The organism is Leifsonia sp. 1010, from assembly GCF_031455295.1.
Lineage (GTDB): Bacteria > Actinomycetota > Actinomycetes > Actinomycetales > Microbacteriaceae > Leifsonia.
In genome coordinates, this window is the sequence record NZ_JAVDSL010000001.1 from 1,176,677 (window position 1) to 1,288,106 (window position 111,430).

Annotated in this window: 108 protein-coding genes and 1 tRNA gene (2 of these 109 cut by a window edge); 64 read left to right on the forward strand and 45 right to left on the reverse strand. The window is 69.6% G+C overall.

What is annotated here, in order from left to right; genetic code table 11:
* Positions 1 to 81: the final stretch of a hypothetical protein gene (locus J2Y42_RS05755; protein WP_309855790.1), read on the forward strand. 276 nt of this gene lie to the left of the window's left edge; the window shows 81 of its 357 coding nt (coding positions 277-357); the start codon falls outside the window, past its left edge; the stop codon is at positions 79 to 81.
* Here the strand turns inward: J2Y42_RS05755 and J2Y42_RS05760 are convergent.
* On the reverse strand, positions 41 to 325 hold the full coding sequence (locus tag J2Y42_RS05760; RefSeq protein ID WP_018189237.1) for a GNAT family N-acetyltransferase: 285 nt from the start codon (positions 323 to 325) through the stop codon (positions 41 to 43). The two genes, J2Y42_RS05755 and J2Y42_RS05760, sit on opposite strands and share 41 nt — an antisense overlap.
* A 90-nt stretch (positions 326 to 415) precedes the next feature.
* Here J2Y42_RS05760 and J2Y42_RS05765 point away from each other — a divergent pair, with 90 nt between their 5' ends.
* A complete protein-coding gene (locus tag J2Y42_RS05765; protein WP_309855793.1) occupies positions 416 to 1,471 on the forward strand; it encodes a UDP-N-acetylglucosamine 2-epimerase in 1,056 nt (351 codons plus the stop codon).
* A 102-nt stretch (positions 1,472 to 1,573) separates the two neighbouring features.
* The gene (locus J2Y42_RS05770) at positions 1,574 to 2,134 is read left to right on the forward strand and encodes a sigma-70 family RNA polymerase sigma factor (RefSeq protein ID WP_309855795.1); all 561 of its coding nucleotides are present in this window, start codon (positions 1,574 to 1,576) and stop codon (positions 2,132 to 2,134) included.
* Positions 2,135 to 2,208: 74 nt separating this feature from the next.
* Here J2Y42_RS05770 and J2Y42_RS05775 read toward each other — a convergent pair whose 3' ends face one another.
* The 4 genes from J2Y42_RS05775 to J2Y42_RS05790 form a co-directional block, all read right to left on the reverse strand.
* Positions 2,209 to 4,488 (reverse strand): LuxR C-terminal-related transcriptional regulator, encoded by a 2,280-nt coding sequence (locus J2Y42_RS05775; RefSeq protein WP_309855797.1) that lies wholly within the window; start codon positions 4,486 to 4,488, stop codon positions 2,209 to 2,211.
* Positions 4,489 to 4,612: 124 nt separating this feature from the next.
* Positions 4,613 to 4,837, reverse strand: a complete 225-nt coding sequence (locus tag J2Y42_RS05780) for a hypothetical protein (RefSeq protein WP_309855799.1) — start codon at positions 4,835 to 4,837, stop codon at positions 4,613 to 4,615.
* Positions 4,838 to 4,940: 103 nt separating this feature from the next.
* A complete protein-coding gene (locus J2Y42_RS05785) occupies positions 4,941 to 5,123 on the reverse strand; it encodes a hypothetical protein (RefSeq protein ID WP_309855800.1) in 183 nt (60 codons plus the stop codon).
* Between the two features lie 87 nt (positions 5,124 to 5,210).
* Complete coding sequence (locus J2Y42_RS05790; protein WP_309855802.1) at positions 5,211 to 5,429, reverse strand: hypothetical protein; 219 nt, start codon at positions 5,427 to 5,429, stop codon at positions 5,211 to 5,213.
* A 113-nt stretch (positions 5,430 to 5,542) separates the two neighbouring features.
* Here J2Y42_RS05790 and J2Y42_RS05795 point away from each other — a divergent pair, with 113 nt between their 5' ends.
* Positions 5,543 to 6,661 (forward strand): trypsin-like peptidase domain-containing protein, encoded by a 1,119-nt coding sequence (locus J2Y42_RS05795; protein ID WP_309855804.1) that lies wholly within the window; start codon positions 5,543 to 5,545, stop codon positions 6,659 to 6,661.
* A 45-nt stretch (positions 6,662 to 6,706) separates the two neighbouring features.
* Here J2Y42_RS05795 and J2Y42_RS05800 read toward each other — a convergent pair whose 3' ends face one another.
* The 4 genes from J2Y42_RS05800 to J2Y42_RS05815 all read right to left on the reverse strand — a co-directional run bounded on the left by J2Y42_RS05800 (position 6,707) and on the right by J2Y42_RS05815 (position 10,691).
* Positions 6,707 to 6,988 carry a hypothetical protein gene (locus tag J2Y42_RS05800; protein WP_309855805.1) on the reverse strand — a complete coding sequence of 94 codons (282 nt, stop codon included), beginning with the start codon at positions 6,986 to 6,988 and terminating at the stop codon, positions 6,707 to 6,709.
* Between the two features lie 190 nt (positions 6,989 to 7,178).
* A complete protein-coding gene (locus J2Y42_RS05805; protein ID WP_309855806.1) occupies positions 7,179 to 9,110 on the reverse strand; it encodes a sigma-70 family RNA polymerase sigma factor in 1,932 nt (643 codons plus the stop codon).
* Between the two features lie 195 nt (positions 9,111 to 9,305).
* Entirely contained in the window at positions 9,306 to 9,971 is a 666-nt protein-coding gene (locus J2Y42_RS05810) for a phosphatase PAP2 family protein (RefSeq protein ID WP_309855807.1), read from the reverse strand.
* 66 nt (positions 9,972 to 10,037) lie between these two features.
* Positions 10,038 to 10,691 (reverse strand): helix-turn-helix domain-containing protein, encoded by a 654-nt coding sequence (locus J2Y42_RS05815; protein ID WP_309855808.1) that lies wholly within the window; start codon positions 10,689 to 10,691, stop codon positions 10,038 to 10,040.
* Positions 10,692 to 10,826: 135 nt separating this feature from the next.
* Between J2Y42_RS05815 and J2Y42_RS05820 the strand changes: the two genes are divergently transcribed.
* From J2Y42_RS05820 to J2Y42_RS05830, 3 genes are read left to right on the forward strand one after another with little or no spacing between them, the layout of a single operon-like run.
* Complete coding sequence (locus J2Y42_RS05820) at positions 10,827 to 12,506, forward strand: MDR family MFS transporter (RefSeq protein ID WP_309858045.1); 1,680 nt, start codon at positions 10,827 to 10,829, stop codon at positions 12,504 to 12,506.
* A 23-nt stretch (positions 12,507 to 12,529) separates the two neighbouring features.
* A complete protein-coding gene (locus J2Y42_RS05825; RefSeq protein WP_309855809.1) occupies positions 12,530 to 13,024 on the forward strand; it encodes a MarR family transcriptional regulator in 495 nt (164 codons plus the stop codon).
* Positions 13,025 to 13,070: 46 nt separating this feature from the next.
* Complete coding sequence (locus J2Y42_RS05830; RefSeq protein WP_309855811.1) at positions 13,071 to 13,862, forward strand: hypothetical protein; 792 nt, start codon at positions 13,071 to 13,073, stop codon at positions 13,860 to 13,862.
* 91 nt (positions 13,863 to 13,953) lie between these two features.
* On the opposite strand, the gene J2Y42_RS05835 is transcribed toward J2Y42_RS05830, so the two are convergent.
* Positions 13,954 to 14,964: a PHP domain-containing protein gene (locus tag J2Y42_RS05835; protein ID WP_309855813.1), complete on the reverse strand. Its 1,011-nt coding sequence runs from the start codon at positions 14,962 to 14,964 to the stop codon at positions 13,954 to 13,956.
* Positions 14,965 to 15,012: 48 nt separating this feature from the next.
* On the opposite strand from J2Y42_RS05835, the gene J2Y42_RS05840 reads away from it, so the two are divergent.
* From J2Y42_RS05840 to acs, 3 genes are all read left to right on the forward strand, one after another.
* On the forward strand, positions 15,013 to 15,582 hold the full coding sequence (locus J2Y42_RS05840) for a dihydrofolate reductase family protein (RefSeq protein ID WP_309855815.1): 570 nt from the start codon (positions 15,013 to 15,015) through the stop codon (positions 15,580 to 15,582).
* Between the two features lie 35 nt (positions 15,583 to 15,617).
* On the forward strand, positions 15,618 to 17,960 hold the full coding sequence (locus J2Y42_RS05845; protein ID WP_309855816.1) for an excinuclease ABC subunit UvrA: 2,343 nt from the start codon (positions 15,618 to 15,620) through the stop codon (positions 17,958 to 17,960).
* Between the two features lie 152 nt (positions 17,961 to 18,112).
* Positions 18,113 to 20,092, forward strand: a complete 1,980-nt coding sequence (gene acs / locus J2Y42_RS05850; protein ID WP_309855818.1) for an acetate--CoA ligase — start codon at positions 18,113 to 18,115, stop codon at positions 20,090 to 20,092.
* 124 nt (positions 20,093 to 20,216) lie between these two features.
* Here acs and J2Y42_RS05855 read toward each other — a convergent pair whose 3' ends face one another.
* The 5 genes from J2Y42_RS05855 to treY all read right to left on the reverse strand — a co-directional run bounded on the left by J2Y42_RS05855 (position 20,217) and on the right by treY (position 29,031).
* Positions 20,217 to 22,016, reverse strand: coding sequence for a glycoside hydrolase family 15 protein (locus tag J2Y42_RS05855; RefSeq protein WP_396427137.1), 1,800 nt, complete (start codon positions 22,014 to 22,016; stop codon positions 20,217 to 20,219).
* Positions 22,013 to 22,870 (reverse strand): serine/threonine-protein kinase, encoded by an 858-nt coding sequence (locus tag J2Y42_RS05860; protein WP_309855820.1) that lies wholly within the window; start codon positions 22,868 to 22,870, stop codon positions 22,013 to 22,015. Before J2Y42_RS05860 ends, J2Y42_RS05855 begins: the two co-directional genes overlap by 4 nt.
* Positions 22,870 to 24,906 (reverse strand): glycogen debranching protein GlgX, encoded by a 2,037-nt coding sequence (gene glgX, locus J2Y42_RS05865; protein ID WP_309855822.1) that lies wholly within the window; start codon positions 24,904 to 24,906, stop codon positions 22,870 to 22,872. The genes J2Y42_RS05860 and glgX overlap by 1 nt, the downstream gene beginning before the upstream one ends.
* Positions 24,907 to 25,069: 163 nt before the next feature.
* Entirely contained in the window at positions 25,070 to 26,770 is a 1,701-nt protein-coding gene (treZ, locus tag J2Y42_RS05870) for a malto-oligosyltrehalose trehalohydrolase (RefSeq protein ID WP_309855823.1), read from the reverse strand.
* Positions 26,767 to 29,031, reverse strand: a complete 2,265-nt coding sequence (treY, locus tag J2Y42_RS05875) for a malto-oligosyltrehalose synthase (RefSeq protein ID WP_309855825.1) — start codon at positions 29,029 to 29,031, stop codon at positions 26,767 to 26,769. The genes treZ and treY overlap by 4 nt, the downstream gene beginning before the upstream one ends.
* A 130-nt stretch (positions 29,032 to 29,161) precedes the next feature.
* Between treY and J2Y42_RS05880 the strand changes: the two genes are divergently transcribed.
* The 5 genes from J2Y42_RS05880 to J2Y42_RS05900 all read left to right on the forward strand — a co-directional run bounded on the left by J2Y42_RS05880 (position 29,162) and on the right by J2Y42_RS05900 (position 31,295).
* Entirely contained in the window at positions 29,162 to 29,476 is a 315-nt protein-coding gene (locus J2Y42_RS05880) for a hypothetical protein (RefSeq protein ID WP_309855827.1), read from the forward strand.
* A gap of 35 nt (positions 29,477 to 29,511) precedes the next feature.
* Positions 29,512 to 30,066 carry a MarR family transcriptional regulator gene (locus J2Y42_RS05885; RefSeq protein WP_309855828.1) on the forward strand — a complete coding sequence of 185 codons (555 nt, stop codon included), beginning with the start codon at positions 29,512 to 29,514 and terminating at the stop codon, positions 30,064 to 30,066.
* Positions 30,067 to 30,207: 141 nt separating this feature from the next.
* A complete protein-coding gene (locus J2Y42_RS05890; protein WP_309855830.1) occupies positions 30,208 to 30,576 on the forward strand; it encodes a MarR family transcriptional regulator in 369 nt (122 codons plus the stop codon).
* Between the two features lie 90 nt (positions 30,577 to 30,666).
* The gene (locus J2Y42_RS05895; protein ID WP_115695598.1) at positions 30,667 to 30,840 is read left to right on the forward strand and encodes a CsbD family protein; all 174 of its coding nucleotides are present in this window, start codon (positions 30,667 to 30,669) and stop codon (positions 30,838 to 30,840) included.
* Between the two features lie 119 nt (positions 30,841 to 30,959).
* Complete coding sequence (locus tag J2Y42_RS05900; RefSeq protein WP_309855832.1) at positions 30,960 to 31,295, forward strand: hypothetical protein; 336 nt, start codon at positions 30,960 to 30,962, stop codon at positions 31,293 to 31,295.
* On the opposite strand, the gene J2Y42_RS05905 is transcribed toward J2Y42_RS05900, so the two are convergent.
* Complete coding sequence (locus J2Y42_RS05905) at positions 31,268 to 32,218, reverse strand: helix-turn-helix domain-containing protein (RefSeq protein WP_309855834.1); 951 nt, start codon at positions 32,216 to 32,218, stop codon at positions 31,268 to 31,270. The two genes, J2Y42_RS05900 and J2Y42_RS05905, sit on opposite strands and share 28 nt — an antisense overlap.
* Before the next feature lie 85 nt (positions 32,219 to 32,303).
* Here J2Y42_RS05905 and J2Y42_RS05910 point away from each other — a divergent pair, with 85 nt between their 5' ends.
* Positions 32,304 to 32,519, forward strand: coding sequence for a hypothetical protein (locus J2Y42_RS05910; protein ID WP_309855835.1), 216 nt, complete (start codon positions 32,304 to 32,306; stop codon positions 32,517 to 32,519).
* Between the two features lie 51 nt (positions 32,520 to 32,570).
* Here the strand turns inward: J2Y42_RS05910 and J2Y42_RS05915 are convergent, their stop codons facing one another.
* Positions 32,571 to 33,692, reverse strand: a complete 1,122-nt coding sequence (locus J2Y42_RS05915) for a LacI family DNA-binding transcriptional regulator (RefSeq protein WP_309855837.1) — start codon at positions 33,690 to 33,692, stop codon at positions 32,571 to 32,573.
* Between the two features lie 189 nt (positions 33,693 to 33,881).
* Here J2Y42_RS05915 and J2Y42_RS05920 point away from each other — a divergent pair, with 189 nt between their 5' ends.
* From J2Y42_RS05920 to J2Y42_RS05950, 7 genes are all read left to right on the forward strand, one after another.
* On the forward strand, positions 33,882 to 34,748 hold the full coding sequence (locus tag J2Y42_RS05920; protein WP_309855839.1) for an ABC transporter substrate-binding protein: 867 nt from the start codon (positions 33,882 to 33,884) through the stop codon (positions 34,746 to 34,748).
* Positions 34,749 to 34,766: 18 nt separating this feature from the next.
* Positions 34,767 to 35,555, forward strand: coding sequence for an amino acid ABC transporter permease (locus J2Y42_RS05925; protein WP_309855840.1), 789 nt, complete (start codon positions 34,767 to 34,769; stop codon positions 35,553 to 35,555).
* A complete protein-coding gene (locus J2Y42_RS05930; protein WP_309855842.1) occupies positions 35,552 to 36,322 on the forward strand; it encodes an amino acid ABC transporter ATP-binding protein in 771 nt (256 codons plus the stop codon). Before J2Y42_RS05925 ends, J2Y42_RS05930 begins: the two co-directional genes overlap by 4 nt.
* Positions 36,319 to 37,323, forward strand: a complete 1,005-nt coding sequence (locus tag J2Y42_RS05935; RefSeq protein ID WP_309855844.1) for a Gfo/Idh/MocA family oxidoreductase — start codon at positions 36,319 to 36,321, stop codon at positions 37,321 to 37,323. Before J2Y42_RS05930 ends, J2Y42_RS05935 begins: the two co-directional genes overlap by 4 nt.
* Before the next feature lie 5 nt (positions 37,324 to 37,328).
* Positions 37,329 to 38,459 carry an FAD-binding oxidoreductase gene (locus tag J2Y42_RS05940; protein ID WP_309855846.1) on the forward strand — a complete coding sequence of 377 codons (1,131 nt, stop codon included), beginning with the start codon at positions 37,329 to 37,331 and terminating at the stop codon, positions 38,457 to 38,459.
* A gap of 132 nt (positions 38,460 to 38,591) precedes the next feature.
* Positions 38,592 to 39,221, forward strand: coding sequence for an HAD-IA family hydrolase (locus J2Y42_RS05945; protein ID WP_309855848.1), 630 nt, complete (start codon positions 38,592 to 38,594; stop codon positions 39,219 to 39,221).
* 47 nt (positions 39,222 to 39,268) lie between these two features.
* Entirely contained in the window at positions 39,269 to 40,147 is an 879-nt protein-coding gene (locus J2Y42_RS05950; RefSeq protein ID WP_309855850.1) for an alpha/beta hydrolase, read from the forward strand.
* A 20-nt stretch (positions 40,148 to 40,167) separates the two neighbouring features.
* Here J2Y42_RS05950 and J2Y42_RS05955 read toward each other — a convergent pair whose 3' ends face one another.
* Both J2Y42_RS05955 and J2Y42_RS05960 read right to left on the reverse strand, forming a co-directional pair.
* A complete protein-coding gene (locus tag J2Y42_RS05955; protein WP_309855852.1) occupies positions 40,168 to 40,614 on the reverse strand; it encodes a hypothetical protein in 447 nt (148 codons plus the stop codon).
* Between the two features lie 2 nt (positions 40,615 to 40,616).
* Positions 40,617 to 41,642 carry a glycoside hydrolase family 6 protein gene (locus J2Y42_RS05960; protein ID WP_309855854.1) on the reverse strand — a complete coding sequence of 342 codons (1,026 nt, stop codon included), beginning with the start codon at positions 41,640 to 41,642 and terminating at the stop codon, positions 40,617 to 40,619.
* A 225-nt stretch (positions 41,643 to 41,867) separates the two neighbouring features.
* On the opposite strand from J2Y42_RS05960, the gene J2Y42_RS05965 reads away from it, so the two are divergent.
* Complete coding sequence (locus J2Y42_RS05965) at positions 41,868 to 42,341, forward strand: hypothetical protein (RefSeq protein WP_309855857.1); 474 nt, start codon at positions 41,868 to 41,870, stop codon at positions 42,339 to 42,341.
* Between the two features lie 22 nt (positions 42,342 to 42,363).
* On the opposite strand, the gene J2Y42_RS05970 is transcribed toward J2Y42_RS05965, so the two are convergent.
* Entirely contained in the window at positions 42,364 to 42,924 is a 561-nt protein-coding gene (locus tag J2Y42_RS05970; RefSeq protein ID WP_309855858.1) for an ATP-dependent Clp protease proteolytic subunit, read from the reverse strand.
* A 108-nt stretch (positions 42,925 to 43,032) separates the two neighbouring features.
* Between J2Y42_RS05970 and J2Y42_RS05975 the strand changes: the two genes are divergently transcribed.
* On the forward strand, positions 43,033 to 44,226 hold the full coding sequence (locus tag J2Y42_RS05975) for an alpha/beta fold hydrolase (RefSeq protein ID WP_309855860.1): 1,194 nt from the start codon (positions 43,033 to 43,035) through the stop codon (positions 44,224 to 44,226).
* Positions 44,227 to 44,245: 19 nt separating this feature from the next.
* On the forward strand, positions 44,246 to 44,980 hold the full coding sequence (locus J2Y42_RS05980; RefSeq protein WP_309855862.1) for a helix-turn-helix domain-containing protein: 735 nt from the start codon (positions 44,246 to 44,248) through the stop codon (positions 44,978 to 44,980).
* 104 nt (positions 44,981 to 45,084) lie between these two features.
* Here J2Y42_RS05980 and J2Y42_RS05985 read toward each other — a convergent pair whose 3' ends face one another.
* A complete protein-coding gene (locus tag J2Y42_RS05985; protein WP_309855864.1) occupies positions 45,085 to 45,987 on the reverse strand; it encodes an MBL fold metallo-hydrolase in 903 nt (300 codons plus the stop codon).
* Positions 45,988 to 46,072: 85 nt separating this feature from the next.
* Between J2Y42_RS05985 and J2Y42_RS05990 the strand changes: the two genes are divergently transcribed.
* Complete coding sequence (locus tag J2Y42_RS05990) at positions 46,073 to 47,272, forward strand: glutathionylspermidine synthase family protein (RefSeq protein WP_309855866.1); 1,200 nt, start codon at positions 46,073 to 46,075, stop codon at positions 47,270 to 47,272.
* The gene (locus tag J2Y42_RS05995) at positions 47,265 to 47,837 is read left to right on the forward strand and encodes a hypothetical protein (RefSeq protein ID WP_309855868.1); all 573 of its coding nucleotides are present in this window, start codon (positions 47,265 to 47,267) and stop codon (positions 47,835 to 47,837) included. Before J2Y42_RS05990 ends, J2Y42_RS05995 begins: the two co-directional genes overlap by 8 nt.
* Here J2Y42_RS05995 and J2Y42_RS06000 read toward each other — a convergent pair.
* Positions 47,834 to 49,726, reverse strand: a complete 1,893-nt coding sequence (locus tag J2Y42_RS06000; protein WP_309858050.1) for an FAD-binding monooxygenase — start codon at positions 49,724 to 49,726, stop codon at positions 47,834 to 47,836. The two genes, J2Y42_RS05995 and J2Y42_RS06000, sit on opposite strands and share 4 nt — an antisense overlap.
* Before the next feature lie 149 nt (positions 49,727 to 49,875).
* On the opposite strand from J2Y42_RS06000, the gene J2Y42_RS06005 reads away from it, so the two are divergent.
* A complete protein-coding gene (locus J2Y42_RS06005; RefSeq protein ID WP_309855870.1) occupies positions 49,876 to 51,279 on the forward strand; it encodes an O-acetylhomoserine aminocarboxypropyltransferase/cysteine synthase family protein in 1,404 nt (467 codons plus the stop codon).
* A 6-nt stretch (positions 51,280 to 51,285) separates the two neighbouring features.
* On the forward strand, positions 51,286 to 52,605 hold the full coding sequence (locus J2Y42_RS06010) for an NtaA/DmoA family FMN-dependent monooxygenase (RefSeq protein WP_309855872.1): 1,320 nt from the start codon (positions 51,286 to 51,288) through the stop codon (positions 52,603 to 52,605).
* 764 nt (positions 52,606 to 53,369) lie between these two features.
* Here J2Y42_RS06010 and J2Y42_RS06015 read toward each other — a convergent pair.
* The gene (locus J2Y42_RS06015; RefSeq protein ID WP_309855874.1) at positions 53,370 to 53,924 is read right to left on the reverse strand and encodes a CGNR zinc finger domain-containing protein; all 555 of its coding nucleotides are present in this window, start codon (positions 53,922 to 53,924) and stop codon (positions 53,370 to 53,372) included.
* Between the two features lie 69 nt (positions 53,925 to 53,993).
* Here J2Y42_RS06015 and J2Y42_RS06020 point away from each other — a divergent pair, with 69 nt between their 5' ends.
* The 3 genes from J2Y42_RS06020 to J2Y42_RS06030 are packed head-to-tail and all read left to right on the forward strand — an operon-like array spanning position 53,994 to position 55,869.
* Entirely contained in the window at positions 53,994 to 54,992 is a 999-nt protein-coding gene (locus J2Y42_RS06020) for an EamA family transporter (RefSeq protein ID WP_309855876.1), read from the forward strand.
* Positions 54,993 to 55,031: 39 nt separating this feature from the next.
* The gene (locus J2Y42_RS06025; RefSeq protein ID WP_309855878.1) at positions 55,032 to 55,307 is read left to right on the forward strand and encodes a hypothetical protein; all 276 of its coding nucleotides are present in this window, start codon (positions 55,032 to 55,034) and stop codon (positions 55,305 to 55,307) included.
* A 31-nt stretch (positions 55,308 to 55,338) separates the two neighbouring features.
* Positions 55,339 to 55,869: a hypothetical protein gene (locus J2Y42_RS06030; RefSeq protein ID WP_309855880.1), complete on the forward strand. Its 531-nt coding sequence runs from the start codon at positions 55,339 to 55,341 to the stop codon at positions 55,867 to 55,869.
* A gap of 15 nt (positions 55,870 to 55,884) precedes the next feature.
* Here J2Y42_RS06030 and J2Y42_RS06035 read toward each other — a convergent pair whose 3' ends face one another.
* The gene (locus J2Y42_RS06035; RefSeq protein ID WP_309855881.1) at positions 55,885 to 57,432 is read right to left on the reverse strand and encodes a hypothetical protein; all 1,548 of its coding nucleotides are present in this window, start codon (positions 57,430 to 57,432) and stop codon (positions 55,885 to 55,887) included.
* 170 nt (positions 57,433 to 57,602) lie between these two features.
* On the opposite strand from J2Y42_RS06035, the gene J2Y42_RS06040 reads away from it, so the two are divergent.
* Positions 57,603 to 57,857, forward strand: coding sequence for a DUF3072 domain-containing protein (locus J2Y42_RS06040; protein ID WP_089879895.1), 255 nt, complete (start codon positions 57,603 to 57,605; stop codon positions 57,855 to 57,857).
* A 67-nt stretch (positions 57,858 to 57,924) separates the two neighbouring features.
* On the opposite strand, the gene J2Y42_RS06045 is transcribed toward J2Y42_RS06040, so the two are convergent.
* From J2Y42_RS06045 to J2Y42_RS06060, 4 genes are read right to left on the reverse strand one after another with little or no spacing between them, the layout of a single operon-like run.
* Positions 57,925 to 59,307, reverse strand: coding sequence for a GH1 family beta-glucosidase (locus J2Y42_RS06045; RefSeq protein ID WP_309855883.1), 1,383 nt, complete (start codon positions 59,305 to 59,307; stop codon positions 57,925 to 57,927).
* A 2-nt stretch (positions 59,308 to 59,309) separates the two neighbouring features.
* Positions 59,310 to 59,672, reverse strand: coding sequence for a tautomerase family protein (locus J2Y42_RS06050; protein WP_018189295.1), 363 nt, complete (start codon positions 59,670 to 59,672; stop codon positions 59,310 to 59,312).
* A gap of 39 nt (positions 59,673 to 59,711) precedes the next feature.
* Positions 59,712 to 60,662 (reverse strand): aldo/keto reductase, encoded by a 951-nt coding sequence (locus J2Y42_RS06055; protein WP_309855885.1) that lies wholly within the window; start codon positions 60,660 to 60,662, stop codon positions 59,712 to 59,714.
* Positions 60,659 to 61,426: a VOC family protein gene (locus tag J2Y42_RS06060; RefSeq protein WP_309855888.1), complete on the reverse strand. Its 768-nt coding sequence runs from the start codon at positions 61,424 to 61,426 to the stop codon at positions 60,659 to 60,661. The genes J2Y42_RS06055 and J2Y42_RS06060 overlap by 4 nt, the downstream gene beginning before the upstream one ends.
* Positions 61,427 to 61,643: 217 nt before the next feature.
* Here J2Y42_RS06060 and J2Y42_RS06065 point away from each other — a divergent pair, with 217 nt between their 5' ends.
* The 7 genes from J2Y42_RS06065 (at position 61,644) to J2Y42_RS06095 (ending at position 68,182) form a co-directional block, all read left to right on the forward strand.
* A complete protein-coding gene (locus J2Y42_RS06065) occupies positions 61,644 to 63,020 on the forward strand; it encodes an ABC transporter substrate-binding protein (RefSeq protein ID WP_309855890.1) in 1,377 nt (458 codons plus the stop codon).
* 32 nt (positions 63,021 to 63,052) lie between these two features.
* Positions 63,053 to 64,033 (forward strand): sugar ABC transporter permease, encoded by a 981-nt coding sequence (locus J2Y42_RS06070; protein ID WP_309855892.1) that lies wholly within the window; start codon positions 63,053 to 63,055, stop codon positions 64,031 to 64,033.
* Positions 64,026 to 64,814, forward strand: a complete 789-nt coding sequence (locus J2Y42_RS06075) for a carbohydrate ABC transporter permease (protein WP_309855894.1) — start codon at positions 64,026 to 64,028, stop codon at positions 64,812 to 64,814. The genes J2Y42_RS06070 and J2Y42_RS06075 overlap by 8 nt, the downstream gene beginning before the upstream one ends.
* 84 nt (positions 64,815 to 64,898) lie before the next feature.
* Positions 64,899 to 65,705: a substrate-binding domain-containing protein gene (locus tag J2Y42_RS06080; protein WP_309855896.1), complete on the forward strand. Its 807-nt coding sequence runs from the start codon at positions 64,899 to 64,901 to the stop codon at positions 65,703 to 65,705.
* Complete coding sequence (locus tag J2Y42_RS06085) at positions 65,702 to 66,919, forward strand: ROK family transcriptional regulator (protein ID WP_309855898.1); 1,218 nt, start codon at positions 65,702 to 65,704, stop codon at positions 66,917 to 66,919. Before J2Y42_RS06080 ends, J2Y42_RS06085 begins: the two co-directional genes overlap by 4 nt.
* A 46-nt stretch (positions 66,920 to 66,965) precedes the next feature.
* A complete protein-coding gene (locus tag J2Y42_RS06090) occupies positions 66,966 to 67,478 on the forward strand; it encodes an AAA family ATPase (RefSeq protein ID WP_309855899.1) in 513 nt (170 codons plus the stop codon).
* Between the two features lie 74 nt (positions 67,479 to 67,552).
* Positions 67,553 to 68,182: a putative glycolipid-binding domain-containing protein gene (locus J2Y42_RS06095; protein ID WP_309855900.1), complete on the forward strand. Its 630-nt coding sequence runs from the start codon at positions 67,553 to 67,555 to the stop codon at positions 68,180 to 68,182.
* Between the two features lie 77 nt (positions 68,183 to 68,259).
* Here the strand turns inward: J2Y42_RS06095 and J2Y42_RS06100 are convergent, their stop codons facing one another.
* Together J2Y42_RS06100 and J2Y42_RS06105 are read right to left on the reverse strand one after the other, a co-directional pair.
* The gene (locus tag J2Y42_RS06100; protein ID WP_309855901.1) at positions 68,260 to 70,851 is read right to left on the reverse strand and encodes a right-handed parallel beta-helix repeat-containing protein; all 2,592 of its coding nucleotides are present in this window, start codon (positions 70,849 to 70,851) and stop codon (positions 68,260 to 68,262) included.
* Positions 70,852 to 71,015: 164 nt separating this feature from the next.
* Positions 71,016 to 72,002, reverse strand: a complete 987-nt coding sequence (locus J2Y42_RS06105; protein WP_309855902.1) for an aldo/keto reductase — start codon at positions 72,000 to 72,002, stop codon at positions 71,016 to 71,018.
* A gap of 133 nt (positions 72,003 to 72,135) precedes the next feature.
* Between J2Y42_RS06105 and J2Y42_RS06110 the strand changes: the two genes are divergently transcribed.
* The 10 genes from J2Y42_RS06110 to J2Y42_RS06155 all read left to right on the forward strand — a co-directional run bounded on the left by J2Y42_RS06110 (position 72,136) and on the right by J2Y42_RS06155 (position 81,141).
* Complete coding sequence (locus J2Y42_RS06110; RefSeq protein ID WP_309855904.1) at positions 72,136 to 73,152, forward strand: alcohol dehydrogenase catalytic domain-containing protein; 1,017 nt, start codon at positions 72,136 to 72,138, stop codon at positions 73,150 to 73,152.
* Positions 73,149 to 73,910: an SDR family oxidoreductase gene (locus J2Y42_RS06115; RefSeq protein WP_309855906.1), complete on the forward strand. Its 762-nt coding sequence runs from the start codon at positions 73,149 to 73,151 to the stop codon at positions 73,908 to 73,910. Before J2Y42_RS06110 ends, J2Y42_RS06115 begins: the two co-directional genes overlap by 4 nt.
* Complete coding sequence (gene eda / locus J2Y42_RS06120) at positions 73,907 to 74,512, forward strand: bifunctional 4-hydroxy-2-oxoglutarate aldolase/2-dehydro-3-deoxy-phosphogluconate aldolase (protein ID WP_309855908.1); 606 nt, start codon at positions 73,907 to 73,909, stop codon at positions 74,510 to 74,512. The genes J2Y42_RS06115 and eda overlap by 4 nt, the downstream gene beginning before the upstream one ends.
* A complete protein-coding gene (locus tag J2Y42_RS06125) occupies positions 74,509 to 75,459 on the forward strand; it encodes a sugar kinase (RefSeq protein ID WP_309855910.1) in 951 nt (316 codons plus the stop codon). Before eda ends, J2Y42_RS06125 begins: the two co-directional genes overlap by 4 nt.
* 88 nt (positions 75,460 to 75,547) lie before the next feature.
* Positions 75,548 to 76,921, forward strand: coding sequence for an extracellular solute-binding protein (locus J2Y42_RS06130; RefSeq protein WP_309855912.1), 1,374 nt, complete (start codon positions 75,548 to 75,550; stop codon positions 76,919 to 76,921).
* Between the two features lies 1 nt (position 76,922).
* On the forward strand, positions 76,923 to 77,864 hold the full coding sequence (locus tag J2Y42_RS06135) for a sugar ABC transporter permease (RefSeq protein WP_309855914.1): 942 nt from the start codon (positions 76,923 to 76,925) through the stop codon (positions 77,862 to 77,864).
* Between the two features lie 2 nt (positions 77,865 to 77,866).
* Positions 77,867 to 78,769, forward strand: a complete 903-nt coding sequence (locus tag J2Y42_RS06140; protein WP_309855916.1) for a carbohydrate ABC transporter permease — start codon at positions 77,867 to 77,869, stop codon at positions 78,767 to 78,769.
* 28 nt (positions 78,770 to 78,797) lie between these two features.
* Entirely contained in the window at positions 78,798 to 79,976 is a 1,179-nt protein-coding gene (locus J2Y42_RS06145; RefSeq protein WP_309855918.1) for a mandelate racemase/muconate lactonizing enzyme family protein, read from the forward strand.
* The gene (locus tag J2Y42_RS06150; RefSeq protein ID WP_309855920.1) at positions 79,973 to 80,311 is read left to right on the forward strand and encodes an L-rhamnose mutarotase; all 339 of its coding nucleotides are present in this window, start codon (positions 79,973 to 79,975) and stop codon (positions 80,309 to 80,311) included. Before J2Y42_RS06145 ends, J2Y42_RS06150 begins: the two co-directional genes overlap by 4 nt.
* Positions 80,308 to 81,141, forward strand: a complete 834-nt coding sequence (locus tag J2Y42_RS06155; protein ID WP_309855922.1) for an amidohydrolase family protein — start codon at positions 80,308 to 80,310, stop codon at positions 81,139 to 81,141. The genes J2Y42_RS06150 and J2Y42_RS06155 overlap by 4 nt, the downstream gene beginning before the upstream one ends.
* On the opposite strand, the gene J2Y42_RS06160 is transcribed toward J2Y42_RS06155, so the two are convergent.
* From J2Y42_RS06160 to J2Y42_RS06180, 5 genes are all read right to left on the reverse strand, one after another.
* A complete protein-coding gene (locus J2Y42_RS06160; protein ID WP_309855924.1) occupies positions 81,126 to 81,917 on the reverse strand; it encodes an FCD domain-containing protein in 792 nt (263 codons plus the stop codon). The genes J2Y42_RS06155 and J2Y42_RS06160 overlap by 16 nt on opposite strands.
* 17 nt (positions 81,918 to 81,934) lie before the next feature.
* On the reverse strand, positions 81,935 to 83,698 hold the full coding sequence (locus J2Y42_RS06165; protein ID WP_309855926.1) for a beta-galactosidase: 1,764 nt from the start codon (positions 83,696 to 83,698) through the stop codon (positions 81,935 to 81,937).
* A 69-nt stretch (positions 83,699 to 83,767) separates the two neighbouring features.
* Positions 83,768 to 85,114, reverse strand: a complete 1,347-nt coding sequence (locus J2Y42_RS06170; RefSeq protein ID WP_309855927.1) for a sugar ABC transporter substrate-binding protein — start codon at positions 85,112 to 85,114, stop codon at positions 83,768 to 83,770.
* Positions 85,115 to 85,164: 50 nt separating this feature from the next.
* A complete protein-coding gene (locus tag J2Y42_RS06175; protein WP_309855928.1) occupies positions 85,165 to 86,100 on the reverse strand; it encodes a carbohydrate ABC transporter permease in 936 nt (311 codons plus the stop codon).
* Positions 86,100 to 87,023: a carbohydrate ABC transporter permease gene (locus J2Y42_RS06180; protein ID WP_089915357.1), complete on the reverse strand. Its 924-nt coding sequence runs from the start codon at positions 87,021 to 87,023 to the stop codon at positions 86,100 to 86,102. The genes J2Y42_RS06175 and J2Y42_RS06180 overlap by 1 nt, the downstream gene beginning before the upstream one ends.
* 130 nt (positions 87,024 to 87,153) lie before the next feature.
* Between J2Y42_RS06180 and J2Y42_RS06185 the strand changes: the two genes are divergently transcribed.
* Positions 87,154 to 88,209, forward strand: coding sequence for a LacI family DNA-binding transcriptional regulator (locus J2Y42_RS06185; RefSeq protein WP_309855930.1), 1,056 nt, complete (start codon positions 87,154 to 87,156; stop codon positions 88,207 to 88,209).
* Positions 88,210 to 88,340: 131 nt separating this feature from the next.
* Here J2Y42_RS06185 and J2Y42_RS06190 read toward each other — a convergent pair whose 3' ends face one another.
* The 4 genes from J2Y42_RS06190 to J2Y42_RS06205 form a co-directional block, all read right to left on the reverse strand.
* Positions 88,341 to 88,478, reverse strand: coding sequence for a hypothetical protein (locus J2Y42_RS06190; protein ID WP_018189338.1), 138 nt, complete (start codon positions 88,476 to 88,478; stop codon positions 88,341 to 88,343).
* A 125-nt stretch (positions 88,479 to 88,603) separates the two neighbouring features.
* Positions 88,604 to 88,676, reverse strand: a tRNA-Arg gene (locus tag J2Y42_RS06195).
* A gap of 28 nt (positions 88,677 to 88,704) precedes the next feature.
* Entirely contained in the window at positions 88,705 to 89,091 is a 387-nt protein-coding gene (locus J2Y42_RS06200; RefSeq protein ID WP_309855931.1) for an MmcQ/YjbR family DNA-binding protein, read from the reverse strand.
* Between the two features lie 13 nt (positions 89,092 to 89,104).
* Positions 89,105 to 89,884, reverse strand: a complete 780-nt coding sequence (locus tag J2Y42_RS06205; RefSeq protein WP_309855933.1) for a dienelactone hydrolase family protein — start codon at positions 89,882 to 89,884, stop codon at positions 89,105 to 89,107.
* Between the two features lie 171 nt (positions 89,885 to 90,055).
* Here J2Y42_RS06205 and J2Y42_RS06210 point away from each other — a divergent pair, with 171 nt between their 5' ends.
* Together J2Y42_RS06210 and J2Y42_RS06215 are read left to right on the forward strand one after the other, a co-directional pair.
* The gene (locus tag J2Y42_RS06210) at positions 90,056 to 90,349 is read left to right on the forward strand and encodes a GNAT family N-acetyltransferase (protein WP_396427138.1); all 294 of its coding nucleotides are present in this window, start codon (positions 90,056 to 90,058) and stop codon (positions 90,347 to 90,349) included.
* Between the two features lie 79 nt (positions 90,350 to 90,428).
* On the forward strand, positions 90,429 to 91,358 hold the full coding sequence (locus J2Y42_RS06215; RefSeq protein WP_309855937.1) for a zinc-binding dehydrogenase: 930 nt from the start codon (positions 90,429 to 90,431) through the stop codon (positions 91,356 to 91,358).
* A 6-nt stretch (positions 91,359 to 91,364) separates the two neighbouring features.
* On the opposite strand, the gene J2Y42_RS06220 is transcribed toward J2Y42_RS06215, so the two are convergent.
* Positions 91,365 to 91,730 (reverse strand): hypothetical protein, encoded by a 366-nt coding sequence (locus J2Y42_RS06220; protein ID WP_018189344.1) that lies wholly within the window; start codon positions 91,728 to 91,730, stop codon positions 91,365 to 91,367.
* A gap of 64 nt (positions 91,731 to 91,794) precedes the next feature.
* Positions 91,795 to 92,019: a hypothetical protein gene (locus tag J2Y42_RS06225; protein ID WP_309855939.1), complete on the reverse strand. Its 225-nt coding sequence runs from the start codon at positions 92,017 to 92,019 to the stop codon at positions 91,795 to 91,797.
* A 160-nt stretch (positions 92,020 to 92,179) separates the two neighbouring features.
* On the opposite strand from J2Y42_RS06225, the gene J2Y42_RS06230 reads away from it, so the two are divergent.
* Positions 92,180 to 93,190 (forward strand): SDR family oxidoreductase, encoded by a 1,011-nt coding sequence (locus J2Y42_RS06230; RefSeq protein WP_309855941.1) that lies wholly within the window; start codon positions 92,180 to 92,182, stop codon positions 93,188 to 93,190.
* 19 nt (positions 93,191 to 93,209) lie between these two features.
* Here the strand turns inward: J2Y42_RS06230 and J2Y42_RS06235 are convergent, their stop codons facing one another.
* A complete protein-coding gene (locus tag J2Y42_RS06235; RefSeq protein ID WP_309855942.1) occupies positions 93,210 to 94,184 on the reverse strand; it encodes an SDR family NAD(P)-dependent oxidoreductase in 975 nt (324 codons plus the stop codon).
* Positions 94,185 to 94,320: 136 nt separating this feature from the next.
* Here J2Y42_RS06235 and J2Y42_RS06240 point away from each other — a divergent pair, with 136 nt between their 5' ends.
* Together J2Y42_RS06240 and J2Y42_RS06245 are read left to right on the forward strand one after the other, a co-directional pair.
* Entirely contained in the window at positions 94,321 to 94,836 is a 516-nt protein-coding gene (locus J2Y42_RS06240) for a DUF2231 domain-containing protein (protein ID WP_309855944.1), read from the forward strand.
* Positions 94,837 to 94,859: 23 nt separating this feature from the next.
* Entirely contained in the window at positions 94,860 to 96,491 is a 1,632-nt protein-coding gene (locus tag J2Y42_RS06245; RefSeq protein WP_309855945.1) for an ATP-dependent DNA helicase RecQ, read from the forward strand.
* Between the two features lie 9 nt (positions 96,492 to 96,500).
* On the opposite strand, the gene J2Y42_RS06250 is transcribed toward J2Y42_RS06245, so the two are convergent.
* Positions 96,501 to 97,280, reverse strand: a complete 780-nt coding sequence (locus J2Y42_RS06250; RefSeq protein WP_309855946.1) for an MBL fold metallo-hydrolase — start codon at positions 97,278 to 97,280, stop codon at positions 96,501 to 96,503.
* A 378-nt stretch (positions 97,281 to 97,658) separates the two neighbouring features.
* Between J2Y42_RS06250 and J2Y42_RS06255 the strand changes: the two genes are divergently transcribed.
* The 4 genes from J2Y42_RS06255 (at position 97,659) to J2Y42_RS06270 (ending at position 106,743) form a co-directional block, all read left to right on the forward strand.
* Complete coding sequence (locus tag J2Y42_RS06255; RefSeq protein WP_309855947.1) at positions 97,659 to 98,153, forward strand: hypothetical protein; 495 nt, start codon at positions 97,659 to 97,661, stop codon at positions 98,151 to 98,153.
* A complete protein-coding gene (locus J2Y42_RS06260) occupies positions 98,153 to 104,449 on the forward strand; it encodes an RHS repeat-associated core domain-containing protein (RefSeq protein WP_309855949.1) in 6,297 nt (2,098 codons plus the stop codon). Before J2Y42_RS06255 ends, J2Y42_RS06260 begins: the two co-directional genes overlap by 1 nt.
* Before the next feature lie 669 nt (positions 104,450 to 105,118).
* Entirely contained in the window at positions 105,119 to 105,742 is a 624-nt protein-coding gene (locus J2Y42_RS06265) for a hypothetical protein (protein ID WP_309855952.1), read from the forward strand.
* A 59-nt stretch (positions 105,743 to 105,801) separates the two neighbouring features.
* A complete protein-coding gene (locus J2Y42_RS06270; protein ID WP_309855954.1) occupies positions 105,802 to 106,743 on the forward strand; it encodes a hypothetical protein in 942 nt (313 codons plus the stop codon).
* 61 nt (positions 106,744 to 106,804) lie between these two features.
* Here the strand turns inward: J2Y42_RS06270 and ykgO are convergent, their stop codons facing one another.
* Together ykgO and J2Y42_RS06280 are read right to left on the reverse strand one after the other, a co-directional pair.
* Positions 106,805 to 106,927: a type B 50S ribosomal protein L36 gene (ykgO, locus tag J2Y42_RS06275; RefSeq protein ID WP_309855956.1), complete on the reverse strand. Its 123-nt coding sequence runs from the start codon at positions 106,925 to 106,927 to the stop codon at positions 106,805 to 106,807.
* Positions 106,928 to 106,998: 71 nt separating this feature from the next.
* Complete coding sequence (locus tag J2Y42_RS06280; protein ID WP_020075943.1) at positions 106,999 to 107,850, reverse strand: trypsin-like serine protease; 852 nt, start codon at positions 107,848 to 107,850, stop codon at positions 106,999 to 107,001.
* A gap of 317 nt (positions 107,851 to 108,167) precedes the next feature.
* Here J2Y42_RS06280 and J2Y42_RS06285 point away from each other — a divergent pair, with 317 nt between their 5' ends.
* The 3 genes from J2Y42_RS06285 to J2Y42_RS06295 form a co-directional block, all read left to right on the forward strand.
* Positions 108,168 to 108,725, forward strand: a complete 558-nt coding sequence (locus J2Y42_RS06285) for a dihydrofolate reductase family protein (protein WP_309855957.1) — start codon at positions 108,168 to 108,170, stop codon at positions 108,723 to 108,725.
* 144 nt (positions 108,726 to 108,869) lie between these two features.
* The gene (locus tag J2Y42_RS06290) at positions 108,870 to 110,603 is read left to right on the forward strand and encodes an ABC transporter ATP-binding protein (protein WP_309855959.1); all 1,734 of its coding nucleotides are present in this window, start codon (positions 108,870 to 108,872) and stop codon (positions 110,601 to 110,603) included.
* A 1-nt stretch (position 110,604) separates the two neighbouring features.
* Positions 110,605 to 111,430 carry the 5' end (the start) of an ABC transporter ATP-binding protein gene (locus J2Y42_RS06295; protein ID WP_309855960.1) on the forward strand. It continues 1,154 nt past the right edge of the window, so 826 of the gene's 1,980 nt are visible here — the first part of the coding sequence; the start codon lies at positions 110,605 to 110,607; the stop codon falls past the right edge of the window.

Sequence of the window (111,430 nt, forward strand, 5' to 3'; positions counted from 1 at the left end):
CAGCGCGCGGAGGGCCGCGCCCCCAGCGAGGACGGCCGGGCTACCGCTTCTGCAGCTCCGCGTAGTCGGGGTGCTCGCTGAGCCAGCTCCGCACGTAGGGGCACGAGGCGATCACGCGGAGGTCGGTGTTGTCGCGCACGTCGTCGAGCGCCGTCTGCACGAGCGTCGACGCCATCCCCTTCTCGCGCTTCTCCTCGTCGACCTCCGTGTGCGTGAAGACGATCGCGTCATGCCGCAGCTCGTACTCCGCGACGCCGATCACCTCGCCGTCCTGAAGCAGGGCGTAACGGGACTGCTCCGGCTGTTTCTCGACGCTCAGGCTCATGAACCTCACGCTACCCCGTCAGGGCAGGGGCCTCTTCCGCGTCTCTCTAGGTGAGGGCGGATTCGTCGCGCTCCTCGAGAGGAGGCCGCCGTGCCGATCGTCCTTCCCGTCGCTGTCTCCCTCTGCGGCAAACGGGACTCCGAGATCCGGATGCGTCCGGTCGTCGATGCGCTCGGCCGGGCCGGATTCCTGGCGCCCGCCGCCGATCCCTTCTCCGCTGTCGTGGATCCGGCTGCGGATCCGGCCGCCGCGATCGAGCAGCACCGGCCCGACGCGGTGCTCGTCCACGGCGGTTCGGCGACGGCGCTGGCGGCGGCGATGACCGCTTCGGAGCGCGGCATTCCCGTTGCGCACCTGGACGCCGGGCGCTGCGACGGCGATGTCACCGCATCCCTTTCGGGCGAGCCCGTTCGGCGGACGCTCAGCCGGATCGCCGCCCTCCAGCTGGCGCCGACGGAGCACGCTCGGCGCATCCTGCTGGCCTCCGCCGTTCCCGAGGAACGGATCGTTGTCACCGGCGATCCTCTCGTCGACGCGGCGCTGTCCGGCGACACGAGTGCCGTGGCGGCGGAAGACCGCACGATGGTGCTCGTGGCCGCACACCGGCCCGAGAACCGCGGCGCCCCCATGCAGCGGATCGGATCCGCAGTCCGGGTGCTCGCGGCACGATTCCCCGGCCTGGCGTTCGTGCTGTGCTCCGGCCCGGAGCTCGCGGTGCATGCCGGGCTGACCACCGCGGCCGGACGGCCATCCAACATCCTGTCGACGCCGGTGCCGCCGTTCCCCGAGCTCGTCCGCCTGCTCGCAGAGGCAACGCTCGTGCTCACCGACTGCGCAGAGCTGGAGGAGGTGGCGCCGAGCCTCGACGTGCCGGTCCTCGTTCTCTCGTCGACGACGGATCGACCGGAGGGAGTACTCGCCGGGACGTCCCGCACGGTCGGGACGCGCGTCGAGACGATCGTGGAAGAAGTCTCGGCGCTCCTCGTCGATCCGAACCGCCATGCCGCCATGGCGCACCGGCCCAGCCCCTTCGGGGACGGGCACGCGGCCGAGCGGATCGTCGCAGCCCTGTCCGCTCTGATCGGCTGCGGCGAGCGGCGGCCGGACTTCGCGCCGCGCGTCGACATCGGGGTCGCATCTCGGTAGTTCCTCGGTAGTTCTGCGGTGCCGCACGCGTCAGTCCGCGGCGGACCCTGGGGTCACTCGACCGGCGCGCCGCCGGCCCACCACCCCGACTGAGGAGACAGGATGCCGCCGACCGCCGTCCGCCCCACTGACCTGGAGCTTCTCCATCGGGTCCGTCGGGGCGAGCACGCGGTCTTCGCGGAGCTGTGGACGCGCTACGAATCGTGGGCGCACCACGTCGCCCGGCGCACGACCTCCCGTTACGACGCGGAGGACATCGTGCAGGAGGCCTTCACCAAGGTGCTCGCCGCCCTGCGCAACGGGAACGGGCCGACCGAGGGTTTCGCCCACTACCTGCGCACGGCGATCCGCAACGTCGCGGCCACCTGGGGCGCCCGCGACGCCCGGATGCCCCTCGTTCCCCTCGGCGAGGAGGCCCACCTCCCCGTCTACGAGTTCGAGGTCGTCGACTTAGGCGAGCTGGAGCAGCCGTTCCGCAGCCTCCCCGAACGCTGGCGGCGAATCCTGCTCCTGACCTGCGTGCACGAGCTGCCGCTTTCCGTCGCGGCCGAGGTCCTCGGAATGACGCCCGGCGCCGCCGCCGCACTCGCTGCCCGAGCGCGTACCGGTCTGCGCATGGCCGTCACCGGTGTCGACGGCGAGGATCTGACGCTCGCCGCCTGAATGTCCGCCCCGGAGGGCGCGCGCTGCCGCCGTGTCCTCCGGGTGAGCGGTCGCCCCGCAGCTCATCGAGGCGCTCATCCCCGAGACAGTTGCTCCCGATGCCAGAGCGCCAGCTCTGTTCGCGAGCGCAACCCCAGCTTCACCAGAGCGTTCTGAACGTGCGTCTCCACTGTGCGGATCGACACGAACAACTGCCGCGCGATCTCCTTGTTGGACGCCCCGTCTGCCACCAGGGCCGCCACCTGGCCCTCGCGCGGCGTCAGCTCCGGCGTCCGCGACGAGTCCGGGATGCCCGTGCGCGTCCTGGCCTCGACCATCCCGTGCAATGCGAAGTCGATGCTCTCGTCCTCGCTCAGCGCCGCCCCGTAGGCGAACGCCCGGTCGAAGGCGTCGGCGCCGAGGCGGTGGCGCAGCGCGCGCTCGGTCGACGCTCGGTCGTAGAAGTAGGGCGGGTAGTTGGCGCGGATCGCGCCGGCGTCGCGCCACCGGGCCGCCGCAGCCCCCAGGAGGGTCGCGCCGCGGGCGGGATCCGCGTGCTCGCGCGCGACGTCGGCGAGCAGTTCGAGCGACTGGGCGACACCCAGCCCGTTGCCCAGTCCGCGCTTCACCACCAGCGCCTCTCGGGCATCCGCTTCGGTCGTCGCGTACTCGCGGGCGGCAGCGCACGCGGACGCCCGCGTCGTGAGCACGAAGGACCGCTCGAAACGGTCGCCGACCACGAGGGCGCGTTCGGTGATGTCGTCGCCGACGCGCGACCCCTCCGCGCGCTCGCCGAGGGCGTGCAGCCGCGCCGCGAGACGTTGCGGGGTGTTCGTGCGGCCGAAACGATAGGCGTCCTCGCCGAGCTCGTCCATCAGGGCACGGAGCAGCTCCAGCGCGCGCCTGTCGTCGGCGTCGATGACTTCGGCGGCGCTGCGGACGCTCACCGCGCAGTCGTGCGTCGCCTCGGCGTCGTCGCCGTTCGCCACCTCCTCGAGAGCAGCGCGGGCGGTGGCCAGCTCGCTGCGGGCAAGTCCCGGCTTCCCCGTCTGGCCGAAGACGGCCGCTCGGAGCGCGTGCCCCTGCGCCGCCCAGAACGGCGACGGACGTCCGGAGGCGAAGGCGGTCCCGAGCCAGGTCGCGACCTCGTCGCCGCTGCCGTGAAGCATCCACGCCTGCCGCCAGGCCGTCACCGCGACCTCGACGGCTCGATCGGTGTCGCCGAGCGCAGCGGCCGTGGACACCGCTCGGCGAATGTTGGCGATGTCACCGCGCAGACGCTGCAGGATCTCGCGTTGACGGCCGCCGAACCAGTCGTCTTCCGCGTCGTGCAACCGCAGCAGCATGCACGAGACGAAGTGGCCCTGGGCGTCCTCGGGATGCGTCGCCCGCTCGGCCCCGAACTCCCGCAGCGCCGGCAGCAGCTCGTAGCGCACATCCCCCTCGACGCGTCGGCGATGGACCACCGAACGCCGGATGAGCTGCTTGAGCGCCGTGCGCGCTTCTCGCGGACCATCGGCGCTCAGGGCGGCCATGGACTCTCCGAGGTCGAGATCCCAGCCCGGGGCCAGCACCGCGAGATCCGTCCACACGTGCCGCTCCGTCTCCGTGCAGCGATCCCAGCTGTCCTCCACGGCTGCCCTGAGCGACCGGGACTCCGCCGCCGCCGGTTCCAGAGTGTCCAGCTGGTGGGAGATGCGACCAGCGAGCGTTCGCACATCCATGAACTGCAGTTGCGCGGCGGCCAGTTCGATCGCCAGAGGCACCCCGTAGGTGGCCTCGCAGATCGTGACGACCTCCGGCAGCGTGCTCTCGTCTACGGAGAAGAGGGCGTCGCCCGATGCGGCACGATCAGCGAACAGCCGGACGGCGTCGCTGCCCGCTGTGAGGTCGCGGTGGGCGAAGGGGCCGATCGCCACGAGCGCCTGCGCGGCTGAGGAGGGCGGTTCGCGGGAGGTGACGATGGCGCGCACACCCGGGCAGGCCAGGAGGAGGGCGTCGACCACCGCCGACGTCTCGGCCACGGCCTCGTCGGCGTCGTCGATCAGCAGGAGCGCGTCCTCGTCGCCGATTGCGGCGACCACGGCGCCGAGGGTGTCGTCGCCCGGATCGACCTTCAGCTCCTGAGCGACCGCCAGTGCGACATCCTGCCCGCGACCACGAACATCCACGTACCAGACGCCGGAGACCGAGCGCCGCAGCGACTCCGCGGCCGCGATCGCGACGCGGCTCTTCCCCACGCCCGCCGTTCCCGTGACGGTCACCAGACGGCTCGAGGTCTGCAGGAGGCGTCGGATCAGTGAGACCTCCTCACGGCGCCCGACCATCGGGTCCAAGCGCACGGGCAGGCCGTGCGTGGAGTTCGATGTCTGCATACCGGCCCCCGTCAGCCGGGGCGGGGCGCCGGCCCTGACCGTCGTCTGATCCATGAGCCGACGCCCCTGTTGGGTGTTACGTCTCGCATGGTGTCAGGAGCGCGAACGGCCCGAAAGACAGCTGTCACAGGTGCGGCTGGTACGGCGCCCACGTCTCCAGGTCGTATTCGAGCTCGACTCCGGTGTAGAGCCGGAGAACCCAGCGCTGGGAATCCCCTCCGGCGAACTGGCCGGTCACGGTCTCCGTCACCCAGCCGCCGTCGGAGTCGTGGGTCCAGCGGATCAGACCGACGTGCTCACGGAGCCGTGGAGGGTGCGGTGGGTGGATGTAGTCGAATTCGTCAGCCATCGTCTGTGCCTCCTCCCGCCCGGCGGGTGTCCGACCCGTCGATGGCGGCGAGGCCATGATGCACCTTCGGCGGCGCGTTGGGGACTAGTTGTTTTCCATAAAGTCAGGCACGTGAACGGTCCTCGACCGCACCGTCGTCGCGCCGCCACTCGAGCTCGATGCCGGAGACCAGCCGGACCCGCACCGTGCGGCCCACGACCTCCATCCTGGCGACATCGGGGTGGCCCTGCACGCGCATCCACCCCGGTGATCCCGGCTCCGGAAAGGCGCCCGCGTCCTCGTTCACCGCACCCACCCCTCCCCGTCGTCGATCGACCGACGTCGAGAAGTAGCTTGACGCGAACTCACACGATTCCGCTAGTCCATCGAGTGTTCAGGAGGCAGACGATTCGCGGCCGATGTAGCGGTAGATCGCCTCACGGGGCCAGTCATCCGCGGTCACCAGCTCGTAGATCTCCATCGCCTCGTCCGCGGGGATGCGGACGCGGACAGGAGGGTGCGATTCGAGCACCGGAAGGTCGATCGACCGGTCCAGCGCAGGCTGGTCGGGGTGCACGAGGAATGCGGTGAACGCGTCGTCGCCGAAATCCATGCGTTCACATTAGTCCTCGCGTCCCCCGTGGCGTAGCTCTCTGCCCAACTGTCTATCCAGGTCTCGATCGACCGAGACACGATGACCGAACGGGGAACGAGGGGGAGCGAGAGATGACGTCGACCGACCAGAAGAGGACGGACCGATCCGGGCGATTCCCGGTGTGGGCCACCGTGCTGCTCGCCGTGCTGGGCGCGGTGATCCTGCTGGGGTCCGGGGTGCTCGGCGGCCTCACCCTCCGCTCGGGCGCATCGACGCTCGGGATGACACCCGCCCGGCCCGCTGCGCTTTCGTCCGCATCGGTGTGCGACGCCGAGCGTGTTGCGAGCGACGTGCTCCCCTCCATTGTGACCATCGGGGTGGTCGCCGGCGACGGGTCCGGCGGCACCGGCAGCGGGGAGATCATCTCGGCCGACGGCTACATCCTCACCAACAACCATGTCATCGCCCCCGCTGCCGAGGGTGCGAAGATCACCGTCCTCTACAACGACGGGACGACGCACCCGGCGAAACTCGTCGGCCGCTCGCCGCGCGCCGACATCGCCGTCGTGAAAGTCGAGGCGAGCGGGCTGCCCGTCATCGAGCAAGGGGACTCGACCACGCTCAAGGTCGGCCAGCCCGTGGTGGCGCTCGGCGCCCCGCTCGGCCTCTCCAGCACCGTGACGACCGGCGTTGTGAGCGCCCTCGGCCGCACGGTTCCGGTGCAGAGCGACAGCGACCGCAACGCTGTGCTGGCGGACGCGATCCAGACCGACGCCTCGATCAATCCCGGCAACTCGGGAGGTGCGCTCGTCGACTGCGACGGCCGGCTCGTCGGGGTGAACTCGGCGATCGCGACCGTGCCCGGTGCGTCCGGCGAAGCGGGCGGAGGGAGCGTCGGCATCGGCTTCGCGGTTCCCCAGGCGGTGGCGATGCCGATCGCCCAGCAGATCATCTCGACGGGCAAGGTGACCTATCCGATCTTCGGGATCTCGGTCACGCCGATCCAGCCCGGCCAAGGCGACAACGACCAGCCGGGGCTGTACGTGCAGTCGGTGACGCCGGGCGGGCCGTCGCAGCAGGCCGGCCTGAGGGCCGGGGATGTGATCACCCGGGTCGACGGCAAGCCTGTCGGCAGCGTCGACGACCTCACGGCGATCCAGCTCACAAGCAAACCCGGGGACGGTGTCGACGTCGTCTACGTGCGGGACGGCCGGCGACAGACCACGACGGTCACCCTCGGCAACGGCTGAGCGGCTGAGCGGCTGAGCGGCCGAGCGGCTCAGCGATTCGGCGGCTCAGGCGGGGCGCTCGACGCCGATCGCGATCTTGAACCGGTCGATGATCCGGTAGCTGTCGCCCGGACCGTTCTCCTCGACGCGCACCGTGTCGTAGACCCGGAAGTCGAGGATGCGCAGCTCGCCCAGACGCTCGGCCCGCTCGTTGAGCAGGGCCGAACGGAGCGGCGAGGTGGGGTCGCGGGGGATGAGCGGTGTGACGATCTCGCCGCGCCATCCGTCGGTCGTCACACTGACGAGCCCGGCAGCACGCTCCCGCGGATTCCAGTGCATCAGCCTCATCTCGTCCTCTCGTCGGCACGTTGCGGTGTGTTGTGACGGAGCGGCCCGGCCGGTTCGATACCCGACGAGCGGGCCGGGCCACTCCGAAAGGGAGGCCCATAGGGGGCGCTCCGGTGGAGACGCGCGAAGCCCGATGACGCGCTCTCCGCTTATGTAGACGTTGTCGGCGAGTGATCGTGACGCGAAGAACTCAACTGCACAGGTTCCACTGGGCGCGCACCTGGTCGGCAGACAGCGGGACGCCGTAGACGGCCGCGAAAGCGAGGCTCCCCGTGATCTGCCGCGCGGACGGAGTATCCGGCCCCCAGTTATCGAGGTTGTCCGCTCCGATGCGCCAGTGCCCGGGGAAGGCGTGCGCCTGCGTGACGGACGCGTCACGGGCGACCTCTTCGCCGTCGACGTAGAGCGCCATCCCGTCGTCCGACAACGTGGCGGTGGCCTGGTGCCAGCGGCCATCGGTGTAGCTGGATGGGGAAGCCACGGTTCGGACGGCTTCCGGGAAGACGCCGAACACCAGGCGACCGTCGTCCGTCAGGAACAGGTGGCGGTCGTAGTACGCCGAGACGCCGTCACTCGATCCGCTGAACCCCAGCAGCCGTCCGCCGCCCTGGGTCGCCTGGAACCAGATCTGGATGGTGAATCGGTCGGTGGGTTGGCGGAGCGTCTCGTCTGTCAGGTTCCACTCGCCCGCGCCGGGGTGTCCCGAATAGCGTGCGGTGTTCCCGTGGACGAGATCCGTCGTGGTGCGGGATCCGGCCTCGTCGTCCAGTCGGTACGCCAACAGCGTGTCGGCCGCCGGGATCGCCTGGATCGCGGCGACGCAGCCCTGCGGAGCGGGCGCAGGAGCGGCTACCGGCGGGACCGCGGGCGCCTCCGCGCCGGGCCCGCTCGGGGTCGCCGGAGCGACAGGCTCCGTGACGGGGGAGTCGATCGTGGGCGGGGTGCTCTCGTCACCACCGGGTTTTGCCCCGGAAGTGGCGTCCGTCGTGGGGGCGTCCGGCTTCAACTGGCCTTTCTGCTCGGGCGTCGGGCGGGAGGTCTCGGTTACGTTTTCGGGCTCGTCGTGGCCCGCGTTCTGCGAGTCGGAGGAGGAGCCCCGCCCGGTCTCGGCCGCGGCGAGTTCGGACCCGGGCGCGGCGACGACGGCGCCGCAGGTGAGGGCCGCGGCCGCCACGACACTGGCCGCGACGGCGGCCATCCCGGCCTTCGAACCGCCGGTCGCGGCGCTCGACAGGTGCCGGAGCCGCCCAGCGCCGCGGACGGCGGTCGTCGGATCGGCCTGGGGTGTACCGGCCGGCGTCGTATCGGGGAGCGTCGCGGCGACGGCGGTTCCCGATCCGCCGATGGTCGAAAGGTAGGCGGTCGCGCCGGCGAGCCCCAGGAACAAGGGCAGGATTCCGAGAGCGATCCGAGAGCCGACGCGGTCGGCCTCGGAGGCGGCGTCCGCGCAGCGCTCGCAGGCGTCGAGGTGCTGCGTCACCTTGCGGCGGTCGGCCTTGGCGAGTCGCCCTCGAACGAACGGGCCGAGCTTCTTCAGCGTCCATGCGTGGATCGGGTCCTCGGTCGGCGCGCTCGCCAGGTGCGCGTTGATCCAGGACTGTCGGAGCCCTTCGCGTGCGCGGAGCGCGAGCGCGGAGACCGCGTTCGCATTGAGGCCCATGAGCGGCGCCACTTCACGAGGCGCCATGTCTTCGATCTCGGTGTACCAGAGCACCTCCTGCCACTTGTCGGGCAGCGCGTAGAAGGCTTTCGCCATCGTCTGCCTATCCATGCGGTCGAGGGCGGTGACCTCGCTGAACGTCCAGTCCTCGATCACGTCGGCGTCTTCGATGTTCGGGGTCGTCTTGCGGCGCGACCAGTCGATGGCCACGTTCCGGACCGTCGTCGCGAGGTACGAGCGGAAACCCGACGTCGGGCCCTTGCCGCGGCCGAGCGACGTCAGGATGCGCGCGAACGCCTCCGACGCGAGATCGTCGGGGTCGAACCGGCCGGTGATGGAGGCCGCCATGGCGCGGCCGGCCTGCCAATGCCGCTTCCAGAGCACGCCGTAGGCGAGCGTGTCTCCGTCTCGTGCGAGGACGATCAGGTCGGCGTCGGAGAGGTCGTCGAGTTCACCGGTCATAAGGGTCGGGTCCTTGAATAGCGGTACGGGCGTTCACTGACTTGGACGCAGTGAATTGCAGATCATGACGCGATCGAAGTAAGAAAGTTCTTCGTCGTCGATCGGGGATGGTGTGGCACCACCATCCCGCCCGTAACCGCGGTCAGGGGACCGTCGGACTGCGGAGAGACTGCGTAGGTCGGACGACCCGCCCGGTCAGCGCGTGCGGCGGCGGCCGCGCGTCACCAGGTTCCAGAGACCGGCGAAGAGCACGGCGCCGGCGACTCCGTTGAGCACACCGCCCACGACGTCGGTGCCGTAATGGACGCCGACGTAGAGCCGCGACCAGGCGACGGCGAGCACGAACAGGGCGCCCACGACGACCACGATGGCGCGAGGGAGACCTGCGCGGCACACCATGGCGAGAGCCGTCACGAGCGCCGCGGCGAACACCACGTGCCCGCTCGGGTAGCTGAGCGTCGCCGGCGAGATGTGCAGCACGTGGGTCAGGTCGGCGGTGGACGGCCGTGGCTGCGCGACGACCGTCTTGACGACCAGCGTGGTCAGCCAGCCGGAGCCGGTGACGACGCACGCGCCCAGCGCTCGGCGCCATCCCACCGTGAACAGCAGGATGACGAACACGACGATGAGGATCGCGGCCACCACGACGGGATGGTCGAGGCGGTCGAGGAGCAGGGCCGCGTCGTCGAGCAGGGGGGAGTTGACGCGGTTCACGGCCGCGTCGAGACCGTCGAAGCGCAGTGCGGGCACCGCCTTCGCAGCGAGACCGAGCCCGATCGTGAGCGCGAAGAGGACGACCGTCCAGACGATCCAGTGGGCCGGGGCGCGCAGGGCCCACGAGGTCTGTCGCCGCGAGTGCATCCCCTCAGCGTAGGGAGCGGCCGAGCGGGAAGACTGGGCGTCCGCCGCCCGACGGTGTGAAGACGCTCAGCGGACGAACGGTGCCACCGACCGCGTGATCGCCACGGCACGCTCGGCGACCTCGTCGGCGGAGCCGTTCCCGCCCGCCTCGGCCCATTCGCGGACGGCGATGCGGATGGCGGCGATGCACGCGACGACGAGCAGCTCGGCCCGGGCGGCGGCGTCCGCGTCGTTCTCGGCGGCGCCGGGCGTCGCGCCATCCTCCCGGGCGAGGTCCTCCAGGAAAACGGCGACGGCCGAGACGAGGCCCGCTCGCAGGTCGTCGAACCGTCCGAGACGGCGCCGGAGGAGGCCGGAGTGACGGGCGGCGATGAGCATCCGCGCCTCGCGGAGCTCCGCATCCTGCTCGTCGGGGAGAGACGCGGTGAACAGGGTGTCGACGAGGGCGGCGACGAAGCTTCCCCGGTATGCGTCGGTCAGGCGGCCCCCGATCCACGCCGGGTCGCCCCACGCGCGGCGCACGTCGAAGAGCGCGTCCTCCTTCGTGTCGAAGTAGTTGAAGAAGGTGCGGTGCGAGACCGGAACGCGCGCGCAGATCTCGTCGACCGTCACCTCGTCGAGGTCGCGCTCGAGCGCGAGTTCCAGGGTGGCGCGTTCGAGGTCGGCTCTGACTTGGGCCTTCTTGCGCTCGCGCAGTCCGTCGGTGGTTGAAGTTTGCATACTCGGAAATTTTGCAGTCATGTACCTTGTTAGTTGACTTTGGTCACCTAATTATATATGGTTGATCTTCGTCAACCAATCGTGCGAAGGATCCACATGTCAACAACGCTCTCCAGGGATGGGTCACCGGTCGTGATGTCACACCGGCAGGTGCTCGAATCCCTCTCCGGACTCCTGCTCGGGATGTTCGTCTCGATCCTCGCGGGCACGGTCGTGTCGACCTCGATGCCCCGGATCATCTCCGAACTGCACGGCGACCAGACCGCCTACACCTGGGTCGTCACCAGCACGCTGCTCGCCACCACGGTGTCGACGCCCATCTGGGGCAAGCTCGCCGACCTGCTCAACCGCAAGCTGCTCATCCAGCTCGCCCTCGTGATCTTCGTCGCGGGCTCGGCGATGGCCGGCTTCTCGCAGGACACCAACATGCTCATCGGCTTCCGCGTCGTGCAGGGCCTCGGTGCCGGTGGTCTGACGGCTCTGAGCCAGATCATCATGGCCGACATCATCAGCCCGCGGGAGCGCGGCCGGTACATGGGCCTGTTCGGCGGCGTCATGGCCGTCGGAACGGTCGGGGGCCCGCTCATCGGCGGCCTGCTCACCGACTCCGTCGGCTGGCGCTGGAACTTCTTCGTCGGCGTCCCCGTCGCGGTGGCCGCCATCCTGCTGCTCCAGTTCACGCTTCGCCTGCCGAAGCGCCCGGCGCGCAAGGTGCGCATCGACTACCTCGGCGCGATCTTCCTCGCGGCCGGCGTCTCGCTCCTGCTCATCTGGGTCTCGCTCGCGGGCAAGAACTTCGACTGGTGGAGCGCCGAGACCATGTGGATGGTCGGAGGCTCGATCGCCCTCATCGTCGCGACGATCGTGACCGAACTCGTCGTGAAGGAGCCGATCATCCCGCTCGGGATGTTCAAGAACCGCACGTTCACGCTCGCCGTCATCGCGTCGATCTCGGTCGGTGTCGCCATGTTCGGCACGTCGGTCTTCCTCGGCCAGTACATGCAGCTCGCCCGTGGCGCGACGCCCACCGAGTCCGGTCTGCTGACGCTGCCGATGATCCTCGGGCTCCTGCTGTCGTCGATGATCGTGGGCAACCTGATCAGCCGGTTCGGCAAGTGGAAGGGCTTCATGATCGCCGGATCCCTGCTGCTCACGGCCGGGCTGTATCTGATGAGCACCATCGAGTACGACACGAACTACTGGCTCGTCTCGCTCTACATGCTCGTGCTCGGCGCCGGCGTCGGCATGGTCATGCAGAACCTGGTCCTCATCGTCCAGAACACGGTCCGCCCGGAGCAGCTCGGTGCGGCCAGCTCGAACGTCGCGTTCTTCCGCAGCCTCGGCGGCACCATCGGCGTCTCGGTGATGGGATCCATCCTGGGCACCGCGGTGAAGGACATGATGGCCGACCGCCACCAGGAGCTGCTGACCGCGGTCGGCAAGCTCGGCGCGAAGGGCGTCGCCGCCGCCAAGTCGCTGCAGAGCGGGACGCTCCCCGAGGTCAACACCCTCCCGGTGCCCATCCGGACGATCGTCGAGTCGGTCTACGGACAGGCCGTCGCCGACATCTTCCTGGTCGCCGTCCCGCTCGCGATCATCTCCGTCATCGCCATACTCTTCCTCCCGAACATCAAGCTCGGCAGCAAGACCGCCATCGAGCGGATGCGCGAGGAGAACCCCGAGACGCCGCTCGAGGCCGCGGAGGAGAACGCGGTGGAGGTCGCGGAGGCCCTGATCGGCGCCCCGGCCACCGGATCGGTCGCCGCGGTCCGGCGAGCCGGCGACGGCCACGGCCCGGCTGGGAACGGCCGCTAGACGGTCGCGTTATGATCGCGGCCATGGACAACACGGATCGGGTGGCGGCGGGCTCTGCCGCCACCCTTCCCGCCGCCCCGGAACCGGCGAGCGACGCAGCCATCTCCGAGGTCGAGGAGCAGTTCACCCGGCTGTTCAACCAGGTCGGCACGGCGATGCGGGATCGCGCGGTCCGCATCCACCCGGACCTGCAGCCGGGAAGCTACAAACTGCTGACGACGATCGTGCGCAGCGGCCCCATCCACGCCGGAGCCCTCGCCGCCATGCTCTACACCGACAAGAGCGTGATCAGCCGGCAGGTGAAGCTGCTGGAGGACATGGGCTTCATCGAGCGCAAGACCGACCCGACCGACCGGCGGGCCAGCTTCATCGCTGCGACGCCCGAGGCGATCGAGAAGGTCAACGAGGTGCGGGCCGCCGACCAGGCGACGCTGTACCGAGGTCTCCGGCGCTGGGGCGAAGAGGATGTGCGTCGTCTGGCCGAACTGCTCGGCCGCCTCAACGAGGTCACCCGCTAGAACTCCCGGTGGTGATTCAGCGGGACGCTGGTACCCTTCGTCGGGTATGCAGTCCGCATCCGCCCCCCGTCGTTCCCGCGGCCGCCGCTCGGCAGGCCGTCGCGCCGCCGTGCCGACGCAGCGCGTGCGGATCCGGCTGCCGAGGTCGCGGAGACGCCCGCTGCTGCCGCTCCAGCACCGCATCGGAGTGAGCCTCGCGGTCATCGGGCTGGTGTGCGGATTGTCGATCGTTCCGACGGATGACGCGCTCGCCTCCACGCTGCTCGTCGCGCCGTCGACGACGCTCGCGCCCGGCGACGGGCCGTCCGGCTCGACCGAGGCCGCCGCGGCTGCACCGGCGGCCGCCCAGGAGCTGCTGGTGGATGCGACGATCGCCGCCCCCGTCGTCAATCGCGAGAACCTGAGCGCGACCGACGGGCTGCAGACCCTCGCGCGCGTCGGCACCAACGAGGCGTGGGCGAAGCTGGTGCTGATGTTCGGCGGCTGGCCGCAGACCGACGCGAACGTGACGGTGATGCTGCGCTGGATGCGGCAGGAGAACGGTCCGCCGGACTGGTGGAACCGTAACAATCCTCTCAACAACGGCTACGGGTCGGGCGGCGGAGCGGGCCTCGGCAGCTACCCGGACCTGATCACCGCCGCCGAGTACTGTGCGAAGAATCTGCAGCGCGGCTACCCGGATATCGTGGCCGGGCTCGAGGCCGGCACCTCCGCCGATGCGACCGCCGCCGCGATCTGGGCCTCGCCCTGGGCGACCAGCCACTACGGCAACGGCACCCACTGGAGCACGCGCCCGGTCGAGATCGTGCAGGCTCCCGCCTCCGCCTGGGGCCTCTGACCCCCCTCCGTCGAGGTGCACGTAGTGGCGGCTATTCCGCCCAAATAGCCGCCACTACGTGCACTTCGGCGCGGGATGGGCGGGTGCGGCGTCAGGACTTGGCGAGCCAGGTGCGCAGGCGGTCCAGCGGCCAGGTGGTGATGATCCGGTCGGCGGGGACGCCGTTCGCGGCGGCGCGCGCGGCGCCGTACGCGAGGAAGTCGAGCTGGCCCGGGGCGTGCGCGTCCGTGTCGATCGAGAAGAAGCATCCCGCGTCGAGGGCGCGCTGGATGAGGTCGTCCGGCGGGTCCTGGCGCTCCGGCCGCGAGTTGATCTCGACGGCGACCTGGTTCTCGACGCACGCGGCGAACACGGCATCCGCGTCGAACTCCGACGGCGGCCGGGTGCCGCGCGAGCCCTGCACCAGGCGACCGGTGCAGTGGCCGAGGACGTTCGTGTGCGGGTCGCGGATGCCGCCCAGCATGCGCTTCGTCATCGTCCGCTTGTCGGAGCGGAGCTTGGAGTGGACGCTGCCGACCACCACATCCAATCGGTAGAGCAGGTCGGGCGTCTGATCGAGCGTGCCGTCCTCGAGGATGTCGACCTCGATCCCGCGGAGCAGGGTCACCGAGCCGGTGTCGAGGCTTGCGATGACGTCCAACTGCTCCTCCAGGCGCTCAGCGCTGAGTCCGCTCGCCACGGTGAGTGTGGGGGAGTGGTCGGTGATCGCCTGGTACTCGCGGCCGAGCGTCGCGGCGGCCGCGGCCATGACCTCGATCGGGACGGTGCCGTCGGACCACTCGGTGTGGCTGTGGAGATCGCCGCGCAGCTGGGCGAGCAGGTCCGCGCCTGCCGTCTCGAGGGGCTGCGCGTTGCGCTCGCGGAGGTCGGCCAGATAGTCCGGGATGCCGCCATCGACCGCCTGCGCGATGACCTGGAAGGTGCGGTCTCCGATGCCCTTCGTGCGCTTGAGCCGGCCGTCGGCGACGCGGGCGGCGAGCTCCTCCTGGTCGAAGGGGGCGATCGTCGCGGCCGCGCGGCGGAAGGCCTGCACCTTGAAGCTCGGGGCGAGCTCCCGCTCCAGCCAGAAGGCGATCTCGTTCAGCGCGTCGACGGCATCCATGCGCACCATGCTCCCACCGTGTCGGTGGTGGCCGGTACCGTCGGGCGCATGGGGAGAATCGTCTTCGACACGGCCGCGACCATCAACGGGTGGATCGCCGATGAGCATGACTCGCTGTCCTGGCTGTTCGCGGTGCCCGGCGGAGAGGAGCCGGACGAGAGCCTGCTCCCAAGCGGAGCGACGGTGATGGTCGAGGGGCGCACGACGTACGAGTGGGTGCTGCGCGAGAGCGGCATCGTCGAGGCGCCGGAGAAGTGGCAGGAGTTCCACGGCACGCGGCCGACCTTCGTGTTCACCCATCGAGAGCTGCCGGTGCCCGAGGGCGCGGACATCCGCTTCGTCTCCGGCTCGGTGGAGGAGGCGCTGCCGGCGATCCGCGAGGCGGCGGGCGACGGCGACATCTGGGTCGTCGGCGGAGGGGATCTGGCGGGGCAGTTCTTCGATGTGGGCGCGCTGGACGAGCTTGCTGTGTCGATCGCGCCGGTCGCGCTCACCGGCGGCGCGCCGCTCTTCCCGCGCAGGGTCGAGTCCGACCGTCTGCACCTCGAATCCGCCGAGGCCGTCGGCCAGTTCGCCCGGCTGCGTTACCGCATCATGGCCGCAGAAACGACCGCCTGATATACCGTGGGTCGCGTTCGACGGAGGGATTCGACATGACCGCAGCGGCCGACAGCCACGATCTGATCCGCGTCCAGGGGGCGCGCGAGAACAACCTGAAAGACGTCAGCGTCGAGCTGCCCAAGCGCCGGCTGACGGTCTTCACGGGCGTCTCGGGCTCGGGCAAGAGCTCGCTCGTGTTCGGCACGATCGCCGCCGAGTCGCAGCGCATGATCAACGAGACGTACAGCGCGTTCGTCCAGGGATTAATGCCATCGCTGGCGCGGCCGGACGTCGACGTGCTCGAAGGGCTGACGACCGCCATCATCGTCGACCAGGAGCGGATGGGCGCCAATGCCCGCTCGACGGTCGGCACGGTGACGGACGCGAACGCGATGCTGCGCATCCTGTTCAGCCGGCTCGGCCGGCCGCACATCGGATCGCCGCAGGCCTTCTCGTTCAACATCCCCTCGGTCACCGGGCGCGGCGCGATCACCGTCGGCGGCAAGACGGAGTCGCGCGAGTTCACCCAGCTCGGCGGCATGTGCCCGCGCTGCGAGGGGATGGGCAGCGTGAGCGACATCGACCTCACGCAGCTCTTCGATGACAGCAAGTCGCTCGCGGAAGGCGCGATCACCATCCCCGGCTACACGGCCGATGGCTGGGCCGTGCGGATCATCGGCAGCTCGGGCTTCGTGCCGGCGGACAAGCCCATCCGCGAGTTCACCGAGCAGGAACGCAAGGACTTCCTCTACAAAGAGCCGGTCAAGGTGAAGATCGAGGGCATCAACATGACCTATGAGGGGCTCGTCCCCAAAGTCCAGAAGTCGATGCTGTCGAAGGATATCGACGCGATGCAGCCGCACATCCGCGCCTTCGTGGAGCGCGCCGTCACGTTCGCGACCTGTCCCGAGTGCGGCGGCACCCGGCTGAGCGAGGGCGCGCGGTCGTCGAAGATTGCAGGCATCAGCATCGCGGATGCGTGCGCCATGCAGATCACCGACCTGTCGGACTGGGTGCGCGGGCTCGACGAGCCGTCCGTCCGTCCGCTGCTCAAGAATCTGCAGCACCTGCTCGACTCGTTCGTCGACATCGGCCTCGGCTACCTGTCGCTCGACCGGCCTTCCGGCACGCTGTCGGGCGGCGAGGCGCAGCGCACGAAGATGATCCGCCATCTGGGGTCGTCGCTCACCGATGTCACGTACGTCTTCGACGAACCGACCGTCGGGCTGCATCCGCACGACATCCAGCGGATGAACGAGCTGCTGCTGCAGCTGCGCGACAAGGGGAACACGGTGCTCGTGGTCGAGCACAAGCCGGAGGCGATCGCGATCGCGGACCACGTCGTTGACCTCGGTCCACGAGCCGGCTCGGCCGGCGGCGAGGTCGTCTTCGAGGGCACGGTGGAGGAGCTCCGCGCGAGCGATACCCTCACCGGGCGGCACCTCGACGACCGCGCGCACCTCAAGAAGACGGTGCGGACGCCGAAGGGAGCACTCGAGGTGCGCGGCGCCTCCGAGCACAACCTCCAGGGCGTGGATGTCGACATCCCGCTCGGCGTGCTGGTGGTCGTCACGGGTGTGGCCGGGTCGGGGAAGAGCTCCCTCATCCACGGCTCGGTGGCGCCAAGTGACGGCGTCGTCTCCGTCGATCAGGGCGCGATCCGCGGCTCGCGCCGCAGCAACCCCGCGACCTATACGGGGATGCTGGAGCCGATCCGCAAGGCGTTCGCGAAGGCCAACGGCGTGAAGCCCGCACTGTTCAGCGCCAACTCCGAGGGTGCGTGCCCGAACTGCAACGGCGCCGGCGTCATCTACACCGACCTCGGCGTGATGGCAGGCGTGTCGACGGTGTGCGAGGTGTGCGAGGGCAAGCGCTTCGACGAGTCGGTGCTCGAGTACCACCTGGGCGGCCGCGACATCAGCGAGGTGCTGGCGATGCCGGTCACCGAGGCCGAGGAGTTCTTTGCGAGCGGCGAGGCGAAGCTGCCCGCCGCCCACGCCATCCTGCAGCGGCTGTCGGATGTGGGGCTCGGCTATCTGACGATCGGCCAGCCGCTCACGACACTCTCGGGCGGGGAGCGGCAGCGGCTGAAGTTGGCGACGCACATGGCCGAGAAGGGCGGCGTGTACGTGCTCGACGAGCCGACGACCGGCCTGCACCTGGCAGACGTTGAGCAGCTGCTCGGGCTGCTCGACCGGCTGGTCGACGCGGGGAAGTCGGTGATCGTGATCGAGCATCACCAGGCCGTGATGGCGCACGCCGACTGGATCATCGACCTCGGTCCCGGCGCCGGCCACGACGGCGGACGGCTGGTCTTCGAGGGCACCCCCGCCGACCTCGTCGCCGCCCGTTCCACCCTCACCGGCGAACACCTCGCCCGCTACGTCGGCGCCTGACCCTCGCCCCCTCCGTCGAGTCCGCACAGACTGCACACGAATCGCCGTCGCGGCGTGCAAAGTTTGTGGACTCGACGGTGGGGATGAGCGGCGGGTTACGGAAGGTTGCGCGGGCGCAGGGACGCACTCGGCGGGGCGGATAGCGTCGGAGGGTGAGCACCCCGATCGAGAACCTGGGCCGCGAGACGCGGCTGTACCGGCCGTCCGAGGAGTTCGCGGCGCAGGCGAACGTCGACGCCTCCGTGTTCGCCGAGGCCGCCGCCGACCCGGTCGCCTTCTGGGAGCGTCAGGCCGCCCGCCTCGACTGGGCGGAGCCGTGGCACACGGCGCACACGTGGCAACCGGCCGAGCCCGGTGACGACGGCGAGCTGACGGTCCCGCGGGCCGAGTGGTTCGCGGGCGGCCGCCTCAACGCGGCCGTCAACTGTGTCGACCGTCACGTCGCCGCGGGCCGGGGCGACCGCGTCGCCCTGCACTTCGAGGGCGAGCCGGGTGACCGTGAGACGATCACCTACGCGGACCTCCAGCGGCGGGTGGCGCAGGCGGCGAACGCCCTCACGGCGTTGGGCGTCGGGAAGGGGGACCGCGTCGTCGTGTACCTCCCCGTCATCCCCGAGACGGTCGTCATCACCCTGGCGATCGCGCGCGTGGGCGCCATCCACTCGCTCGTGTTCGGTGGCTTCTCGGCGGAGGCGCTCCGCTTCCGGGTGGAGGACACGGGAGCCAAGCTGCTGGTGACCTCCGACGGGCAGTTCCGCCGGGGATCCGCCGTGGCCGTGAAGGCGAACGCGGATGCGGCGGTCGCCGGCGACAACGCGATCGAGCATGTGCTGGTGGTGCGGCGCACGGGCGAGCTGACACCCGACGTTCCCTGGACGCCCGGACGCGACGTGTGGTGGCACGAGGTCGTCGAGACGGCGCCCGACGTGCACGAGCCCGAGTTCTTCGACGCCGAGACGCCGCTGTTCATCATCTACACGTCGGGGACGACCGGGCGGCCGAAGGGGGTCGTCCACACGACTGGCGGCTACCTGACGCAGGCGTCGTGGAGCCACTGGGCGTTATTCGACGCCAAGGACGACGACGTGTACTGGTGCACGGCGGACCTCGCCTGGGTCACCGCGCACACCTACGTGCTGTACGGTCCACTGTCGAACGGCGCCACCTCCGTCATCTACGAGGGGACGCCGAACACCCCGCACACCGGCCGGCACTTCGAGATCATCGAGCGCTACGGGGTGACGACGTACTACACGGCGCCGACGCTGATCCGCACCTTCATGACCTGGTTCCCGGAGGGGCCGGGTGAGCGTTGGGACCTCTCCAGCATCCGGCTTCTCGGCACGGTCGGCGAGGCGATCAACCCGGAGGCGTGGGTCTGGTTCCGCGAGAACCTCGGTGCGGGACGCGCGCCCGTGGTCGACACGTGGTGGCAGTCCGAGTCCGGTGCAGCGATCGTCGCCCCGCTGCCCGGGGTGACCGCGCTGAAGCCCGGCTCGGCGACGGTCGCTGTGCCCGGCGTCACGGTGCGGGTCGTCGACGAGCGAGGCGAGGATGTGCCCCGCGGCTCGGGCGGCTCGATCGTCATCGACGGCACGTGGCCGGCAATGTCGCGCACGGTGTGGGGCGACCCGGAGCGCTACCGCGACTCGTACTGGCGGCCGTACGCCGACCGCGGGTACTTCCTGGCCGGAGACGGCGCCGCGGTCGACGACGATGGATACATCTGGCTGCTCGGCCGTCTCGACGACGTGATCAACGTCTCCGGTCACCGGCTGTCGACCATCGAGATCGAGTCGGCGCTGGTCGCGCATCCCCGTGTCGCCGAGGCGGCCGTCGTCGGCGTGGGCGACGACACGACCGGACAGGCGGTCGCCGCATTCGTGGTCCCGTCGGGAGAGAGACCGGCGGAGGCGGACCTCCGCGACCAGGTCACGCGCGAGATCGGCGCGATCGCGAAGCCGCGTCACGTGGTCGTCGTCGGGGACCTCCCGAAGACGCGGTCGGGCAAGATCATGCGCCGCCTGCTGGTCGACCTGTTCGACGGCCGGCCGCTCGGCGACACGACCTCGTTGCAGGACGAGACGGTGCCGCACGCGATCGCGGAGACGCTGGCTGCACGCACGCGCTGACGCCGGTCGGCGCGCGCGAAAAGGGAGGTGTTCACGCCCGACGCGCCGACGAGGTGCGCTGAACGGAGGTGGATGCGGGGGTGAGGACGCGGATGTCCTCCGTTTCGGACAGGAGCGGGCACGGTCAGGGGCGCAGGTCGGCGATCGTCAGGGCCGCATCGATGAGTCCCAAATGCGACAGCGCCTGCGGGAAGTTGCCCCAGAAGGCGCCGTCCGCATCCATCATCTCGGCGTAGAGACCGACGTCGTTCGCGCGGCCGACCAGGTCGTCCATCAGCGTCGTCGCCTCGTCGATCTCGCCGACGCAGGCCAGGGCGGCGGCGAGCCAGAAGGAGCACGCCGTGAACGGACGCTCGCCCTCGGCTGCCGCGCCGGTGAAGCGGTAGAGCAGCGGGCCGTCGCCCAGCTCGCGTCTCAGAGCGGCGATGGTGGAGCGCATCCGTTCGCCCCGGTCGAAGCCGCTGGGCGCGTGGAGCAGCACCGAGGCGTCGAGCTCCTCCTCGTCGGCGGCCATCGTGTACGCGCCGAGGCGGTCCGACCAGCACCGCTCATCCACCCAGGCGTGGATGGCGTCGGCCTCCCGACGCCATCGCGAGGGGTTGCCCTCCGTCTGCCCCAGCTCGACGAGCTGCAGGGCGGCCTGCAGCGCCTGCCAGCACCCCATCTTCGAGGAGGTGTGGTGACGGAGCTCGCTCAGCTCCCACATCCCGGAGTCGGGCAGGCGCCAGATGTCGCAGACGCGATCGGCCACGTCCGCGACCAGGCGGCGGGTGGGCACGTCGAGCACGTTGCCGGCCGCCGCGTACGCGAGCGCGACGCTCAGGAGGTCGCCGTAGACGCCGAGCTGCAGCTGTCCGGCCGCCCGGTTGCCGGTGATGACCGGTCCGATGCCGCGCCAGCCGGGCACGTCGTGCGTCTGCGGATCGGCGGACGACTCCTCCCGCAGCCCGTACAGCACGCGCAACTCGGAGACGTCGCCCTTCACGGCCCGGAGCAGCCACGAGATCGCGGCGTGCGTTTCCTCGCGCAGGCCGAACCGCGCCAGAGCGCGGAGCGTGTACGCGGTGTCGCGGACCCACGCGAAGCGGTAGTCCCAGTTCTTGCCGCCGCGGTCCGTCTCCGGGAGCGAGGTGGTCGCGGCGGCCGCGATGGCGCCGGTCGGCGCGTAGAGCAGCAGCTTCAGCGCGAGCGCGCTGCGCTGCACGGCGTCGTCCCACGGCCCCTGATACGAGAAGGTGCGCGACCACAGCTCCCAGTTGCCGACCGTGCGGTCGATCCCGATGTCGACGTTGCCGGGGTCGGGCAGGTGCAGCGGCTCGTCGTCCGTCGCCACGATCGAGAGCGTCCGGCGGGAGCCCTCGGTGACCCGGATGCGGCCGCGGAAGCGCGGTGCGTCCGCATCCTCCTCGGCGTCGTTCAGGCCGGTGACCCCGATGTTGACCGTCCCGACGCGGAGGATGCGCTTGCCGTCGACGCGTTCCGCCCACGGGCTGCTCGCGCCGAGCATCGTGCCGGGCTCGACGGCCCAGTCCATGGCCACCGTGCCGTCGACCCCTTCGATGCGGCGGGCGAGCTCGAGCCACGGCAGGCGGCCGGCGACGCCGGTGACCAGCGCGTCGGTGACCCGCACGGTGCCGTTCTCGGTGGTGAAGGTGGTCTCGAGCACGTTGGTGCCCGGGAGGTATCGCCGGCGGGTGCGGAACGCGCTGACCGGACGCAGCAGGATGCGACCCCCGCGCTCCGGGTCGAGCAGCGCCGCGAAGGCCGGATCGGAATCCAGGTTGGGGACGGGCAGCCAGTCGACCGTGCCGGAGCGGTCGATCAGGGCGACGGTGCGGCCGTCGCCGAGGGCCGCGTGGTCCTCGATCGCGGCGCTGCCGTCGCGCTCGATCGCGGCGCCGGCCTCCATCGATCCCGCCGTCACGCCCGCTGCTGGAGACCGGCCGCCGAGATGACCGCCTCGCGGAACACCGGTGTCAGCTGCTCCGCGGTGGGACGCCCGGCCGGGTCCTTCGAGGTCATCGCGTGGAGGATGCGGGACCAGTCGTCGGGCAGGCCGTCCGGGATGGGCGGCTCGTGTTCCAGCCGGGCCATCGCCGACTCGACGGCGCCGCCGGGGTACGCGACCGAGCGCGTGAAGCACTCCAGCAGGACGAGCCCGAGGGAGTAGATGTCGCTCGCCGAGGTGGCCGGCTGGCGCATCGCCTGCTCGGGGCTGAGGTAGGCCGCGGTGCCTGTCGTCTTGCCCTCGTCCGCCTGCGAGGGTGTGCCGACGAGGCCGCTGGCGATCCCGAAGTCGGTGAGCCGCGCCCGCGCCCGGAAGGTCGTCGTGCCGTACGAGACCAGCATGATGTTCGACGGCTTGATGTCGCGGTGCACCACCCCGTTGGCGTGGACGTACTCGAGAGCCTCGGAGATGTCGTAGGCGACTTCCGCGATCTCCTCCAGCGTCAGCTCCCGCTGGGCCAGCATGCTCGCGAGGTCGGTGCCGGAGACCAGTTCCATGATGAGGAACGGACGCGGGTCCTTCGGGGACGAGTAGTCGATCCCGGCGTCGATCAGCGAGACGATGCCGTGATGGCTCAGTCGCGCGAGCGCCGCCTGCTCGGTGCGGTACTGCGCCATCTCCTCCTCGCCGCCCGAGCGGTAGAGCTTGATGGCGACTTCGCGCCCCAGCAGCTCGTCGGTCGCGCGGAAGATGCTGGCCTCGCCGCCGCGGCCGATGACGTGCTGCGGCCGGTAGCGACCGAGCAGTGCCGGGATGGTGGACTCGGGCATCAGCTGTTCCGCGACCTCAGCAGGGCGAAGGACGACTCGCCGAGGATGACGCTCTCGCCGTCGGCCAGGGCCAGCTCGGGGTCGCTGGAGAGCTCCAGCTCCCAGTTCGAGCCGGCGGCCTCTGGGAGCACGAACTCCACGCCGTTCCCGGCCGCGTTCAGCATGAGGAGGAATGAGTCGGCCCCTTCGTGCCGCAGCTCGAACGCGATCGAGCGGGCCTCCGGGTCGGCCCAGTCCTCGTCGGCGAACGGCTCGCCGTCCGCCCGCACGATGCAGACGACATCCGGGCCGCCGACGTCGGGGGCGTGCCGGTACCACTCCGGCCGGAGGGCCGGCTCGGTGCGGCGCAGGTGGATGAGCTTCGACGTGAACTCGTGCAGCTCCCAGTCGGCGTTCTGCCAGTCGAACCACGAGATCTCGTTGTCCTGGCAGTAGGCGTTGTTGTTGCCCTGCTGCGTCCGCCCGATCTCGTCGCCTCCGAGGATCATCGGGACGCCCGCCGACAGCAGGACCGTCGCGAGGAAGTTCTTGCGCTGCCGGGTGCGGAAGGCGTTGATGCCCTCGTCATCCGTCGGCCCCTCGACGCCGTAGTTGCTCGAGCGGTTGTCGGATTCGCCGTCGCGGTTGTCTTCCCCGTTGGCCTCGTTGTGCTTCTCGTTGTAGCTGGTGAGGTCGGCGAGGGTGAAGCCGTCGTGCGCGGTGACGAAGTTGACGCTCGACAGCGGGGCGCGACGGGAGTCCTCGTAGATGTCCGGGCTGCCGAGAACGCGCTGCGAGAGGGTCGACAGCACGCCGGGGGTGCCGCGCCAGTAGTCACGGACGTCGTCGCGGAACTTGCCGTTCCACTCCGACCATCCCGCGGGGAAGCCGCCCAGCTGGTACCCGGCGACATCCCACGGCTCGGCGATCAGCTTCACCTGCGCGAGCGTCGGGTCCTGCTGGATGAGCGTCAGGAACGCGCTGTGCAGGCTGGCGTCGCCGCCCTGGCGGGTGAGTGTGGTGGCCAGGTCGAAGCGGAAGCCGTCGATGTGCATCTCCTCGACCCAGTACCGCAGCGAGTCCATGATGACCTGCAGGGCGGCCGGGTGGCTCACGTTGAAGCTGTTCCCGGTGCCGGTCGTGTCGAAGTAGTGGGCGGCGTCCCCGTCCACGAGCCGGTAGTACGACGGGTTGTCGATGCCCTTGAAGCTGTACGTCGGCCCGAGGTCGTTGCCCTCGGCGGTGTGGTTGTAGACCACGTCGAGGATGACCTCGATGCCGGCGGCGTGCAGGGCCTTCACCATGCCCTTGAACTCGTCGACCTGGTGCCCCGTGTCGCCCGTCGCGGCGTACTCGTTGTGCGGCGCGAAGAAGCCGATGGAGTTGTAGCCCCAGTAATTGCGGAGGCCCTTCTCCTGCAGGTGCGCATCCTGGACGAACTGGTGGATCGGCAGCAGCTCCACCGCGGTGACGCCGAGGTTCTTGAGGTACTCGACCGCGGCGGGGTGCGCCAGCCCGGCGTAGGTGCCGCGGAACTCCTCGGGCACCCACTCCATCAGCTTCGTGAAGCCCTTCACGTGCAGCTCGTAGATGATGGTCTCGCTGAGCGGCGTGTGCGGCCGCTCGTGGTCGCCCCAGTCGAACTCCTGCGGGTCGATGGCGATGCCGAGGGCGACGTGCCGGGCGCCGTTCGTGTCGCTGCGGCGCTTCGGGCGTCCGAGCTGGTGGCCGAACACGGCCTGCGTGTTGTCCCAGGCCCCGGTCACGGCGCGTGCCTGCGGTGCGAGCAGGACCTTGGCGGGGGAGAACCGGAGACCGTTGGCCGGGTCCCATGGCCCGTCGACGCGGAGCCCGTAGCGCGTTCCGGCAGTGAGGCCGGGGACGAACCCGTGGAAGACGTGGCCCATGCGCTCGGTGAGCACGGTCTGCTTCTCGCGGCCGCGGTGGTCGAAGATGGAGACGATGACCTTGTCGGCGCGCTCACTGTAGACGGCGACATTCGCGCCGCCGTCGCGCAGGGTCACCCCGAGCGGGTACGGCGTAGAGGCGGCCGTCACAGGGACGACCCCTGCGAGCGGCGTGCGCTGGGGGCGGTCCGGCGGTGGGGCCGGGGGCAGGGTTGGGACACGGTGCCTCCGTTCGGTAGAACGCCACGATACCTGCGCGGTGACACGCCCATCCAGGCATTGACACGGGGGTTGCGGACCGTTAGGCGCGCGGCTACCGCCGCGTAACGCGCACCGCCTCACCGAATGCCGCGACCGCATCCGCCGGCGCCTCGCCGAGGCCCGTACCCGAGAGGCTCGCCTCCACGAGCAGGTCGCCGCGGCGGAACCGGAAGACGCCGTCGGTGTACGCCACCTCGGTCGCCGGCGCATCGGCGGGGATCGTCCGGCGCAGACCGGTGAGGGTGCGATACCAGTCGAGCATCCGCGCGTTCTCCGGGCGCTCCGGCTCCGACCAGTCGAGCTTGGAGCGTCGGAACGTCTCGGGATCCTGCGGGTCGGGCACGACGTCCGGATCCCAGCCCATCTTGGCGAACTCCTCGATGCGGCCCTCGGCGGTCGCCTTCCCCAGCTCCGGCTCGGGATGCGAGGTGAAGAACTGCCACGGTGTCGTCGCGGCCCACTCCTCGCCCATGAAGAGCATCGGCGTGAACGGGCCGAGCAGGGTGAGGGCGGCGGCCGCCGCGAGGCGTCCGGGGTCGAGCGTCGCGGTGAGGCGGTCGCCCGCGGCACGGTTGCCGATCTGGTCGTGGTCCTGACTGAACACGACCAGGCGGGTGAACGGGATGTCCGGGTCGAGCGGGCGGCCGTGGTGGCGCTCGCGGAAGCTCGACCAGGTGCCGTCGTGGAAGAAGCCCCGCTGGAACACCTTCACCAGCGCCTCCGGCCGGGCGAAGTCGCTGTAGTAGCCGGTGTCCTCGCCGCTCAGGTTCGCGTGGATCGAGTGGTGCACGTCGTCGTCCCACTGCGCGTGGAGGCCGTAGCCGTGGTGCGAGCGGGTGCGGATCAGCTTCGGGTCGTTCAGGTCGCTCTCGGCGATCAGGGTACGCGGCCGGCCGGTCTCGCCGGCGAGCTCGTCGGCGAGGAGCGCGAGCTCTTCGAGCAGGTGGGTGGCGCGGTGGTCCTGCAGGGCGTGCACCGCATCCAGCCGCAGGCCGTCGACGTGCATCTCGCGCAGCCAGTACTCCGCGTTGTCGAGGATGTACCGCCGCACCTCGTCGGACAGGGGGCCGTCGAGGTTGACGTTCACGCCCCAGGTGCTGGCGCCCTGGCCGAGGTACGGCCCGAACTTCGGCAGGTAGTTGCCGCTCGGGCCGAGGTGGTTGTAGACGACGTCCTGGATGACGGCGAGACCCCGGCGGTGGCACTCGTCCACGAAGCGCTGGTATGCCGCCGGTCCGCCGTATTGCTCCTGGACGGCGTACCAGAGCACGCCGTCGTAGCCCCAGTTGTGCGTTCCGTTGAAGGCGTTCACGGGGAGCAGCTCGATCGCGTCGACGCCGAGGTCGATCAGGTGGTCGAGTCGCGCGGCGGCGGCATCCAGGGTGCCCTCGGGGGTGAACGTCCCGATGTGCAGCTCGTAGATCACCGTGCCGGTGAGGTCGCGTCCCTCCCACGCGCCGTCGTCCCAGGCGTGGGCGTGCGGGTCGAACTCGCGGCTCAGCTCGTGCACGCCGTTCGGCTGGCGGAGCGACCGCGGATCCGGGAAGGGTCCGTCGCCGTCGATGAGGAAGCCGTAATCGAGAGGTTCGGAGGGGAGATCCGGCGCCTCGGCCAGCTCCCACCATCCCCCGGTCGGGCTCGCGTCGGACGCAGGCACGCGCGTGAGCGGGTAGGTGCCGAGGTCGCCGAGCACCACATCCACCGATCGCGCCTCCGGGGCCCACACGGGGAACCGGCGGTCGGCGGCGGTCATCGGGTCACCGCCAGCAGCGCGACCGGGTAGGTCTCGAAGACGGAGGCGAGCGGGACGCGGCCCGAGTAGTCGCGTCCGGTGAGTTCGTCGCGCATGGGCTCCTCTCCCAGGTCGATGGTGGTGTCCGCCCATCCGCCGGTCGCGGAGAGCCCGACGGGCAGGCGGGTGGCGAGCGCGATCGCGCCGCCGCGGTCGAAGCCGACGAGGTGACCGGCGCGCGACCCTTCGGCGTAGACGGGACGGTAGCCGTTGAAGAGCTCCGGCCGGTCACGGCGCAGGCGGAGCGCCTTCGCGGTGACCAGCTCCTTCGCCGCGCCCGACGAGTCGACCTCGGGCTGCCATCCCTCGTCGATGTGGGCGAGGAGTGCTGCCGCCGCATCGAATTCGACCGGGCGGCGGTTGTCGGGGTCGACCAGCGAGCGCTCCCAGCGCTCGGAGCCCTGGTAGACATCCGGGATGCCGGGCGCCATGAGCTGGAGGAGCTTGGCGCCGAGCCCGTTGCTGGCCCCGGGCGCTTCGATGACCGCGGCCAGCGCCTCGACCTCGGCCCGCACGCGCTCGTCATCGAATGCGGCGTCGATGGCGGCGAACATCCGCTCCTCGAACGCCTCGTCGGGGTCGGTCCACCCGGTGGACGCGCCGGCCTCTCGGGCCGCCTTGAGGGCGTAGTCGTGCAGCCGCTCGCGTGACGCCGGCCAGGCGCCCACGACCGACTGCCACAGCAGGCTCTCGAGCGAGCCGTCGCCGAAGCCGACGCGCTCCCGCACCGTCCGCAGGAACCGCTCCCAGCGGCCCGGCAGCTCGGCGAGCACGTGGATGCGCGCCCGCGTGTCCTCGCCGCGCTTGGTGTCGTGCGTCGACAGCACCGTCATCGACTCGGGCAGGCGACGCTGGCGGTCGGTCTGCCTGCGGTGGAACTCCTCGGGCGAGAGCGCGAACTCCGACGGGTCGGCGCCGACCTCGGTCAGCGACACGAGTCGGGTGAAGCGGTAGAACGCGTTGTCCTCGACCCCCTTCGCCATGATGGCGCCGGTGGTCTGCTCGAACCGATCGCCCAGACGGTCGACGATGCGCGCGATCACGGGTGCGAGGTCCGGGCGGGTGGCCGCGGCCGCCTGACGCGCCTCCTCCAGGTACTCGTCGCCGTACGGCAGGTAACTGCGGTACACGGGGAACCAGGCGGCCAGTTCGGCGACGGCGTCCGCCGTCTCCTCGTCCGTCCCCTCCTCGAGCTCGCGGACGACCCGGAGCACCTCGGAGCGGAGGATGCCGTCGGCGACGGCGCGCTTGCGGCGGTGGACGAGCTCCACCCAGTCCTGGCTCTCCTCTCGCTCGTCGAGCTCGCCCGCGAGGGCGGTGAGCGGCCCTTCACCGGTGGGGTCGACGAAGACCCTGTCGATGATGGCGAGGGCGTCGTATCCGGTGGTGCCCTGCACGGGCCAGTCCGGCATCCGCTCGTCGCCCTCGATGATCTTCTCGACCCAGATCGGGGCGTCGCCGGCGAGGTCGCGCAGCCGCTCGAGGTACTGGCCGGGGTCGCGGAGGCCGTCCGGGTGGTCGACGCGGAGGCCGTCGACGAGCCCCTCGCTCAGCCAGCGGCCGATCTCGCGGTGGGTGTCGTCGAAGACCTGCTGGTCTTCGACACGGAGTCCGGCGAGCGTGCTCACGGCGAAGAACCGGCGGTAGTTGAGCTCGGCGTCGGCCCGGCGCCAGGACATCAGCTCGTAGTGCTGGCGGGCGTGCACCTCGCGCGGTGTCCCCTCGCCTGTGCCGGGTGCGATCGGGAAGCGGTGGTCGTAGTAGCGCAGCTCGCCGTCCTCGATGCGCAGGGCGTCCTCCTCGTCGGGGCCGTCGCCCAGGATGGGGAGCCGGAGGCGTCCATGACCGAAGGGCCAGTCGATGTCGAAGTAGGAGGCGTAGCGCGACTCCTGACCGTGCTGGAGCACATCCCACCACCAGGCGTTGACCGCGGGGGTGGCGACGCCCATGTGGTTGGGGACGATGTCGACGAGCACCTTGAGCCCGCGGCTGTGCGCGGCGTCGGCGAACTCGCGCAGGGCCTCCGGGCCGCCACGCGACGCATCCACACGGCTGTGATCGACCACGTCGTAGCCGTGCATGGAACCCGGCTCGGCCTCCAGCAGAGGAGACAGGTAGACCCAGTCGGCGCCGAGGCGCTGGATGTGATCGAGCACCTGCATGGCGTCGCGGAGGGTGAAGGCGGGGGAGATCTGGAGGCGGTAGGTGCTCACAGCGTTCATTCTGCGGGAGGGCGGCACCGCCGAGTAGGGCTTGAAATCAATCGCCGGGCGTTTTGCTAGACGAGCAAGCAATATGATTAGACTAACTACATATTCGCTGGATCAGCGACGGACCGAGGGGAGACGCGGGTTGGGACTGCTCAGTTACGGGGGAGCGGATTACGAACTCTCCGATCGGCTGTTGGCCCATGTGCAGGTCGTCATCACGACGAAGCTGCGCCGCCGGGAGTCCTTCGCCCTGAGCTGGATCCGCGATGGTGACGGCGGTCGTGAGGCGATCTGGGTCGACAACGGCTTGCCGATCCGATTCCGCTACGACGAGGGCGTCATCGCGCCGCTGAACCGCGAGTGGCTCGAATCTCTGATGGATGGCACGCACCGGCCCAACGGGCTCCTGATCACGCCGGAACCCACGGCCTCTGCGGGTTCGAAGGGCAAAAGCTAGGCAGTCTAGTTTGTAGGTGCTCTATCGTTAAGGTCATGACGTCCGAGACCCACGGATCGGCGCACTACTGGTACGAGGAGCGCGCCGATGAGCGCGCCCCCGGCATCGAGGTGCTCGAGGCGATGCGCGCCTACGGCGTCGCCGAGTCGGCCATGCGCCGACGGTCCGAGGGCGTGCTCCGGATGAGCGAGAACGACGTCTCAGCGATGCGCTACCTTCTGCGCGCCCAGGAGGCCGGCCGCACGGTGGGTCCGAAGGAGCTGGCCGAGTACCTCGGTATCCAGAGCTCGTCGGTGACCGCGCTGCTCGATCGCCTGGAGCGCGCCGGGCACATCCAGCGACAGTCGAGTCCCTTCGACCGGCGCGCCCTGATCGTCGTCCCGACCGTGCCGGAAGACGAACTGCAGCGGGCGATCCTCGGCGATATGCGCCAGGAGCTCGTCGATGTCGCGGCGTCGCTCGAGCCGGCTGACGCCGCCGTGGTCGTCGACTTCCTGCGGCGGATGCGCGAAGCCGTCGACCACATCGACGCGGCTGATGCAGCGGGTGCGCCGAACCGATCCGGCGACCGCTCTCGAAGCAGCGCGTAAAATCGGAGCATCGAATCACAGACCGGCGGGCGGTACTGGTACGACCGTGCGGACCCGCATACCGTTGACGTCCTGAACGCGCTGCGCGACTACCGCGCCGCCGAGCAGGCGATGCGTCGCCGTACCCGCGAGTCGATGCGCATGGGCGAGAACGATCTGCGTGCGTTGCGATTCCTGTTGAAACGGCAGAACGAGGGTGTTCCCGCGACACCGGCCGAGCTGGGTGCGCTCCTCAAGCTCAAGTCGTCGTCGGTGACCGTGATGCTCGACCGGCTGACCGTGGCCGGCTGGGTCACCCGGCAGCCGCACCCGGTCGACCGGCGCAGTCTGGTCATCCTGGCGACGCCGGGCGCCGACGAAGAGGTGCGGCACACCCTCGACGCGATGCATCGCCGCATGCTGGAAGCCGCCTCGGTGCTCGACGAGCGCCAGGCGGAGATCGTGAAGGGCTTCCTCGGACGAATGTCCTCCGCACTCGAAGGCCTGGACCGCGGCGACACCGTCTCCTGAACGTGACGTGGGAGGTCGCTCCGTGGGGGTAGACCCGCTTCCGCAACGGTGGGACCGTCGAAGACGAAACGGACCACGAAAGGGGACGTCATGGGACTGGACGACAAGATCGAGAACGCCGGAGAGAAGCTGGGCGGAAACGCCAAGGAGGCCACGGGTAAGGCCACCGGCGACGAGCGTCTCGAGGCCGAAGGCAAGGGCGACCAGGTCAAGGCCGACGTCAAGCAGGCCGGCGAGAAGATCAAGGACGCCTTCAAGCACTGACCCTCGGACGACCACGAAGCCCCCGACCCGGATTCCGGGCGGGGGCTTCGTCGCGTTCACCGGGACGTCGCACCGATTTCGCCTTTCGTTCACCGACGGCTCGGAGTAGTTTCCGGTGCATGGGAGACCGGACGGATCGCGCCAGGGCGGCGCGCAGGGCGGGGATCGGCGCGGTGCTCGCGCTCCTCACCCTGGTCGCGACGGTCGCGCTCGCCGTCGCCATCCCGACCCAGGGCGAGAACCCGCGAGCCTGGGGTGTGATCGTGTGCGGGCTGGTCACTGCGGGCCTGTGCACCGACTTCGCCCTCCGCAACCGGCGGCTGCTCCGGCACTACCGGGGCGACGATCTGGTGCCGCCGCACCATCCGGTTCTGCGGTACGCGGGCCCCCGGAGTCACGTGCCGGGGCGGCGCCAGGCATCAGCGAGTCAAGCGCGCGCGAAGGCCGCCCGGTAGCGCGTCGGAGGGACGCCCACCTCCGCGTCGAAGTGATGGCGGAGCAGTGTGGCGCTGCCGAAACCGCACTGGCGCGCCACCTCGTCGATGGGCAGGTCGGTCGTCTCGAGCAGCAGCCGGGCACGCAGGATGCGCTGCGTGGTGAGCCACTGCATCGGCGGCACGCCGGTCTCCGCGACGAAGCGCCGTGAGAAGCTGCGGGTCGACATGTGGGTGCGCTCGGCGAGGCTGCCGACGGTGTGCGTCTCGTCGAGGCGCTCGGTGAGGTAGTCGATGAGCTCGCTGAAGGTGTCGTCCTCGCAGTCGCTGACCGGCTTGTCGATGTACTGGCGCTGGCCGCCGTCGCGCTGCGGCGGAACGACCATGTTGCGCGCGATCGTGTTCGCGACGGCGCTGCCGAGCTCGCGGCGCACGAGGTGGAGGCTGGCATCGATGCCCGCAGACGTGCCCGCGCTGGTGATGATGCGGCCGTCGTCGACGAACAGCACGTCGGGGTCGACGCGGGCCTCCGGGAAGCGGCGCTGCAGCTGGTCGGAGAACCGCCAGTGCGTGGTGCAGTCGCGGCCGTCGAGCAGGCCGGCGGCACCGAGCGCGAACGCACCCGAGCAGACGCTGAGCAGGATGGCGCCCCGGTCGTATGCCCGGCGGAGCGCATCCAGGAACTCCTGCGGGTACTCGTCGCGGACAGTGGCGGCGGGGACGGCGATGAGGTCGGCGTCGTCCATCGCCTCGAGGCCGTAGGGGGCGGTGACGCTCACGCCGACCGGGCTCACGACCGGAGCGCCGGGGTGGATGGAGCACACGCGGAAATCGAACGGCTCCAGGCCCGCATAGCTGCGGTCAAGACCGAAGACCTCGCAGACGACCCCGAATTCGAACATGGCGAACTCGTCGATGAGGGGCACCGCGACCGATCGGATCATGCCGTCAGTGTAATGGCCGTATCTTTGCGAAGATAGACCCAAAGCCATCTCGTGTCCGTATCTTTACGTCCGTAACGTGAAGGTCATGGCGAACACGACATGGACACAGGGGATGGAACACAGCTGGGTCGCGCACCCGACCCGGACCAACGGCGGAGAACCGCCGCGCCGGCGCCGGTTCGTGCTCAGCGACTGGCTGCCGGCGGCGATCATGGCGCGCGGCGGACGCGTCGACCGCGAGACCGAGCGGGCGCTCGGCGATCTGCGGGCGATCCACGCGGCACGCGAGACGGGTCGCTGAGGCCGGCCCAGCCGCATTCAGGGGGCGCAACACGCCGTTATGGTGCCGCCATTACGGCGTGTCGCGACCCACGAACTCGGTGATAGCAGCGACGGGCATGGCGGCGGCGCGCGGCGCCGGTCCGACCGACGAGCGACGCAGCAGATCGGCGTCGAAGACGACCGCGGCGTCATCGACCCGCTCGCCGTGGATGCGCTCCAGCGCACGACGAGCGGCGGCGGCACCCAGCTCGTAGATCGGCTGCTCGACGACCGTCAGCGGCGGCGTGGTGATGCTCGTCCACTCCGGGTTGTCGAACGAGATCAGGGAGACGTCGTCCGGGATGCTCAGCCCGAGCGTCCGGATGGTTTGGAAGACCGCCATGGCGATGAGGCTGTCGGACGCGATGATGGCGGTCACCGGGTCGTCGCTCTCGAGAAGCTCGCGCGCCACCACATCCACTCCGCGGCGGCGGGCGTCGAGGCGGATGTTGCGCTCGGGCGACGGGATGCCGGCGGCCGTCAACGTCTCGAGCACGCCGGCGACGCGGTCGGCGACGCTGGACATGGTGATGCGGTCGCCCGGCGTGTACTGCGACGCCGGGTGGTCGTGCGTCGAGATGAAGGCGATCCGGCGATGCCCCTCGGCGAGGAGTTCGGCGGTGGCTCGCGCGGCGGCGGACCGGTTGTCGACCGTGACGGAGTCGTAGGGTTCGCCGTCGGCCCGGCGGTCGAGGAGGACCAGCGGCCGGCCCGCGGCGCCGACGGCCGCGAGGTGGGCCACCCGCGCAGACGAGGCCGGAGCCACGATCAGGGCGTCGACCTGCTTGTCCAGCAGGACGTCGACGGCCGCTTCCTCCGCATCCACATCCTCGTCGGAATTCGTGAGGATGACGTCGTAACCGGCTTTGCTGGCGACATCGGAGATACCGCGCATGGCGTGCGCGAAGAACGGGTTCTCGATGTCGCCGACGACCACTCCGATGGTGTTCGAGCGGCCGGTGTTCATCGACCGGGCGAGAGCGTTCGGGCGGTAGTTGAGCTCCTCCGCCGCGGCCAGCACGCGGGAGCGGACGGCGTCGCTGACCTGCCCGTAATCGCCCAGTGCGCGGGCCGCCGTCGCCTTCGACACCTTGGCCGCCCGGGCGATGTCGGCGACCGTGACGGCGCGCCGGGATGCGGGGCGTGGGGACATCGGTGCCGCCTTCCTCCTGCGAACTCGACGTGTTGACGAACGCGGGAAACGTGATGTAGCGTCCCAGAAAACCAACTGAGACCGGTCTCAGCGTAATCGCCAGAGACCGGTCTCAGCAACCCGCACCGATCGACGAGGATCGCACGTCCCGTTTCTCGCCGACCATCCCCAGACGATTGGACCCCCGCAGTGAAACGACGCACCTTCCTCCGGCCGGCCGCCCTGCTGGCCGCCGCGGCCACCGCCGCCCTGGTCCTCGCTGCCTGCAGCGCCGGCGGCGCCTCCGGCTCCGCCACCAAGGACAACCCGTACGGCCTCATCGAAGCCGGCACGGTCCGTGTCGCCAGCCTCGGCGACGCCAAGCCGTACACCTTCACCGACGCCAAGGGCGACTTCACCGGCTTCGACGTCGAGCTGTTCACCGACGTCGCCAAGCGCGCCGGTCTCGGCAAGGCCGTCTTCACCGGACAGGACTTCTCCGGTCTGCTCGCCGCCGTCGCGAACCACCAGTTCGACGTGGGCGTCGCCGCGATCGGCATCACCGACGAGCGCAAGAAGACGGTCGACTTCTCCGACGGCTACCTCGCGGGCTACCTCACCGTGCTCACGACCAAGGCCGGCGGCATCGACTCGGCGAAGGACCTCGCCGGGAAGCGCCTCGGCGTCGTGCAGGGCACCCTGCAGGAGGCGTACGCCGTCAAGAACTTCCCCAAGGCGAACCTCGTCCGCTTCCCCGACAACAACGCGGCCGTCTCCGCGGTCAACAGCGGATCGGTGGACGCGCACTTCCTCGACTACGAGGCGGCCAAGAGCTACGTCGCCCAGTACCCGACGTTGAAGGACGCGGAGGACATCCCCTCGTTCGACGCCCCCGCCGGCTTCGCCATCGCCAAGGGCAACCCCGCCCTGAAGAGCGCGCTGAACAAGGCGCTCCACGAGGCGATGGAGGACGGCACCTGGAAGAAGCTCTACCAGAAGTGGTTCCCCGGGTCGCCGATGCCGACCCAGTACCTGCCGAAGGCGGAGCAGACCTCGACGCCGACCCCGTCGAAGTAGGAGCTCAGGGAGATCCCCATGGACTGGCTGACCACCATCACGCACACCTTCTTCGACATCCCGTCGATGCTGCAGGTCTTCCCGCAGCTCCTCGGAGTCGGACTCGTCAACACGCTGATCATCTCGATCGCGGCGACCGTCATCGGCGTCGTGCTCGGCATGGTGGTCGCCGTCATGGGGATCTCCACCTCGCGCTGGCTCCGCATCCCCGCCCGCATCTACACGGACGTGTTCCGCGGGCTTCCGGCGATCCTCACCATCCTGCTCATCGGCCAGGGCTTCGCCCGGTTCTCGCAGTCGATCTTCGGGCCGTCCCCGTACCCGCTCGGCATCCTGGCGCTGTCGTTGATCGCGGCCGCGTACATCGGCGAGATCTTCCGCGCCGGCATCCAGAGCGTCGACCGCGGGCAACTCGAAGCCTGCCGGGCGCTCGGCCTCAGCTACGCGAAGGCCATGGCCCTCGTGGTCGTGCCGCAGGGCATCCGCCGGGTGCTCCCCGCCCTCGTCAACCAGTTCATCGCCATCGTGAAGGACTCGAGCCTCGTGTACTTCCTCGGGCTGCTGGTGGGCGAGCGGGAGCTGTTCCGCGTCGGCCAGGACGCCGCGGTGCTGACCGGCAACCTGTCACCGCTCGTGCTCGCCGGACTGTTCTACCTCGTGATCACGGTGCCGCTGACGCACCTCGTCAACTACTTCGACAACCGGTTCCGCACCGGACGACGCAAGCCGGCCCCGCCGAAGAGCGGACTGGACGAGCTGGACGAGGTCCAGCCGCCGGCACCCCTCACCCTCGGGAGCAACACATGACCTACACCTCTCCGCTTCCCGCGCAGCAGACGCCGGACTTCCGCGGCTCCGCGCTCGACCTCGTCGACCTGACGATGGCCTACGGCGATATCGACGTGCTCCGCGGCGTCAGCATCTCCGTCGCACCCGGCACCACCACCTGCGTCATCGGCCCTTCCGGGTCGGGCAAGTCGACGATGCTCCGCGGCATCAACCGGCTGCACGAGCCGAAGAGCGGGGATGTGCGCCTCGACGGCGAGAGCATCCTCGGGACGAAGCCGGATGTGCTTCGCCGCCGCATCGGCCTGGTATTCCAGCACTTCAACCTGTTCCCGGACCACACCGCCCTGCAGAACGTGATGCTGGCGCTGCGGTCGGTGAAGCGGATGCCGAAGGCGGAGGCGCAGCGGATCGCCGAGGAGCGCCTCGTCGAGGTCGGACTCGGCGAGCGGATGGACCACCGGCCGCGCGACCTCTCCGGCGGCCAGCAGCAGCGCGTCGCCATCGCCCGCGCGCTCGCCATGGAGCCGGAGGTCATGCTGTTCGACGAGGTCACCAGCGCGCTCGACCCGGAGCTCGTGAAGGGCGTGCTGAACCTGATGGCCGACCTGGGCCGCCGGGGCATGACGATGGTCGTCGTCACCCACGAGATGAACTTCGCCCGCAAGGTCGCCGACCAGGTCGTGTTCATGGACGAGGGCCGGGTCGTGGAGGCGGGACGACCGGACGACTTGTTCGACCGGCCGCAGAGCCCGCGCCTGCAGCGCTTCCTCTCGGAGGTGCTGTGATCCGCGTCGGCCTGATCGGCTACGGCGTCGCCGGCCGGGTCTTCCACGCGCCGTTCCTCGCGGCGGACCCCGCCTTCGAGCTCGCGGCGGTCGTCACGTCGCAGACGGACCGGCTGGCCGCCGACCATCCGGGCGCGACAGCGGTGCCGGACGTGGATGCGCTGCTCGCGCATCCCGGGCTCGACCTGGTGGTCGTCGCCTCGCCGACCCCGCTGCACGTCGCCCACGCGACGGCCGCCATCGACGCGGGGCTAGCCGTGGTCGTCGACAAGCCGTTCGCGCCGGACACGGCCGCCGGCCGGGCCCTGATCGAGCGCGCCGAAGGGGCGGGCGTTCCGTTCACCGTCTTCCAGAACCGCCGGTGGGACGGCGACTTCCTCACCCTGCGGCGTCTCGTCGGCGACGGGGCGCTGGGCGACGTCCGCCGCTTCGAGTCGCGGTTCGAGTGGTGGAAGCCCGCGGCCGACGAGTCGTGGAAGTCGACCACCTCCGCGCAGGAGGGCGGCGGCATCCTCTTCGACCTCGGCGCCCACCTCATCGACCAGGCCCTGCTGCTGTTCGGCCCGGCCCGGGTGACGCACGCCGAGCTGCGCAACCGCCGCGAGGCGGGCGCCGACGACGACGTGTTCGTCGTGCTCGAGCATGATGCCGGCACCACCAGCCACCTCTGGATGAGCGCCGTCGCGCCCATCGCCGGGCCGCGGTTCCGCGTGCTCGGCTCGCGCTCCGGCTTCGTCTCCTGGGGCCTCGACCCGCAGGAGTCGCAGCTCGCCAGCGGCACCCTCCCCGGCAACCCGCGGCTCGGGCAGGCGCCCGCGCCGGGGCGTCTCGGCACGGACGCGCACCCGGATGAGATCCCGCTCGTGCCCGGCGACTACGCCGCCTTCTACCGCGGGCTCGCCTCGGCGCTCCAAAACGGTACACCGCTTCCGGTGGACCCGCGGGAGAGCCTGGCGGCCCTCGAACTGATCGACACCATCCACACGCTGAACCGAAAGTGAGCACCATGACCGCACCATCCATCCGCACCCGCGTCGTCGTCATCGGCGGCGGCATCCTCGGTGTCTCGACGGCGACCCAGCTGGTCCGCTCCGGCGCCGAGGTGACGCTGCTGACCGAGGCGGAGCTCGCCAGCGGCGCCAGCGGACGCTCGCTCTCCTGGCTGAACACGGCCGGCCTGCGCTCGCCGGAGTACCACGCCCTGCGCCAGCTCGGCATCGACCGCTACCGCACGCTCGCGGCCCGCGCCGACGTCGCGGAATTCCTGCGCTTCGACGGCGGGCTGACCTGGGCGCCGGAGGGGGAGTCGTTCGCGCACATCCTGCAGCACGAGCGCTCCATCGGCTACGACGCCCAGTGGCTCAGCGCCGACGACATCGCCGAGTGGGCCCCCGGGGTCGACCCGGCGGCCATCGCCTCCGAGGGCGCCATCTTCAACCCGGGCGAGGGCTGGGTCGACCTGCCGTCGCTTATCGCGTACCTCGCGGCGGAATTCACGTCGCGCGGCGGAACGCTGATCACCAACGCCGGACACGTCGAGGTCGTGGTGGAGGACGGCCGGGCGGTCGGCGCCGTCACGCCGGACGGCCGTCGCTTCGACGCGGACGCCGTGCTGCTCGCGACCGGCCCGGGCGTGCCCGCGCAGGTGGCCGAGCACGGCGTGACGATCGAGGACGGCAGCCCGGAGGCGCTCCTCGTCTGGACGAAGCCCGTCCAGACCGAGTTGACGGCCGTGCTGAACACGCCCAACGTCGCGGTCCGGCCGACCCCGACCGGTGCGCTGGCGCTCGACTCGGCCTGGTCGGAGGAGGCGCTGATCGTCGGCGACGACGGCTCCGTGACCGTGCCGGACGGCATCGTCGACCGCCTGCTGGAGGAGGCGTCGCGCGTGCTCGCCGGTCACCCGACGCTGGAGCTGGACGGCTTTGGCATCGGCGGCAAGCCCATCCCCGGCGACGGCGAGCCCGTGCTCGGCGAGCTGGAGCAGATCGACGGCTACTTCGTGGCCTTCACCCACAGCGGCGCAACGCTCGGGCTGATCGCGGGCGAAATCCTCGCCCGCGAGATCCTGACCGGCGAGAAGTCGCCGCTCCTCGACACGTTCCGCCCGGCGCGCTTCTCGGCCGCCCTGGTGTGAACGTCGCGGAGGGGGCCCGCCGCTCCGGCGGCACCGTGGGATGGGCCCCCTCCGCCCCCCTTCGTCGCCCTTCTCGTCGCCCTTCTCGTTTGGCCGGGGGCCGCGTCCCCTGCCGTCTCCTAAGCTCGGAGCGTGGATGAGATCTCGGCGGCCGGCTTCCTGTTCGACATGGATGGGACGCTCGTCGACTCGACGGCGGTGGTCGAATCCGTCTGGACGGCCTTCGCCGACCGGTACGGGCTGGATGCGACCGCGCTCCTCGCGTACGCCCACGGACGGCAGGCGGTCGACACCGTCGCGCACTTCCTCCCCGCACTGACCGACGAGGAGCGGGCCGAGCTGGTCGGCGCGCTCGTCGCGGAGGAGGTCACCCGCACCGACGGCATCGTCGAGATCCCGGGTGCGGTCGCTCTGCTCCGTCGCCTCGTGGCCGACGGAGCGCCGGTCGCCGTGGTGACCAGTGCACCCCGCGAGCTGGCCGTCGGCCGGCTCCGCGCCGCCGGGGTCCCCGTGCCCGACGTGCTCGTCGCCGCGGAGGACGTCAGCCGCGGCAAGCCGGATCCCGAGGGTTACCTCCGCGCGGCCGAGCAGCTCGGCGTGCCGATCGGCGACTGCGTCGTGTTCGAGGACGCGGAGGCCGGGATCGCCGCGGCCGTGGCGTCCGGCGCACAGGTCGTCGTCGTCGGATCGCACGAATCGGCGGTCACCGCGGGCCTCGACCGGCTCACCGACTACGCCGGATTCCGGGCAGCGCTGCGCTGACAGGTACTGCATTGCGCGAGGGCGCCTGAGGCGAGCAGGATCGCGCCATGAGCACCAAGAGCGTGCCGCGGCGTGTCCCGCGCCGACCGGCGTCGAGCCTCTCCGAACGGTGGACCGTCGTCGACGGGGTCGACGTGTTCTACCGCGAGTCTCCGAACCCGCCGAACGCCCCGGCGATGATGCACGTGCACGGCTTCGGGCTGTCCGGCCGGTACCTGCTGCCGACCGCCGAGCGTCTCGCGAACGAGTTCCACACCCTCGTCCCCGACCTCCCGGGGTTCGGCCGGAGCGGCAAGGTGCCGGAGGGTCTCGACATCCCCGATCTCGCGCGTGACGCCGCGCGCTTCCTCGACGACCGGGGCATCGAGAAGGTCACGCTCGTCGGCAACTCGATGGGCTGCCCGGTCATCCTCGAGTTCGCGCACCACTATCCCGAACGTATCGAGCGTGCCATCCTCGTCTCGCCGGCGGGAGGCGTGTACAACCGGCCGCTGCGTCGGGCCATCGGCCAGCTGACCCGCGACGGAGGGCGTGAGCCGCCCCGGATGATGCGGGTGGCGACGCCGGACTACCTCCGCTTCGGGGTTCCGAGCACCTTCAAGATGTTCAGCGCCCTCACCTCGTACCCGTCGCTGGAGCGGCTGTTGGAGCTGCGCATCCCGACGCTCGTGGTGATCGGCGACCGCGACCCACTGCTGCCCGGCCCCGAGCGGGTGCAGGAGATCGCGTCGGCGACGGACAACCACGTGCTGGTGGTGCGGATCGAGGGAGCGGCGCACGCGATCAACTTCAGCCATCCCGGCGAGCTGGCTCACATCATCCGGCTCTTCATGGCCGACCAGCCGATCGTCGACGACCCCGATTCGCCCGGGCACGCGAGCCTGTACGAGATCCACCGCGGGCGACACCTGCCGCCGACGGAGTAGCGGCGGCTCAGGTCGAGGGGCTAGGAGCGCTGGAAGGATGCGGCGCCCGCGCAGAGCCGCGCCCGCACCCAGCCGCCGGTGTCGCTCAGCGGCAGTTCGCCCGAGCGGACGGACCGCACGAAGTCGAGCGCGAGATCGGTGAGGCGGCCGTCGGCGGTGTCGGGCGCATCCCGTCCGACGTGGATGGACAGCCAGCGGGCCGGACCCGACCCCACGCGGGCGGCGACCGAGACGATCCCGGCGAAGTGGCGCGCCTGGCCCTCCGTCCCGTCGTCCACGTGCCGGCGGAAGCCGCGGCCTCGGATGCGGTTGGAGCCGCCGCGCCCGGCGTCGAGGAACCAGAACGGACCGCGCCGGACCCCCGCGACCTCGTGGCCGAGGTCGCGAAGGAACCGCCCCGGCGACAGCGCCGGAGTCCGCGCAGCGAGGCGGTCGCAGGCAGCAGCGAGCTGCTCGCAGGCGCTCACGGTCACTTGTCGCGGCCGTTCACGAGCGCTTCCGCTCCGGCCTGCCACCAGACGCCCGCGGCCGGACCGCCGTTGCAACTGCCGTCGCTGACGCCGGGATGCTTCACCCAGAGCAGCGCATCCAGCTTGCCGTCGCTTCCTTCCGTCACCTTCGGGTCCTGCCCGAGAGCGGCGCCCGGCGGATTGCACCAGGTGCCCGTCCAGCCGTTGCCGTTGCGGGAGACGTCGATCACGTAGTGCTTCCAGCCGACCTTCGACGAGAGGCGGCCCGCGTAGTCGCGTTCGCGCTGCGTCGTGTCGAAGTTCGAGACATTGGTGAAGAAGCCGTGCGCCTCCTCGATGTTCGCGCGCTTCAGCCACGCGGCCTGGTCGTCCGGCGACAGCCAGCGGGCGTTCCCGCCGTCGAGGTAGGTGGCGACGCCCGCCCCCTCGAGGATGCTCACCGACGAGCGCAGCAGCGGAAGACGGACCTCCGCCGACCCCGCGCACTTCTCGGACGACAGCATGGCGAGCGAGTCAGGCTCCAGCAGGACGACCGCGCCGCTGCCCCGCAGAGTGGATGCCATGGTGCGGATCCACGGCAGGTACTGGTCGGCGGCGAGACCGCCTTTCGAGTAGCCGCCGCAGTCGCGATTCGGGATGCCGTAGGCGACGAAGACCGGGGTGGCCTTCTGCTCGCGCGCCTCGGCGATGTCCTTGCTGAGCTCTGTCACCAGGCGGTCACCCTGGAACCACTCGCCGAGCCAGACCGCAGTCGGCACTGCGGCGATCTCATCGGCGACGGCCGCACCGGCGGTGTCTCCGAGGCCGAGCAGGCGTTTCTGCGCCGCCGCTGCCTCGGTGTTCGGATCGAGGTACAGCCGTGGCGACGCGAACGCCGGCGCCTGGCGGTCGGTGGTCGGCGGTGGGCTGGAGTGAGTGCTCGCTGCCGGGGCCGGTGTTGCGGCCTTCAGGCCGACTCCCACGGCCGCGGCGACCGCGATGAGGGCGAGCGCCCCCACGACTGCTGCGACGACCGGTCTCCGCATCCGCTCCCCTCCCGCGCACTCCCGGAAGTCCACACCCTAACAGCGCCGGGTGGACCGCATCCGTGTCGCCCGGATTGGGGTACAGGATCGTGTCCTCCAAACGACCCACAGACCGGTCTTTCTGGCTATGCTCGCGGATGTCACACCCGAGTTACTGTCTTGAGCCCCGCGGGAGCCGACCCGAAACCGGTCCGCGGGAGAACCCGAACGCGCAAAGGACGTATCGTGCACACCACCCTGCCCTATAACCATGCCCACGACCGGGCCCAGCTGCTGGCCCGCCGTCACGAGCGCGACCTGCACTGGGCGAAGGAACGCCGTCGTCAGCACGAGCGCGAGAACGCGGAGGCGCGGGCGCTGCTCGCGACGCATCCGCTGCGGCTCGCCCGCGTCACGCTGGGGACGGCCGGCGCGGGCCTCGTGGTGATCGGCGCGGCCTGGGCGGTCGCCCTCGCCGTGACCGCCCCCGGGTGGCAGGCCGCCGTCGACGGCGCGGGCGCTGCTCTCGCCCTGGCCGTGCTGCTTGCGTTCGCGATCTCGCTCGGGCGTCTCCGGGCGCGTCGGGCGGCCGCACGCGCGCTGCTGCGCAGCAGGGACGCGCGCCTCTCGCACACCCAGTACCACATCCACGAGAGCGTGCACTCGTTCATCGACGCGCGGGTGGATGTGGTGAACACCCGGCAGCCCGTCTCGGCCTGACGGCTCCGCGGCTGGAGGGCGGCTAAGGCTTCAGCGCTGTCGTCGAGCCGACCACCTCATCCACGAAGCCGTAGTCGCGGGCCTCGTCGGCGGTGAACCAGCGGTCGCGGTCGCCGTCCTCGATGATCTGCTCCACCGGACGACCCGTCTGCTCGCTGGTGAGCTCGGCCATCCGCCGCTTGAAGTGCAGGATCTGCTTCGCCTGCGTCTGGATGTCGGCCGAGGTGCCGCCGAAGCCGCCGTGCGGCTGATGCATGACCACGGAGGAGTTGGGCAGGGCGTAGCGCTTGCCGCGCTTCCCCGACGACAGCAGGAACTGGCCCATGGAGGCGGCGAAGCCGAGCGCGAGCGTGGCAACGTCGGCCTTCACGAAGTTCATGGTGTCGAAGATCGCGAACCCGGCGGTGACCGACCCGCCCGGGGAGTTGATGTAGAGGAAGATGTCGCGGTCGGGCGCGATCGAGTCCAGCAGGAGCAGCTGGGCGCAGATGTCGTTGGCGACCTCGTCGGTCACCTCGCTGCCGAGGAAGACGATGCGCTCGTCGAGCAGCCGTTGCACGGGAGAGGTCTTGTCGGTGTCCATGAGCCCAGTGTGGGAGCGGCGCCCGCCTGTGTCTGCGGCTTCTGCCCGTCGCGAATCTGCGCAGGGCAGACCGAGCCGGAGGGCCCGCCGCCGTGCCAGCATGGTGGGGTGCGGAGGCGGGGGATCAGGGGGCATTCCGGTGCGGCCGGTGCGCTCGTCGCCGTGCTGACGGCCGCCGTCCTCGCCGGGTGCTCCCAGGAGGTGCGCGGCGAAGAGGACCTCGCCGCGCGGCCGTACACCGGGGCCTTCTACGACGACCCGCCCGCCGCCGCGGGGAAGCCGGGCGAGATCGTACGCTCCGAACTGGCGGCGGGCGGGCCGTTCGGTGCGACCGCATGGCGCATCCTCTTCCGCTCGACGGACCTCTCCGGCAACCCCGTCCTGAACAGCGGGATGCTGCTGGAGCCGGACGGACCTGCACCCGACGGTGGCCGGACCATCGTGTCGTGGGCGCATCCGACGACCGGGAGCGACGAGAAGTGCGCGCCGTCCCGCTCCGTCGACCCGTACGTCTGGATCGAAGGGCTGAAGGCGCTGCTCGACCAGGGCTACGCAGTGGTGGCCACCGACTACACGGGGATGGGGGTCGCCGGACCGAACTCGTACCTCGTCGGCGACACCGAAGGACGGAACGTCCTCGACGCGGCCCGTGCCGCGCGCGACTTCCTCGGGTCCGCCGCGAGCGAGCGCGTCCTGCTCTGGGGGCACTCCCAGGGCGGGCAGGTGGCGCTCTTCGCGGCCCAATTGTGGACCGAGTACGCACCGGAGCTCGACGTGCGCGCGGTCGCCGTCGCCGCCCCCGCGACGGACCTGGCGTCCCTCATGCGCGCCGACATCAGCGACGTTTCGGGGGTCAGCATCGCATCGTACGCGTTCGATGCTTACTCGGAGGTCTACGGGGCGCCGCTCGACTCCATCCTCACGCCCGCTGCGATCGCCGCCCTGCCGACCATGAATGGATTCTGCCTGCTCACCCAGAACAATGCCCTGCACGACGTCGCGCAACCCCTCGTCGGCCGGTTCCTGACGGGGGATCCGGATGCGACGGAGCCCTGGGCGGCCCTGCTCGCGGCCAACACGCCTGGCGATTCCGCCATCCCGGTTCCGCTGCTCGTGGCGCAAGGGCTCAGCGACAAGCTGGTGCGGCCGTCGGCGACGGCGGCCTTCGTGGATGAGCAGAAGCAGCGCGGCACGGATGTCGTCTACGACCCCATTCCGGGAGCGACGCACGGCACCGTGGCGGACAAGGCACTGCCGGCGGTACTGCGGTTCTTCGATCGCCTCGACGGATCGGGCGGCTGACGTTTCTATAATCGAACACATGCCTTCCGCCGATGCCGCGCAGCCCTCTGCCGAGACGACCGCGCAGACCCCGCCGCTGCAGACGCTGTCTCGCGGCATCCGGATGCTCGAACTGCTCGCCGACGCGGGGGAGCCGCTCAGCATCCCGGTGATCGCGTCGCGGCTGGGGCTGCACCGCTCGATTACGTACCGCATCCTCCGCACGCTCGAGGAGCACGGGCTGGTCGTGCGCGACGCGGCCGGTGCGGTCGAGCTCGGGCCGCGGATGGCGACCCTGGCACGGTCGGTGTCGCGCGACCTGCAGTCGGCGGCCCTCCCGCAGCTGACCGCCGTCGCCAACGAGCTCACGATGACGGCCTTCCTCGCGGTGCTCGACCGCCACGACGTGGTCACGCTGGTGACCGTCGAGCCGTCGCACGCGCACGCCACAGTCGCCCAGCGCCCGGGCACGCGGCATCCGCTCGCGTCGGGTGCGCCGGGGATCGCCATCCAATCCGCCCTGACCGAGGCGCAGTGGCGGGCGCTGCCGGGAGAGCATCCCCGCGACGACGCCGCGCTCGCGCAGCGCCGGGGATATGCGACCAGTCACGATGAGGTGATCGCCGGGCTCGCGTCGATCGCCGTGCCGGTCGTCGCGCCCGGGCAACCGGTGGCGGCGCTCGCCGTCGTCTACGTCGCGAACGACGTGGACGCCGCCGCGATCGGCGCGCGCCTGCGCACCGCCGCCGCCGCCATCGAGTCCGACCTCCGCTGACCCCCTCCCACCCACCGTCGAGTCCGCAAACTTTGCACGCTCGCACCGCGTTTCGTGTGCAATTTGTGCGGACTCGACGGTGGGGGAACGCCGAGAGAGAGGGGTCAGGGGGCGACGAAGTCGCGGTGCTGGGCGGTCTGCGAGAGGGCGGAGAGCAGGGTGAAGCCCGAGAGGGAGTCCCAGCCGCCGGTCCAGGTGAGGTCGCGCGCGATCTCCCAGACGGTGCCATCGGGATGCGCCGCGACCTCACGGGAACGGCGCAGGTGGTGCTCTCGCAGGGCGGCCGTGCGTTCCGCCAGCTCGGTGAAGGGATGCTCGTGCCCGGGCAGGGCGAGCCCGTCCAGTTCGCCGACGCGGCCGAGGCCGGCGAGGTAGTCGGCGATCGGGTTCGCGGCGGTCGGGCCGCCGAGGCCGAGACCCGAGTTGACGGTCGGCAGCACGTGATCCCCGGCGAAGACGAGCCCGGCATCCTCGTCGTGGAGGCACAGATGGCCGGGAGTGTGCCCAGGCGTCCACAGCACGCGGACGCGACGGCCCGGGATGTCGAGAAGGTCCCCGTCGGCGAGCACGGCGTCCGGCGCGGGCAGTCCCGCGGCCACGGGGGAGGCGACGGCCGCCAGCAGTTCCGGACGACGGTCGGCCGGGACGCCCCACGCGTCCAGGTCCGGCGCCGGGACCCCGCGGGCGAGCGTCGCGGCGGCCTCGGCCTCGCGCGCGTGCATCAGCAGGGCGCCGCCGCTCGCTGCACGCACCGCCGCGGCGCCTCCCGCGTGGTCGGCGTGGAGGTGCGTGACGATCGAGGCGATGTCGCGTGGGGTGCACCCCAGCACATCCACCGCGTCCAGCAGGGTACGGGTCGCGTCGTCCGTCGGAGAGCCGGGGTCGATGACGTGAAGGCGTCCGTCATCGTCCTCGATGAGGTACGCGAGGCTGTACGGCAGCCCGCCGCCGGGCATCGGGACGCGCACGGCATGCACGCCCTCGGCGATGGTCTCGAAGCGGTCCACGACCGTCAGGCTAGACCGCCGCCGTCCCGACGCCCCGTTCGGTTACGCTGTGGTGTTCGACAACACCGGCGGGGAGGGGCGGGACATGCGGCGTGTGGATTCGACGCCCCGAGCCGACTGGCGGTCGCGACTGGACGAGATCGGGTTCACGTTCTACGACCTGCCGTCCGAGGGCGGCCGGCCCTACTGGAACGAGACCGCCGCCTACGCGTTCACCATGGCGGAGGTCGAACTGCTCGAGGCGGCGACGCAGGAACTCTTCGATCGCTGCATGGATGCCGTCGAGCACGTCGTCCGCCAGCGCCGGTTCGCCGAGTTCGGGATCCCGTCGCGGTTCCACGATCTGGTCGCCGACTCGTGGGATGCAGACGATCCGACCGTCTACGGCCGCTTCGACCTCGCGTACGACGGCGCGGGCACGGTGAAGCTGCTGGAGTTCAACGCCGACACCCCGACGTCGCTGGTCGAGTCGGCGGTGGCGCAGTGGCAGTGGCTGACCGAGGTGCGCGGGGAGGGCTCCGACCAGTTCAACTCGCTGCACGAGCAGCTCATCGAGCAGTGGGAGCACATCCGTCGTGAGCGCTGGGGCCTGCCGGAGGGCTCCCGGCTGCACCTGGCCTCCCTGCACGACGCGGGGGACGGCGCCCTCATCGTGGAGGATTTCGAGACGGTCGCCTACATGGCCGAGACGGCCGCGGCCGCCGGCTTCGATCCCAAGCTCGTCTTCGTCGAGGACCTGCAGTGGGATGTCGACACGGCCCGCTTCCTCGACGCCGACGGCGAGCATGTCCGCCATATCTTCAAGCTGTACCCGTGGGAGTGGATGGTGAACGAGCAGTTCGGCGGCTTCCTGCTGCAGAGCCGCGAGACCACCCGCTGGGTCGAACCGGCGTGGAAGCTGCTGCTGAGCAACAAGCAGCTGCTCGTCGTGCTGTGGGAGCTGTTCCCCGGCCACGCGAACCTGCTGCCGGCGTTCGCGGAGCCGGCCGCGCTCTCCGGGGAGCCGGTCGTCCGCAAACCCCGCCTCGGCCGCGAGGGCGCCAACGTCACGGTGCTCGACGCCGAGGCCGCCGTCGTTGCGGAGCATGACGGCCCGTACGGCGACGAGGGATTCGTGTTCCAGAGGCGGGCGGACTTCGCGCCCATCCCCGGCAAGACCGCCGTCATCGGCTCGTGGGTCGTCGGCGACAGCCCCGCCGGGATCGACCTGCGCGAGACCAGCGGCCCGATCACCGGCGACCTGGCCGAGTTCGTCCCGCACTTCATCGAGGAGGACCGTGCGTAGCCAACGTCCCATCGCCCTCACCGGCATCGCCGCGGCACACCGCACCCTCCCACGCGTCGCCTTCGGTGTGACGACCCTGGCCGCCGCGACCCTCCTGCTCGCAGGATGCGCGCCCGACGATGAGGGCACCGTCCGCGTCGCCGCCGACGGGACGAAGTACGTGCTGCCCGACGACGCCCGTCGACCCGAGTACCGCAGCCGCGAGGACTGCATCGCCGACGTCACCGAGCAGCTGGCCGCACTCCGGGCGGAGGGCACCGAGGTGGATGACGACCCCGCCTCGCTCTGCGAGTCCGCCGACGCATACCCCGGGCATTACCACTCTCCGTGGATCGGACCGATCCTGTGGGGCTCCTCGGTGTGGAACAGCAACCGCGTCGCCGCCTGGTCGCCCGTCCGCAACGGCGGCTTCTCGTGGACCAGCGCGAACCTGCAGCCGGACGTCGTGCAGCGTGCACCCGCTGGGGCGGCGGCCGGAGACCGCGCACCGCTCAAGGGCGGGTTCGGCAGTTCCGGGAAGTCGGGGATCGGCGGCGCCCGCGAGGGCGGCAGCGTCGGCGGCTAGCCGGCCAGCTCCCGGCTGAGCAGAATCGGCCGGAAGAACGCGGCCAGCTCGTCGGTGGCCGTCAATGGCAGCACCGCGGACACGTACTGGTCGGGCCGCACGACGACGATCGCGCCGCCACGGTCGATCCCGCGGACCGCGAAGATGTCGTCGTCCGGGTGGGCGGCGTACACCTTCTCGTAGTCGATGAGGCCGAATGGTCCGACGCGCGGGAGGAAGAGCTCGGGAACCGTGCCGAGGTCGACCGCCGTGTGGTCCTGCTGGTAGATCACCTTGACGTCGAACCAGGCGTCCGGGTCGGCGCCCGCCGGCGTCGCGGCGAGCGGCGACTCGGGCGACGACGACAGCCAGCCGGCGAGGTCGGCGACCGCCGAGGGCTCCCCGGGCCGGGTGGCGTCGGCGAAGACGTAGATGCGCCACCGGCCGTCCGCGCGCGCGTGGTGGCCCAGGTGCACGAGGTTGCCGTCGCACACCCGCTCCACTGGCGCCGACTTGAAGCGCTTGCCGACGGGGAAGCCGGTCGCGAGCTCCTGGTGGCCCTGCCCTCCGACGATCAGCGACGGCGCGTACTGGGTCATGAAACCGGCGGGGAACTCGGCGGTGCGCACGTAGAAGTCCTCCAGCTCCGACGGGCTCTCGAACTCCTCCGGCTTCTTCGCCATCAGGGTCGACCACTGCTTGTCGAAGTCGATGAGGTCCTTCGCGACCACCTGCCGCTCGGCCGAGTAGGTGGCGAGCAGGCTCTCGGGGCTGCGGCCGTCGAGCACGTGCCCGAGCTTCCAGCCGATGTTGAAGCCGTCCTGCATCGAGACGTTCATGCCCTGGCCGGCCTTCGCGCTGTGCGTGTGGCAGGCGTCGCCGGTGATGAAGACGCGCGGGGTGCGCATCCCGAGCTCCTCCGGCAGCACGTCGTCGAAGCGGTCGGTGAGCCGGTGTCCGACCTCGTACACGCTGTGCCAGGCGACGTTGCGCACATCCAGCGTGTACGGATGCAGGATGCGGTTCGCCTGCTCGATGATCTGCTCGATGGAGGTGGCCCGGATCGCCCCCTTGTCCTCCGGGGAGACCTCGCCGAGGTCGACGTACATGCGGAACAGGTAGCCGCCTTCGCGCGGGATGAGCAGGATGTTGCCCGCCTCCGACTGGATCGAGCACTTGGTGCGGATGTCCGGGAAGTCGGTGACGGCCAGCGCATCCATCACTCCCCAGGCATGGTTCGCCTGGTCGCCGGCGAGGTGGCAGCCGATCGCCTCGCGGACCTTGCTGCGGGCGCCGTCCGCGCCGACGACGTACTTCGCGTGGACCACGCGCTCGGCGCCCTCATCCGCTCCGGCCGTCCGGCGCAGGGTGACGGCGACGGGATGCTCGCCCTCGCCGACCTCGAGCCGCACGAACTCGTAGCCGTAGTCGGGTGTCATCCGGGCCGGCGAGTTCGCCATCACCTCGGCGAAGTAGTCGAGCACGCGGGCCTGGTTGACGATCAGGTGGGGGAACTCGCTGACGCCGGTGGGGTCGTCGACCGGGCGCGCGGTGCGGATGATGCGGGAGGGGTCGGCCGGGTCCGGCTTCCAGAACGCCATCTCGGTGATGCGGTAGGCCTCGGCGATGATCCGCTCGGCGAAGCCGAACGCCTGGAACGTCTCCACGCTCCGGGCCTGGATGCCGTCGGCCTGCCCGATGGCGAGGCGGCCCGGGCGGCGCTCCACGATCCGGGTCGTGACATTCGGGAACTGGGAGAGCTGGGCTGCGGCGATCATCCCGGCGGGGCCGGTGCCCACGATGAGGACGTCCATCTCATCCGGCAACTCGGCCGGCCGCTCGATTCCGGTGCCGGCCGGCTCGTGGATGCGCGGGTCGCCGGAGACGTAGCCGTGGTGGTGGAACTGCACGAGAACCTCACTTCGTCGTAAGTCGTTCATTATGCGAACGCACCGTTCGCATATCGCGCGACCAGAGTACCTCATCCCGAAATGCCTGCACCGCGTAGCTTTGTGCAACAGAAGGCCTCCGGGCTGAGGCGGTGCCGCACCATAGGGGGATGTCGGAGTTCAGCACAGCCCAGGTGCACGCGGGAGAGGCCCGCGATGCCGCCCACGGCGCCCGGGTCACGCCCATCTACCTCACCGCGGGATTCGAGTTCGACAGCTTCGCGCAGGCGGAAGGCCGCTTCGGCGGCGACGAGCCCGGATACACCTACAGCCGCTCCGGCAACCCGACGACCGCCGCCCTCGAGCGCCGCGTCGCCGCCCTTGAGCACGGCCGCGAGGCGATCGCGGTCGGCAGCGGCCAGGCCGCGCTGACGGTCGCCGTGCTCGGGCTCGTGCAGGCCGGCGACCACATCCTCTCGGCTCAGAGCGTCTACTCGGGCACCCGCGGGCTGTTCGAGAACGGCCTGCGCAGACTCGGTGTCGAGATCGAGTTCGTCGACGACCCGACCGACCTCGCGGAATGGCGGCGCCGCATCCGGCCCACCACGCGGGTGCTCTTCGGGGAGTCGATCGCGAACCCCGGCACCGAGATCCTCGACATCGCCGGCGTCGCGGCCGTCGCGCACGAGAACGGCATCCCCTTCATCGTCGACAACACCCTCGCCACCCCGTACCTGCTGCGGCCGGGCGACCACGGTGCGGACATCGTGGTGCACTCCGCCAGCAAGTACCTCGGCGGCCACGGCTCCACGCTGGGCGGCCTCGTCGTCGATCAGGGCAGCTACGACTGGGCGACCTCGCCGTTCGCGCATCTGACCGGACCGGACGACTGGCTGGATGGCGCGAGCTACGTGGCCACGCACGGCGCGGCCGCCTACACGGCGTTCACCCGATCCGTCATCGCGTCGCTGTTCGGGCCGGTGCTGTCCCCGCTGAACGCCTTCCTCATCCAGCAGGGCATCGAGACGCTCTCGCTCCGCGTGCAGCGGCAGTCGGACACCGCGCTCGCCGTCGCCCGCTGGCTCGAAGCGCAGCCCGAGGTCATTGGCGTGGAGTATGCGGGCCTGCCGTCGCACCCGTCGCATCCCCTCGCCCAGCGGTACCTGCCGCGCGGTCAGGGGGCGGTGCTCGGCTTCACGCTCGCGGGCGGTGCGGCAGCGGCCGAACGGTTCTACGACGCCGTCGAGCTGTTCAGCCGGATGACGCACATCGGCGACGTGCGGTCGCTCATCCTCCATCCGGCGTCGACCACGCACGCGCATCTGCCGCGGAAGGTGCGCGACGGGATCGGGATCGGCCCGGGGCTGCTGCGCCTATCCATTGGGCTGGAGGACGCGGACGACCTGATCGCGGACCTCGCGCGAGGGATCGCCGCGGTCGCCGCGGCGGACGTGGTGGTCGAGGATGCGGCTGTCGCGGATGCGGTGGTCGAGGGTGCGGCTGTCGAAGATGCGGCTGTCGTCGCGACCGCAGAGCTGACGTCGGCGCCGCTGAGCGCCGTGGCGGGGAGGTAGGCGAGCATGGCACGACTGCAGCACTTCGGCTGGTTCTTCAGCCGCGGCTTCGGGCCCCAGGGATGGGGCCGCCCGTACTGGGAGTGGGACTACCGGTGGACGCGGCCGGATCTCTACCAGCAGTCCGCGCGCGAACTCGAGCAGGCCGGACTCGATCTGGTCATCATCGAGGACGCCCTGTCGATCGGCTTCCCGGAGACCGTCGACCTGCGGGTGCGCGAGGCGTACGGCGGGCCGAAGCACGACCCGCTGATCCTCTCGCCGTACCTGCTGGATGCGACCGAGCACCTGGGTGTCGCTCCCACGATCAACGCCGGCGCCTACCCGCCTTACGTCGCCGCCCGCCAGTTCGCGAGCCTGCACCACCTGAGTGGTCACCGGCTCGGGGTCAACGTGGTCACCGACGTCGGCAGCGCGCGGCACCTCGGCCTCCCGGCGCTCTCGCATGACGCGGCCTATGACCGCGCGGAGGAGTGGCTGACCGTCATCCGGCGGCTGTGGCACAGCTGGGATGACGACGCGCTCATCGAGGACGCCGCGACGCGCCACTTCGCCGACGGCTCGAAGATCCGGCCGTTCGAGCATGAGGGCGAGTACTTCCGGGTGGCCGGCCCGCTCAACGCCGTGCCGTTCACCGACGGCGACCCGGCGATCGTCTCGCCCGGCGGCTCGCCGCGCGGCATCGCGTTCGCAGGGACGCACTCCGACGTGCAGCTCGCCCTCGCCCCGCTGGACGCCCAGAGCATCCGCGACTACCGGGCCAAGGTGCGCGAGGCGGCCGTAACCGCCGGCCGCGACCCCGACTCGATCAAGGTGCTGTTCGTCTTCAAGCCGGAGGTCGTGCCGAGCGACGAGGAGGCGCGGCGGGTCGTCGAGGCGTCGAAGCATCCCAGCGACGCCGAGCTGTACCGGGAACTCGCCGGTCAGTCGAGCGACCTCGAGACCGACCTGACGCAGCTGTCGCTCGACGAGCCGTTCGACGTCTCGGTGTTCGGCGACCACGTCTCGCAGGGCAGCATCAAGGGACTGTTCGGCAAGCAGGGCATCCGCGATGGCGTCACGCTGCGCGACCTGGTCGCACCGAAGGTCGTCAAGGGACGCATCGCGGACCGCGAAGGATTCGTCGGAACGGCCGAGCAGATCGCCGACTTCATCGAAGAACTGGGGGAGGAGGCGTCGAACGACGGCTTCATCTTCTCGGGCGACCTGCACCCGGTGACGCTGCACCGCAACCTGGACGAGCTCGTCCCCGTGCTGCGCCGCCGCGGGATCCTGCGGCGGGAGTTCGGCGACGGCGGCATCCGGGGCAACCTGTCCGACTTCTGAGCGGGCCGACTTCTGAACGGACCGACTTCTGAGCGGGCAGCGGCTTGCGTAGGAGAAAAGTGCCCGAATCTCCGACCGACCGCGGCGGCGCAGGAGATTCGCGCGCGAACGCTCCGAATCGCCGACCGGGGAGGCCGAATCTCCGACCGCAGGAGCGGATCTGCGCGGTGTCGCGCTCAGCCGCCTCCGGAGGTCTGAGGCTACGGTCGGTGGCTTGCGTCGGACGAAGCTTCCCGAATCTCCGACTGGCCGCGGTGGGGCGGGAGATTCGCGCGCGGAGGCGCGGAATCGCCGACCGGGGAGGCCGAATCTCCGACAGGGGAGGCCGAATCTCCGACCGGGGACCGCATCTCCGGCGGGAGGGAGCGGATCTCCGCCGGTGTTTGGCTGGGCTGCTTCGGGAGGCCGCGGCTACGGTCGGTGGCTTGCGTCGGAGAAAAGTGCCCGAATCTCCGACTGACCGCGGCGGGACGGGAGATTCGCGCTCCGGTGTGCGGAATCTCCGACAGGGGAGGCCGAATCTCCGACTGGGGAGGCCGCATCCCCGGCGGGAGGGAGCGGATCTCCGCGGGTGTCGCGCTGAGCCGCCTCCGGGGGCGCTCGGCTACGGTCGGTGGCTTGCGTCGGACGAAACTGCCCGAATCTCCGACTGACCGCGGTGGGGCGGGAGAATCGCGCGCGGAGGCGCGGGATCTCCGACCGGAGGAGGCGGATCTCCGGCGGGAGGGAGCGGATCTCCGACGCGAGCGGACGGGGCCGGGCGGCTAGACGTCCTGCTCTTTGCGCGCGCGGAAGGCGACCATGTTCATCCGGTTACCGCAGCGCACGCTGCAGAAGCGCTTGGAGCCGTTGCGGGAGAGGTCGAGCAGGAGGCCCGTGCAGTCGTCGGCGGCGCACACGCGCAGGCGGCCGGTCTCGTCGGACCGGATCACATCCACCAGGGCCAGCGCGATCTCGACGCGGATGCGCTCGGCCAGCGGCGCATCCTGAGCCGTGGCATGCAGGTGCCAGTCGAACCCGTCGTGGCGCATCAGGTACGGCAGGGCGTGCGCTTCAGCCAGCATGGCGTTGACCTCGACGGCCGCCTCGTCGCGGTCGAGAGTCCACGTGCGGCGGATGCGGTCTCGCGTCTCGTGGACGGCCCACAGCTCCGCCTCGTCGCCGTCGACGCGGCCCGAGTAGCGGCTCTCGGTCATCAGGGCTACCAACTGCTCCGGGGTCGCGAGTTCGTCCTCGCCGCTCCGCGAGGCGTCCGGAACCGTGTTGCCGAGGACCACGGCGAATTCCAGGGCGTCCTCCGTGTCAGGGGCAAAATGCAAGTTGACTCCTTACTCTCGACGCGCGTAACGTCAGGACCATCATCGCTGACGACCCTGACAGGTGACCCTATGACGCATCGGCATCCGACTTCGCTCGGCCTGCTCATCGCCGTGCTCTCTGCGGCGACGTTCGGGATGTCGGGCGCGTTCATCAAGCCGCTGCTCGAGAGCGGCTGGTCGCCCGTCGCCGCCGTCACCGCACGCGCCCTCATCGGCGGGATCGTGCTGCTGCCGTTCGCGCTGATCGCCGTCCGGGGTCGCTGGGCTACAGTCTGGCGGGGCCGCTGGCGGCTGCTCGGGATGGCGCTCGTCGGCGTCGCCGGAACCCAGGTGCTGTACTTCGCGGCCATCCAGCGCATCCCGGTGAGCTCGGCCATCCTCGTCGAGTACCTCGCGCCCGTCCTGCTGGTCGTCGTCGTGTGGATGCGCACCCGGCGCGCGCCGCGCCTCGTCGTCCTGGCCGGGTCGGTCGTGGCGGTCGGTGGGCTCGTGCTGGTCGTATCGCCCGGTGGCGCGGGCGCTCTCGACCCGCTCGGCCTTCTGCTGGCGGTGCTCGCCATGGGCGGGTGCGCGGCGTTCTATGTGATCGCGGCGAGACCGAGCGACGGCCTTCCGCCCGTCGCCCTGGCCTCCGGCGGGCTCCTGATCGGCGCGATCGCCCTCGCCGCCGTGGGGGCGACGGGCGTTCTGCCGGTCACGGTGAGCTTCGCCGAGGTGCCGCTGTTCGGCCAGTCGGTGGCGTGGTGGGTGCCGCTCGCCGTGGTCGGCGTGTTCGCCACGGCGGTCGCCTACGCCGCGAGCATCACCGCGACGGAGCTGCTGGGGTCGCGGCTGGCGTCGTTCACCGGTCTGCTGGAGGTGGTGGCGGCGACCTTGTACGCGTGGCTGCTGCTGGGGGAGCAGCTCGGCCTGCTCCAACTGCTGGGCGGGCTGCTCATCCTCGGCGGGATCGCGCTGGTGCGCGCCGATCGCTCCGATCCGGCAGACGGCGTCGCACCCGACCACGCGGGCTCGCCGGAGGAGCCCGCGTCGCTCGGCGCCTCGCTGCCGGAGAGCAAACCGCGCTGACCCCTTGCCGCGGCTCCCGCACGCGCCGATGGTGGACACATGGATGCGACGAGCCGCGATGAGGACCGACGTGGGCACGACGAGGACAAATCGACGATCGACGTACGCCTGACCGGCGTGCGCGACCCGCGCGACCCGGATGGCCTGCTGACGGTTGAGCAGGATGCCGACCGCCCCGACCCGTCGCGGTTCGGAGTGCCCGAGACGGACACGCTGGAGCGGGAACGGGAGTACGTCGCCCGGCTGGGCGAGGACGGGTCCTCGGACGACCTGCCGCAGGTTCCTCCGAAGCGCGGCGTGACCGGCCGGGGCTGAGCACCCGCACGGCAGCGGCGAGAATGGGGTGATGGCCCTCCCCGCGACCGAGCGCATCATCCCCGTCCCGGTCACCCGCATCGAACTGGAGGCCGCAGTCGCCTTCGGAACCCTCCGCCGCGCCTTCGAAGCGGAGGTGCCCCCGCTCGATGTCGGGCAGCTGCGCGACCTGCTCGCGGACGACGCGGACTGGCGCCGGCTCACCCGCGAGACGGCAGGGCCCGGCATCCATCGGTTCGTGAGGTTCTGGACCGATCACCCGACGCCGGTGATGCGCGTGGGCGGCGCCGACATCCCGAGCGCCGTGTATCTCATCGGCGACTACGCCACAGCGGCGCGGATGTTCCGGCACGACCCCGGAACACTCCTGTACACGCCGATCCGGGTCGAGCTGCACGCTGCGCGCAGCGGCGGAACAGTGCTGAGTGTCGACCAGCCGAGCAGTCGGCTGGCGAGCTTCGGCAACAACAAGATCACCCAGGCGGGCTTCGAACTCGACCGGATGCTCGGCGACCTGCTCGAGGAGCTCGGCCTGCCCCGGCCCAGCGTGCTGCGCCGCTGAACCGGGGCGGGATCGTCAACTGCCGGGGATGCTGGCGATCGGCAGCGTCATGACGGTGAGATCCTTCTGGATCTCGGGATCGTTCAGGTGCTGCGTGAACAGCCTCTTCAGCTGGTCCTGGTCGACCGTGGGAAGACGCGTGCCACGCAGGTCCTCCACGATCGATCGATACCGGTCCGCCATCCGGGTGAGGGTCGCGTAGCAGTTCTCATTCAGCCAATCGACGGATTGACCGGCGTAGAACGCGCCGTTCCGACCGCTGACATAGCAGTACGGCTGCTCGCGCGGGAGGAAGGGGAACCGGTTGGATTCAACGGCTGCGGCATCGGCGGCGAACATGTCCCAGCCGCCGGTCGATCCCTCGGTGTTCGCCCAGGGCCAGGTCGCGTCGTCCCCCTCGGGGAACAGAGTCGCCCAGTTGCTGTCGCTGCCCAGACGACCGTCCTGCGAGGAGGTTCCGTAGACCACGGACCCGATCGTGGCGGAGGACAGAGGGAACACCTGATCCGTGATCTTCGTGACCATCTCGGGATCGGCGATCGCCTTCGTGATGGCGGCGGCGAACCCGTCCGTGCTCTGCGCGATGAACGCCTCGCGGTCCGCTGCGAGCTTGGCCTGGAGCGCCGCGTGGGCGTGCCACTTCTGCGTCGCCGCCTTGGCCACGACATCTGCACCGGACCGGGGGTCGGCGACCTCGGCCGCGAGCGCCGCCCGGTCGACCGCTGCATCCACGAGTCCCAGGTTGAACACCTCGGTCGCCTGCCACGCGGCGAACATGTCTCCTGCGGCTGCGGACATGGATGTGGTGAGCTTGTCGATATGGTCCGGCAACCACTCCTGGAACCGATTGTCGCGGATGTCCTTCATGTAGTCGAGCTGAATCGGCGAGGTGTCCCGGAACGCGGCGATGAACGCGCCGATCAGGGCGCCGATCAGCACGATCACGATCGCGACGACCGGGCTGGCGAAGGACACCACGAAGCCGGCCGAGTTGGCGAGCAGGGCGACCACGTTCTGGGCGATGTCGATGTCGTCGCCGCTTGTGATGGCGTTCGCCAGCCCGAGGGCTTCTGCGAGCACGGGAACCTGTCCGGCGAAGATCTCGGCCTTCTGGAGCTTCGAGAGATCGGAATCGAAGGCGCCCGTGACGTCGAAGATCCACCGCAGCGCCTCGACGCCGTCGAGAGCCTCGAGACCCTTGAGGTCGCGGAACTTGGCGGTGTGGGCGAACTCGTTCAGTTCGGCCCGTGTGGCGGGAAGGGCGGTGAACACGTTGCCGTCCTTCGCGCCGGCCCCGGCGAGGTCGGAGAAGTCCCCGCCTTTCTCGACCAGGGCGGCGAACTTCTGCCGGCCGAGGTCCAGGAGTTCGGGCGCGCTCAGCGCGGCAAGGGCCTTCCCGCTGGTGTCGACCGTCCCGGTATCCAGCATCCTGCTGAGTTCAGCTGTCACGCGACTCGTCTCCGGACCCGCCCAGGCCGGTTCGGCGCCCGTCGTGCCGGGGATCAGCGCAATGGCCACCGCGGCCACAGCCAGCTGGGCGGTCAGCCTGCGAATTCTTCTCATGTCGTCTCCCATCAGCCGGGCGTTGTGCTCGGCGGTGCTACTGATGAAGACGAAGCGGTATACCCCCTTCTGACGTGTGGCCCGGCGGGTCGGGTCTATGAACCTCTCAATGCATGTCGCTCTGCGGCATCCCCCTGACGATGTCGGTGCGGCGGCGTACTGTCTGCGGCATGAGCGACACCAGCGGCACCACGAACGGCTCCGGCGACGATGTGCTCGGCGCCCGCGGCGACGACAGCAACCCTGCGAGCAAGGACCCGTCGGAGTGGGTCACCGGCGATGAGCCCATGACCGCGTCCCAGCGCAGCTACCTCGACACGCTCGCCCGCGAGGCCGGCGAGGAGCTCCCCGCCGACCTCACGAAGGCGCAGGCGTCGGAGCACATCGACCGGCTTCAGCAGAAGACCGGGCGCGGGCAGTCCTGACGCGATCCGGTTGACGCAACACGCCGTCCCGCCTCGGGGGTGGACGGCGTGTCGCGTCAACCAGATGTCAGCGGGAGGCGGGCACCGCGTCGCGGAGGAAGTCCGCGACCCAGCGCGCACTGCGCTTGGGCGTGCGCTTCTGCGTCGTGTAGTCGACGTGCACGATCCCGAAGCGCCGAGAGTAACCCCACGCCCACTCCCAGTTGTCGATCAGCGACCAGATGAAGTAGCCCTGCAGTGGTAGGCCCTCGGCGACCGCATCCCGGGCCGCCTCGAAGTGCGCCTCCAGGTATTCGGCGCGCTGCGGGTCGTCGATCTCGCCGTCCGCGCCCACCCGGTCCGGGTACGCAGCACCGTTCTCGGTGATGTACAGCGGCAGGCCCGGCGCGAGCGCGTTGGCCTGGCGGAGCACATCCACCATTCCGTCGGGGTGGATCTCCCAGCCCATCTGCGTGACCGGAGCGCCCGTCTTGACGAAGCGGACGTGCTCGCTGCCCGGGTAGGCGCTGGCCGGGCCGCCCGTCGCCGGGTTCGACCCCGACGCGACGGTGTGACGGCTGTAGTAGTTGATGCCGAGGAAGTCGATCGGCGCGGAGATGCGCTTCAGGTCGTCATCGGTCGCGTTCTCGGCGAACCACTGCGTCTCGCCGAGGTCCTCGAGCACATCCGCGGGGTACGCGCCCTTCAGTACCGGGTCGAGGAAGAACCGGTTGCTGAGGCCGTCGATCCGGCGCGCGGCGTCCGCATCCGCCTCGGAGTCGCCCGCGGGCTGCACCGAGTACAGGTTGAGCGTTGTGCCGACGTTCGCGGACGGCACGGTCGCTCGCAGCGCCTCCAGTGCATGGCCGTGGCCCAGGAGGAGGTGGTGGGCCGCGTGCGCCGATCGGGAGCCGAGTGTCCGGCCGGGCGCGTGGTGCCCGCTCGCGTAGCCGAGGAAGGCGGAGCACCACGGCTCGTTGAGCGTGATCCAGTCGGTCACGACATCGCCGAGCTCCTCCGCGACGAGCGCGGCGTAGTCGGCGAACCGCATCGCGGTGTCGCGATCGAGCCAGCCGCCGCGGTTCTCCAGCGCCTGGGGCAGATCCCAGTGGTACAGGGTCGCCCACGGGGTGATGCCGCGCTCGCGCAGCGACTCGGCGAGCCGACGGTAGAAGTCCAGGCCCGCACGGTTCGCGGGGCCGGTGCCGTCGGCCTGGATGCGCGGCCACGCGATCGAGAACCGGTAGGCGTCGAGGCCGAGGTCGGACATCAGCGCGACGTCTTCCGGCCAGCGGTGGTAGTGATCGTCGGCCACGTCGCCCGTGCTGCCGTCGGCGATGGCTCCGGGGACGCGCGCGAAGGCATCCCAGATGCTCTCGCCGCGGCCATCCTCGTGGGTGGCGCCTTCGATCTGGTACGAGGCGGTCGCGCTCCCGACGACGAAGCCGTCGGGAAGGTCGCTTCTCTGCATGGTCACTGCTCCTTGGACGGGGCGAGCCAGTCGCCGTCGCCGTTCTCGTAGAGGGAGATGAGGATGTCGTCGCGCTTGATCCCGAGCGCTGCGAGCCGCTCGACGACCAGCTCCGCACCGCGCTGCTTCACTTCGGGAGAGTACCCGTTGTAGGCCAGGATGCTGATGAAGACGATGTCCGAGCGATCCGCGTCCGGGAAGGTGCGGCTGTAGAACAGGTCGCCCTGCTCGTGCAGCGTGAAGATCTGGAACAGGTCGTCGGCCGGCATGCCCCAGCCGTCCGCGAGCGCGGAGTTGATGGCCGCGCTCATCTGCGGTCGGAGGTCGGCCAGCGGGCTGTGCATGTCGATTCGGACGAGTGGCATGGTGTCTCTTTCGTGTGTTCGGTGGTGGGTCGGTGTCGGTCAGTCGGCGTCGAGCCAGTTCGCGGGGGAGGGCAGGAGCGACTCCAGCTCGTCCCAGAACTCCTGCGGTCGGTCGAGCGCGGCGGCGTCGAGGGTCTGCTGGATGCGCTCCGGCCTGCTGATCCCGACGATCGTGCTCGCGAAGCGGTCGTCGCGGGTCGAGAAGCGAAGGGCGGCGGCCGCGAGGGTGGTGTCCCAGCGGCGGCATACCTCCCGCATGCGCGCGATGGCGTCGAGGGTCTCCGCCGAGGCCGGCCGGTAGCCGTAGTCGGTCTTGCGGCCGGTCTCGTCGGCGAGGATGCCGCCGCCGAGCACGGCCGCATTCACGACACCGATCCCGAGCTCGGCCGCGCGATCGAGTAGGGGCCCGGCGCTCCGGTCGACGAGCGTCCAGCGATTGTGCACAAGCAGCACCTCGAAGACGCCGAGGTCGAGGTAGCGGCGCATCATCCGGACATCGCCGCCGGCGAGCCCGATGTGGCCGACGTCCCCGCGCTCCTTCGCCTGCACGAGCGCATCCACCGCCCCTCCCGGAGCGGTCATGGCGTCGAAGTCGTGAAACTCCGGGTCGTGCAGGTGCACGAGCGGCAGAGGACGGATCCCGAGCCGCCCGGTGCTCTCGGCGATCGACCGTCGTACGCGCTCACCGCTGTAGTCGCCGTCGCGCTGGTCGGTCTTTGTGATCACCAGGACGTCGTCCGGCAGGCCGCCGAACTCCGCGATCGCCTTGCCGATCCGCTCCTCACTGCGGCCGTCGGAGTACCCGTTCGACGTGTCGATGGTCCGGATGCCGCTACGCAGTACGTCCTGCACCAGCGCGATGGCGTCCGCCTCGGCGACCTCGTGGCCGAAGTTCTCGGGCATGCTGCCGAGCGGGGCGCCGCCAAGGGTCACCGCGCTGACGGAAAGTCCCGTCGAGCCGAGTGGACGCAGCGAGGTGGATGTGGTCATGCGTTCGCGACCGTGTACAGCAGGCCGTCGGGGCCGCTGTAGACCTCGCGGTCGCCGGCGGTGCCGACAGCCGTGCCCGGAGCGGTTCGGCCCTCGAAGGCGACCGCGACGAAGCCGGGCGCGTCGAGCTGCGGGCTGCGCTCCGCCTTCTCGGCCTTGTCGTAGGTGAAGATCTCGAGCGAGCTGTCGCCGTGGCGCAGGAAGTTGATCTCGAAGCCGCGGTCGTCGCTCGGCTGGTGGATGCCCGACATCAGCGAGTACCCGAGCTCGCCGTAGTGCTCCTTGGTCGCCTCCAGGTCGGCGACGGTCTCGGCGACGTGGTCGAAGCGGGGGCGGTCGGGGTCGCCGAGGTCCCAGTCCTTCTCGACCGCGTCGCGGTCGTAGACCTCGTGATACTGGAGCGGGCCCTCGACCAGTTCGAGCAGCGTGCCGTCCGGGTCGTAGAAGAACGTGATGCGCACATCACCCTCGGCGTGGATCGGTTCGAGATGGAAGGGCACATCCGCGTCGTGCAGGGCGTCAACGCGGGCGTCGAGGTCGGACACCTTGAAGCCGACGTGACGAAAGCCGCGCTGCAGGTCGTCGCCGACCCACGTCGATTCGGCGGGGGCGTCGATGCGGTTGAGCACGAGCTGCGCGGTGACCAGATCGAGCACCGCGTTGTCGGCCCCCGCCTCGATCACCTCGGCGCCGAGGTGGCGGCGGTAGAACTCGACCGAACGCGGGATGTCGGTGACGTTCAAGAGTACGGATTCGATGGCCAAGGTGGAGTCCTTTCTACGCTGAAAGCTCACTATCTCAACGTACGCAACTAAGTGCGTTTAGCCAGAGAAAGCGGCAGTAGACGACACCATACATGGCTATAGGGGGTTTGTGACAAAAAGGTTTGAACTGTTGCGCGCCTTTCGCATGCGTGTGTAGGCTCGCCCCGAACGTGCGCCGCAATGCACGAGATCAGCACAAAGAGGTGGAGGAATCACAATGATGCGTACGCGGTTCATTTCCGCGGCAGCGGTGGCTGCGGCCGCCGCACTGGCGATCACAGGCTGCACCGGCTCGTCCGGCGATCAGGCCTCGGATGTCAAGCCGGCCAAATCCGGAAGTGTCACCTGGTGGGGATGGACCCCGGACACCCCGGTGGCCGAGAAGTACATCGCAGAGTTCAACAAGCAGTATCCGGACATCAAAGTCACCTATAAGAACTTCGAGAACGTCGACTACCGCAACACGATCACGCCGGCCCTCGACTCGGGCAAAGGCCCGGACGTCTTCGACCTGTCCCCGGCCGGCGGCTCGCCGGATCTCTGGGGTCCGTACGCACTCGATCTGACCTCGCTCGCCAAGGACACCCTGGGCGACGGCTGGAAGGACGAGATCGGCGGCTCCTACGTGAAGCAGCTGACCAGTTCGGACGGACGCTTCGTCTCGCTCCCGCTGGGTGGCATGTCCGCAGGCTTCCTCTGGTACAACAAGGACATCCTCGACAAGGCCGGCGCGAAGGTGCCGACGGACTACAACTCGTGGGTGGACACCTGCAAGAAGGTGACCGCCATCGGCAAGACCTGCTTCACCATGGGCGCAGGCGGAACCGACACCTTCCCGACCGAGATGTATCACTCGATCGCAAATACGGTGGACCCGGACTTCTTCATCAAGGCCGCCACAGGTAAGGCGAAGTGGAACGACGAGCAGGGCAAGAAGGTGCTCGAGATCATCAAGAAGATGAAGGACGACGGCATCATCGCGCCGAACGCGCTCGACGGTCCGCAGTATCCACTCGCCAACAACGAGTTCATGAAGGGCGACGCCGCCATGGTCCAGATGGGCTTCTGGTACACGCAGTATGCGGGCGCCGAGTCGTGCAAGGCCTCGATGGAGGCGGCCGGTGTGACCAACCCGACGTGCTTCGTCCAGTTGCCCGCGCAATTCCCGGACGTCGCAGGCGAAGGCCACAAGAGCACGTACTTCGGTGAGGCCGATTACGGACTGGCGATCAATTCCGAGTCGAAGAACATCGGCGCGGCCAAGACCTTCGTCTCGTGGATGACCATGGACAAGACCGGCCAGCAGAACGTCGCCAACGCCCTCGACCTGCTGCCGGCCCTGAAGGGGACCACGCCCGACTGGTCGAACATCACGCTCGTGGACGAGGCTGTTCAGCGTCCGGCGATCGAGAATTTGATCAAGGAGAGCGGTGAGACCACAGAGTCCCGCCAGTGGCAGACCACCGAGAAGTCGCTCGACGCGATCGTGGTCGCCATCCAGCAGGTGCTCGACCCGTCGGTGAACAAGTCGATCGCGAGCATCGCCGACGACCAGCAGGCATCCTCCGAGGCCAGCAAGGTCGGCACGAAGTAATCCCCAACCGATAAGAACGGATCGATTCACTCATGACCGTCACGGATCTTGAGATCGGATCCGACCGACATGCACCCGTGGTGAAGGGGGGCGGGCGCTCCAGACGACGCGCCCGCCTCCTCCCCGGGGGCCTCCGCTGGATCCTTCCGGCGTTCGCCATCTCCGTCGGGCTGATCTACTACAGCATCATCTACTCGGGCTACCTGTCGTTCTTCTCCTGGCCCGGCGGCCGGGCGCTGATGACGCCGGTCGGCTTCGGCAACTACATCTCGGCGCTGGCCGACCCGGTGCTCTGGACCTCGCTGCGCAACACGATCATCTACTTCGTCGTGGTGTTCATCGTGCAGGTGGCGGGCGGGACGCTGTTCGCGGCGGCCATGCACTCCAAGATCCGCTTCGCGAACCTCTACAAGGTGCTCGTCGTCATCCCCGTCGTCGTGGCCCCGGCCACGCTCGCCCCGGCGCATGTCGAGGTCTGGCAGAGCGACGGCACGGTCAACAGCATCCTCGGCTTCTTCGGCCTTTCGGCTCTGCAGCAGCCGTGGATCGGCCAGTCGACCACATCGCTGCTCGTCGTCACGCTGGTGGGATGCTGGGGTGCGATCGGCTATGGCTTCATCCTGATCTACGCCGGGATGGCGCAGATCGACCCAGAGCTCATCGAGGCCGGGAGGCTGGACGGCGCGGGCAACTTCCGTGTGCTGTTCTCGATCGTCCTGCCGAGCCTGCGCCCCATCATCGTCTCGCTGGCCATCCTGAACTTCATCACGGCGCTGAAGCTGTTCGACAGCCCGTGGCTGATCACCCAGGGCGGTCCGGCGCACTCGTCCGAGTTCCTCGGCACCATGATCTACGCCGAGACGGCGAGCAGCGACCGCAACCTCGGTTACGCGTCGGCGCTGTCCATCCTGGTGCTGATCATCGCGATCGCCGTCTCCGTGTTCATGCAGTTGCGTGGACGCGAGCGCCTCACCCGCACGAAGCCGCGCCGCAAGGAGGCCGCCGATGTTTGAGACCCGCTCGCGACGCGCGCGCATCATCCTGCAGCTGGTGCTGACGGCGGCGGTCATCCCGTTCGTGATCCCGCTGATCGCGATGCTCCAGACCAGCTTCGAGGGGCAGGGTTGGGGCAACTACCTGGCGGTGGTGCAGGTCCCCGGCTTCCCGAAGTTCTTCCTCAACACGATCATCATCGCGGTCGCCTCGATCGTCATCGTCTACGTGGCCACCCTCGCGGCGGCGTTCGGCTTCTCGAAACTGCGGGTGCGTGCGAAGGAGTTGTACTTCTGGTTGATGATGGCGGCGCTGACGCTGCCCGAGGTGGTGCTGATCGCTCCTCTTTATACGACGGCGGTGAAGCTGGGCCTTCTCGGCACCTACTGGTCGGTGATCCTGCCGATCGCGGCGTTGCAGATCCCGTTCACGGTGCTGATCGCGCGCGGCTACGTCGACGGCATTCCGGACGCGATGTTCGAGGCCGCTCGCATCGACGGCGCGAGCACCTGGCGGGTGTTCTGGTCGATCCTTGTCCCACTGTCGCGCCCGATGGCCGTGGCGCTCATGGTGCTGGTGCTGATCTACGCGTGGAACTCGTACCTGCTGCCGAAAGTGTTCCTCATCGACGACGGGATGGGCGTGGTCACGCAGCTGCCCGAGTTCTTCCGCCGGCAGTACAACGACGACACCCCGAAGATCCTCGCCGCGTCCGTGATCACCGCGATCCCGACGATCATCGCCTACATCGCCCTGCAGCGTCAGTTCGAGCGCGGCATGGCGGCGGGCGCGATCAAGTGACGGAGGAAGTCGTGGCGGGAGGGCCGCATCCGGCAGACTTCCTATCTGGGGTCTCATGCGGAGCGAGGGGAAGGCGGTGAGCAGATGACGGATCAGGCGGCATCGATCGGCCTGGTGATCCGGCACGGCCGCGACCGCGACCCGGTCGCCTCCGCGATCGTGCGCGCGATCGCCGGCCCGCTTCTTGCGGCCGGCATGCGGTTCATCACCCGGTCGGTCGACGACGAGGAGTCGGAGCTGCGCACCTACCGGCTGTGGGCCCGTGTCGGCGGAATCGCCGGCGTCATCGTGCTCGGGGCGCGGGAGGAGGATGCACGCATCCGGCTTCTCCGTCAGATCGACATGCCCTTCGTCGCGCTCGCCCCGGCCGCGGACGATGCCGACTATCCGGCGGTGACAGTGGATGCGGCGGCCGCCTCGCGCGCGCTCGCCGCCTACCTCGACGGGCACCCCGCCCGACGCTGGATGTACGTGACGGCGCAGTCGGAGCCGGATCCGCTGGTGAGCGATGCAGGCAGCGCTGCGGGTGACGGCGGCCGGCGCATCGAGGTCGTTCAGACGGCGGATGTCGTCGCCGATGCGGTGCGGATCGCCGCCGAGAGCTCGCCGGAGGCGCCGACCGTCCTGGTGTTCGACAGCGACCACGACGCCGTCGCGGCGCTCGACGCTCTGGAGGAGCACGGCGTCGCGGTCCCTGACGCGGTGTCCCTGATCTGCTGGAGCGACTCTCTGGTGTGCCAGAGCGCGAGCCGTCCGATCACCGCGATCGACCGTCACGGCCGGGAGATCGGCGCGCTGCTGGGCACGGCGGCGCTCGCCGCCATCCACGACGGCGATGTGGGACCGGTGACGGCGCCCGAACCCGTCGTCGTCGTGCGGGAGACGACGTGAGCGCGGCGCGGCGGCTGGGGCCGTCGTCCGCGAACACCCGGAGCGCCGTGCTCGATATGGTGCGTTCCGGCGGCACGGTCACGCGCACCGAGCTGGCGGAACGCTCGGGGCTGACCGCAACCTCCATCACCCGCATCGTCAAGTCGCTCATCGAGGACGGTCTGGTCATCGAGACCGGCTTCAGCGAGTCGACCGGAGGCAAGAGAAGCAGCCTCCTGGAGCTCAATTCGACCGGGCGGTTCGCTGTCGGGCTCTCACTCGACGCCGGCCGCCTGACCTACGTCGTCACCGATCTCGCGGGCACGGTCATCGGCAGGCTGGTCTCGCCGGGCATCGAGCAGGCGGGCCCGAGCGAGGATGTGGTGCGCATCGCCCGCGAGCTCGGCCAGCTGCTGGTACAGCTCGACATCGCGCTGGAGTCGGTTGTGGGCGTCGGTGTCGCGGGCGCCGGTCTCGACCTGGGCGCCGGAGCGGAGCGCCTGTCGATCACTTCCACCGAGTGGGAGTCCTTCGCCCTGAACAAGGCGCTCGAACCGCGCATCGGACTGCCGGTGGTGCGCGACAACGATGCCGCCTGCGCCGCCCTCGGCCAATACTGGGCCGGCCGGGTGCCCGCGACGCAGGACTTCGCGACCCTCTACCTCTCGAACGGCTTCGGCCTGGGGCTGATGGTCGGCGGCAGCGTCGCCCGCGGGGCGTCCTCGAACGTCGGCGAGATCGGCCACATGGTGATCGACATCGACGGTCCTCCGTGCTGGTGCGGCGCGCGCGGTTGCCTGGAGATGCTGGCTGCGCCCCGTGCGGTGGTGGCTCAGGCGCTGGACGACGACGACCTCGTCCGGCAGCTGGGCCTCACCCGCGACCCGCAACGCTTCCGCGCCGACTTCGAGGCGATCGCACGGGCGGCCGCCCAAGGCGAGCCGCGCTGCTGCGAGCTGATCAAGCGCTCGGCGCGGTATGTGGCCGCGGCGGTGCTGTCGATCGTGAACGTGCTCGACCTCGACCGCGTCGTGCTGGCCGGGCCGGGATTCGCCGACGCCGGAGCCATCTACGTTCGCGAGATCCGCGCGTACGTCTCGCAGTTCGCCCGCACCCGTGCCATCCACCCTGTCGTCATCGAACTCGCCGACCCCGGGTTGGATGCGGCCGCCGGCGGGGCCGCAACGCTCGCGCTGCAACATGCTCTGACGCCGCACGCTGCGCCGGGGCGCTGACGGAGTACGACTGAGAGACGGCGCGTATAGGCCATAATCGTCGGTCATGGCGGATGTTCTGGTGCTGCACGGGTCTCCCGGGTCCGGGAAGAGCACGCTCGCGCGTGCGCTCGCCCTGGCGCTCGGGGCGGCGGACATGCCCTGGGGCGTCATCGACATGGACGAGCTGAGCCTCGTGCATCCCTACCCGGGCCGGTGGTTTCCGCGTGACAACCTCCGCGCGATCTGGCCGAACTACGTCGCCGCCGTCCCCGACATCCGGCTGATCATCCCGATGGTGTTCAACGACGAGGAGGAGGTCGAGCTCATCCGCGCGGCACTGCCGGGCGCGCGGCTGATGATCTGCGAGACGTCCGCACCCGTGGAGGTCCTGAAGAAGCGGGTGACGGATCGGGAGCCCACCGACGAGTTGGCGGCGGCGCTGCGAACGTGGGTCGACGTCTACCATGAGCGCTCCGATCACGAACGCATCCGGCACTTCCGGGTGATCACGCATCCCGCGACCGTGGAGGAGTCCGTTCGCGAGATCCTGGAGCTGACAGGCTGGCTGCGCGCGTAACGGCACACCTCTCCACACCGCCCCCGCGCTGGGATATGGTTCGGCCACGGCGGTCGTGGGCGGAGGCGAGCATCATGCGTGGAGCGGTACGGCACGTGGAGTGGGTGGGCGACGAGGACCCGCAGCGGCTGGAGGCCGCGGTGATCACCTTGGCGCCGGACAGGCTCGACGCCCTCGGCACCTCGCGGACCACCGACTACGTCACCAGCTGGGCGCTCGAGACCGGGCCGGACTGGGTGACCTCGCGGCTCTCGGTGTCGGTCGCCGGCCGCGGATTCACCCGCTGGCTCGTGCTGACGCGCAGCGCCCACGGCACGTGGGCGACCGAGACCTACGCGCACGGCGACGTGAGCTACCACGGCGAACCGATGCCCGATCCGGGCGCGGCACATCCGGAAGCCCTGGAGGACGCACTCGACTGCGACCTCGCGCTCTGCCCGGTGACCAACACGATGCCGATCCTCCGGCTGCGTGCCCGCGAGGGATTGGCGGAGACTGAGTTGACGATGGCGTGGGTGGACCTGCCGTCGCTCGCGGTCATCCCGAGCCGGCAGGCGTACAGCGCCGCGAAGCCGTACGACCCGGCGTCCGGTCACAGCGTGGTGCGGTACCGAAGCGTGGGCGACACCTTCATGGCCGATCTCACGGTGGATGAGGACGGCATCGTCATCGACTACCCGCGGCTGGCCAGGCGCATCCTCTGAGCACCCGCGACCGCACACGGAATCGGCGCCGCCAGCAGTCGTGACCGCTGACGGCGCCGAGACCTCGGACGGACGCGCTACGGCGTCGCCGTGATCGACAGTCCGTCGAACTGGTTGATCGCCGACTGCGTCACGTCGTGCGACGTCGAGAAGATTCCGGCGTCTTGCGTCGCTGCCGCGGAGGCGAGGGTGACCGGCGAGCCGATCGGCACGTAGTTGACGCCGTCGTAGGAGTACGACGCCGTGTACGACGTGCCCGTGCGCGCGAGCTTCACCCAGATCGGCCGGAAGACGTCGACCGACGCCTTCGCTTCCGTATCGAGGTAGCCGTCGCCGTTCGCATCCCACTCGAACACCACCCCGTTGCGTGCCGTCACCGCGACGACCGCGTAGCCGGCCGACGAGCCGGCCTTCGTGATGTCGTTGCGGACCATCACGCCCGACTTCGCCGAGGCGTTCGCGTCGTTCACCGACACGACCCGTGCCGAGACCGCAGAGTTCGCGGTGAACGACCCGGCCTTGTAGATCGCCCCGAACTGGTCGGAGTGCTGACCGCCCGCGCCCCACACGTCCGCTCCGGCCGCGGCGATCCCGTAGGCGTCACCGGCCTGTCCGAAGTACGAGCTGACCGCGGAGGAGCCGGCCGTCGACAGGCCTTTGACGGGCGCATCCACCGGGCAGCCGGTGAACCCGAACTGGTTGGCGTTGAGCGACGTCCGGTACTGCGGCGCCACACCGGCCGCGCAGATCACGTCACGGGCGCCGGCGGGCCAGTTGGCACCGGAGACCTTGACGTTGTTGACCAGCGTGTTGTTGTGGGCCGCGGCGTTCGGGGCCGAGACCCCTCCGGAGTTGTACCAGTTGTTCTGGATGGTGTTGTCGCTGGTGTTGTTCCTCAGGCTGTAGGCGTTCGTGAAGACGAAGGAGCCGCCCTGGACCACGTTGTTCTCGTAGGTCATGTACCGCGATCCCTCGTCGAGGTAGAGCCCGACGCCCGAGATGTTGAACAGGTAGTTCTTGTCGACGACCGATCCGGGGCTGGCGGACAGGTTGTAGACCGAGCCGCCGTCTGCGAAACGCGCCTTCGTGTTGTGCACGAGATTGCCCTCGACCCGGTTGTCCTTCAGGGTCGTCGGCGTCGTGTAGAGCGTGTTCCATTTGTAGTAGCCGCGGTCGACGTAGTCGTTCGAGCCGCCCGCGTCGTTGATGCCCCAGCCGTAGCCGGTGTCGATCCCGTCGTAGGGGACGTTGGACACCTCGTTGTGCAGGATCTGGGCCCGCGTCACGTAGGTGCTCAGAATCCCGCTGTTGTCCTTGTAGTCCACCGACACCCGGTCGATCGTGTTGTCCTGGATGCGGATGTCCTGGTTGACCATGCGGGGATCGCTCGGGTGGTGCGCGTCGGGGAGGACGCCTCCGACCGCGATGCCGTGACCGCTGTCCTCCATGAACCGGTTGCCGACGACGGCGATGTTGCTGGCGCCGTAGCCGACTCCGTTCGCCATGGCGTTGGTGTCGTTTCCGATGCCGAGAGCCGACGATCCGAGGTTCGCGAACGTGTTGCCGGTGAACGAGATGCGGCTCGCCGCCGACACCTGCACGGCTCCGGGCTCCTGGTACCAGCTGGTGCGGGCGCGCTCGAACATCTCGCAACCGCGGGAGCAGCTGGTGAACGCGTCGGCGGGCCGGTAGTCGTAGGCGCCCTTGATGAAGAGGCCGTTCTGCTGGTCGGCGTAGCCGTCGGTCGACGGACCCAGCCACGAGGTGCCCGAGAACTGGATGCCCTCGAACGACAGACCGCTCACCGGCTTGTCGTAGGTGCCGCCGATGCTGATCAGCGACTGCAGACGAGGCAGGTCGATGTCGAGCTTGTTGGGGTCGACCCCGTCGGCCGGCTTGTAGTACAGCTTTCCGCCGTGCGGGTCGATGTACCACTGGTTGGTCTGCGTGAGGAAGGCGAGCGAGTTGTCGAGGTACCAGCTCGGTCCGGCCAGGAAGGAGTTCTGGACGGTGTCCCAGCCCCAGGTGTTGTTGTCCCACGCCGGCTGCGCCATCGTGATCTCGGTCAGGCTGATGCTCTGGACCGGCGAGCAGCGGTTGGTGAAGTCGCCGAGGGACTCGAACTCGATGCGGCTCTGGTCGGGGAGCCCGGCGAGGTACGCGAGCGCCGGGTTCTTGATCGTCAGACCGGTGGCGGTCGGCGTCACGTCGGCGTTGGCCAGGCGGATGGATGCGCGCGGGGCGATCACGCCGTCGACGTAGAGCTGGCGGGTGTCGAGCCCCGCCGGGGTGTCGGCGACCCAGATCCCGGCGCCGGCATCCGACTTCGTCCAGCCGGAGACGTCGGATGCTCCGCTGATGACCGGGTGCGCGCCGGGGGCGGCGGACCAGTGGACCGTGTTCGTGCCTCCGCCGTCGTCGGCGTCGAAGGTGAGGGGCTTGCTGAGGCGATACGTGCCGTCGGCCAGCTGCACGGTGACGTCACCGTGCTTGACCGATGGGCGCAGCACGTGCTGGGCGCGCTCGAGGGAGCACGGCTGCGACTGGGAGCAGTGCCCGGCGTCCTTGCCGTCGGGCGCAGCGTAGAAGATGGTCGCCGGCGCGGCCTGCGCCTTGAGCGGGATCAGCGCGGAGGCGATGACGGCTGCGGCTCCGAGGACCGCAAGCACTGCGGGTCGTCCTCGTCTCCTGGCCATCGATCGTCGCGAGTCTGACGTCAATGTCATGTTCGATCGCTTCCTGTTCTGGAGGGCGTCGGTGCCCCCTGAACAGGGTTAGCATACGTATGATGTTTACTGCAAGAGACGTATGATGTTTGCGTGGACCTGAGCGATCATGCCGGATCGGGGGCGAGGCCCGCCGCATCCAACTCCTCCCAGAGGGCCTCCGGGATGTCCGCTCGGTAGCGCTCGACGGTGCTGCGCACATGGTCTTCCGTGCGCATCCCTGTGACGACCGACACGACGGCGGGATGCCGCAGCGGGTACTGGATGGCGGCTGCGGGAAGGCTGACGCCGTGATCGCGGCAGGCGTCCGCGATCCGCCGTGCGCGCTCGACCACCTTCGCGGGCGCCGATCCGTAGTCGAAATGCGCAGCAGGGTCGATCGTCTCCGAGCTCAGCAGCCCGGAGTTGTAGACCGCCGCCGCGACGACACCGACGCCGCGTTCGGCCGCCAGGGGAAGCAGGTCGTCGAGCGCCGACGGGTCGAGCAGCGTGAAGCGGCCGGCCACCATGACCACGTCGACGTCGGTGCGGCGGACGAACTCCGCGAGCATCGCGGACTGGTTCATGCCGGCACCGATCGCTCCCACCACGCCCTGCTCGCGCAGCTCCACCAGTGCGTCGACGCCGGTGGTGGATGCGGCCGCCCAGTGGTCGTCCGGGTCGTGCAGGTAGGCCATGTCGAGCCGATCGGTGCCGAGTCGAGTGAGTGACTGCTCCACCGAGCGGAGGATGCCGTCGCGGCCGAAGTCCCAGACCCTGCGCGTGGCGGCCGGGACGACGAAGCCGTCGTCGTCGAGCCGGTCGGCGGTCTCCGGGCTGTCGACCAGCAGCCGTCCGACCTTGGAGGAGAGCGCGAAACCTGCGCGCGGCGTCTCGCCGAGGGCGCGACCGAGGCGGCGCTCGGAGAGGCCCAGCCCGTAGTGCGGCGCGGTGTCGAAGTACCGGAGGCCCTCCTCCCAGGCGGCGCCCACGGCGCCCTGAGCCTCCTCGTCGGTGGTCTCGCGGAAGAGGTTGCCGAGCTGGGCGGCGCCGAAGCCGAGTTCCGTCAGGTCGGTGCCGGTACGGAGGGTGCGGGTGGGCAGTGTCGGTGTCATCGCAGGGCCTTCTTCGTCGGAGGAGCAGAATCGCTTCCTTTCAGCATACGTATTATGTTTGGATCATTCGAGACGAGGACGTCACGCCGCGTCCGTTCCGGACAGGCGAGGGACGAGGAAGGAGCGGCCGGCGATGTTGGCGGCGAACTACGCAGGCGAGCGCACGATCACGATCGAGGAGCGGGAGGCGGCGGAGCTGCGACCAGGCGAGGTGCGGATCGCCGTCGCGTACGCCGGGATCTGCGGCACCGACCTGCACATCTACCACGGCGACATGGATGCGCGGGTCACGCTGCCGGCCACGATCGGCCACGAGATGTCCGGCACGATCTCCGCGATCGGCCCGGACGTCGAGGGCTGGGCGGTCGGAGACGCGGTGACGGTCATGCCGCTGGCGTGGGACGGCACCTGTCCCGCCTGCCGGGCGGGCAACGAGCACATCTGCCAGAACCTCGACTTCATCGGCATCGACAGCCCCGGCGCCCTCCAGCAGAGCTGGAACGTCCCGGCCTCCACGCTCGTCCGCCTGCCGGACGGGGTGTCACTGCGGGACGCGGCGCTGGTCGAGCCGGTCGCGGTGGCCGTCCACGACGTGCGCCGGTCGGAGCTCGCCCCTGGCGACCGGGCCGTCGTGATCGGCGCAGGTCCGATCGGCGTGCTCATCGCCACCGTCGCCAGCGCCTTCGGAGCCGAGGTCGTGATCGCGGAGATCGATCCCGGCCGCCGGGCCGCCGCGGAGGAGATGGGGCTGCGGACCCTCGACCCGAGTGCCGTTGACCAGGTCGCGTGGGTCGAGGAGTGGACCGGGGGAGCCGGCGCGGACGTGGTGTTCGAGGTCTCCGGCTCGGCGGCGGCTGTGCTCGGCGCGACGTCGCTGGCGAAGGTCCGCGGCACACTGGTCGTCGTCGCAATCCACTCCCAGCCGCGGCCGATCGATCTGCACCGGGTGTTCTGGCGCGAGCTCCGCATCCTCGGAGCTCGCGTGTACCAGCGGCAGGACTTCGAGCGGGCGGTGGAGCTCGTCGCGGGTGGCGACATCCCCGCCGACCGGCTGATCACCCGGGTGGTTCCGCTCGCCGAGACGGCGTCGGCGTTCGAGGCACTGGAGGCCGGCGGAGCGATGAAGATCCTCGTGGAGGTCGGCCGATGAGCGGCTTCGACCTCTCCGGCCGGCTGGCGGTCGTCACCGGGGCGAAGCGCGGCATCGGTTTCGCGATCGCGGAGGCGCTCGCCGCGGCGGGCGCCGACATCGTCGGCGTCTCCGCGACCCTCGACCCCGAGGGCTCCGCGATCGGCGACCGGGTGCGGTCGCTCGGGCGGAGCTTCGAGGGGCACCGCGTCGACTTCGCCGACCGCGGCCAGGTCAGCGCGTTCGCCGCGGAGCTCGCCGCCCGCGACCGTCACGCCGACATCCTCGTGAACAACGCCGGCACCATCCGGCGGGCCCCGGCGGCCGAACATCCGCTGGAGTGGTTCGACGAGGTGCTCGAGGTCGACCTGACGAGCGGGTTCGTGCTGAGCCAGGCGCTGGGCGGCCGGATGCTGGAAGCGGGCGGCGGCCGGATCGTCTTCACAGCCTCCCTGCTGTCGTTCCAGGGCGGCATCAACGTTCCCGGGTACGCCGCCGCGAAATCCGGGGTGGCCGGCCTCGTCCGCGCCCTCTCGAACGAGTGGGCCGGGAGGGGCGTGACGGTGAACGGCATCGCTCCCGGATACATCGCCACCGACAACACCCAGGCTCTCCAAGACGACGAGGATCGCTCGCGGTCGATCCTCGAGCGCATCCCGGCCGGTCGATGGGGCACGCCGGAGGACATCGGGGGAGCGGCCGTGTTCCTCGCGTCCGACGCCGCCCGGTACGTCTCCGGGGCGATCCTTCCCGTCGACGGCGGGTGGCTCGGGCGATGACGGACTTCGAACCGATCCTCCCCGTCGTCGTGATCGACGACGCGCGGGATGCCGAAGCGCTGGGTCGCGCGCTCCTCGCCGGCGGCATCCACCAGGCCGAGATCACGCTCCGGACTCCGGCCGCTCGGGGCGCCCTGCGCACCCTGGCGGGGGTGCCGGGGTTGCGCGTCGGCGTCGGCACCGTCCTGGACCCGGAGCAGGCGGAGGCCGCGATCGACGCCGGCGCCACCTTCGTCGTGAGCCCCGGGCTCTCCGAGTCCGTCCTCGCGGTGTGCGAGCGGCGCGGAGTGCACGCCGTTCCCGGCGCGGTGACGGCCACCGAGGTGATGCATGCCCGGTCGCTGGGGCTGCGCACGCTGAAGTTCTTCCCCGCCGAATCGTCGGGCGGGCCTGCGGCTGTGTCCGCGCTGTCCTCCGTGTTCCCGGACATCGCGTTCGTCCCGACCGGCGGCATCGACGCATCCAGCGCTGCCGGCTACCTCGCGCTGCCCTCCGTGATCGCCGTCGGCGGGAGTTGGATGGTGCCGCGCGCCGCCATCGCGGCCGGAGACTTCACCGGCATCGAGGTGCTGTGCCGGGCGGCGGTCGAGGCGGCGCGATGAGCGGCCACGTGCTCACCTTCGGCGAGACCATGGGTCTCTTCCGTGCGACGGAGCTCGGCGGACTCGCCGACGTGGAGAGCGCGAGGATCGGCACCGGCGGCGCCGACAGCAACGTCGCCATCGGCCTCAGCAGGCTCGGGATCCCGGCCGCCTGGGTCGGACGGGTCGGCGCCGACGGACTCGGGCGGAGGGTGGTGCAGGACATCCGCGGTCAGGGGGTGGATGCGCGCCCGATCGTCGATCCCGAGCATCCCACCGGGCTGATGATCAAGGAGAAGCGCACTCCGCACACCACCAAGGTGTGGTTCTACCGCTCGGGAAGCGCGGGCGGCCGGCTGCGGCCGGCGGACATCGACCGCGAGCTGATCGAGACCGCCGCGCTGGTGCACGTCACCGGTATCACCGCATCCATCTCCGGGTCCGGTCGCGAGACCGTCCATGCCGTGCTGGACGCGGCACGCGCCGCGGGCGTCCCCGTGTCGTTCGACGTGAACCATCGGAAGGCGCTCTGGCCGAGTGGGGATCCGGCGCCGGTGTACCGGGAGGTCGCCGCATCCGCCGACGTGATCTTCGCGGGGGACGACGAGGCCGCCCTGCTTCTCGGCCTTCCCGCGGGCGACATCGCGGGCCTCGTCGACGGGATGCGCGCCCTCGGGCCGTCGACGGCGGTCCTGAAGCGCGGGGCGGCGGGCAGTGCGGCCTCCGACGGCGGAGCGCTCGTGGAGCATCCCGCGCGGCAGGTGCCGGTCGTCGACACGGTCGGCGCGGGCGATGCCTTCGTCGCGGGCTTCCTCGCGGCCCGCCTGCGCGGGGAGACGCTGCCCGAGTGCCTGGCCCTCGCTACGAGCGCGGGCGCGTTCGCGTGCCTCGGCTGGGGCGACTGGGAGAGCATGCCGCGGATGGACGAATTGGCGCTCCTCGACGACTCCGAGCCGGTGTCGCGCTGAACGCTTGGCAAACATCATACGTATGCCCTATAGTCTGAATCACGCCTCCTCGGAGTCGTCAACGAAGTCGACAAGACAAGGACATCTCATGGTCGGAATCCACACTGTGGTGCGTTCACGCCGTAGGCCGGCGCTGACCGTCGCCGCACTTGGCGCCGCGACGGCGCTCCTGGCCCTCACCGGTTGCAGTACCGGCGGGAGCTCGGCGAACGGGTCGTACGGCTTTCCCGAAGCCAAGCAGGACACCTCCTCGACGATCACCGTCTGGGTGGACGCGGACCGTCAGGCCGCGGCGAAGGCATTCGAGAAGGCGAACCCGGACACCAAGATCAAGGTCGTCACCTACGACGGGTCGGCCAACGGCTCCAACTCCTTCAGGACGAAGATGCAGCTCTTCGACCGCGCCGGCAGCGGCTGGCCGGACGTGGTCTTCTCCAGCCAGAACAACGACGCCGCCTGGGCGAGCCAGAAGAGCAACGGCAAGCAGGCCTTCGCCGCGGTGCTCGACAAGGGGCTCGTCCCCAAGGACACCCTCGACAACTTCACCGAGGGCGCCCTCAACCCCTGCACCGTCAACGGTCAGGTGTACTGCCTCCGCAACGACCTCGCCCAGGCCGTGCTCTGGTACGACAAGACCCTGATGGACAAGTTCGGCTACGCCGTCCCCACCACCTGGGAGGAGTACCAGGCGCTCGGCGAGAAGGTCGCGACCGAGCACCCCGGTTACATCATCGGAACCGCCGGTGACGCCTGGACGCCCGAGGTGTTCATGTGGGGCAGCAAGTGCCAGGCCAACGACATCACCGGCCCGAAGTCGGTGACCGTCAAGACCGACAGCACCGAGTGCAAGCGCGCCGCCACCCTGCTCGACACGCTCCGCGAGAACAAGACGGTCCCGGCCGTCAGCGTCTTCACCCCGGAGTTCGTCAAGAGCTACGCGGGCAGGGTGCTGATGATGCCCGGCCCGGCCTGGTACGCCGGCGCCATCTTCAACAACCCGCAGTCGCTGAACGTGCCCGCGGGCGAGCTCGGCGTCGCTGCCCCGCTGCCCTGGAAGGGCGAGGACAAGGCCGTGACCGGCAACGTCGGCGGCGGCACCTGGTTCATCTCCAGCCACTCCAAGAACCTTAAGGCCGCCGAGAAGTTCGCGCAGTTCGTGACGACCTCCGACGACTACCAGGTGGATGTCGCCCCCGGCTACCCGGCGTACGCGCCGGCGGCCAAGAAGTGGGTCGAGAAGCAGGAGGCCAGCAAGTACTACGCCACCTCGCTGCAGCCGGTCGTCACGGCCGCTTCGCAGGTGTGGGACGGCTGGGGGTTCGGCATCTTCAGCCAGGAGGCGGTCTGGGCCAAGACGATGACCCCGGCCATCACCGGCGGGAAGTCGATCGAGAGCCTGCTGCCGACCTGGCAGGAAGCCATCGCGAACCAGGCCAAGGTCGACGGATACAAGGTGAACTGACATGACCCTCGCTCCACCGAGCGACCAGCTGGCCGCCGGCGCCCCTGAGCGCCGGCGGTCGGCCCGGCTTCGCGGCCGGGCACCGGGACGCACGCCCATCGGCTACGTCTTCGTCTCGCTCTACGCCCTGCTCGCCATCGCCTTCGGCATCCTGCCCGCCCTGTACGCGGTGCTGCTCGCCTTCACCCGGGCGGACGGCGGATTCGCCGGCATCGACAACTTCATCACGGTCGTCACCGACTTCCGGTTCTGGCCGGCCGTGCTGCACGTGACGATCTACCTCGTCATCTGGCTGATCGGCCTGGTGGTGTTCGTCGTGCTGCTCGCGCTCGTGGTCCACGCCCTGCGCGTGCGCTGGGCGAGCACGAGCCTCCGGTTCATCTACTACCTGCCGGGGGCGCTCGCCGGCGCCTCCAGCGTCCTGCTCTGGCTGTTCGTGCTCGACCCGACGGCCAGCCCGGTCAGCGGACTGCTCCGGCTGATGGGCCTGAACAGCTTTGTGCAAGTCATCCAGCCCGGCAACCTTCCTGCCATCTTCGCCATCATCGCGTTCTGGACGGGCGCGGGCGGCTGGATCGTCATCATGTACGGCGCGCTCAACAACATCAGCACCGACGTGATCGAGGCGGCGCGCATCGACGGGGCCAACGCCGTGCAGATCGCCCTCCGCATCCAACTGCCGATGCTGCGCAAGTGGATCGCGTACATGGGGGTGATGTCGCTGGCGGCCGGCACGCAGCTGTTCGTCGAGCCCCAGTTGCTCAGCCAGGCGAGCAACGCCGTGGTCCCCAACGACTACTCGCTCAACCAGCTCGCCTACCAGTACGCGTTCCAGCAGAACGACTTCAACGGCGCCGCCGCGATCTCACTGCTGCTGCTGATCGTCGCGCTCCTGCTGTCCTGGGTGTTCGTCACCCGCGGCGGCCTGTTCGAGAAGGAATGACCATGACCGCACTCACCGCAGAGCGCCGCCGCGCCAGTCTGCGCGGCTGGAGCGGACGCTCCATCGCGGGCGTCATCCTCGCCGTCTTCGTGCTGTTCTTCGCCATCCCGATCGTCTGGCTGCTCTTCGCGGTGACCAAGTCGTCCAAGGCGCTGATCGTCGCCAACCCGTTCTCGATCGGCTCGTGGTCGGACTTCGTCGCCAACTGGAACCAGCTGTTCGGCTTCCAGGACGGCGCGGTGACGCTGTGGATCGGCAACTCGGCGCTGTACTCGATCGGCGCGCTGATCATCACGCTGATCGTCAGCATCCCGGCCGGCTACGCGCTGGCGCTGACCGAGTTCCGGCTCCGCAAGGCGCTGCTCGTGCTCACCCTCGTCGTCATGCTCATCCCGAGCACGGCGCTGGTGCTGCCGATCTTCCTGGAGCTCAACAGCGTCGGCCTGATCGGGAGTCCGCTGTCGGTGATCCTGCCGATGTCGTTCTTCCCGTTCGGCGTCTACCTGACGTACATCTACTTCTCGACGAGCATCCCGCGCGACCTGCTCGCAGCCGCGCGGATCGACGGCTGCACCGAGTTCCAGGTGTTCACCAGGGTCGCACTTCCGCTGGCCGCTCCGATCGTCGCGCTGGTGGCGTTCTTCAGCTTCGTGCAGAACTGGAACAACTTCTTCCTGCCGTTCGTCATGCTCCCCTCGAGCGACGGCTACCCGATCCAGGTCGGGCTGACCTCGCTGCTGTCGGCGACCCCGGCCTTCAACCCCAGTTCGGCGGGTTCCGACTCGGTCCAGCTGCCGACGTTGGCGCTGGCGACGATCGTGTCGATCCTGCCCGTCCTGATCGTCTTCCTGTTCTCGCAGCGGTTCCTCGTCTCGGGGATGACCGCGGGAGGGACCAAGGAATGAGCACGTCCGCACCGAAGGAGAACCACCGATGAAGATCACGGGCTATCGCAGTCTGAGCACCGTCCACGACTGGGGCCGGGTCACCGGCGACGTCAACGGCGTGCAGACGGGCAACACGACGCCCGTCCCCGTGCTGCTCATCGAGACCGACAGCGGTATCGAAGGGGTCGGGGTCGGAGCGCATGCCGACATCGCCCGGGTGTTCCCGGCGGTCGAGGGGGAAGATCCCCGATCGGTCGTCGCCCTCTACGACCGGATGCTCGACTGGGTGTTCAAGGCCGGCCACTCCGGGACCACGTTCGGCACGATCGGCGCCATCGATATGGCGTTGTGGGACCTCAAGGCGAAGGCGGCGGACGAGCCGCTCTGGCGGATGCTCGGTGCGCGCGAGCGGTTCGTGCCCGGGTACGCCTCCGGACTCGAGTACGGCCTGACCGACGACGAGCTGTCCGACCTCTACGGCCGGTTCGCCGACCGCGGGTTCAAGGCGGGCAAGCTGAAGGGCGGCCGCGACCTCGACCGCGACCTCCCGCGCTTGGAGTTGTTGCGCGACATCCTCAGCCGCAACTCACGGCATCCCGCACTCATGTTCGACGTCAACGAGTCGTGGAACCACGCGCAGGCCGCACGCTATGTCGGCGCCATCGAGGAGCGCCTCGACCTCACCTGGATCGAGGAGCCCCTGCGCCGATGGGATGCGGCGGGCATGTCCTCGCTGCGCGGCAAGATCCGCGCGGCCGTGGCGAGCGGCGAGAACCTGACCGGCCTGGAGCAGTACCGGCCGCTGCTCGACAGCGGAGCGGTGGATGTCGTCCAGGTCGGCAACGTCTGGGGCATCACGCACCTGCTCCGCGTCGCGACCCTCGCCCACGGGCACGACCTGCCGGTGAGCCCGGTCACCTACAACACCAACCCGGCCGCCCATGCCGCCGCCGCCATCCCCAACCTGCTCACGCACGAGGTGCAGGACCTCTCCTTCCCCGTCGGCCTCGACGTGGACCAGGAGTTCGACGACGGCGGCATCGTCCTCGGCGACCGCCCGGGGATCGGCATCATCGTGGACGAGGCCAAGCTGACGGGGGAGGGCGGAACGCCCGCTCCTCCCGCGACCGGTCCGCACATCCGCCCGGAGCGCGCCGCACTGCGGCTGGTGGCCGAGCCGGATGTCATCGACGACCCGACCGTGCCGCTGAGGCCGGTCTCGTGAGCGGCGAGCCGCAGCGCTTCGCCTTCGTCGTCGGCGTCCGGCCCGAGAAGCGCGAGGAGTACCTCGAACTGCACAGCGCCGTGTGGCCGGGCGTCGAGGCGAAGCTGACCGAGTGCAACATCCGCAACTACAGCATCTTCGTCTTCGGCGACATCCTCTTCGCCTACTACGAGTACGTCGGCGACGATCACGCCGCCGACATGCAGCGGATCGCGGACGACCCGGTGTCGCAGGAGTGGTGGACCCACACCGACCCGTGCCAGGTCCGGATCGCCGACGAACGCGACCCGGGCTCCCTCTGGCAGCCGATCGACGAAGTGTGGCACCTGCGATGACCGACCGGATCGACGCGCACGTGCACCTGTGGGACCGCTCCACCGATCCGCAGGACTGGATCGATCCGGTCACGATGCCGGCGATCGACCGCGACTTCGGCACGGACGACCTGCAGGGGATGCTGGCGGCGACGGGGATGGACCGCGCCGTGCTGGTGCAGGCGAGCAACAGCCTCGAGGAGAGCGTCCGGCTCTCGCGAAGCGACCCGCAGGTCGTGGCGGGCCTGGTCGCCTGGGTCGACCTCGCGGAGGACGTCGGCGCCCAGCTCGATGAGGTGCGTGCGGGATCGATTCCGGTCGTCGGCATCCGGCATCTGGCCCACATCGACCCGGACCCCGAGTGGATGCTGCGCGCCGACACCGCCGCCGGTCTCGCCGCCCTCGGTCGCGAAGGGCTGGTCTTCGATCTCGTGATCCGCGACTGGCAGCTGGAGCAGGCGGCGCGCGTCGCCGCCCGCAACGACGGCGTCTCGTTCGTGCTCGACCACCTCGGCGGTCCGCTCGCCGAGGACGCGGAGGCGTCGCGATGGGAGGCGGGGCTGCGTGCGCTCGCGGCCCTCCCTAACGTCTCGGCCAAGGTCTCCGGGCTCACGTCGGGGCTGGTGTCGGGCACGTGGACGGCCGACGACCTTCGCGGTATCGTCTCGACGGCGCTGGAGGCGTTCGGTCCCGACCGCCTGCTCTACGGCTCCGACTGGCCGCTCGCCGAGCTCGGCGGTGGCGCTCCCGCGTGGCGCGCGGCGTTCGACACGCTGGTCTCCGAACTGTCTCCGGCAGAGCAGGACGCCCTGCTGGGCGGCAACGCGGTCCGGGTCTACTCGCTCGCCTGAACCTCTTCGCGCGCCTGGTCCGGCCGGGCGCCGGGCGCGTGATCCGGAAGCCGGCGACGCTCCCACGAGATGTGGATGTGATCGTGCATGGCCCGCTCGGCGGCGGCCGCATCCCCGCTGGCGATGGCCTCGACGATGGCCGCGTGCTCGTCCAGGGTCAACGCAACGGCGTCCGGCGGGTTGATGCCCTGGTACCGGCTGGACTCGACGGCCCTCTTGTAGAGGTGCTTGGCGATGTTCTCGGCGAGGCGGTTGCCGGAGATCTCCATGAGCGCGTAGTGGAAGACCACGTCGGCCTGCCGGAAGGAGTCCGTCTCCGACTCGCTCTCGCGCATCGCCGTGAGCGCGTTCTCGAGGCGCCGGAGTCCGTCGGCCGTGTGGGAGCGGGCGACAGCGCCCGCCATCGCCGATTCCAGGCTCGCGCGCACGACGGTCAGCTCATCGAGCACGCCGAGGCTCTCGTCGTTGTCGATGAGGGCCGAGAGCACCACCGGGTCGAGCATGTTCCAGTAGCCGGGCGCCTGGACCTGCGTGCCGCGGCCCTGGGACACGATCACCAGGCCCTTCTCCTCCAGCCGCTTCACGGACTCGCGGAGGACCGTGCGGCTGACCCCGAAGTGCTCGCTCAGCGGGCCCTCCGGCGGCAGGAGGTCGCCCTCCTTCAGCTGGCCCGTGACGATGATCTCGACGAGCTCGGCGACGACGGCGACGCCCAGTCGCGCGGCGGGCAGCCGCTGCGGGATGAGCCGGGCTGCAGCGTCGGAGTCGGTCGCCATAGGTATGACCTTAGCGCTCAGACCTCCGTGTGGCCCAGACGCGGTTCCGGCACGAAGGCGGCGACGGCCTCGGCGGCGGACTCCAGCTCCAGCACGATCAGCTCGTTCGCGCCGGCGCGGAGGACGCCGCGCGGGACGAACAGCGTCTCCTGCGGTCCGCGCGTCCAGTACCGGCCGAGATGGAAGCCGTTGATCCAGGCGACGCCCTTGCCCCATCCCGTCGTGTCGAGGAAGAGCGGGCACGGCTCGTCCAGGCCGAAGACAGCGCGGGCGAACACGGGACCGGCCAGACGTTCGGGCGTCTGGGCGCCCGCGGCGTCGAGGGCATCGCGCACGGGCGCGAGCGACGACAGCTCGAGCGGGAGCACGCTCCACCGGCGCAGCTCCTCGCCGTTGAGCTGCACCGGGCCGATGAGTCCCTTGGGCTCGCCGATGCGGGGACCGTAGTCGACGCGGCCCTGGTCCTCGACGAGCACGGTGAGCGTTCCGCGGCTGGGGGAGAGGGCGATGGCCGAGTCGTGGTGGTCGCGGGCGAGCACGCCGAGGCGGCTGGTTCCGACCGAGACGTACGCGCGGTCGCGGACCTCACCGAACTCCAGCACCGCGGGCTCGGTCGTGTCGATCTCGGTGCGGTACAGGCCGAGACCGCTGTAGTGGCCCAGCTCGTCGAACGTCGGCAGCGAGTCCGTGTGCGACCACTCGCCCAGCCTGTCGGCGACCGACCAGAGTGGAACCGAGGAGCCGAACGGCACGGTGAACGCGGGCGCAGCCGCGGCCGCGACCGGCTCGAGCTCCGGCACCGGCGCGTACTGCGCGATCACATCGCGGAACGCCCAGAACTTCTCGGTCGGCTCGCCCGCCTCGTCGAGCGGGGCGTCGTAGTCGTAGCTGGTGACGATCGGCTGGTAGACGCCCTTGTCGTTGGCGCCGTTGGTGAAGCCGAAGTTCGTGCCGCCGTGGAACATGTACAGGTTGACGGATGCGCCCAGCGCGAGCAGCGCATCCAGGTCGGCCGCCGACTCCTCCACCGAGGTCGTGTGGTGGTGACCGCCCCAGCTGTCGAACCAGCCGTCCCAGAACTCCGAGCACATCAGCGGACCGGTCGGCTGGTGCCGACGCAGCGTCGCCAGCCGCTCGCGCGAACGGGAGCCGAAGGAGGCGGTCTTCAGCAGCTCCGGCAGCGAGCCGTTCTCGAGCATGTCGTCCTGCGGCTGGTCGACCGTGGTCAGCGGCACCGTGATGCCGGCGCCGCGGATGACCTCGACCAGCTGACGCAGGTACTCCTTGTCGTCGCCATACGCGCCGTACTCGTTCTCGACCTGCACGAGCAGCACCGGGCCGCCCTCGGTCACCTGCAGCGGCCGGACGATGTCCAGCACGTTCCGCAGATACGCGGAGAGCGCGGCGACGAACCGCGGCTCCGACCGGCGGATGCCGACCTCGGGATCCGTGAAGAGCCACGCGGGCAGACCGCCGTTGTCCCATTCGGCGCAGATGTACGGCCCCGGGCGGACGATCGCGTACATCCCCTCGTCGGCCACCGTCTTCAGGAACCGGGCGAGATCGAGCGCGCCGTCCGCACGCCACTCGCCGGGGCGCGGTTCGTGCGCGTTCCACGGCACGTAGGTCTCGATCGTGTTGAGCCCCATCAGGCGCGCCTTGTGGATGCGGTCCGCCCAGTCGTCCGGGTGCACGCGGAAGTAGTGCAGCGCTCCGGAGAGGATGCGGAACGGCTCGCCGTCGAGGACGAAGTCATCGCCCGCGATCTCGAAGGTGGTCATGGTTCTCCTGAAAGGTGGGAAGGCCGTGGCCGGCCGCGGCGTGCGCGACCGGCCACGGAGGTACTGCTCTTACTTGCCGGTGACCGTGAAGCCCTGCTGGTTGCCGTACTCCACCAGCGCCTTCTGCCAGGCCTGCAGGCCGGGGTTGAGGCTGGAGTTCGACGTGTAGGACTGTCCGACCGTGTCGCCGTAGATGCTGTTCGCGTAGACCTGGAACGGCAGGTACTGCCACCCGGTCGACACGTTCTTGGCGCCGTCCACCAGCACCTCGTTGATCTTCTGGCCGCCGAAGTACTCGGGGGCGGAGGCGAGGAACTCGGAGGAGTTGAGGTCCTTCGTGGTCGACGGGAAGCCGCCGGACTCGAGGAACACCTTGATGCTGTCCTCGTCGTTGTTCAGCCACTTGAGGAAGCCGGCCGCGAGAGCCTGGTTCTTGCTCTGCTTGAGCACGACCTGGCCGCCGCCGCCGTTCTCGGCGTTGACCGGCTTGCCGTCATAGGTCGGGATCGGGGCGACACGCCACTGACCCGCGCCGTCCTTCACCGACGACTCGAGCACGCCGGGCATCCACGCGCCGGTGATCAGCGTGGCGATGGAGCCGTTGCCGAGCGCCTTGAACCAGTCGTCGCTCCAGCCGGGGACGCTGGAGAGCAGCTTGCCCTCGACCAGCTTGTCCCAGGTGCCCGTCCACTTCTTGGTGCCCTCGTCCTGGAGGTTGATCGACACCTTGGTGCCGTCCACGTTGAACGGGCGGCCGCCCGCCTGCCAGATCATCGAGGTGGTGAAGCCGGAGTCGCCGGAGTCGCTGGTGATGTAGGCGTTCGGGTCGGCGGCGTGCAGCTTCTGCGCGGCCGCGACGTACTCGTCCCACGTCTTCGGCACGGCGATGCCGTTCTTGTCGAAGACGGTCTTGTTGTAGAACATCGCCATGGGGCCGGAGTCCTGCGGGAGGCCGACCAGCTTGCCGCCGACGTTCACCGAGCCCCACGGGCCGGGGGTGTAGTCGTCCTGCAGCTTGTCGAACCCGTACTGCTTGAGGTCGACGAGCGAGTCGGAGAGGGCGAACTGCGGGATGGCGTAGTACTCGACCTGCGCCACATCGGGGGCGCCCGATCCGGCCTTGATCGCGTTCTGCAGCTTCGTGTACTCGGTGGTGTTCGTGCCGGCGTTGACCAGCTTGACCTTGACCTTCGGGTACTCCTTCTCGAACGCGGCGACCTGGGCCTCCGCCGACGGGGTCCACGACCAGTACGTGATGGTCCCGCCCTGCTTGAGGGCCGCGTCGATGTCGGAGGCGCTTCCGCCGCCGGACGAGGTGCCGCCCGAGCAGGCGGCCAGGGAGGCGGCGGCGACGGCGCCGACCACCGCGGCGGTGACGACCCGGGCGATGCGCCGGGACGCGAGAGTGCTCTTCATGAGCTTCCTTTCACTTCTTCGTGGAATGAGATTGCGGATGGGGGATGGGGTTACTGCTTGACGCTTCCGGCGGCCAGACCCGACTGCCAGTAGCGCTGGAGCACCAGGAACGCGGCCACGATCGGGACGATCGTGATGAGCGATCCGGTGATCACGAGGTTGAAGATCGGCTGGGCGCCGACCCCGGTCGCCTGCGCGCTCCACTGGCTGAGGCCCACCGTGAGGGGGTACCAGGTGGGGTCGCTCAGCATGATGAGCGGCAGGAAGTAGTTGTTCCAGGTGGCGACGATCGCGAATAGTGCGACCGTGACGATGCCGGGCGCGAGGAGCCGCAGCGAGATGGTGAAGAACGTGCGGAACTCGCCTGCCCCGTCCATCCGCGCCGCCTCCAGCAGCTCGGTCGGGATGGCCTCGCTCGCGTAGGTCCAGATGAGGTAGAAGCCGAACGGGCTGATGAGCGAGGGCAGGATCACCGACCACGGGGTGTTGGTGAGCCCGGCCTGGCTGAACAGCAGGAACGTGGGGACGGCCAGGGCGGTCCCGGGGACCGCGATCGCTCCGAGCACGACGGCGAACACCGCCCGCTTGCCGGGGAAGTTGTACTTGGCCATGCCGTAGCCGGCGACCGTGGCGAGCAGCGTCGCCCCGCCGGCGCCGACGACCACGTAGAGCAGGGTGTTGCCCAGCCACTGCACGAAGATGCCGCCGCGGTAGGTGAACGTGTCGGCGATGTTCTGGAAGAGGTTGAAGTCCTTGCCGAACCAGAGCCCGAACGACGAGTAGAGGTCCGGCTGGGTCTTCGTCGCGTTGACGATCAGCCAGATGAGCGGCACGAACGAGTAGATGACGAAGAGCACCATCACGATCGTCAGCACCGGCGACTTGCGGATGCGGCGGCCGGAGGACGCGCCGTCCCGGACCCGCGCGGCGGCACGGGACGGGGCCTTGCGGGGGCGGGTGCTGCGGGTGTCGGTCAGGGTGGCCATCAGCGGGCCTCCTTCCTCGTGCCGCGCAGCTGCACCACGTAGGCGATGACGGCGGTCAGGACGCCCATCACGATCGCGACGGTCGCGGCGTAGTTGAACTGCTGGCCGGCGAACGAGAGGTTGTAGGCGTACATGTTCGGGGTGAAGTAGCTGCTGATCGCGTTGGGCGCCAGCTGCTTGAGCAGGTTCGGCTCGTTGAAGAGCTGGAAGCTGCCGATGATCGAGAAGATCGTCGCGATCACGAGGGCGCCGCGGATGGCGGGGAGCTTGATGCTGAACACGGTGCGGAACGCTCCGGCACCGTCGATCTCGGCCGCCTCGTACAGCTCGGTCGGGATGACGCGCAACGCCGCGTAGAAGATGAGCATGTTGTAGCCCATGAACTCCCAGGTGACGATGTTGCCGATGGAGGCGAGCACCCACTGCCCGCTGAGCGGCGCGAGCCCGGTGCCGAGCAGCTGGTTGATGCTCGCGGTCAGACCGAACTGGTCGCCGTAGATGAAGCCCCAGATCAGCGCGGCCACCACACCGGGCACGGCGTAGGGGAGGAAGAGCGCGATGCGGAAGAAGCCGGCGCCGTGCAGTCGCGCACTGTCGAGCGCGAGGGCGGCGACCAGCGAGAGGACCAGCATGATCGGCACCTGCACGACGAGGAACAGCGAGACGCGGCCGAGGGATGCCCAGAACTTCTCGTCCTGGAACACGGCGACGTAGTTGCCGAGGCCGACGAACGCGTTGCCGCCGATGAGCTGCTGGCGGAAAAGGCTGAGGTAGATCGCGTAGACGACCGGCGCGATGATCATCGCCGCGAAGACGACCATGAAGGGGGCCACGAAAGCCCAGCCGCGCCAGTCGCGGCGCGACCGGCGGCCGCGGCGGGGGGTGCCGGGCGCGGTGGCCCGCGTGAGGGACGTCGTTGTCATGTCTTCCCTGGGTTCGAGATCGGTGTGCGGATGTTTACGTCAACATCGTGGCGGCTACTCTAACATGTTCACGTCAACATGATGCAAGGTCGTGTGGAACACTCGTGTTGAACACCGAGAAGTGGAGACCATGGCAGAGTCGCTCGCCGAATCCCCGTCCGCCCGTGCAGCGGCACGCAAACGCGGTCCGTCGCTGGGCGATGTCGCGGCGCACGCAGGGGTCTCGACGCAGACCGTCTCGCGGGTGGCGAACGGCCTCACCAACGTCGAGGAGACGACGCGTCAGCGCGTCCTCGCCTCCATGCAGGTGCTCGGCTACCGCCCCAACCGGGCGGCGCGGGCGCTGCGGTCCGGCCGCTTCCGCAACATCGGCGTCGTCATGTTCACCCTGTCGTCCTACGGCAACATGCGGACCCTGGACGCCATCGCCGTGTCCGCGGCGACCGCCGGCTACTCGATCACGGTCGTCCCGGTCGAACGCCCGACACAGCAGGATGTGAGCGTCGCGCTCAGCCGGCTGCTCGAGCAGGCGGTCGACGGCATCATCGTCGTGATCGAGGCGCACATCGTCGATCGAGCCGACGTCGAGCTCCCGTCCGGGCTGTCCGTCGTGGTCGTCGACTCGACCGAGCGCTCCGACTATCCGCAGGTCGACACCGACCAGGCGGAGGGTGCGCGGCAGGCCACCCAGCACCTGCTCGACCTCGGCCATCGGACCGTCTGGCACATCTCCGGCCCGGGGGACTCGTATTCGGCCGCACGACGGGAGGAGTCGTGGCGCCGGACGCTCGAAGAGGCCGGCGCGCCGGTCCCGGAGGTCTTCCGCGGCGACTGGTCGACTGCCGCCGGATACCGGCACGGTCAGGAGATCGCCGCGCGCCCCGAGATCACGGCCGTGTTCGCGGCGAACGACCAGATGGCGCTCGGCGTGCTGCGCGCACTGCACGAGGCGGGCCGGCGCGTGCCGGAGGACGTCAGCGTCGTCGGGTTCGACGACATGGCGGAGTCGGACTCGTTCTGGCCGCCGCTGACGACCATCCACCAGGAGTTCGAGGCCATCGGCCGCCGCGCCCTCGAACTGCTCATCGCCGAGATCGAAGCGCGGCCCGAGCCGGTGCGCTCCTCGGTGCTGCACACACGCCTGGTCGTGCGCGCGAGCACGGCGGCCCCGCCGCCTCCCGCCTGACGCACGGCCCTGTCACCGTCGGAGATCCCGCCCCCACCGTCGGAGATCCGGCCCGACCGCCCCCGAATCTCCATCCGCACCGCGGTCCGTCGGAGATTTCGGCCACTTTCTCCGACGTTACGAGCGGGCCGCTACGAGGGCTCTTCGTCCGCTTCGAGCGACTCGTCCGCATCCACGAAGTCGTCGTCGGTCTCGGTCGCCTCGGTTGCCGCCGCGGCCTGCGCCTCCGCAAGCTCGCTCGCCTCGTCCTCGTGCCGGTGCCTCGCCATGGGTTCCCCTCTCGACACCTGCATCATAGAAGCTCACCGCGAACGGACGCCCGGGCAAACGAAAAGCCCCGGCCGTAGCCGGGGCTTCTGTACTGTCTCAACCAGTGGTGTGTGTAGAAACACAGTGCGCCACGAGGGATTCGAACCCCCAACCTTCTGATCCGTAGTCAGATGCTCTATCCGTTGAGCTAGTGGCGCATGACCCGCACGCGGACCGGATACGAGCTTACATGACGGCATCCAAGACCGCCAATTGACGGCGGAGGGCGACCTGGCGGTACGACGTCTCGATCAGCTCGAAGGTCTCCGACCAGTCCGGGGCACTCCGGTCGAGGTCGATGGCGAGCCAGCCGCTCGGGCCCCAGTACTTCGGGACGAACACGCGCTCGTCCTCACGCCAGGCCGGCGCCTCCGCGGGATCCGGCTTGAATACGAGTGTGTCGGGGCGGTCCATCGATGCCCCGAGCACGGCGAACGCTCGGCCCTTCTCGCCGGCTTTCCACGAGGGGCGGCCGTGGTTCAGCGTCTCGACGGCTTCGGGCAGGCCCAGGCAGAGGCTTCGGATGCGCTTCACCAGAGCATCGCCCTCCTCGAAGAGCAGTGGATGCTCCATCAGCGCGTCCTCCTCACCGGAAGACCTCGTCCAGGAAGCAGACCAGCGCCCGCCAGCTGCGAGCGTCGGCGAGCGGACGGTATCGGTCCGTGCCCGGAATGGTGAACGCGTGCGGCGCACCGGAGTACGTGTTGACCTGCCAGTCGACGTGCGGGGCGCCCCGCAGCTCCTCCTGGAACGCGACAACCGCCTCGTCGGGAACGACGGGGTCGTCGCCGCCGGTCAGCACCAGGAGGGATGCGGCGATCTGCGCCGCATCGGACGGGTCGTGCGCGATCAGGCCGCCATGGAACGAAGCGACGCCGCGCGCCGGGGCGCCCGTGCGCGCGAACTCGAGCGCGGCCGTCCCCCCGAAGCAGTAGCCGATGACGGCGAGGCGCGCGGGGTCGACGGCGGGATGCTGCTGCAGCCAGCTGAAACCGGCCGCGACCCGGGCGCGGAGCAGCGCCAGGTCGTTGTAATACTTGCCCGCCTCTGCGGGCGCCGCGTCTCCGGCCGGACGTACGCCGGCGCCGTAGAGGTCGGCGGCGAACGCGACGTATCCGGAGCGCGCCAGCATCTGGGCGCGCATCCGCACGTTGTCGCCGACACCGTGCCAGTCGTGCAGCACCAGCACCGCCGGGCGTCGCTCGTCGGCCTGCGCGTCGCGCGCCAGGTATCCCTCGAGGGGAACGCCCGCGTGTTCGTACGCCACCGTCTCGGCCTCGATGACCGAACGCTCACCGATCGGAACCTGCTCGAGCAGGGCCTGGAAGGCGGGGGCGAGAGCGGGCGACGGGCTGTCGTTCGTCACAGGGCGGCTCCTGGGTCGTCACGTCACGCGGACGGCAGGCGCCGTCGGCGGCCGGGTCTGCTGTGACGTGGTCGCGGAGTGCGCGCGGGAGCCCTCGGGTGCGGGTCGGGTTCCCACACCTTCACACTACCGCGGGTTCCCTCGGAGCACGACGGACGTACGATGGGCCACATGGCCACGGAGTTCAGCGATCAGACGGATGCGAGCCGCTTCGCGATGCACGTCGACGGCGAGCTCGTCGGCGTGCTCGACTACCGCATCCTCGGCGACTCGATTTCGCTGACGCGGGCCTTCACCGTGCCTCACCACCGGGGCAAGGGGTATGCCGCGCAGCTCGTCGAGTACGCGGTGGGCGAGACCGAGAAGCGTGGGACGCTGCGGATCGTGCCGATGTGCTGGTACGTGGCCGACTGGTTCGAGGCGCACCCGGAACGCGCTTCTCTCCTGCAGCGCCGGGCCGGCTGACCGCCCGATGACGGGGGAGGGAGACGCGGTCCCCAGCCGTCTGGTCGCGCGGGTGTCGCGGTTCGGAGATCCGACGGCCATGGTGCAGGCCCGCGAGGCGGTGCGTCCCCCGCGGGGCAACGAGGTCGTCGTGCGGGTCACGCACGCCTCCTTGGGCGCGACGGATGTGCTGGCCCGGCGCGGCGGGTACGTGCTGCAACCGGCTCCCGGCTTCATCACGGGATACGACTTCGTCGGCGAGCTCCTGACGGAGTCGGCGGTGTCGGTCGCCTTGGGCCTGCGCGTCGGCGCCCGCGTGGTCGCCGCGCTTCCGCGGATGGGCTCTCACGCGACGTTCGTGACGGTCGCCCCGACGCTGCTCGTCGCGCTTCCCGCGGGCCTTGACCCGGCGAAGGCCGCGGTGCTCCCGCTCGACGGGGTGACCGCGGGTCACGCCCTCGCGCTCGCCGGTGCGGGGGACAGCATCCTGGTGCAGGGTGCGTCCGGAGCCGTCGGGATGCTCGCCGCACAGCTGGCCCTTCACGCCGGACGGACCGTGATCGGCACCGCCTCCGCCCGCAGCCGCGACGCGATCGCCGATCTCGGTATCCCGCTGGTCGACTACGGCTCTCCCGACTGGCCCGCCCGGGTCCGCGAGGCAGCGGGCGGTGGCGTGGATGCGGCGATCGACCACACGGGCTCGCCGCGCGTCCGCGAGGTGCTCGCGCGCGAGGGCGTGCTCGTCCGCACGGGCTTCGCCGGACGCGCCGGGCAGGAACGGGCCGACGCCGTCCGCGGATTCGCCCGGGCGGCGCGCGACCGGTCGGAGCGTATCTGCAGCGCCCCGCTGTTCATCGCGACCCGACGCACCGCCTACCGCCGCCTCCTCGCGTCGCTCCTCGCCGACGTCGCCGACAGCGGGTTGCGCACTGCGCGGCCGGTAGTGATCCCGTTCTCCGAGGTGTGGGAGGCGCACCGGGCCGCCGAGTCCGCGCCACCGGGGCGTAAGGTCGTCCTCGCGATGGTCTGAGCCGACTCAGAACGCGAACATCTGCCCCAGCACGACCACGGCGATGATGAAGAGCACGACGATGCCCGCGATGGTGACCACCGCGCGAGCCGACAGGCGCGCGATCCCGAAGCCCACCAGGAACGGCAGGGCCAGGCAGCCGAGCGCGAGCACCCACCAGAAGGCGGCGTAGCCGCCGGCCGACGCGGACTCGAGGCGGCCCCCGAACAGCTTCTGCGTCGTGGGATGCGTCGCGAACGCGATGCAGGCCGACAGCGGATACGCGATCAGCACGGCGGTGATGAGGCCGGCGAACGCCCCCCAGAGCCCCCGCTTCTCGCCCAGCTGGAGCGTCTCCTCGTGGTGCGGCCCTTGGCGGCTCTTGGTGCTCATGGCGCACAGCATAGCCAGCGGCCCGGCCACCGGGAATGCAGCAGAACGACCGGCGCTCGGAGCCTCAGAAGTCGTCGTCGGAGCCGATGACGACCGGCACGCACTCCGAGAAGCGGTACCGGATCAGTTCGGGCCACAGCGTCGAATCGCACAGGTCGAAGACATCCATCACCGCCGCTCCGCCGATGTGCGACGGCAGGCGCAACTCGAAGGGCGGTTCGCTGGTCCGCTCGAACTCGATCTCGAAGGCATCGTCGTCGCGCTCCAGCACGGCGAGAACTGTCTTCATGGTGGCCCTCCCTCGACGGATGGATCGTCTGCTCCCACCGTTACGCCCCGACGTCGTCGTGGCAAGCCCTGGCGTGCCGGCATCCTGTCGTCGATTGGCAGCATTCTTTCTGGCACTTGGTGTCATAATCGGCTGACAACCCGACGAGGAAGGGACGACGATGACCGAATCGAAGCCGCTGACGGCGCACAGCACCATCGGCGAATGGCTGGATCACCCGAAGGGCGCTCCGCTCATCCAGGGGCTGCTCGCCCAGGCGGGAGTCGGTGAGGAGATGCTCGCGCCGGTGCGCGGCCTCCCGCTCCAGCAGCTGGTGGCGCTCAGCCAGGGGCAGCTGCCGCAGTCCGTCGTCGACGACCTGGTCCTTCAGGCCAACGACGGCGTCATGCCCGAGGATGTGGAGACCGGCTGGGTCGAGAAGGTCACCCCTGGCCGTTTCGACGGTCGCACGGTGATCGTCACCGGCGCCGCGTCCGGGATCGGCCGGGCGACCGCGTCCCGCATCGCCCGCGAGGGCGGCCGCGTGATCGCCGTGGACATCTCCGCGGAGCGCCTGGACGAGCTCGCGTCGAGCCTTCCGGCCGGTTCGGTCACCTCCGTCGTGGGCGACATCACCAAACAGGACGACATCGACGGCATCGTGGCCGCCGCCGGCGACCGCATCGACGCCCTGGCGAACGTCGCGGGCGTCAACGACGACTTCTCGCCGGCGCATGAGACCTCCGACGCGGTGTGGGACCGCACCATCGGCATCAATCTGACCGGCGGGTTCAAGCTCACGCGCGCGGTGCTCCCCGCGATGCTGCGGGCGGGCGCCGGCTCGATCGTGAACGTGGCGTCGGAGGCCGGCCTGCGCGGGAATGCCTCCGGCACCGCGTACACGGTCTCCAAGCACGGCGTCATCGGTCTCACCCGCAGCACGGCGTTCATGTACGGTCCGCAGGGCATCCGGGTCAACGCCGTCGCGCCGGGCGGAGTGGCCACCGGCATCCCGATGCCCGCGCACCCGTCGGAGGCCGGGACCGCGCGACTGACCCCGTTCCAGCAGCAGATCCCGACCATCGCGACCGCCGAGCAGCTGGCCGCGTCGATCACCTTCCTGCTCAGCGACGACGGCGTCAACATCAACGGCGCGGTGCTTCCGAGCGACGGCGGCTGGTCGGTCCAGTAGCCGTCAGGCGGGTTTTCGATCAGCCGCGCTGGTCGCGCCTCGACCGGATGACGTAGGCGGTGCCGGCCGTGAGAGCTGCGAGCAGCAGCACACGGCCGGTCTGCTTGCGCCGACCGCCCCAACCGCCGGTCACACCGAGCGGAGAGCCGGACGGGCTGTCGAGGTTGCCGGATGTCTGAGCGGCCGGTGCCTTCCGGAACTGTCCCAGCTCGGTCTGCCGGGCGATCGCCGCCTCCACCGCCTGAGGATGCCGGCGGTGCTGGCGCACCATGGCCCTGCCCGCCCCGCTGACCGTCCGTTCCGGGGTGCCCGGGCGCTTCCAGGCTGCGAGGATCTGCTTCACCGCATCCGTGGGCGGGTAGACGGGTGGCAGGGCCTGCAGAGCGCGACCGGTGCGGTTGCCCGCGTGCTGGAAGATCGGGGTGTCCAGCGTGGGCGGCAGCACCGTCACCACGTGTACGGGCGACTTCGCCAGCGACAGCTCGGAACGCAGGCTGCGTCCGAGCGCGATCACCGCGGCCTTCGACATCGAGTAGGCCGCGGAATACGGCTGCGGCACCTCTCCGAGGATGGATGCGACGTTCACGATCGTGCCGGAGCGCTGGCGCAGCATGACGCGCAGGGCGCTCCTGCTGCCGTTCGCGTAGCCGTGGATGTCGACGTCGAGGATGCGCTCGAACTCGGCCGGAGGCTGCTCCCAGAACACGCCGTAGCTGCTGACCGCGGCGGCGTTGATCCACACATCCAATCGGCCGTGTCTTGCGATGGCGGTGTCGACCGCGCGGTCTGCCGTCGCCCGGTCGGCCATGTCACCGGCGACCGCCACGACATCGCGTGCTCCCTTCGCCGTGCACTGGGCGACGACATCCTGAAGGGCGGCTGCGCCGCGGGCGACGAGCACCAGCTTCGCGTGACGCTTGGCGAACTCCAGGGCGGTGCCCCGGCCCAGCCCGCTGGATGCTCCGGTGATGACGACGACAGGGGATGCGCTCATGCCGCCGACGGTAGGCGCTGCGGCCGGAAGCCGTGAGGCCTTGACAGGGCCATACTCGCGCGGTGGCCGCTCGTGAAGGGTCTGCCGCGCGGCGGCCGCCGGTCCGACCATCGAGGGGAGAGAAGAAGGAGCACCCATGACCGCCACCGACAACGACAGCGGCTTCCGGCGCGCCAAGCGGCCCCGTTCCGTCATCGCGGGCCCCTACGGCCACCCGTTCCATGCGACCGTCGTCACCATCCCGATCGGCGCCTGGACGGCCGCCGTCGTGTTCGACATCGCGGCCCTGCTCGGCGCGGCCCCGGGAGCACTGGCCACCGGCGCTCTATGGCTCGTCGTGATCGGCATCATCGGCGGGGTGGTCGCCGCCATCTTCGGGCTCCTGGACTTCTCGCAGCTCCCGTCGGGCACGAAGGTGAAGCGCACAGCCGTCTGGCACCTGATCTTCAACTCGACGGCGCTCGTGCTCTTCATCATCAGCGCGATCGTCCGCGCGGGCGACCCCGACCATCCCAGTGTCGCGGGCTTCGTGCTGGCGCTGATCGGCATCCTCGTCGTCGGAGTCTCCGGGTTCCTCGGCGGCGAGCTCGCCTACCGTCACGGTGTCCGCGTCGCCGACGAACAGGACCAGCAGCGCGCCTACGACGCATGAGCGCGACCGGATACGGTTCTGATGTGTCGCGCATCCAGGAAGTCGCCCGCGAGTCCTTCGGCTGGGAGACGCTGCGCCCGCGGTTGACCGAGGCCATGGAGGTGCTCCTCGGCGGGGGCGATGTGCTGGCCGTGATGCCGACCGGGTACGGCAAATCGTCCCTCTACCAGGTGACCGGTACCATCCTCGACGGCGTGACGATCGTCGTGTCGCCGCTGATCTCCCTCCAGGAGGATCAGGTGCGCGCGCTCAGCGAGGCGAGGGGCGTGCCCCGTGCGGTCGCCATCAACTCCTCCGCCGGACAGCGCGAGCGCGAGCGCGACTGGGAGGCGCTGGAGTCGGGGGAGATCGGCTTCGCCTTCCTCGCGCCCGAGCAGCTCGCCAACCCGGAGGTGCGCGAGCGGCTGCGGGCTGTCGACGTCTCCCTGTTCGCGGTCGACGAGGCGCACTGCGTCTCCTCGTGGGGCCACGACTTCCGCCCCGACTACCTGCTGCTCGGCGACGTCATCGACGAGCTGGGCCATCCACCGGTCGTCGCGATGACCGCGACGGGAGCGCCTCCCGTGCGCGCCGAGATCTCCGAGCGGCTCGGGCTCCGCACGCCGCGCTTGTTCGCCACCGGGTTCGACCGTCCCAATCTCCGGCTGGAGGTCGTCCGCCACGAAGAGGATGCGGCGAAGCGCGCCGCCGTCGTGGAGCAGGTCCGTGAGCTGGAGGGGTCGGGGCTCGTCTATGTCGCCACCCGCAAGGACGCCGAGCTGTACGCCGGAGAGCTCGAGCAGGCCGGCATCCCCGCGGCGGCTTATCACGCCGGGCTGCGCCGGGCCGAGCGCGATGACGCCTATGAGCGTTTCATGGACGGCCGCGCCCGCGTGGTGACGGCCACCAGCGCCTTCGGGATGGGCATCGACAAGCACGACGTGCGCTCGGTGGTCCACGCGTCCGTGACCGACTCCCTCGACAGCTACTACCAGGAGGCGGGACGCGCGGGCCGCGACGGCGAGCCGGCTCGGGTCACCCTCCACTACCGCCCGGAGGATTTCGCCCTCACCAAGTTCTTCTCCGGCGGGGGACCGGACGCCGACGAGCTGGCTCGCGTGTTCGGCGCGATCGCCCGTGAGCCGGGGATCACCCGGGCGGACCTGTCGGAGCGCGTGGACATCAGCGTGCGCTCGCTCGGGCGCCTTCTCGGCCTGCTGCGGGATGCTGATGTGCTCTCCGGCACCGACGACGACTTACGCGCCGCGGACGTCAAGCCGGGTGAGGCCGCCTCGAAGGCGGTCGCCGAGGCGGAGTCGCGGCAGAGGATCGAGCACTCCCGCGCTCAGCTCATGCAGGAGTATGCCGAAACGGGAATGTGCCGTCGGCAGTTCCTTCTCGGCTACTTCGGCGAGGAGCTCCCCGAGCCCTGCGGCAACTGCGACACCTGCTCCTCCGGCAGTGCGCAGCGGTGGGCGGAGGAGCACGACGCGACCCGGGAGGAGCCGTTCCCGCTGTCGGCGCGTGTGCGCCACGAGACCTGGGGGCCCGGCGTCGTCATGCACACGGAGGCGGACCGGCTCACGGTGTTCTTCGACGACGCGGGCTACAAGGTCCTCTCGCTCTCGGCCGTGAAAGACGGCGGGCTGCTCGAGGTGGTCAGCCCCGCCGCCTGAGCCGCCCGCTCAGCTGCGGCCGATCGCTCGCGCCGAGGCGACAGCGGCCTCCGCGCCGTCCCGCCACGGCTCGCCGTGCCCGGGGAGCAGCACGCGGGCACCCGTCCCCGAGATGACATCGAGCGACGCGAGCGCCTGCTCCGAATCCGCCGTGGCCGCGCCCGCGACGATCTGAGCGCCCGGCACGCCCTTGTAGGGGTCGAGCGTCACGAGGGCGTCACCCGTGAGCAGCGTCTCGCGGTCGCGGAGCAACAGTCCGCAGTGCCCGAACGTGTGGCCCGGCGTGAACACCACCTCCGGGCGGCCCGGCAGGTCGAGCGTCCCGGAACTCGGGAGCTCCGACACCTCCTCGACCCCTTTCACGTTCAGGGCGCCCGCTCGCAGCATCCCCACCACCGGCGGGAGCGACCGCGGGTAGAGCAGGGGATAGACGAACGGCGTGTGCTCGCGCCGGTAGCGGTAGGGATGCGCGGCCAGCTCCCGGTCGCCGGCGTGGACGTATACCGGCACACCCAGCTCCTCGACGGCCCTCTCCGCGAAGCCGACGTGGTCGAAGTGCCCGTGGGTGAGCACGATTCCCTGCAGATCGTGCATGCGCAGGTCCAGTTCGTGAGCCGCCCGGATCAATGCGCCCCACGTGTTCGGGAACGCCGCATCCACGAGCGTCCAGGAGTCGCCCTCCACCAGCAGATAGCAGTTGGTGAAGGCGTGCTCGAGGCGGTGGACGCCCGGCACCACCTCCGGTGTGAGGCGCGGTGCGCCCACGCGGCGCCCACCGCTGAGAGTCATGGACCGGTTCACGAAGGCCTCCCGTCGATCTGCTCCGTGTCTACGCGTCCCCGCGAGGGCCGGGCAGGGCTTGACACGACGAAGTTCGCGCGACGGCATCACGATCCCGTCCTCGTCTCGTCTCCATTGATGTGCCCTCCTGACGCCGCGGCGTCCACCACGGCACGTCGAATGCCATCCATCTGACAGGGGTACCCGATGCCGGCTCGGTCCACCGCGAGCGATCCAACCTTCCGACGAGCGATTCTCTGCGCCCTCGCGATGCTGGCGGTGCTCGTCGGATTGTGGGCTTCTGCTGCGTCCGCTTCTGCCTCTCCGGCTCACGAGCCATGTCCAGCTCACCGAGATGCCGCTTCCTGTGACGCCGATGGCGACACGGTGCCGGACACCGTCGAGCGCGTGGTCGCCGGTACCGCGACGGGCGCCACCGGGCGCGAAGACGCCGACAAGGATGGCGTCCCGGACTGGACCGAGGTGATGGCCTGCGGGACGGCGCGCTGCGCGTCCCCTGCTCAGGACAGTGCCGGCGATGGGATCCCGGACTACGCCCGGACACTGACCTGCGGTTCGGCGAAGTGTTACACGGACAACGCCGACGCTAACCGCAATGGGGTGCCGCGCTGGGCGAGTGTGGTGATCTGCGGAACCACGGAATGTGCGACGGGGCACGAGGACTACGATGCCGACGGCGTCTCCGATGCCATGCAACTGGCGGCCTGCGTGAAGCCGCGCGGCGATCTGGCGTCGACGGGTCAGGCGATCGCGGTCTGGTTGATCATCGCGTTCGCCGCCGGGTTGATCGTGACGGGCGCCCTGCTTGCCCGGAAGCGCGCGCTGTTCGCCGCCGCCGTCCGTCCCACCGGGATCGCGTGATGCGTTTCTCGAGGCCGCACGTCCGCTGGGCTGCGCGCGCGCTGATCGGTGGCGCAGCGGTCGCAGCCTTGACACTGTCCGGAACCGTCACGACCGCTGAGGCGTCGCCGGCAGAGAGGGCGCGTCGCGTCGCGGCAGCCACGCTCGCCGAGGTCCGTGCTGCGGCTGCCGAACAGGAGGTCCGGGTCAGAGAAGAAACCGAGACGCCTGCACCGCAGACCGAGGGCACAATCCGCGCCGGAACCGAATCAACGGTTCGGGCCAAATCCCTGGGCGTGTCGGCCACCTTTTCGGGCAACGATGTCGCATCGCGGCTCACGGTCAAGGTCGGCGCGGCGCCGGCCAACGCTTTGCGCGCTGCCAAGGCCGAGGCGCCCGGCGCAGGTGCCCCGGTGTCGGACCCGGTCGAGATCACCGCCGCGAACGACGACGGCGAGCAGGTCACACAGTTTCCGGCTTCGACGGAGAACAGGCGGGGAGGGGGCGACAACGGCCCGGTCGTCTCAGACGTCATCCCCGGCATCGCTCTCGAAATGAAACCGGACCTCACGGCCGTCAAGGCAAAAGGCCTCGACCCTTCGACCCTGCAGATCTACACCCGAGAGGGTGCGGGCGAGCCTTGGACAGCGCTGCCGTCCTACTACGACGCGAAGGCTGGTGTCGTGAAGGGTGTGTCCACGCACCTCTCGCAGTTTGTCGTGATCGGCGTCCCGTTCCCGGTCCCGGCCGGTCCCGTGGTGGTGCTCGATCCGGACAACGACGAGGGACGTGCGTCGACCCCCGCGCCGCCGGTCACCGAGCTCGGATACAACATCCGACTTGCGCAGCAGGTCGCGGCACTCTTGGAGCAGGACTGCCGGGCGACCGTCACGATCACACGGCAAGACCCGAACCAGCCATTCGTCCCACGCGAGATCCGGGCGGGGATGGCGGCTGCCGCCGATCCCGTCGCGACACTGGGGATCGGGTTCAACACCAATCAGGGAACAGCATGGGGATCGCCCGGCGATGGCGGATCCCAGGTGTACTCCCGCGGCGGGGCGCCCGACGGCGCGCTCTCCAACGCGCTTGTCGGTGTGCTGCCCACCTATACCAACCGGCCCGCCAAGAGCCTCGGCAACAATGGGAACTTCCCGGGCGACGAGTTCGCGGGACTTCCGAACGCGTTCACTCACGTGGAGCCGCTGTTCCTCGACCACAACTACGACCGTCCCGTCATCAATGAAGGGATGACGGACATTGCCAATGGTGTCCTGACCGGACTCGGCGTCTACCTGGAATCGCAGGGCTTCGACTGCACGGATCCGGTGACCGGCGGCTGGCCATCCCCGCCGTCCGCGGCGGAGATCGCGCGGTGGCGCCAGTTAGGGCACCAGAACCACCAGACCTACGGTGGCGAACCGTTCTCCTTCTCCACGGGGAACCTCATCGAGGACGAGAAATTGTTCTCGCTCCCCGGCCCCGGAGGATCGGTGACCGACCTCACCCTCACGTACAACTCGCAGGACGGACGCCTGACACGCGTGGGTGCCGGCTGGTCATTCGAATGGGGTGCGCGCGCCCAACGCTTCATCGACGGCTCGGTGATGGTTGTCCGCGGCGATGGAGCGTCCTTCGTGTTTACCGCCGACGGCCATGGCGGGTATACGACGGTCGACGCCGGGCTGCACCAGACGCTGTCCGAGGCGCCGGGCGGGAAACTCCGATTGACCGACGTCTCGGGCGAATCCTGGGTCTTCGACGCCTCCAACATCGACGGCATCGGCAACCTCGTCTCATACACGGACGAGCAAGGACACGTGACGACGCTGGCATATGGACCACCAGCTGACCGGAAGACATCCCAGTTCTATCCGCTCGCCTCCATCACGGACTCGGCAGGCCAGGTAATCTCGGTCGACTCGGACGCTCTGGGTCGGGTCACGGGTTTCACGCGCCCGGGCGGTGATCGGTGGAGGCTCACGTACGACGGCTCCGGGAACCTCGCGACGATCGCCCTTCCCGACGGGCGGACGCACGCGTTCACCTACGACGATGCGCACCAGCTGCTGGCGGGGACCGATGCCACCGGCGCGCTGTACCTCAAAAATCAGTACGACAGCCAGGGCCGCGTGGTCAAGCAGTGGGACGCGCAGGGCAACGTCCGAACGCTCGACTACTCCACCCAGGGTCAGACCACCTACACGGACAACCTCGGACGCGTCTCGGTGTATTTCCACGACGCTCAGTCGCGGATCACGAAGGTCCAGCATCCCGACGGCACCACCGCATCGTTCCGCTTCGACGCGGACAACAACGTCACGTCATCAACGGACGAGAACGGCGCGCGGACGGCCTATACCTACGATCAGTCGGGGAACCTGACCTCGGAGACCGCGCCGGACGGTGTCGTGACGAAATACACCTACAGCCCCACGGGCCGAGTGGCCACCAAGACCGACGCCGGGGGACCGGACGGGTCTCCACGCACGTGGACATACGACTACGACGACGCCGGGCACATAGTCGCGGTGCATCAGCCGGACGCGACAATCGTGCGTTACGCCTACGACGCAGCCGGCAACCTGGTCTCGTCCGAGCAGCCGTCCGGAGCAACCACGACCTATTCCTACGACACGGCGGGGCGGTTGGCCACGCAAACCGATCCCGCCGGCGGCGTCACCCGGTACTCGTACGACGCGGCCGGACGGATGCTCTCGCAGGTCGACCCCGGCGGCCACTCCACCCGCTACAGCTGGGATTCGGGCGACCGCGTCGTCACGGCGACCAACGCGGTGGGAAGTGTGTTCCGTTATGGGTGGGAACCGAACGACCACCTCGCTTCGCTGACCGATCCCACCGGAGCCGTTACGAAGTACTCGTGGGACGCGATGTTCCACCTGACCGACTCGACGAGTCCGTCAGGGGCCGTGACCACGTATGGCTACACGGCTGAGGATTCACTGTCGAAGCGGTCGGACCCTCTTGGCGGCACGGCGTCCTTCACCAGCGACGCGCGAGATCGAACGGTGAAGACCGTCGACCCGAATGGCGGGACGTGGAGCTATTCCTATGACAGCGTCGGAAACCTGACATCCGTCGTCTCTCCAGAGGGCGGAAAGACGTCTTACGCGTATGACACCCACGGCAACCTGACAGCGGAGACGAGCCCCACCGGGAGCAAGACGCGCTACAGCTACGACAGCGTCGGCCGTCTCATCAAGCAGATCGACGCGGACGGCGTCACCACCTCGTACGCCTACGACCTGATGGACCGCGTCGCCCGTATCACCGATGGTCGTGGAAAGCACACGGACCTGGCCTACGACTCCGACGGCAACCTCACTTCGGTCACAGACCGTGGCGGAGCCGTCACGGCCTACCGTTACGACGTGGGGGGCCGGGTCGTCTCCCAGACGAGCCCCTTGGGCGACGTCACCTCCTTCGGCTACGACTCCGACGGCAACGTCACCTCTGTCACGGATGCTTTGGGACGGACCCGGACCTACTCCTATGACGCACTCGAGCAACTCATCGCGGCGACTGATGCCGAGGGAAACACGACCGCATACGCATACGACGCCAACGGTCGCACCACCTCCGTCACCGACCCGAACGGCAATGTGACGGCGTTCGCCTATGACGGCGATGGCAATCAGGTAAGCACCACGGATCCTCTCGGAGGGGTGACCCAGTATGAATGGGACGCCGCCGGAAACCAGACCTCCGTGACGGACGCGAAGGGCCACCGCACTCTCTACGGCTATGACCCGGCCGGCCAGCTGGTCAAGGTCACGGAAGGCCATAAGTCGGGAGCGAAACCCTCGCCCGACACGAACGTCGTCTCGACGTATACGTACGATCGCGATGGCAACCTTTCGACGATCACCGACCCGAACGGGCACACCACTCGGTACACGTCCGACGCATCGGGACGGACGACCTCCGAAACGAACCCCGTCGGCAACACGACGAGCTGGATGTACACACCGGCAGGGCGGATTGCCAAAACCACCACTGGTACGGGGGCGACCACCGCACTTGCCTACGACAAGCGAGGTGACCTCGTCAGGCAGGACCAGGCCGGCGCTGTGGCCACCTACGAGTACGACGCGGAGCAGCGTTTGATCACGATGACCGATCCCACGGGCGTCTCCGGCTGGGTCTATGACGATGACGGCCGCGTCACCACCCAGATCGACCAGTCGGGCGGCCGACTCGCGAACGCCTACGACCCGGCGGGCCAGCTCGCGTCCATGACGCTGCCGACCGGCCAGAAGCTGACGTACACGTACGATCGGGCGGGCAAGACGACGTCCCAGTCGTCGCCCTGGGGGTCGCTGGCCTACGCGTGGGATCCGGCGGGCAATCTGACCGAACTGCAACGCTCGACCGGCGTCACCACGATGTACGGATACGACGGTTCGAACCGCGTCACCGATGTGCGGCACTCCACGCCGGCGGTTGTCGCCGGGACGACATCCACGCCGTCGCCGAAACCTGCTGCCTATGCTTCGGGGGACGCCACGGCTGCCAAGTGCACCACGGTCGCCGGCTACTTGTCCGCCCGGAGCGCCCCGGCGGCGGGGGAGAGCACGCTGTGCACCCACACGAACACCTATCTGGAGGGTCGGACTCTCCCAACGGCGTCCAAACCGGTGCCCGACGGCGGTTCCCTCGCCTACCACTACGACTACGACGCCGACGGCAACCTCACAGAGGCGAGCCGCACCATCGCTCAGCCGACGCCGGACTTCGCTGCAAAGCCAGGCTCCACCCACCCGTCGGGTACGTCGGGGCGGTCTCCCGACTCGACGCCCGCCGCGAAGGCGGCACCGATATCGAACGTGACCTCCGTGACTTACGGATACGACCGGCTCGACCGGCTGGCGACGTCTCAGACGTCGTCGGCCGAGAAGAACATGTACGGCTATGACGCCGCGGGTAACCGGACGTCGTGGTCGCGGTCAGGCGCGAAGGACGGAGACTTCGTTCAGACGGCGACGTTCAACGACGCCAACCAGCTGACGCAATCCGTGACCACGGGTTCCGGTCGTGGAGTCTCCGCTGGCGTCGCCTCGTATTCGTACGACGGCGCCGGGAACCGGGTGTCGCAGGCGGTAGCGGGGACGGGAACTTCGTTCGCCTACAACGCGGCTGGTCAAGTCGATGCGGTACAGCGTGAGGGCCGGTCGACGACGTATGCCTATGACGGTCTGGGGCGTCAGGCGTCGGTGACGGATCAGTCGAGGTATGGCACGTCGACCACCCGCAACAGTTACGACGGTGCCGGGCTGGTGCAAGCGAACGTGTCCGGTCAGGGGACTACGACGCTGGTCCGGGATGCTGCGGGTGCGTTGGCTGAGCATGTGACCTCCACGGGTGAGGCGAGTTGGGATCTGCTGGATGGGCTGGGTTCGACGGTCGCGGCTGCTCGGGCGGGTTCGGTGACCGAGTTGTCTTCGTACGATGATTGGGGAGCTCAGCGTTTCGAGTCGGGTGGTTGGTCGGCCCCAGAGTCGTATACCGGTCATCCGCAGGATGTGACGCAGGGTCAGGTGCACACGTTCGCTCGCAGCTATGACCCGGCGACCGGTAGTTGGACGGCCCCGGACAGTTGGCGTGGTCTGCTGACGGAGCCGGCCTCCCTTGGCCGTTACCGTTACGTGTCGAGCAACCCCGCCACGTTCCTGGACCCGGACGGTCACAAGTGCGCGCCACGTACCGGTGCCAGCGATGCGCTCCCTCTCGGGTGCGGCGCACCGCCGCACAAGGCATACCAGGACGTGAAGATGCCGCCCGAGCCGCCGCCCTACACCCCCGCGAAGAAGGACCCGAAGACCCCGAAAGCCAAAGGCCCGAATACGAAGAACAGACCCTCCGCCCTCCACCCTGACTTCAACGCTTCCGCCGCTTCTCCCATCAACGTCAGACAAGGCGTCAAGTCGGCGGGCGACGCGAGGTGTTATTTCGTCAGCCCAGATCAGATCGTGCAATGTGCTCTCGCCGGTGACGACCAGGCCGTGCGGGACGGCATAGCTGGTATCCAAGAAGCCATCCGCGAGTTTATGAGGAGCCCAGCGATGCAGGCTATCGCGGGCGCCTTGGCCGGTGCGGGCCAGGTTCTGGGCGTGGTGGGCTGGGCACTAGATGTGACTGGAGTAGGAGCGCCACTTGGATTGCCGCTCGGGGCAATCTCCTTGGGTTTGACGTTCACGGCCACCCTGATTTACTGCACAGCCGACCCGCGGTCACAGTCCTGCGTTGGTGGCATGTTGGCCGGTCCGCAAGACGACACGTATGGAAAGAAACGATGATGCAAAACGCCAACAGAAGAGACGCGCTATTTGGAGCGGCCGGATTCGTCGTTGGCTCGCTCATCCTCGTCGGAATGGTCGCAGGAGCAGTGACTACGGGGCAGGCGTCACAGCTCCAGGCTTTCGTGATCGGGGGAGTTGCGGCGCTGTTCGCTGTCTCCAGTCTTATGCTGCTCTATCGCGCCTCTGTACGGCGCCAGCTGGATCGTATCCGGGCTGCCGAGGGTTCCGAAGCCATAGCGATCCAGTTGTCATCTCGTACGCGTCGCGACCTTGAATCGTGCGGACTCGCGCCTGTTTTCACTCTCCATAACCTGGCCGTGACGATCCGGTCGAACGACATCCGACTGTGGACCGGGTTGCGGGAACCCTTCGCCTTCGGGAGTATCGAGTCGTCAAGCGTGGAGTCCATCGAGGTCGTGGGTCGTGCCCTCCGACTCACGATGCGTTCCCAGCCGCGCGCCGCGTGCACGTTGGAGCTTGCCCCTCGGTCAGTGGATACCCCGATGCCGAAGTTCCTCACTCCGTCTGAGTTGACGGAGATCCGAGATCGGATGCTGCAGATTTCCTGACTACGTCGGATCACGTCTCAGCACACGATTCGCGAGACAGCGTCACGATCCCGGGTCTGTTTCGTCTTGCTGAAAGAGACGATCGAAAAGGAACAGCATGACGAGCAGCGAACAGCAGGCACCACCTGTCCAGGAACCGACTCCAGTCCGTCCGCGTAGCGGCTTTACTCGCATCATCATTGCGAGCGCGGCCGGCGTGGTGGTCTTCGCCGTCGGCGCCGGGGCGTCCGGTGCCGTCGCGATGAATTCGCAGCGGTCTGTGGAGAACGCGTTCGTGGCGGCCAAGAAGAACGCCGTCGCGTTGTACGAAGACGACAGGGCGGCGCAGAAGAAGCTGGCGACGAAGCAGAAGGAGGTCGAGGCGGCTCGTGGGGCGCTGACGCAGTTGCAGCGGCTGCTGGAAGGGTCGGAGGCGGTGTCCGACACCACGCGCGAACACCTCGCTGACGCCCTGGATGAGCTGACGTCGTACGACCCGGAGGCCGCACCGGCCGATGCCGTTCCACGGCCTCAGCCGAAGGATGCGGCCGGAATGTGGATCGGGGATCTCTCGGCCGAGGCGCACCGCTTGGTCGAGTTCTCGCTGGATCACGAGGAGGACCACGAGGCCACCGAGCGGGCCGTGGATTACCTGGAGGAGACGCTCGCCGACGCCAAGCAGGTCGCTCAGGAGATCATCGCCGAGAGTTGGTCGGCTGGGCTGAACCTTCCCGGCGCATGATCGCGAGCGGCACTCCTCGGGAGCGTCGCCGCGGCGTCCGCTTGACTGTCGCGCTGACCGTGGCTGGCGCTCTTGTGGCAGGCAGCGTCGGCTGCACGCCGATCGCCGAGCGGCCGGAGGCGGCCGTCCGGGCCTACCTGGACCGGATCGTGGCCGGGGACATCGAGGGGGCACTCGAGCTGGATGGAACCCGGCTGGCGGTGAGCGAGGTCCTTCTCACGAACGCGGCCTACCGAGCGGCGACCGACCGAATCACCGGCTACAGGATCATGACGACGAACGTCGACGGAGACGAGGCGCAGGTCCGGGTTCGGACCCTTCAGAAGAGCGGCCGAGCGCTGACGCGGCTGACGGTGAAGAGAACCGCGGGGCGGTGGAACCTTCTTCCCGCTTCGCTGGGCTACATCGAAATCCGGCCGGGGCCCGATGGCTTGGCTCGGACGATCAGCGGGCAGCGGATCCCGGATGAACGCGAGCTGACTCTTCACGCCTTCCCTGGCACGTACCGTCTGGAGGGCGTTTCGACAGGCGACATCACGGTGACGAGCGCCCCGGCCACCCTCACCGGGTTCGGCTCGCACTCCGGCCTGGTGCCCGCGGTCGAGCTGACGGCACAAGGGAAGGAGCGCGCTGTCGGGGCGGCGAAAGCCCACCTCGACGCGTGCGCCGCGCTCGGAGATGCGGCCAGAGGAGCGGAGTGCCCGTTCGAGATGGACACCACGGAGAAATGGTGGACGACGAGCCGGTGGAACATCGAGCGAGCGCCCACCTTCACGGTCAGTGAATGGGAGCCGGAGTGCGACCCGCCGGGTCGATCGAGCTTCCGGAGCGCCGGGTGCTGGATGGTCGACTCGGACAGCGTTCCGGTCACCTTCACGGCGTCATCGCCGGCATCACTCGGCTCGACGACGGAACCGGTGGACGCCCAACTCCACGGCTGGCTTCGTGGTTTCACGGATTCCGGGGCCGGGTTCCATGCCTTTCCCACGCGTTTCCGGTAGCAGGCAGGTTGAACGACGAAGGGCGCAGGGTCCGTGACCCTGCGCCCTCCTTCCGCGCCGCTCAGCCCTGGCGGGCCTTCATGCGCGGGTTCTTCTTATTGATGATGAACGTGCGGCCCCGGCGACGCACCACCTGAGCGCCGGGCATCGCCTTGAGCGAACTCACCGAGTTGCGTACCTTCATGACGGACCTCCCTTGTTGAAATCTATTCTCAATAACAATGGAAGACCGCGGTTTATTCACGGGTCGGGCGATCAGATCCCGAATGTGGCCAGCCAGGAGTCGACCACCGGGATGTCCAGGCGCTGGTAGCCGCCGAGGTATCGGCAGTTATCGGTGTAGCCGTAGCTCGTCACCGCGACCAGCTGGTCGCCGAGGAACACGGGGCCGCCCGAGTCGCCGAAGCAGGTCCCGCCGGTTCCGCGGGTGTCGTTCGGATTGCCGTTGGTCTGCAGGATCTGCGGGGTCAGCTTCTGGCCCGGCATGTCCACATAGCGACGGATGAGGGGGTAGCTCATCGGCTGCGGCTTCTGCGGGCCGGACTCCGGCTTGCGCACCTCTGTTCCGTAGCCGACCGCGGTGAACAGCGTCTTCGACAGGTTGCTCGTCTTGATCGCGTCGAGCGTGCCCACGGGCGCGATCTGCGGGTAGCCGGATCCGAACGAGGCCACGGGCTGGTCGAGCACGATGACGCCGACGTCGTTCCAGTTCGCGGTGTCCGTGAAGTCCGAGTAGTCCGGATGCGTGTACGCCGTTCCGGAGTAGTAGCCGGCTGCGGTGATCTCTGCCGCGGTGAATCCGACGGTCGGGTCGGCGGCGACCGGGAACGGAGCGGGCGGCTGCTCCGCGATCACGGAGTCGAACGTGACGAGCGTCTTGCCCAGTGTTCCCGAGGTGCAGTGCGCGGCGGTCACGACCACCGTCGGCGACACCAGTGTCGCCGAGCACCGGAAGCGCCCGTCGGCGTCGTAGAACAGGATCAGGCCGACGTCAGGATGCTTGTTCCCGTCGGCGACTCCTCCCGTGCTGGCGACGGCGGGTGTGCCGACGGCCAGTCCGGCGAATGCGGCCAACGCGATGGCGGCGGCCAGGATTCTTTTACGCATGGATCCCCCTTTGGATCGGTAGCGGTCAGTCCTCCGAGTATGCACAACCCCCGGTCGGGGGCCAAGGCTCCATATGTGGAGGATGTTCGCTCGAAACCACTTCGATGAGCCGCGTCACGATCAGGAGGCGGCCCGCGTCTTCATGGGTGAAGGGTTCGGGCGAACGGGCCGGACCCCTTCAGGCGATGTGGCGGGGAGTACGGGAACTGTCCCGCCGCATCGCCCCCACTCGCCGTCGAACCGATGATCGGGTGCGCCGCGGCCGTTCCGCGAAAAGGCGTCACCCCCTATGCTGTTCCGGGGGAAAGGGGAATCTGATGGGCGCGATCGCAGTGCACGAGTTCGTGTCGCTGGACGGCGTGTTCGAAGATCCGAGCTGGACGTTCGAGTTCGGGTTCGATCCTGACATGGGCGACGACATCGGCCGCATCACGCGGACGTCGGACGCGATCCTGCTCGGCAGGCGAACGTTCGAGATGTTCGCACCCGCGTGGTCCCCCCGCACCGCCGATGACGATCCGGGCGCGCCGTTCTTCAACGACAGCCCCAAGGGCGTCGTCAGCTCGACCCTGGACGACCAGACCGCGGAGCGCACCTGGCGCAACTCGCGGTCGCTCGGCGCGTACGACGCCGAGCGCATCCGGGCCTTCGCCGATGAGTTCAGCGGCGGGGTGTACATCAGCGGGTCCGGCTCGCTCGTGCGCGCCCTGCTGGCCGACGGACTCGTCGACTCGCTCCATCTGTTCGTCTATCCACTGGTCCGTGGGACGGGCGCACGCCTGTTCCCCGAGGGAAGCGCGCCCGCTAAGCTGCGGCTGCGTCACCACGACGCCTACGACAACGGCGTCCTGCACCTCCACTACACGGCCGCCTGAAACCACCCGCGAACGACCGTCCACTGCGGCCGCCGAAGCGACTTCCTCAATTGAGGCCGCTCATCGTCCGCAATTGCCGTTAGCCTCGCTCGTGGCGGGGTTGCTCCGCCATCACATCCACACACAGCACACCCGGGAATCACTGTGACTCTGCTTCGTCTCTCACTCCGCTTCGTGCGCCCCTACTGGCGCGCGGTGACCGCGGTCGTGGTCCTTCAGCTGATCGCGACCATGGCCGCCCTCTACCTTCCGACCCTCAACGCCCAGATCATCGACAAGGGCGTTGTCACCGGCGACACCGACTTCATCTGGCGCACCGGCGGCATGATGCTCGTCGTCTGCTTCATCCAGGTGATCGCCGCCGTGACGGCAACGTACTTCGGGGCGCGCGCCTCCATGTCCGCGGGCAAGGACATCCGGCGCTCCTTCTACCGCAAGGTGGATGCGCTGCCGTCGCTCGACCTCGCCCGTTGGGGGATGCCGACGCTCATCACGCGCAACACGAACGACGTCCAGCAGGTGCAGATGCTCCTGCTGATGACGTTCAACTTCATGGTGTCCACCCCGATCATGTGCATCGCGGGAATCATCTTCGCGGTGCAGGTCGACGCCGGGCTCTCCTGGCTGATCTGGGTCTCGGTCGCCGTGCTGTTCATCGTCGTCGGCGTCCTCGTGTCGCTCCTGCTGCCGATGTTCCGCATCATGCAGGAGCGCATCGACGGCGTGAACGGCGTCATCCGCGAGCAGATCGTCGGCATCCGCGTCATCCGCGCGTTCGTCCGCGAGCGCTTCGAGACGAAGCGGTACGACGACGCCAACGCTGCGCTCACGCGCATCTCGGTCAAGGTCGGAAACGTCTTCGTGCTGATGTTCCCGATCATCATGCTCATCCTCAACGCGGCGACCGTCGCCGTGCTCTGGTTCGGTGGTCACCGGGTCGACGCCGGCGACATCCAGATCGGTGCGCTGACCGCCTTCCTGCAGTACCTCCTGCAGATCCTGGTCGCGGTCATGATGGGCGTGTTCATGGCCATGATGATCCCGCGCGCGATGGTCTGCGCGGAGCGCATCGAGGAGGTGCTCGGCGCGACGCCCAGCACCGCTCAGGCTCAGGCCGACGCCGACGAGGTCCCGACGAGCGGCCGGGTCGAGGTGCAGGATGTCACCTTCGGCTACCCCGGCGCCGAGAAGCCGGTGCTCAGCGACGTGACCTTCACGGCCGAGCCCGGCAAGGTGACCGCGATCGTCGGCTCCACCGGTTCCGGCAAGACCACGCTGGTCTCGGTGATCGCCAACCTGTTCACCCCGCAGAGCGGGCACGTGCGCATCGGCGGCGTGGCCGTCGACGCGCTCACCCGCAAGCAGATCGCCGGGGTGCTCGGCTTGGTGCCGCAGCGGCCGTACCTCTTCTCCGGGACGATCGCCTCCAACCTGCGCTTCGGGCGTCCGGATGCGACCGACGAGGAGCTCTGGGAGGCGCTGCGCGTGGCCCAGGCCGAGGACTTCGTCCGAGCGAAGGAGCACGGCCTCGACGAGCGCATCTCCCAGGGCGGCACGAACGTCTCCGGCGGACAGCGCCAGCGACTGTGCATCGCCCGCGCGCTCGTCGCCCAGCCGAAGGTGTACCTCTTCGACGACTCGTTCTCGGCGCTCGACGTCGCGACCGACGCCCGCCTGCGGCGCGCGCTCGCCGAATCCATCGGAGACGCGGCGATGATCGTCGTCGCACAGCGCGTCTCCACGATCCGCGAAGCCGACACGATCATCGTCATGGACGACGGACGGGTCGTCGGACACGGCACCCACGACGAACTGCTGGAGACCAACGAGACGTACCGCCAGATCGTCGAGTCGCAGCTGAGCCTGGAGGTGGCCTGAGATGGCACGGACCACAGAACGCAAGAAGCGCGGCGGACGCCCCGAGGAGGGGCAGAACCCGACCGCGAAGGACATCGTCCTCGACGAGCTCGAAGAGGAATACGACTTCACGCCCACCGAAGCCGACGGCGACATGTTCGGCGGAGCACCGGCGAAGAAGGCCGAGAACTTCTGGCCGTCGTTCAAGCGGCTCATGGGACTCCTCAAGCCCGAGTGGCTCGGGATGGCCTGGGTCACGCTGCTCACCGTCGTGTCGGTCGTGCTCGTCGTGATCGCGCCCAAGATCCTCGGTGACGCCACCAACGTCATCTTCAACGGCATCTACGTCACGAAGCAGGGCATCGACTTCACGGAGCTCGGGCGCCTCCTGCTCATCGTGCTCACGATGTACCTGGTCGCGTCACTGCTGCAGTGGTGGCAGGGCTACCTGCTGAATGCTTTGGTCATGCGCGTGGTCTACGGGCTGCGCAAGGATGTGGAGACGAAGCTCAACCGCCTGCCGCTCAGCTACTTCGACACCCGGCAGCGCGGCGACCTGATGTCGCGCGTGACCAACGACGTCGACAACATCCAGACGGCCCTGCAACAGGCGTTCTCGCAGCTGATCCAGTCCGTGCTGATGGTGATCGGCATCGGGATCATGATGTTCATCGTGTCGTGGCAGCTCGCGCTGATCGCACTGATCTCCATCCCGCTCTCCGGCGTGATCGCCGGTGTGATCGGCTCCCGCTCGCAGAAGCTGTTCACCGCGCAGTGGGCTTCCACCGGTTCGCTCAACGGGCACATCGAGGAGTCCTACTCCGGTCTCGACCTGGTGCGCGCCTTCG

Bases quoted from the DNA above. Each gene is read 5' to 3' on its own strand.
- J2Y42_RS06005 (WP_309855870.1), top strand. From the start codon at position 49,876: ATGTCGGAGTTCAGCACAGCCCAGGTGCACGCGGGAGAGGCCCGCGAT.
- J2Y42_RS06200 (WP_309855931.1), bottom strand. From the start codon at position 89,091: ATGGAGCATCCACTGCTCTTCGAGGAGGGCGATGCTCTGGTGAAGCGC.
- J2Y42_RS06135 (WP_309855914.1), top strand. From the start codon at position 76,923: ATGACCCTCGCTCCACCGAGCGACCAGCTGGCCGCCGGCGCCCCTGAG.
- J2Y42_RS06170 (WP_309855927.1), bottom strand. From the start codon at position 85,114: ATGAAGAGCACTCTCGCGTCCCGGCGCATCGCCCGGGTCGTCACCGCC.
- J2Y42_RS05815 (WP_309855808.1), bottom strand. From the start codon at position 10,691: ATGCAAACTTCAACCACCGACGGACTGCGCGAGCGCAAGAAGGCCCAA.
- J2Y42_RS06130 (WP_309855912.1), top strand. From the start codon at position 75,548: ATGGTCGGAATCCACACTGTGGTGCGTTCACGCCGTAGGCCGGCGCTG.
- J2Y42_RS05810 (WP_309855807.1), bottom strand. From the start codon at position 9,971: ATGCACTCGCGGCGACAGACCTCGTGGGCCCTGCGCGCCCCGGCCCAC.
- J2Y42_RS06190 (WP_018189338.1), bottom strand. From the start codon at position 88,478: ATGGCGAGGCACCGGCACGAGGACGAGGCGAGCGAGCTTGCGGAGGCG.
- eda (WP_309855908.1), top strand. From the start codon at position 73,907: ATGACGGACTTCGAACCGATCCTCCCCGTCGTCGTGATCGACGACGCG.
- J2Y42_RS06115 (WP_309855906.1), top strand. From the start codon at position 73,149: ATGAGCGGCTTCGACCTCTCCGGCCGGCTGGCGGTCGTCACCGGGGCG.
- J2Y42_RS05760 (WP_018189237.1), bottom strand. From the start codon at position 325: ATGAGCCTGAGCGTCGAGAAACAGCCGGAGCAGTCCCGTTACGCCCTG.
- J2Y42_RS05820 (WP_309858045.1), top strand. From the start codon at position 10,827: ATGTCACACCGGCAGGTGCTCGAATCCCTCTCCGGACTCCTGCTCGGG.
- J2Y42_RS06280 (WP_020075943.1), bottom strand. From the start codon at position 107,850: ATGCGTAAAAGAATCCTGGCCGCCGCCATCGCGTTGGCCGCATTCGCC.
- J2Y42_RS06140 (WP_309855916.1), top strand. From the start codon at position 77,867: ATGACCGCACTCACCGCAGAGCGCCGCCGCGCCAGTCTGCGCGGCTGG.
- J2Y42_RS06045 (WP_309855883.1), bottom strand. From the start codon at position 59,307: ATGCAGAGAAGCGACCTTCCCGACGGCTTCGTCGTCGGGAGCGCGACC.
- J2Y42_RS06080 (WP_309855896.1), top strand. From the start codon at position 64,899: ATGACGGATCAGGCGGCATCGATCGGCCTGGTGATCCGGCACGGCCGC.
- J2Y42_RS05770 (WP_309855795.1), top strand. From the start codon at position 1,574: ATGCCGCCGACCGCCGTCCGCCCCACTGACCTGGAGCTTCTCCATCGG.
- J2Y42_RS06110 (WP_309855904.1), top strand. From the start codon at position 72,136: ATGTTGGCGGCGAACTACGCAGGCGAGCGCACGATCACGATCGAGGAG.
- ykgO (WP_309855956.1), bottom strand. From the start codon at position 106,927: ATGAAGGTACGCAACTCGGTGAGTTCGCTCAAGGCGATGCCCGGCGCT.
- J2Y42_RS05940 (WP_309855846.1), top strand. From the start codon at position 37,329: ATGACCGCACCATCCATCCGCACCCGCGTCGTCGTCATCGGCGGCGGC.
- J2Y42_RS06065 (WP_309855890.1), top strand. From the start codon at position 61,644: ATGATGCGTACGCGGTTCATTTCCGCGGCAGCGGTGGCTGCGGCCGCC.
- J2Y42_RS06010 (WP_309855872.1), top strand. From the start codon at position 51,286: ATGGCACGACTGCAGCACTTCGGCTGGTTCTTCAGCCGCGGCTTCGGG.
- J2Y42_RS06225 (WP_309855939.1), bottom strand. From the start codon at position 92,019: ATGAAGACAGTTCTCGCCGTGCTGGAGCGCGACGACGATGCCTTCGAG.
- J2Y42_RS06145 (WP_309855918.1), top strand. From the start codon at position 78,798: ATGAAGATCACGGGCTATCGCAGTCTGAGCACCGTCCACGACTGGGGC.
- J2Y42_RS05860 (WP_309855820.1), bottom strand. From the start codon at position 22,870: ATGCCCGAGTCCACCATCCCGGCACTGCTCGGTCGCTACCGGCCGCAG.
- J2Y42_RS05825 (WP_309855809.1), top strand. From the start codon at position 12,530: ATGGACAACACGGATCGGGTGGCGGCGGGCTCTGCCGCCACCCTTCCC.
- J2Y42_RS05925 (WP_309855840.1), top strand. From the start codon at position 34,767: ATGGACTGGCTGACCACCATCACGCACACCTTCTTCGACATCCCGTCG.
- J2Y42_RS05790 (WP_309855802.1), bottom strand. From the start codon at position 5,429: ATGGATTTCGGCGACGACGCGTTCACCGCATTCCTCGTGCACCCCGAC.
- J2Y42_RS05780 (WP_309855799.1), bottom strand. From the start codon at position 4,837: ATGGCTGACGAATTCGACTACATCCACCCACCGCACCCTCCACGGCTC.
- J2Y42_RS06105 (WP_309855902.1), bottom strand. From the start codon at position 72,002: ATGACACCGACACTGCCCACCCGCACCCTCCGTACCGGCACCGACCTG.
- J2Y42_RS05900 (WP_309855832.1), top strand. From the start codon at position 30,960: ATGGGAGACCGGACGGATCGCGCCAGGGCGGCGCGCAGGGCGGGGATC.
- J2Y42_RS06075 (WP_309855894.1), top strand. From the start codon at position 64,026: ATGTTTGAGACCCGCTCGCGACGCGCGCGCATCATCCTGCAGCTGGTG.
- J2Y42_RS06165 (WP_309855926.1), bottom strand. From the start codon at position 83,698: ATGACCACCTTCGAGATCGCGGGCGATGACTTCGTCCTCGACGGCGAG.
- J2Y42_RS05775 (WP_309855797.1), bottom strand. From the start codon at position 4,488: ATGCAGACATCGAACTCCACGCACGGCCTGCCCGTGCGCTTGGACCCG.
- J2Y42_RS06125 (WP_309855910.1), top strand. From the start codon at position 74,509: ATGAGCGGCCACGTGCTCACCTTCGGCGAGACCATGGGTCTCTTCCGT.
- J2Y42_RS06035 (WP_309855881.1), bottom strand. From the start codon at position 57,432: ATGAGAAGAATTCGCAGGCTGACCGCCCAGCTGGCTGTGGCCGCGGTG.
- J2Y42_RS05800 (WP_309855805.1), bottom strand. From the start codon at position 6,988: ATGAGGCTGATGCACTGGAATCCGCGGGAGCGTGCTGCCGGGCTCGTC.
- J2Y42_RS06265 (WP_309855952.1), top strand. From the start codon at position 105,119: ATGACGAGCAGCGAACAGCAGGCACCACCTGTCCAGGAACCGACTCCA.
- J2Y42_RS05905 (WP_309855834.1), bottom strand. From the start codon at position 32,218: ATGATCCGATCGGTCGCGGTGCCCCTCATCGACGAGTTCGCCATGTTC.
- J2Y42_RS05830 (WP_309855811.1), top strand. From the start codon at position 13,071: ATGCAGTCCGCATCCGCCCCCCGTCGTTCCCGCGGCCGCCGCTCGGCA.
- J2Y42_RS05795 (WP_309855804.1), top strand. From the start codon at position 5,543: ATGACGTCGACCGACCAGAAGAGGACGGACCGATCCGGGCGATTCCCG.
- J2Y42_RS05890 (WP_309855830.1), top strand. From the start codon at position 30,208: ATGGGCGAGAACGATCTGCGTGCGTTGCGATTCCTGTTGAAACGGCAG.
- J2Y42_RS06025 (WP_309855878.1), top strand. From the start codon at position 55,032: ATGGATGCGACGAGCCGCGATGAGGACCGACGTGGGCACGACGAGGAC.
- J2Y42_RS06240 (WP_309855944.1), top strand. From the start codon at position 94,321: ATGACCGCCACCGACAACGACAGCGGCTTCCGGCGCGCCAAGCGGCCC.
- J2Y42_RS06155 (WP_309855922.1), top strand. From the start codon at position 80,308: ATGACCGACCGGATCGACGCGCACGTGCACCTGTGGGACCGCTCCACC.
- J2Y42_RS05895 (WP_115695598.1), top strand. From the start codon at position 30,667: ATGGGACTGGACGACAAGATCGAGAACGCCGGAGAGAAGCTGGGCGGA.
- J2Y42_RS06215 (WP_309855937.1), top strand. From the start codon at position 90,429: ATGGTGCAGGCCCGCGAGGCGGTGCGTCCCCCGCGGGGCAACGAGGTC.
- J2Y42_RS06210 (WP_396427138.1), top strand. From the start codon at position 90,056: ATGGCCACGGAGTTCAGCGATCAGACGGATGCGAGCCGCTTCGCGATG.
- J2Y42_RS06175 (WP_309855928.1), bottom strand. From the start codon at position 86,100: ATGGCCACCCTGACCGACACCCGCAGCACCCGCCCCCGCAAGGCCCCG.
- J2Y42_RS06260 (WP_309855949.1), top strand. From the start codon at position 98,153: ATGCGTTTCTCGAGGCCGCACGTCCGCTGGGCTGCGCGCGCGCTGATC.
- J2Y42_RS05845 (WP_309855816.1), top strand. From the start codon at position 15,618: ATGACCGCAGCGGCCGACAGCCACGATCTGATCCGCGTCCAGGGGGCG.
- J2Y42_RS06040 (WP_089879895.1), top strand. From the start codon at position 57,603: ATGAGCGACACCAGCGGCACCACGAACGGCTCCGGCGACGATGTGCTC.
- J2Y42_RS05980 (WP_309855862.1), top strand. From the start codon at position 44,246: ATGCCTTCCGCCGATGCCGCGCAGCCCTCTGCCGAGACGACCGCGCAG.
- J2Y42_RS06185 (WP_309855930.1), top strand. From the start codon at position 87,154: ATGGCAGAGTCGCTCGCCGAATCCCCGTCCGCCCGTGCAGCGGCACGC.
- J2Y42_RS05885 (WP_309855828.1), top strand. From the start codon at position 29,512: ATGACGTCCGAGACCCACGGATCGGCGCACTACTGGTACGAGGAGCGC.
- J2Y42_RS06235 (WP_309855942.1), bottom strand. From the start codon at position 94,184: ATGAGCGCATCCCCTGTCGTCGTCATCACCGGAGCATCCAGCGGGCTG.
- J2Y42_RS06180 (WP_089915357.1), bottom strand. From the start codon at position 87,023: ATGACAACGACGTCCCTCACGCGGGCCACCGCGCCCGGCACCCCCCGC.
- J2Y42_RS06030 (WP_309855880.1), top strand. From the start codon at position 55,339: ATGGCCCTCCCCGCGACCGAGCGCATCATCCCCGTCCCGGTCACCCGC.
- J2Y42_RS06090 (WP_309855899.1), top strand. From the start codon at position 66,966: ATGGCGGATGTTCTGGTGCTGCACGGGTCTCCCGGGTCCGGGAAGAGC.
- J2Y42_RS06220 (WP_018189344.1), bottom strand. From the start codon at position 91,730: ATGAGCACCAAGAGCCGCCAAGGGCCGCACCACGAGGAGACGCTCCAG.
- J2Y42_RS05915 (WP_309855837.1), bottom strand. From the start codon at position 33,692: ATGTCCCCACGCCCCGCATCCCGGCGCGCCGTCACGGTCGCCGACATC.
- J2Y42_RS05960 (WP_309855854.1), bottom strand. From the start codon at position 41,642: ATGCGGAGACCGGTCGTCGCAGCAGTCGTGGGGGCGCTCGCCCTCATC.
- J2Y42_RS05805 (WP_309855806.1), bottom strand. From the start codon at position 9,110: ATGACCGGTGAACTCGACGACCTCTCCGACGCCGACCTGATCGTCCTC.
- J2Y42_RS05950 (WP_309855850.1), top strand. From the start codon at position 39,269: ATGAGCACCAAGAGCGTGCCGCGGCGTGTCCCGCGCCGACCGGCGTCG.
- J2Y42_RS06285 (WP_309855957.1), top strand. From the start codon at position 108,168: ATGGGCGCGATCGCAGTGCACGAGTTCGTGTCGCTGGACGGCGTGTTC.
- J2Y42_RS06250 (WP_309855946.1), bottom strand. From the start codon at position 97,280: ATGACTCTCAGCGGTGGGCGCCGCGTGGGCGCACCGCGCCTCACACCG.
- J2Y42_RS06055 (WP_309855885.1), bottom strand. From the start codon at position 60,662: ATGACCACATCCACCTCGCTGCGTCCACTCGGCTCGACGGGACTTTCC.
- J2Y42_RS05970 (WP_309855858.1), bottom strand. From the start codon at position 42,924: ATGGACACCGACAAGACCTCTCCCGTGCAACGGCTGCTCGACGAGCGC.
- J2Y42_RS05835 (WP_309855813.1), bottom strand. From the start codon at position 14,964: ATGGATGCCGTCGACGCGCTGAACGAGATCGCCTTCTGGCTGGAGCGG.
- J2Y42_RS06050 (WP_018189295.1), bottom strand. From the start codon at position 59,672: ATGCCACTCGTCCGAATCGACATGCACAGCCCGCTGGCCGACCTCCGA.
- J2Y42_RS06070 (WP_309855892.1), top strand. From the start codon at position 63,053: ATGACCGTCACGGATCTTGAGATCGGATCCGACCGACATGCACCCGTG.
- J2Y42_RS05840 (WP_309855815.1), top strand. From the start codon at position 15,013: ATGGGGAGAATCGTCTTCGACACGGCCGCGACCATCAACGGGTGGATC.
- J2Y42_RS05910 (WP_309855835.1), top strand. From the start codon at position 32,304: ATGGCGAACACGACATGGACACAGGGGATGGAACACAGCTGGGTCGCG.
- J2Y42_RS05930 (WP_309855842.1), top strand. From the start codon at position 35,552: ATGACCTACACCTCTCCGCTTCCCGCGCAGCAGACGCCGGACTTCCGC.
- treY (WP_309855825.1), bottom strand. From the start codon at position 29,031: ATGAACGCTGTGAGCACCTACCGCCTCCAGATCTCCCCCGCCTTCACC.
- J2Y42_RS05990 (WP_309855866.1), top strand. From the start codon at position 46,073: ATGCGGCGTGTGGATTCGACGCCCCGAGCCGACTGGCGGTCGCGACTG.
- treZ (WP_309855823.1), bottom strand. From the start codon at position 26,770: ATGACCGCCGCCGACCGCCGGTTCCCCGTGTGGGCCCCGGAGGCGCGA.
- J2Y42_RS06160 (WP_309855924.1), bottom strand. From the start codon at position 81,917: ATGGCGACCGACTCCGACGCTGCAGCCCGGCTCATCCCGCAGCGGCTG.
- J2Y42_RS06020 (WP_309855876.1), top strand. From the start codon at position 53,994: ATGACGCATCGGCATCCGACTTCGCTCGGCCTGCTCATCGCCGTGCTC.
- J2Y42_RS06095 (WP_309855900.1), top strand. From the start codon at position 67,553: ATGCGTGGAGCGGTACGGCACGTGGAGTGGGTGGGCGACGAGGACCCG.
- J2Y42_RS06230 (WP_309855941.1), top strand. From the start codon at position 92,180: ATGACCGAATCGAAGCCGCTGACGGCGCACAGCACCATCGGCGAATGG.